77 protein-coding genes and 3 tRNA genes (1 of these 80 running past the window's edge) are annotated in these 86518 nt (G+C 72.3%); 43 read left to right on the forward strand and 37 right to left on the reverse strand.

The genetic code is table 11. The features are described from left to right. Positions 1-789, reverse strand: partial view of a zinc ABC transporter substrate-binding protein gene (locus BLW43_RS02350; RefSeq protein ID WP_093247979.1) — the 5' portion only. 387 nt of this gene lie to the left of the window's left edge; 789 of the gene's 1176 nt are visible here — the first part of the coding sequence; the start codon lies at positions 787-789; its stop codon lies off the left edge, out of view. A 103-nt stretch (positions 790-892) separates the two neighbouring features. Here BLW43_RS02350 and BLW43_RS02355 point away from each other — a divergent pair, with 103 nt between their 5' ends. From BLW43_RS02355 to BLW43_RS02410, 12 genes are all read left to right on the forward strand, one after another. Then, entirely contained in the window at positions 893-1414 is a 522-nt protein-coding gene (locus BLW43_RS02355; protein ID WP_093247980.1) for a Fur family transcriptional regulator, read from the forward strand. Next, on the forward strand, positions 1411-2214 hold the full coding sequence (locus BLW43_RS02360) for an ATP-binding cassette domain-containing protein (RefSeq protein ID WP_093247981.1): 804 nt from the start codon (positions 1411-1413) through the stop codon (positions 2212-2214). Before BLW43_RS02355 ends, BLW43_RS02360 begins: the two co-directional genes overlap by 4 nt. Then, complete coding sequence (locus tag BLW43_RS02365) at positions 2214-3032, forward strand: metal ABC transporter permease (RefSeq protein WP_093247982.1); 819 nt, start codon at positions 2214-2216, stop codon at positions 3030-3032. Before BLW43_RS02360 ends, BLW43_RS02365 begins: the two co-directional genes overlap by 1 nt. Positions 3033-3130: 98 nt before the next feature. Further along, complete coding sequence (locus tag BLW43_RS02370) at positions 3131-3676, forward strand: SRPBCC family protein (protein ID WP_093247983.1); 546 nt, start codon at positions 3131-3133, stop codon at positions 3674-3676. Positions 3677-3702: 26 nt separating this feature from the next. After that, positions 3703-4602 carry a YncE family protein gene (locus BLW43_RS02375; RefSeq protein WP_217632080.1) on the forward strand — a complete coding sequence of 300 codons (900 nt, stop codon included), beginning with the start codon at positions 3703-3705 and terminating at the stop codon, positions 4600-4602. A gap of 199 nt (positions 4603-4801) precedes the next feature. Continuing rightward, on the forward strand, positions 4802-5842 hold the full coding sequence (locus BLW43_RS02380) for a rod shape-determining protein (protein ID WP_093247984.1): 1041 nt from the start codon (positions 4802-4804) through the stop codon (positions 5840-5842). 32 nt (positions 5843-5874) lie between these two features. Then, positions 5875-6882, forward strand: coding sequence for a rod shape-determining protein MreC (gene mreC / locus BLW43_RS02385; protein ID WP_093247985.1), 1008 nt, complete (start codon positions 5875-5877; stop codon positions 6880-6882). Next, positions 6879-7472 carry a rod shape-determining protein MreD gene (mreD, locus tag BLW43_RS02390; protein ID WP_093247986.1) on the forward strand — a complete coding sequence of 198 codons (594 nt, stop codon included), beginning with the start codon at positions 6879-6881 and terminating at the stop codon, positions 7470-7472. The genes mreC and mreD overlap by 4 nt, the downstream gene beginning before the upstream one ends. Next, a complete protein-coding gene (mrdA, locus tag BLW43_RS02395) occupies positions 7469-9451 on the forward strand; it encodes a penicillin-binding protein 2 (protein ID WP_245730883.1) in 1983 nt (660 codons plus the stop codon). The genes mreD and mrdA overlap by 4 nt, the downstream gene beginning before the upstream one ends. After that, a complete protein-coding gene (gene rodA, locus BLW43_RS02400) occupies positions 9448-10587 on the forward strand; it encodes a rod shape-determining protein RodA (protein WP_093247988.1) in 1140 nt (379 codons plus the stop codon). The genes mrdA and rodA overlap by 4 nt, the downstream gene beginning before the upstream one ends. 42 nt (positions 10588-10629) lie before the next feature. Next, on the forward strand, positions 10630-11589 hold the full coding sequence (locus tag BLW43_RS02405) for a 2-hydroxyacid dehydrogenase (RefSeq protein ID WP_093247990.1): 960 nt from the start codon (positions 10630-10632) through the stop codon (positions 11587-11589). A 29-nt stretch (positions 11590-11618) separates the two neighbouring features. Further along, entirely contained in the window at positions 11619-12302 is a 684-nt protein-coding gene (locus BLW43_RS02410; RefSeq protein WP_093247992.1) for a DUF502 domain-containing protein, read from the forward strand. 34 nt (positions 12303-12336) lie between these two features. On the opposite strand, the gene BLW43_RS02415 is transcribed toward BLW43_RS02410, so the two are convergent. Together BLW43_RS02415 and ilvD are read right to left on the reverse strand one after the other, a co-directional pair. Further along, entirely contained in the window at positions 12337-13032 is a 696-nt protein-coding gene (locus BLW43_RS02415) for a hypothetical protein (RefSeq protein WP_093247994.1), read from the reverse strand. 2 nt (positions 13033-13034) lie between these two features. Further along, positions 13035-14768, reverse strand: coding sequence for a dihydroxy-acid dehydratase (gene ilvD, locus BLW43_RS02420; protein ID WP_093247996.1), 1734 nt, complete (start codon positions 14766-14768; stop codon positions 13035-13037). Between the two features lie 213 nt (positions 14769-14981). Between ilvD and BLW43_RS02425 the strand changes: the two genes are divergently transcribed. Both BLW43_RS02425 and BLW43_RS23870 read left to right on the forward strand, forming a co-directional pair. Next, complete coding sequence (locus BLW43_RS02425) at positions 14982-15185, forward strand: hypothetical protein (RefSeq protein WP_093247998.1); 204 nt, start codon at positions 14982-14984, stop codon at positions 15183-15185. Positions 15186-15340: 155 nt separating this feature from the next. Beyond that, complete coding sequence (locus tag BLW43_RS23870; protein WP_139283957.1) at positions 15341-16822, forward strand: peptidoglycan-binding domain-containing protein; 1482 nt, start codon at positions 15341-15343, stop codon at positions 16820-16822. A gap of 19 nt (positions 16823-16841) precedes the next feature. Here the strand turns inward: BLW43_RS23870 and BLW43_RS02435 are convergent, their stop codons facing one another. The 4 genes from BLW43_RS02435 to BLW43_RS02450 form a co-directional block, all read right to left on the reverse strand. Continuing rightward, a complete protein-coding gene (locus tag BLW43_RS02435; RefSeq protein WP_175478719.1) occupies positions 16842-17363 on the reverse strand; it encodes a GNAT family N-acetyltransferase in 522 nt (173 codons plus the stop codon). Between the two features lie 57 nt (positions 17364-17420). Next, complete coding sequence (locus tag BLW43_RS02440; protein WP_093248002.1) at positions 17421-18023, reverse strand: SOUL family heme-binding protein; 603 nt, start codon at positions 18021-18023, stop codon at positions 17421-17423. Between the two features lie 216 nt (positions 18024-18239). After that, on the reverse strand, positions 18240-21227 hold the full coding sequence (locus BLW43_RS02445; RefSeq protein WP_093248004.1) for a valine--tRNA ligase: 2988 nt from the start codon (positions 21225-21227) through the stop codon (positions 18240-18242). Positions 21228-21299: 72 nt separating this feature from the next. Then, on the reverse strand, positions 21300-21722 hold the full coding sequence (locus BLW43_RS02450; RefSeq protein WP_245730884.1) for an Lrp/AsnC family transcriptional regulator: 423 nt from the start codon (positions 21720-21722) through the stop codon (positions 21300-21302). Positions 21723-21894: 172 nt separating this feature from the next. Here BLW43_RS02450 and BLW43_RS02455 point away from each other — a divergent pair, with 172 nt between their 5' ends. After that, complete coding sequence (locus BLW43_RS02455) at positions 21895-23043, forward strand: type III PLP-dependent enzyme (protein ID WP_093248006.1); 1149 nt, start codon at positions 21895-21897, stop codon at positions 23041-23043. Positions 23044-23148: 105 nt separating this feature from the next. On the opposite strand, the gene BLW43_RS23330 is transcribed toward BLW43_RS02455, so the two are convergent. The 6 genes from BLW43_RS23330 to BLW43_RS02485 all read right to left on the reverse strand — a co-directional run bounded on the left by BLW43_RS23330 (position 23149) and on the right by BLW43_RS02485 (position 29280). Then, entirely contained in the window at positions 23149-23751 is a 603-nt protein-coding gene (locus BLW43_RS23330) for a hypothetical protein (RefSeq protein ID WP_093248008.1), read from the reverse strand. 57 nt (positions 23752-23808) lie between these two features. Beyond that, positions 23809-25218, reverse strand: a complete 1410-nt coding sequence (locus BLW43_RS02465) for a TolC family outer membrane protein (RefSeq protein WP_093248010.1) — start codon at positions 25216-25218, stop codon at positions 23809-23811. A gap of 69 nt (positions 25219-25287) precedes the next feature. After that, the gene (locus BLW43_RS02470; RefSeq protein ID WP_093248012.1) at positions 25288-25941 is read right to left on the reverse strand and encodes a protein-L-isoaspartate O-methyltransferase family protein; all 654 of its coding nucleotides are present in this window, start codon (positions 25939-25941) and stop codon (positions 25288-25290) included. Positions 25942-26041: 100 nt separating this feature from the next. Next, positions 26042-27019: a protein-methionine-sulfoxide reductase catalytic subunit MsrP gene (msrP, locus tag BLW43_RS02475; RefSeq protein WP_093248014.1), complete on the reverse strand. Its 978-nt coding sequence runs from the start codon at positions 27017-27019 to the stop codon at positions 26042-26044. Between the two features lie 162 nt (positions 27020-27181). Then, entirely contained in the window at positions 27182-28048 is an 867-nt protein-coding gene (gene serB / locus BLW43_RS02480) for a phosphoserine phosphatase SerB (protein WP_093248016.1), read from the reverse strand. A gap of 143 nt (positions 28049-28191) precedes the next feature. Further along, positions 28192-29280: a PLP-dependent cysteine synthase family protein gene (locus BLW43_RS02485; RefSeq protein ID WP_093248018.1), complete on the reverse strand. Its 1089-nt coding sequence runs from the start codon at positions 29278-29280 to the stop codon at positions 28192-28194. Between the two features lie 168 nt (positions 29281-29448). On the opposite strand from BLW43_RS02485, the gene guaB reads away from it, so the two are divergent. The 8 genes from guaB to BLW43_RS02525 all read left to right on the forward strand — a co-directional run bounded on the left by guaB (position 29449) and on the right by BLW43_RS02525 (position 39146). Further along, a complete protein-coding gene (gene guaB, locus BLW43_RS02490; RefSeq protein ID WP_093248020.1) occupies positions 29449-30906 on the forward strand; it encodes an IMP dehydrogenase in 1458 nt (485 codons plus the stop codon). Positions 30907-31758: 852 nt separating this feature from the next. Next, the gene (locus BLW43_RS02495; protein ID WP_139283960.1) at positions 31759-33327 is read left to right on the forward strand and encodes an alkaline phosphatase family protein; all 1569 of its coding nucleotides are present in this window, start codon (positions 31759-31761) and stop codon (positions 33325-33327) included. After that, positions 33314-33973: a tetratricopeptide repeat protein gene (locus tag BLW43_RS02500; protein ID WP_093248024.1), complete on the forward strand. Its 660-nt coding sequence runs from the start codon at positions 33314-33316 to the stop codon at positions 33971-33973. The genes BLW43_RS02495 and BLW43_RS02500 overlap by 14 nt, the downstream gene beginning before the upstream one ends. Before the next feature lie 57 nt (positions 33974-34030). Continuing rightward, on the forward strand, positions 34031-35152 hold the full coding sequence (locus BLW43_RS02505) for an extracellular solute-binding protein (protein WP_093248026.1): 1122 nt from the start codon (positions 34031-34033) through the stop codon (positions 35150-35152). 80 nt (positions 35153-35232) lie between these two features. Beyond that, a complete protein-coding gene (locus tag BLW43_RS02510; protein ID WP_245730885.1) occupies positions 35233-36339 on the forward strand; it encodes an ABC transporter ATP-binding protein in 1107 nt (368 codons plus the stop codon). Further along, positions 36332-37522, forward strand: a complete 1191-nt coding sequence (locus BLW43_RS02515) for an ABC transporter permease (RefSeq protein ID WP_217632081.1) — start codon at positions 36332-36334, stop codon at positions 37520-37522. The genes BLW43_RS02510 and BLW43_RS02515 overlap by 8 nt, the downstream gene beginning before the upstream one ends. Further along, positions 37519-38403 (forward strand): ABC transporter permease, encoded by an 885-nt coding sequence (locus tag BLW43_RS02520; protein WP_093248028.1) that lies wholly within the window; start codon positions 37519-37521, stop codon positions 38401-38403. Before BLW43_RS02515 ends, BLW43_RS02520 begins: the two co-directional genes overlap by 4 nt. Before the next feature lie 47 nt (positions 38404-38450). After that, positions 38451-39146: a dCTP deaminase/dUTPase family protein gene (locus BLW43_RS02525; RefSeq protein ID WP_093248030.1), complete on the forward strand. Its 696-nt coding sequence runs from the start codon at positions 38451-38453 to the stop codon at positions 39144-39146. 34 nt (positions 39147-39180) lie between these two features. Here the strand turns inward: BLW43_RS02525 and thrS are convergent, their stop codons facing one another. Continuing rightward, positions 39181-41166 carry a threonine--tRNA ligase gene (thrS, locus tag BLW43_RS02530; RefSeq protein ID WP_093248032.1) on the reverse strand — a complete coding sequence of 662 codons (1986 nt, stop codon included), beginning with the start codon at positions 41164-41166 and terminating at the stop codon, positions 39181-39183. Between the two features lie 147 nt (positions 41167-41313). Here thrS and BLW43_RS02535 point away from each other — a divergent pair, with 147 nt between their 5' ends. Further along, positions 41314-42645 carry an NAD(P)/FAD-dependent oxidoreductase gene (locus BLW43_RS02535; protein ID WP_093248034.1) on the forward strand — a complete coding sequence of 444 codons (1332 nt, stop codon included), beginning with the start codon at positions 41314-41316 and terminating at the stop codon, positions 42643-42645. Positions 42646-42662: 17 nt separating this feature from the next. On the opposite strand, the gene BLW43_RS02540 is transcribed toward BLW43_RS02535, so the two are convergent. The 4 genes from BLW43_RS02540 to BLW43_RS02550 are packed head-to-tail and all read right to left on the reverse strand — an operon-like array spanning position 42663 to position 45805. Continuing rightward, on the reverse strand, positions 42663-43346 hold the full coding sequence (locus BLW43_RS02540; protein ID WP_175478720.1) for an alpha/beta hydrolase: 684 nt from the start codon (positions 43344-43346) through the stop codon (positions 42663-42665). After that, positions 43343-43849: a hypothetical protein gene (locus tag BLW43_RS23335; protein ID WP_175478721.1), complete on the reverse strand. Its 507-nt coding sequence runs from the start codon at positions 43847-43849 to the stop codon at positions 43343-43345. Before BLW43_RS23335 ends, BLW43_RS02540 begins: the two co-directional genes overlap by 4 nt. A gap of 55 nt (positions 43850-43904) precedes the next feature. Then, positions 43905-44984 (reverse strand): anhydro-N-acetylmuramic acid kinase, encoded by a 1080-nt coding sequence (locus tag BLW43_RS02545; RefSeq protein ID WP_245730886.1) that lies wholly within the window; start codon positions 44982-44984, stop codon positions 43905-43907. A 2-nt stretch (positions 44985-44986) separates the two neighbouring features. Beyond that, positions 44987-45805 carry a protein-disulfide reductase DsbD domain-containing protein gene (locus BLW43_RS02550; RefSeq protein WP_175478722.1) on the reverse strand — a complete coding sequence of 273 codons (819 nt, stop codon included), beginning with the start codon at positions 45803-45805 and terminating at the stop codon, positions 44987-44989. Between the two features lie 139 nt (positions 45806-45944). Here BLW43_RS02550 and BLW43_RS02555 point away from each other — a divergent pair, with 139 nt between their 5' ends. Beyond that, complete coding sequence (locus BLW43_RS02555) at positions 45945-46520, forward strand: YqgE/AlgH family protein (protein WP_093248196.1); 576 nt, start codon at positions 45945-45947, stop codon at positions 46518-46520. 24 nt (positions 46521-46544) lie between these two features. Here BLW43_RS02555 and BLW43_RS02560 read toward each other — a convergent pair. Continuing rightward, positions 46545-46621: transfer RNA gene (locus BLW43_RS02560), tRNA-Arg, on the reverse strand. 62 nt (positions 46622-46683) lie between these two features. Between BLW43_RS02560 and BLW43_RS02565 the strand changes: the two genes are divergently transcribed. After that, complete coding sequence (locus BLW43_RS02565) at positions 46684-48222, forward strand: M48 family metalloprotease (RefSeq protein WP_093248042.1); 1539 nt, start codon at positions 46684-46686, stop codon at positions 48220-48222. Between the two features lie 15 nt (positions 48223-48237). Here the strand turns inward: BLW43_RS02565 and BLW43_RS02570 are convergent, their stop codons facing one another. Next, complete coding sequence (locus BLW43_RS02570) at positions 48238-50070, reverse strand: extracellular solute-binding protein (RefSeq protein WP_245730887.1); 1833 nt, start codon at positions 50068-50070, stop codon at positions 48238-48240. A gap of 155 nt (positions 50071-50225) precedes the next feature. Further along, positions 50226-50873, reverse strand: a complete 648-nt coding sequence (locus tag BLW43_RS02575) for a helix-turn-helix domain-containing protein (RefSeq protein WP_093248046.1) — start codon at positions 50871-50873, stop codon at positions 50226-50228. 95 nt (positions 50874-50968) lie between these two features. Between BLW43_RS02575 and BLW43_RS02580 the strand changes: the two genes are divergently transcribed. From BLW43_RS02580 to BLW43_RS02590, 3 genes are read left to right on the forward strand one after another with little or no spacing between them, the layout of a single operon-like run. Beyond that, entirely contained in the window at positions 50969-52552 is a 1584-nt protein-coding gene (locus BLW43_RS02580; protein WP_093248048.1) for a class I adenylate-forming enzyme family protein, read from the forward strand. A gap of 45 nt (positions 52553-52597) precedes the next feature. Next, positions 52598-53242, forward strand: a complete 645-nt coding sequence (locus BLW43_RS02585; protein ID WP_093248050.1) for a DsbA family oxidoreductase — start codon at positions 52598-52600, stop codon at positions 53240-53242. Positions 53243-53260: 18 nt separating this feature from the next. Beyond that, positions 53261-53758 (forward strand): hypothetical protein, encoded by a 498-nt coding sequence (locus BLW43_RS02590; protein WP_093248052.1) that lies wholly within the window; start codon positions 53261-53263, stop codon positions 53756-53758. A gap of 19 nt (positions 53759-53777) precedes the next feature. Here BLW43_RS02590 and BLW43_RS02595 read toward each other — a convergent pair whose 3' ends face one another. The 6 genes from BLW43_RS02595 to BLW43_RS02620 form a co-directional block, all read right to left on the reverse strand. Continuing rightward, a complete protein-coding gene (locus BLW43_RS02595) occupies positions 53778-55862 on the reverse strand; it encodes a 3'-5' exonuclease (RefSeq protein ID WP_093248054.1) in 2085 nt (694 codons plus the stop codon). A 188-nt stretch (positions 55863-56050) separates the two neighbouring features. Then, the gene (locus tag BLW43_RS02600; protein WP_093248056.1) at positions 56051-56563 is read right to left on the reverse strand and encodes a hypothetical protein; all 513 of its coding nucleotides are present in this window, start codon (positions 56561-56563) and stop codon (positions 56051-56053) included. Between the two features lie 4 nt (positions 56564-56567). Then, the gene (locus BLW43_RS02605; RefSeq protein ID WP_093248197.1) at positions 56568-58370 is read right to left on the reverse strand and encodes a DUF294 nucleotidyltransferase-like domain-containing protein; all 1803 of its coding nucleotides are present in this window, start codon (positions 58368-58370) and stop codon (positions 56568-56570) included. A 174-nt stretch (positions 58371-58544) separates the two neighbouring features. After that, positions 58545-60314, reverse strand: a complete 1770-nt coding sequence (locus tag BLW43_RS02610; RefSeq protein ID WP_093248058.1) for a sodium:solute symporter family protein — start codon at positions 60312-60314, stop codon at positions 58545-58547. A gap of 28 nt (positions 60315-60342) precedes the next feature. After that, positions 60343-60603, reverse strand: coding sequence for a DUF4212 domain-containing protein (locus tag BLW43_RS02615; protein ID WP_093248060.1), 261 nt, complete (start codon positions 60601-60603; stop codon positions 60343-60345). Positions 60604-60855: 252 nt separating this feature from the next. Next, a complete protein-coding gene (locus tag BLW43_RS02620; RefSeq protein ID WP_093248062.1) occupies positions 60856-61971 on the reverse strand; it encodes an AbrB family transcriptional regulator in 1116 nt (371 codons plus the stop codon). A gap of 117 nt (positions 61972-62088) precedes the next feature. On the opposite strand from BLW43_RS02620, the gene BLW43_RS02625 reads away from it, so the two are divergent. From BLW43_RS02625 to BLW43_RS02635, 3 genes are read left to right on the forward strand one after another with little or no spacing between them, the layout of a single operon-like run. Beyond that, the gene (locus tag BLW43_RS02625) at positions 62089-63273 is read left to right on the forward strand and encodes an amino acid aminotransferase (protein ID WP_093248064.1); all 1185 of its coding nucleotides are present in this window, start codon (positions 62089-62091) and stop codon (positions 63271-63273) included. 7 nt (positions 63274-63280) lie between these two features. Continuing rightward, a complete protein-coding gene (locus tag BLW43_RS02630) occupies positions 63281-64084 on the forward strand; it encodes a poly(R)-hydroxyalkanoic acid synthase subunit PhaE (protein WP_093248066.1) in 804 nt (267 codons plus the stop codon). Positions 64085-64089: 5 nt separating this feature from the next. Continuing rightward, entirely contained in the window at positions 64090-65226 is a 1137-nt protein-coding gene (locus tag BLW43_RS02635; protein ID WP_093248068.1) for an alpha/beta fold hydrolase, read from the forward strand. On the opposite strand, the gene BLW43_RS02640 is transcribed toward BLW43_RS02635, so the two are convergent. Next, entirely contained in the window at positions 65196-67400 is a 2205-nt protein-coding gene (locus tag BLW43_RS02640) for a TRAP transporter permease (protein ID WP_093248070.1), read from the reverse strand. The genes BLW43_RS02635 and BLW43_RS02640 overlap by 31 nt on opposite strands. 118 nt (positions 67401-67518) lie before the next feature. On the opposite strand from BLW43_RS02640, the gene BLW43_RS02645 reads away from it, so the two are divergent. Continuing rightward, on the forward strand, positions 67519-67698 hold the full coding sequence (locus BLW43_RS02645) for an Acb2/Tad1 domain-containing protein (protein ID WP_093248072.1): 180 nt from the start codon (positions 67519-67521) through the stop codon (positions 67696-67698). A 45-nt stretch (positions 67699-67743) separates the two neighbouring features. Here BLW43_RS02645 and BLW43_RS02650 read toward each other — a convergent pair whose 3' ends face one another. Beyond that, positions 67744-68718, reverse strand: a complete 975-nt coding sequence (locus tag BLW43_RS02650; RefSeq protein ID WP_093248198.1) for a TAXI family TRAP transporter solute-binding subunit — start codon at positions 68716-68718, stop codon at positions 67744-67746. Between the two features lie 165 nt (positions 68719-68883). On the opposite strand from BLW43_RS02650, the gene BLW43_RS02655 reads away from it, so the two are divergent. The 3 genes from BLW43_RS02655 to BLW43_RS02665 all read left to right on the forward strand — a co-directional run bounded on the left by BLW43_RS02655 (position 68884) and on the right by BLW43_RS02665 (position 73245). Further along, positions 68884-69123: an HP1242/YdcH family protein gene (locus BLW43_RS02655; protein ID WP_093248074.1), complete on the forward strand. Its 240-nt coding sequence runs from the start codon at positions 68884-68886 to the stop codon at positions 69121-69123. A gap of 53 nt (positions 69124-69176) precedes the next feature. Continuing rightward, a complete protein-coding gene (gene pepN, locus BLW43_RS02660; RefSeq protein ID WP_093248076.1) occupies positions 69177-71810 on the forward strand; it encodes an aminopeptidase N in 2634 nt (877 codons plus the stop codon). A 211-nt stretch (positions 71811-72021) separates the two neighbouring features. Then, entirely contained in the window at positions 72022-73245 is a 1224-nt protein-coding gene (locus BLW43_RS02665) for a CoA transferase (RefSeq protein ID WP_093248078.1), read from the forward strand. On the opposite strand, the gene BLW43_RS23340 is transcribed toward BLW43_RS02665, so the two are convergent. The 3 genes from BLW43_RS23340 to BLW43_RS02680 form a co-directional block, all read right to left on the reverse strand. Next, complete coding sequence (locus tag BLW43_RS23340) at positions 73213-74652, reverse strand: hypothetical protein (protein WP_093248080.1); 1440 nt, start codon at positions 74650-74652, stop codon at positions 73213-73215. The genes BLW43_RS02665 and BLW43_RS23340 overlap by 33 nt on opposite strands. 163 nt (positions 74653-74815) lie before the next feature. Beyond that, a tRNA-Met gene (locus BLW43_RS02675) sits at positions 74816-74892 on the reverse strand. A gap of 78 nt (positions 74893-74970) precedes the next feature. Continuing rightward, positions 74971-76110: an Mrp/NBP35 family ATP-binding protein gene (locus BLW43_RS02680; protein WP_093248082.1), complete on the reverse strand. Its 1140-nt coding sequence runs from the start codon at positions 76108-76110 to the stop codon at positions 74971-74973. Positions 76111-76266: 156 nt separating this feature from the next. Here BLW43_RS02680 and BLW43_RS02685 point away from each other — a divergent pair, with 156 nt between their 5' ends. Next, a complete protein-coding gene (locus BLW43_RS02685) occupies positions 76267-77217 on the forward strand; it encodes a hypothetical protein (RefSeq protein WP_093248084.1) in 951 nt (316 codons plus the stop codon). Between the two features lie 19 nt (positions 77218-77236). On the opposite strand, the gene BLW43_RS02690 is transcribed toward BLW43_RS02685, so the two are convergent. From BLW43_RS02690 to BLW43_RS02700, 3 genes are read right to left on the reverse strand one after another with little or no spacing between them, the layout of a single operon-like run. Continuing rightward, the gene (locus tag BLW43_RS02690) at positions 77237-78025 is read right to left on the reverse strand and encodes an SDR family NAD(P)-dependent oxidoreductase (RefSeq protein ID WP_093248086.1); all 789 of its coding nucleotides are present in this window, start codon (positions 78023-78025) and stop codon (positions 77237-77239) included. Then, a complete protein-coding gene (locus BLW43_RS02695; protein ID WP_093248087.1) occupies positions 78022-78699 on the reverse strand; it encodes a DUF6134 family protein in 678 nt (225 codons plus the stop codon). Before BLW43_RS02695 ends, BLW43_RS02690 begins: the two co-directional genes overlap by 4 nt. 2 nt (positions 78700-78701) lie before the next feature. Continuing rightward, positions 78702-79340 carry a ChrR family anti-sigma-E factor gene (locus BLW43_RS02700; protein ID WP_093248088.1) on the reverse strand — a complete coding sequence of 213 codons (639 nt, stop codon included), beginning with the start codon at positions 79338-79340 and terminating at the stop codon, positions 78702-78704. A gap of 277 nt (positions 79341-79617) precedes the next feature. Between BLW43_RS02700 and BLW43_RS02705 the strand changes: the two genes are divergently transcribed. From BLW43_RS02705 to BLW43_RS02730, 6 genes are all read left to right on the forward strand, one after another. Beyond that, positions 79618-80679 carry a cysteine synthase A gene (locus BLW43_RS02705; protein WP_245730890.1) on the forward strand — a complete coding sequence of 354 codons (1062 nt, stop codon included), beginning with the start codon at positions 79618-79620 and terminating at the stop codon, positions 80677-80679. Then, entirely contained in the window at positions 80676-81392 is a 717-nt protein-coding gene (locus BLW43_RS02710) for an alanyl-tRNA editing protein (protein WP_093248090.1), read from the forward strand. Before BLW43_RS02705 ends, BLW43_RS02710 begins: the two co-directional genes overlap by 4 nt. Positions 81393-81476: 84 nt before the next feature. Then, on the forward strand, positions 81477-82325 hold the full coding sequence (sseA, locus tag BLW43_RS02715) for a 3-mercaptopyruvate sulfurtransferase (RefSeq protein ID WP_093248092.1): 849 nt from the start codon (positions 81477-81479) through the stop codon (positions 82323-82325). After that, the gene (locus BLW43_RS02720; RefSeq protein WP_093248094.1) at positions 82322-82855 is read left to right on the forward strand and encodes a GNAT family N-acetyltransferase; all 534 of its coding nucleotides are present in this window, start codon (positions 82322-82324) and stop codon (positions 82853-82855) included. The genes sseA and BLW43_RS02720 overlap by 4 nt, the downstream gene beginning before the upstream one ends. A gap of 54 nt (positions 82856-82909) precedes the next feature. Then, positions 82910-82984 (forward strand) — tRNA-Asn (locus BLW43_RS02725). 154 nt (positions 82985-83138) lie between these two features. After that, a complete protein-coding gene (locus BLW43_RS02730) occupies positions 83139-85169 on the forward strand; it encodes a site-specific integrase (RefSeq protein ID WP_093248096.1) in 2031 nt (676 codons plus the stop codon). Between the two features lie 84 nt (positions 85170-85253). Here BLW43_RS02730 and BLW43_RS23345 read toward each other — a convergent pair whose 3' ends face one another. Together BLW43_RS23345 and BLW43_RS23350 are read right to left on the reverse strand one after the other, a co-directional pair. Next, on the reverse strand, positions 85254-85658 hold the full coding sequence (locus tag BLW43_RS23345) for a hypothetical protein (protein WP_093248098.1): 405 nt from the start codon (positions 85656-85658) through the stop codon (positions 85254-85256). A 162-nt stretch (positions 85659-85820) separates the two neighbouring features. Then, positions 85821-86518: hypothetical protein (locus BLW43_RS23350; protein ID WP_425441158.1), on the reverse strand; the 698-nt coding region annotated here is incomplete at its 5' end.

Consider the following 86518-nt stretch of genomic DNA (forward strand, 5'->3'; position numbering starts at 1 on the left):
TTCGGCGCGGGCCCCGGCGGCGTTGGCGTGATAGGCGGCGGCGTTGGCCGGGTCGGCCTCGGCGAGCGCCTCGGCCATCGCCTCTGCCCAGGCGGCGGCGTTCATCGGATCGAGCCACATGTGCGGATCGAAGCCCAAGGCCGCGTGGCCATGGTCGTCGTGATCGTCCTGCGCCGCGTGATCATGCGCGGCGTGGGCGACGTGAGCGCCGTGCTCCTCGTGCGCGGCGCGTCCGTCATGGCCCTCGCCGGCGTGGCCCACCTGGTTGGCGTCCGCGTGATCGTCGTCCGCGTGATCGGCGTGTTTCCCATGCTCGTCGTGGTCGCCATGCCCTGCGTCATGCGCGTGGTCGTCATGCGAGTGGTCGTCATGGGCGTGATCTTCATGGCCTTCGTCATCGTGCTCTTCGCCATGCGCGTGGGCCGGGAAGGCCGCGCCCGTGCGCACCGGCAGACGTGCGGCGCCCGGGACGTCGCTGAGGCGCAGCTGCGCGGCGTCGCCGCCGAGCGTCTCCACGGCGTCCTCCAGCCAGGGCGTCAGCGAGGGGCCGACCCAGATGACGAGCTGCGCCGACTGCAGCGCGCGCGCCTCGGAGGGCCGCATCGCGTAGCCGTGCGGCGAGGCGCCCGGCCGCATCAGCAGGCCTGGCGCGCCGACGCCCGCCATCACCCGCGCCGCCACCGCGTGCGCCGGGCCGATGTCCACCGCCACCCGCGGGGCCGCCGCCGCGCCGGCGCCCAGCGCCATCGACCCGCACAGCACCATCGCCGCCGCCATTCCCTTCGCCATGTCCGCCGCTTCCTTTCAGTCAAGGCGCGCCTTGCGGGGCGCGCCGCGCTTCTGTAACGCTTGCGATACACCTAGTAATGTTATGCTGTAACGGTCAAGGCGCATGGCGAAGCGATCCGACACCGGGGAGGCCCCGCCGCTGGGCTTCGTCGAGCACGACCATGGCGCCTGCCGCGCGGCGGCGCTCGCCCATGCGCGCGCGGTCTGCGTCGAGCGCGGGCTGAAGCTGACCGAGACGCGGGCGGCGGTGCTCGACATCCTGCTCGAGTCGCACGCGGCGCTCGGCGCCTACGAGGTGCTCCGCCGGCTCGGGGCGGCGCGCGGCTCCGCGCCGCAGCCGCCGATCGCCTACCGCGCGCTCGACTTCCTCGTAGCGAACGGCCTCGCCCACCGCATCGAGCGCCTCAACGCCTATGTCGCCTGCGCAAGGCCCGGCGCCGACCACGCCGGCGCCTTCATGATCTGCAACGGCTGCGGCGCCGTGGCGGAGATACCCGGCGAAGCTGCGGCGAAGGGCCTGTCGCGGAGCGCGGACGCGCTCGGCTTCGACATCGCCCGCGCGGTCGTGGAGGCGGAGGGCTCCTGCCCCGCCTGCCGCGCGGCGTCGCCGGAGAGCGGGTCTTGAGCGGACGCGCCCTCATCACGGCGCGCGGCCTGGGCGTGCGTCACGGCGCGACCCAGGCCCTGCGCGACGTCGATTTCGAGGTGCGCGCCGGCGAGATCGTGACGCTCATCGGGCCCAACGGCTCGGGCAAGACGACGCTGCTGCGCGCGCTCATCGGCGCCGCGGCGCCGAGCGCGGGAACGGTGACGCGGGCGAAGGGGCTGCGCATCGGCTACGCGCCGCAGCGGCTGGCGCTGGACCGGACCATGCCGATGACGGTGGCGCGCTTCCTGGCGCTCGGCGGCGGCGGTCGGACGGAGCGCGCGGCGGCGCTGGAGGAGGTCGGCGCTCCGGACATCGCCGAGCGGCAGCTCGCGGCGCTTTCCGGCGGGCAGTTCCAGCGCGCGCTGCTCGCCCGCGCCCTGCTGCGCAAGCCCACGCTGCTGGCGCTGGACGAGCCGACGCAGGGGCTCGACCAGCCCGGCGTCGCCGCCTTCTATGCGCTGGTGGCGCGGGTGCGGCGGACGCTGGGCTGCGCGGTGCTGATGGTCAGCCACGACCTGCATGTGGTGATGCGCGAGAGCGACCGCGTCGTGTGCCTCAACGGCCATGTCTGCTGCGAAGGTGCGCCGACCATCGTCTCGGCCTCGCCGGCCTACCGCGCGCTCTTCGGGACGGAGCCGGAGGGCGCGCTCGCGCTCTACCGCCATGCGCATGACCACCGCCACGACGGCGCCGAGGCGCCCGGCTGCGGCCATGGCCATGGCGGGCCCGTCGCGCAGGCCGCGGCGCAGGCGGCGACCGCCGAGCGGGTGGACTGATGCTCGACGACTTCCTCGTGCGCGCCATGCTGGCCGGGGTCGGGGCGGCGCTGGCCGCCGCGCCGCTCGGCTGCTTCGTCGTCTGGCGGCGCATGGCCTATTTCGGCGACGCCACCGCCCACGCCGCCGTGCTGGGCGTGACGCTCGCGCTGGCGACCGAGGCGCCGCTCTTCGCCGGAGTGCTCGCGGCGGCGCTGGCGATGGCGGCGCTGATCTCCGTCGCCTCGGGCCGCGCCTTCGCCGCCGACACGCTGCTCGGCGTGGCCGCGCATTCGGCGCTGGCGGCGGGGCTGGTGGCGGCGGCGTTCCTGCCCGGCGTGCGGCTCGACCTAATGGGCTATCTGTTCGGCGACATCCTAGCGGTCTCGCGCGCCGATCTGGCGCTCATCTGGCTCGGCGCCGCCGGGATCTGGGGGCTCATGGCGTGGCGCTGGCGCGCGCTGCTGACCGCGACGCTGAGCGAGGATCTCGCGGTCGCCGAGGGGATCGACCCGCGCCTCGAACGTCTCGCGCTGATGCTGGCGCTGGCGCTGCTGGTGGCGCTGGCGCTGAAGGTGGTCGGCGCGCTGCTGATAACGGCGCTGCTGATCATCCCCGCCGCCGCCGCGCGCGGACTGGCGCGCACGCCCGAGGCGATGGCGGGCTTCGCGGCGCTGTTCGGCGCCGCGGCGAGCCTCGCCGGCCTCCGGCTCTCATGGACGCAGGACACTCCCGCAGGCCCGTCCATCGTGCTCGCGGCGGCGGGCGTGTTCCTCGCGGTCACGCTGGTCGGTGCGGTCGCGCGGGCGTGGCGAGACGGCGCGCGCGCGAAGCCGTGAACCGCGAGGCGGTTCATCCGAGGGTTGCGGCAAAGCGCCGGGCGCCATCCCACGGCGAGACGGCGCAGGTTTGCACGGCAAACGCATCAGGAGGTAGCATGTACAACTGGAGCTTGGCCGCGCTCGCCGCGGCGGCGCTCGCCGTCGCGCCGATGGCGGCGGACGCGCACGGCCCCTCGCGCCAGAAGGTCACCGAGACGGTCGCCGTCGCAGCGGCGCCCGACGCCGTTTGGGCGCGCATCGGGAACTTCCAGGACATGAGCTGGCACCCCGCCGTCGCCCAGACCACCGGCGAGGGCGGCAACGCAATCGACGCCACCCGCGAACTGCGGCTCGGCGACCCGCAGGGCCCGACCATCGACGAGGTGCTCTACAAGTACGACGCCGCCAAGCGCACCTACTCCTACCGCATCGAGCAGGTCGAGCTGACGACGCTGCCGGTCAGCAACTACTCCGCGCACCTCACCGTGAAGGACGGGCCGAACGGCGGCTCGGTCATCGAGTGGCGCGGCGCGTTCTACCGCGGCTTCCCCAACAACGATCCGCCGCCCGAGCTGAGCGACGAGGCGGTCGTGAACGCCGTCACCTCCGTGTATCGGCTGGGGCTCGACGCGCTCCAGGCCGAGTTCGGCGCGGCCAACTGACCCGGGCGGTCGCCGCAGCGCTCTGCGTGCTCGCCGCCGCCGCCGCGCAGGCCGGCGGCGGCGTCGCCTACATCACGAACCAGGGCGACGACTCGCTTTCCGTCGTCGATCTGGCGACCGGCGTGGAGACCGGCGTCCTGTCGATACCGGGCCGCCCCGCCGGCGTCGCAGTGGCGCCGGATGGGCGCGTCTGGGTCACGAGCCCCGAGACCGGCGCGCTGACCGTCCTTGACCCCGCTACGGGCGAGACCCGCGCCCTTGCGCTCGGCGGCGGCCCGCTCGGGCTCGCGGTCAACCCCGTGACCGGCGCGGTCTACGCCGCCGACTGGCACGGCGACCGGCTTTTCGTGATCGAGGGCGACCGGCTGGCGCGCGAGGCGGCGACGGGCGACAGCCCCTCCGGCGTCGCGGTGACGCCCGACGGCGCGACGATCCTCACCGCGGACCGCGACGACGACCAGATCTCCGTCTTCGACGCGCGGACCCTGGAGCGCCGCGCCGTGATCCCGGTCGGCGAGCGTCCCTTCGGCGTCTCGATCGACGCGGCGGGCGCCGTCGCCTATGTCGCGAATGTCGGCTCCAACGACGTCAGCGTGGTGGACATCGCCGCCGGCGCGGTGGTCGCGACCGTGCCGGTCGGCGAACGACCCTATGCGGTGGCGCTGGCCTCCGGGCGCGGTTTCGTCACCAATTCCTACGGAGACAGCGTCACCGTCTTCGATATCGAAACGCTGGCGCCACTGGCCGCCATCGACGTGGGCGAGTACCCCGAGGGCGTCGGCGCCAGCCGGGACGGCGCCCGCGTCTATGTGGCGAACTGGATGACCGACACGCTGAGCGTCATCGACGCGGAGAGTCTGGAGGTGATCGCGGAGATCGATGTCGGCTCGGGCCCCCGCGCCTTCGGCGACTTCATCGCCGACTGAGCGGCCTACCGGGCGGTCGACTGGGCGGTCGACTGAGCCGAAACGCGGCGACGCCACGGCGCGTTAACCAAAAAATCAGCGAACTGCGCCAGCACTGCTTGCGCGGGCGCCCCCGCCGCCTTCCCGTGGACGGCGAGCGGCGCTATAGGGGCCGCGAGATGAAGAGGCTGGAGCATCCGGCCCGGAGGCGAGCGCAGTCATGTTCAACGGCATTCTCGGCATGTTCTCGGCGGACATGGCGATCGACCTCGGAACCGCCAACACGCTGGTCTACGTCAAGGGCCGCGGCATCGTCCTGAACGAGCCCAGCGTCGTCGCCTACCACGTCAAGGACGGCAAGAAGGACGTGCTCGCCGTGGGCGAGGAGGCCAAGCTGATGCTGGGCCGCACGCCCGGCAGCATCCAGGCGATCCGCCCGATGCGCGACGGCGTGATCGCCGATTTCGACGTCGCCGAGGCGATGATCAAGCACTTCATCAAGACCGTGCACAAGCGCGGGGCCTTCGCCGCGCCGCTCATCATCGTCTGCGTGCCCTACGGCGCGACGGCGGTGGAGGAGCGCGCGATCATGGAGTCCGTGCTCGCCGCCGGCGCGCGCAAGGCGCTGCTGATCCCCGAACCCATCGCCGCGGCCATCGGCGCCGGCATGCCCTTCGGCGAGCCGACCGGCTCGATGGTCGTCGACATCGGCGGCGGCACCACCGAGGTGGCCGTGCTCTCGCTCGGCGACATCGTCTATGCGCGCTCGGTGCGCGTGGGCGGCGACAAGATGGACGAGGCGATCATCTCCTACCTGCGCCGCCAGCAGAACCTGCTCATCGGCGAGGCGACGGCCGAGCGCATCAAGAAGACCATCGGCATCGCCCGCATGCCCGAAGACGGGCGCGGCCAGTCGATCGAGATCCGCGGCCGCGACCTCTTGAACGGCGTGCCGAAGGAGATCGAGGTGACGCAGGGCCAGATCGCCGAAGCGCTTGCGGAGCCCGTCCAGCAGATCGTCGAGGCCGTGATGGTCGCGCTGGAGGCGACGCCGCCCGACCTCGCCGCCGACATCGTGGACCGCGGCGTGATGCTCACCGGCGGCGGCGCGCTGCTCGGCGGCATCGACGCGGCGCTGCGCGAGCACACCGGCCTCGCCGTCACCATCGCCGACGAGCCGCTGAACTGCGTTGCGCTGGGCACCGGCAAGGCGCTGGAGCATCGCACCGCGCTTAGGCATGTTCTGAAGGACAGCGTCTAGCCGCAACGCGGGCCTGACTGGAGCCGAAGGACTTGGCGAGACTGCGCGAAGACGCCGGCACTGAGATGGCGCGCGGACTGCGCCGGATAGGTCTTGCGCTTCTCGCCGTCGTCGCGCTCGCCCTGTTCGCGCTGTGGCGGGTGGACAATCCGCGCGTCGAGCGCCTGCGGATGGCGCTGGCGGACGCGCTGCTGCCGTCGATGGCGGCCGTGTCGCAGCCGGTGGCCCGATTCGGTTCGCTCGTCACTGACTGGGAGCGGTTCTCCGACGTCTACGACCAGAATCGCGAACTGCGGCGCGAGATCGAGCGCCTGCGCGCATGGCGCGACGCGGCGCGCAACCTCGAACTCGAGAACGCTCAACTGCGCGCGCTGAACAACGTGCGGCTGGCGCCACGCATGGGCTTCGCCACCGGCGAGGTGATCGCCGACGACGCCGGGCCGTTCGGCCACAGCGTTCTGGTCAACATCGGCGCGCGCGACGGCGTGAGCGACGGCTCCGCCGCGGTGGACGGCTCCGGTCTCGTCGGCCGCGTCGTCGGCGTCGGCGACGACTTCAGCCGCATCCTGCTCCTGACGGATTTCGACAGCCGCGTGCCGGTGAAGATCCTGCCCACCGGCCGCCGCGCGGTGCTGTCCGGCGACGCCTCGGCCGCGCCCCGGCTGAGCTTCCTCGCCGCGACGGACGGCGTGGAGGTGGGCCAGCGCATCGTGACCTCCGGCGACGGCGGCGTGTTCCCGCCGGATCTGCCGGTCGGCGTCGTCGCCGCGCTGGGTTCGCGCGCGGCGCGCGCGCAACTCGCCGTCGACCACGAGAAGCTCGAATTCGTGCGGGTGCTGCGCTGGCGCCGACCGAGCGCCGCCGAAGGCCCCGTCGAGCTGATCCTTCCGCCGGAGGAGACCTCGGCGGCGTCGGCCCCGACAGCGGCCCCGCATGGCACCCCAGATGCGCCCAGCAACGCCGCGCCCCACCATGCGCCCCCGAGTGCGCCACCCAGTGCGCCCCACAATGCGTCGACCGGCGCGCAGGCGCGGCCATGAAGGCCGAGAAGCGCGGCGCAGGTGCGCGGCGGGAGGCGCGGCAGGGCGCGGCGCATGCCGGGGGCGGGCCGGTCGTCGAGGCGGCGTCGCTGGGCGCGCTGCTGCTGTTCGGGGCGCTGGCGATCGCGGCCAGCCTGGCGCCGATGCCCGTGCGGTTCGCGCCGGACCTGCTGTTCTGCGTGCTGGCCGTCTGGGCCGTGCGCCGACCGAACTCGACGCCGGCGCTCGCCGTCTTCGCGCTCGGGCTCGCCCGCGACCTGCTGAGCGGGGCCCCGGCTGGCGCCGGGGCGCTCGGCCTGCTCATCGCCGTGGAGGGCCTGCGCGTCGCCCGACCGCCGCGCGCCGGCGAGGGACTGCGCGGCTGGCTGCCAGTCTGGGGCGTCGTCGGCGCCTGGGCCGCGGCGCCGGCCGTCGTCCCCTGGGCGCTGCTGACCGTCACCTTCGCGCCGGCGCCGGCCTTCGCCGACATCGCGCTGCGCTACGCCGCCACCGTCGTCGCCTTTCCCCTCGCCGCCGTCGCCCTGGCCTGGGCGGCGCCGGTCGAGAATTCCTCCCCCGACGCCCGGGCCCTGATCGGAGGCGGCGCATGATGCGGCTTTTCTCCCGCAGCCCGGCCCGCCCTTCGGCGCCGCGCAAGCGCGCCAGGCAGGACGGGCCGTCCGTCTCCCGCCGCGTCTTCGCCCTGCTGGGGCTTCAGGCGCTCGCCGCCGGCGCGCTCGCCCTGCGTCTGCGCCAGCTGCAGATCGAGGAGGGCGAGCTGTACCGGACGATGGCGGAAGAGAACCGCATCAATATCCGGCTGCTGCCGCCGGCGCGCGGCGAGATCTTCGACCGCGCCGGCCGCCCGCTCGCCGTGAACCGCCAGAACCTGCGCGTCGTGATGGTGCGCGAGCAGGCCGGCGACGTGGAGGCCGCGCTCGACCGCCTCGACCGCGTCACGCCGATTCCCGAGGCGGACCGCCGCCACGCCCTGCGCGAGTTCTCCCAGAAGGCCCCCTTCGTCCCCGTCACCGTGGCCGAGCACCTCGACTGGGAGCGCTTCGCAACGATCAACGCCAATGCGCCCGCGCTGCCGGGCGTCATTCCCGAAGTCGGACTGACGCGCTGGTATCCCGAAGGCGAGGTGTTCTCCCATGTGCTCGGCCATGTCGGCCGTGTCTCCGAGAAGGACCGGGAGGCCGAGCCGGACGCCACCCTGCTCAGCATCCCCGACTTCCAGATCGGCAAGAACGGCGTGGAGAAGGTCGAGGAGGGCCGCCTGCGCGGCGTCGCAGGCGCCCGCCGCATCGAGGTCAACGCCGGCGGCCGCGTGATCCGCGAGATCGACCGGGAGGACGCCGCCAGCGGCGACGACCTGCGCCTCAGCCTCGACCGCGACCTGCAGCGCTACGCGATGGCGCGCATGGCCGACGAGAGCGCATCGACCGTGGTCATGGACATCGCCACCGGCGACATCCTCTGCATGGCCTCCGCCCCCGGCTTCGACCCCAACAAGTTCGTCGTCGGCATCGGCCACGCGGACTGGAACGCGCTGCTGGCCGACGACCACCGTCCACTCGCCAACAAGAGCGTGTCAGGCCAGTATCCGCCCGGCTCCACGTTCAAGATGGTGGTCGAACTCGCCGCGCTCGAAGCCGGCGTCGCCACGCCGGGCGAGAAGGTGTTCTGCAACGGCGGCTACCAGCTCGGCGACCGCCGCTTCCACTGCTGGCGCCGCGGCGGCCACGGCATGATGGACGCGCACGACGCCCTCACCCAGTCCTGCGACGTGTATTACTACGAGATGGCGCGGCGCGTGGGCGTCGACGCGATCTCGGCGATGGCGCGGCGGCTGGGCTTCGGCGAGCGGCCGGAGCTCGAGCAGACCGGATTGGCGGCGGGCCTGACCCCGACCCGCGCCTGGAAGCGCGAGGTCCATGCGGAAGGGTGGCAGCTAGGCGACACGCTCAATATCGGGATCGGCCAGGGCTACATGCTGGCCACGCCCCTGCAGCTTGCGACCATGACGGCGCGGATCGCCTCGGGCCGCGCGGTGTCGCCCCGGCTGATCATCGCCGAGGGCGTCGACGCGCGGCCGACCGCCGAAGCGCCGCCGCTCGGGATCAGCGCCGCCAATCTCGCCCTCGTGCGCGAGGGGATGGACAGCGTCGTGAACAGCCGCCGCGGCACGGCGCTCAAGTCCCGCATTTACGACGAGGCGGGCCGCATGGCCGGCAAGACCGGCACAAGCCAGGTGCGCCGCATCACCATGGCCGAGCGCGCGCGTGGCGTGATCCGCAACGACCAGCTGCCGTGGAACCGGCGCGACCACGCCCTCTTCGTCGCCTACGCGCCGGTCTCGGCGCCGCGCTACGCCGTGTCCGTGATCGTCGAGCACGGCGGCGGCGGCTCGGCTGCGGCGGCCCCGATCGCGCGCGACGTCATGCTGCGCGCGCTCTACGGCGCGGAGCCGCCGCTCGCCGCCTACCCCCCCGCCGAGCGCGAGATGATCGAGCGGCAGCGAACGCCGGTCCCCGCCGCCGAGCCCACGCCGCCAGCTGTCGAGACCGGCCCCCGGCGGCGCGCATGATCGTCGCCGGCGCCACCCGTCCGCTCGGCCTCGCCGGCAAGCTGCTGCGCCTGAACTGGCCGCTGCTGCTGCTGACGGCGTCGAGCGCCAGCCTCGGCTTCCTGATGCTCTACTCGGTCGCCGGCGGCGATCTGGAGCCCTGGGCCGGGAGGCAGATGACGCGCTTCGGTGTCGGCTTCGCCGGCATGATGGTCGTCGCGCTGATCGACATCCGGTTCTGGCGGGCCATGGCGCCGCTCGCCTACGCCTTCGGCCTCGCGCTGCTCGCGGCGGTGGAGCTGATCGGCGTCGTCGGCATGGGCGCCCAGCGATGGATCGATCTCGGCCCCATCCAGCTTCAGCCATCCGAGATCATGAAGGTCGCGCTGGTGATGGCGCTGGCGGCCTACTACGCTTGGCTGCCGCCAGAGCGGGTGTCGCGGCCGCTCTGGCTGCTGCCGCCCATCATGCTGACGCTGGCGCCGGTGGCGTTGACGCTGATGCAGCCCGATCTCGGCACCGCGCTGCTGCTGCTGGCGGGCGGGGCCGTCATGATCTTCCTCGCGGGTGCGCACTGGCTCTACTTCGCCGTCGGGACCGCTGGCGCCGTCTCGCTGGTCTGGCTCGTGCTGTCGTCCCGCGGAACGCCCTGGCAGCTTCTGAAGGACTACCAGTTCCGCCGCATCGAGACCTTCCTTGACCCGTCCACCGACCCGCTCGGCGCCGGCTACCACATCACCCAGAGCAAGATCGCCCTCGGCTCCGGCGGCTTCTCCGGCCGCGGCTTCATGCAGGGAACCCAGAGCCGGCTGAACTTCCTTCCCGAGAAGCACACCGACTTCATCTTCACCGCTCTGGCGGAGGAGTTCGGCTTCGTCGGCGCCGCCGGCCTTCTCTCGCTCTATGTGCTGATCCTGGTCTTCTGCGGGCTGTCGGCGATCACCAACCGCGACCGCTTCGGCGCCCTCGTGACCGCCGGCGTCGGCGCCGTGTTCTTCACTTACTTCTTCGTGAACATGGCGATGGTGATGGGGCTGGCGCCGGTCGTCGGCGTGCCGCTGCCGCTGGTTTCCTATGGCGGATCGGCGATGCTCGTGATCCTCTTCGCGCTGGGCCTCGCGCAGAGCGCCCACATCCACCGCCCCGCCGCCGTCTGAGGCGCGCAACCACACGCCGCCCAGGCCAGCACCGGAGCCGCCATGCCCGCCGCAACCCAGTCGCCCGTCGTCCTGCTCGCCGTGGAGGAGGACGACAGCGCCGCATGGGCGGCCGAACTGGAGGCCGCGGCCGCGGAGCAGGGCCTCGACATGCGGCTTGTCCGACCCGGCGAGGCGGCGCCCGAGGCGGTGGAGCACATGGTGTTCGCCGGCTCCGGCCCGGTGCGCGACTTCACGCCCTATGTCGGCCTGCGCGCGATCCATTCGATCTGGGCCGGCGTCGAGAAGGTGCTCGCCATCCCCACCCTGCCCGCCGATGTGCCGCTCTGCCGCATGGTCGAGCCGGGGCTGCGCTGGGGCATGACCGAGTATGTCGTCGGCCATGTGCTGCGCCGCCATCTCGGTGTCGACGGCTTCCTCGCCGGGCCCGAGGCGCGCTGGGCCGAGCCCGTCCCGCCGCTCGCGCGCGACCGGCGCGTGGGCGTGCTCGGCCTCGGCGAGTTGGGGGCCGACGCCGCCCGCGCGCTCTCGGCGCTCAATTTCGACGTCGCCGGCTGGAGCCGCAGCCCCCGGTCGATCCCCGGCGTCGCGTGCCATTGCGGCGAGGACGGCCTCGCGGCCCTGCTCTCCCGCAGCGAGATCCTCGTCTGCCTGCTGCCCGCCACGCCGCTGACCGAGAACCTGCTGAACGCCGGGCGGCTGGCGCTGCTCCCCCGGGGCGCGGCGATCGTGAACGCGGGGCGTGGCGAGCTGATCGATGATTCGGCGCTGCTGGCCGCGCTCGACGCCGGCCGCGTCGGCCATGCGACGCTCGACGTGTTCCGCATCGAGCCGCTGCCCACGGATCACCCATACCGCGCTCACCCGCGCGTCACCGTGACGCCCCATGTCGCCTCGGCGACGCGGCCGGCGACGGCCGCTCCCGAAATCGTTTCGCAGATAGTACGGTTTCAGGCCGGAGAGCCGCTGCGGCACGTTGTGGACCGCCGGCTGGGCTACTAATTTCCGGCGTACAGGGTGGGAGCGCGAGTATGGGCGACAGCGGCGAGAAGCAGCACGGAACGTTCTGGGGGCGCTGGCGCGCCAACTTCCTGACCGGGATCGTCGTGATCGCGCCGCTTTACCTGACGGTCTGGCTGATCTGGTCCTTCGTCAGCATCGTCGACTACAAGGTCGAACGCCTGCTGCCAACGGGCTACAACCTGACAGACTATCTCAATTTTCCCGGCTATGGCCTTGCGATATTTGTCGTATTCACCTCGGTAATCGGCGCTCTCGCCAAGAACCTCTTCGCCGCGCAGCTGATCGGCTGGGGCGAGCGGATGCTCGACCGGCTGCCGATCATCCGCTCGATCTACAACGCCATCAAGCAGATCGCCGAGACCGTCCTCGTCCAGTCGAAGTCGAGTTTCGAGCGCGCCTGCCTTGTCGAATATCCGCGCAGGGGGATCTGGGCGGTCGCCTTCATCTCCACAGCCACGCGCGGCGAGCTGGTCGAGAAGGCCGGGCAGACCGACATGGTGAGCGTGTTTCTGCCGACCACGCCGAACCCGACTTCGGGCTTCCTGCTGTTCGTGCCGCGCGAAGACGTGATCGAACTCGACATGAGCGTTGAGGAAGCGGCGAAGCTGATCATCTCGGCGGGTCTCGTGTCGCCGGCCGAGGTCGGCGCGCGGCAGACGCCCCTGCCCCCGATCCCGGCCGCGGCGGAGTAGCTTCCGCCCGAGGCGCGCGTCGGGCCGCCGTCGGTCAGATCGAAGCGACCGGCGGCCGTTCGGCCCGGCTCGCAGGCCTGGGCGGCGCCGGGTTGGCGTCGCGAACCGCGGCGAGGATCCGCGCGGCCTCCATCTGCAGCCGCTGCGCGCTCGGCGCCGCCGCCGACCTGAGCGCGGCCACCGTCACGACCACCAGCCTTTCGTTGATCTGGGAGATTGCGCGACATCTGCGGCCGATGGCGAGCGCTCCGGCGGGCGTTGCGTCCTCGACGACGACGAACACCGCGTCGCCCTCCCGCGTCGCGCTCAGGACGTTCAGCGGCGGGCCGAGGCCGAGGCCGAGCGCCCTCCAGCCGCCGGGCGAGGCGGCCTCGGCCGCCATCAGGTCGAGCGCCTCGCCGAGCGCGTTCTGCGGGGCCAACGACGCCGCGCTGACCGAGATCATCCGCATCACCGTGGGCCTGATCGCCGCGTCGCAGGGCGCGAGCTGCGCCACCGCCGCGGCGCCGTCGGCGTGAAGCGCCTCGGAGCGCACGCAGAGATCGGCCGGAGGCGCCAGCGCGACGCGCCGTCCATCCGCGATCAGAGCCAGTCCGCGCCCGTCCGCCACGGGATCGCCGGTTTCCAGCGACACCAGCGGCGGTTCGATCAGTCCCCCCTCCGCCGCGCAGCCGCCCAGGACCGCGACGGCCAGAAGCAGGAGCGGAGCGCAGCCCCGGACGCGCGCCACCGTCAGAGATCGGCGTAGACGTGCCGCTCGCCGTCCTTGCCGGGATGGGTCACGGCGCCGTCCTTCGCGCCGCCGACGAGCTGGGCGTATTTCCAGAGCGCGCCCGAGCCGTAGAGCGTCTCGCGCTGGCCCGCCCACTCCTTGCGGCGCGCCTTGAGCTCCTTGGCCGAGAGCTTGACCTCGATCGTGCCCTTCTTCGCGTTGAGCTTGATGACGTCGCCGTTGCGGATCAGCGCGATCGGCCCGCCCACCGCCGCCTCCGGCCCGACATGGCCGACGCAGAAGCCGCGCGTCGCGCCCGAAAAACGCCCGTCGGTGATCAGCGCAACCTTCTTGCCCATGCCCTGCCCGGAGAGCGCGGCGGTGGTGGAGAGCATCTCGCGCATGCCGGGACCGCCCTTCGGCCCCTCGTTGCGGATGACGATGACCTCGCCCTCCTCGTACTGGCGCTTCTTCACGGCCTCGAAGGCGTCCTCCTCGCATTCGAAGACGCGCGCCGGGCCCTCGAACGACATCTCCTTGCCGGTCATTCCCGCGACCTTCACGATTGCGCCTTCCGGCGCGAGGTTGCCCTTGAGGCCGACCACGCCGCCGGTCTTGCTGAGCGGCTTCTCGATGGAATGGATCACTTTGCCGTCCGCCGTCCCCTCCACGCCCTCCAGCGCCTGCGCCATGGTCTGGCCCGAGGCGGTCATGCAGTCGCCGTGCAGCAGGCCCTTGTCGAGCAGCATGCGCAGCACCCGCGGCACGCCGCCGACCTCGTAGAGATCCTTGGCGACGTATTTGCCGCCGGGCTTGAGGTCCACGAAATAGGGCGTGGACTTGAAAACCTCGCAGACGTCGAGCAGGTCGAAGCGGATGCCGGCCTCATGGGCGATGGCGGGCAGGTGCAGCCCCGCATTGGTGCTGCCGCCGGTGCAGGCCACCACGCGGGCGGCGTTTTCCAGGCTCTTGATCGTCACCACGTCGCGGGCGCGGATGTTGCGCGCCAGCAGCTCCATCACCGCCCGGCCCGACGCCTCGCAGAAGGCGTCGCGGCTCTCGTAGGGCGCGGGCGCGCCGGAGGAGTTCAGCAGCGCGAGCCCGATCGCCTCGGAGACGCAGGCCATGGTGTTGGCGGTGAACTGGCCGCCGCAGGCGCCGGCGGACGGGCAGGCCACCTTCTCCAGCTTCTCGAGCTCGCAGGCCGAGAGCGTGCCGGCCTGCTCGCGGCCCACCGCCTCGAACACGTCCTGCACGGTCACGTCGCGGCCCTCGAAGCGGCCCGGCAGGATCGATCCGCCATAGACGAAGACCGACGGCGTGTTGAGCCGCACCATCGCCATCATCATGCCCGGCAGCGACTTGTCGCAGCCCGCAAGGCCCACGATGGCGTCGTAGGCGTGGCCGCGCATGGTCAGCTCCACCGTGTCGGCGATGGCCTCGCGCGAGGCGAGCGAGGAGCGCATCCCCTCATGCCCCATGGCGATGCCGTCGGTCACGGTGATGGTGGTGAACTCGCGCGGCGTGCCCTTCGCCTCCTTCACGCCGAGCTTCACCGCCTGCGCCTGGCGGTTGAGCGCGATGTTGCAGGGCGCGGCCTCGTTCCAGCAGGTCGCGACGCCGATGAAGGGGCGGTGGATCTCCTCCTCCGTCAGCCCCATGGCGTAGAAATAGGAACGGTGCGGCGCGCGCGACGGTCCTTCGGTCACGTGGCGGCTGACGAGCCGGCTCTTGTCGAAGGTCTTCGCGTCCATCTGGCTTTCCTCGCGCTCGCTGTGGTTTCCCGCCCTGCCGGGGGCGCACCATAGCGCCGGCCCGCGCGTCGCTTCAATCTCCTCCGACGCGTGCGGACCTGCGGCGTCGCAGCCGTTCCGGCGCGGCGCAAGGGGGGGTTCCCCGCGGCGCGGCGGCGCCCCATGTTTGAAGCAGCGGCGGATGACGCCGCCGCGCCTTGAGAGGAGGAAGCCATGACCGGCACAGGCAAGGCCCCGCTCGACACGGGCCGCACACCCGAGACGCCCGACCGCGCGGCCCGTTTCGCGGAGATCGAGCGGCGCGACGGCCAAGCGCCCGGCGCCAAGGAGATGGCGATGACCCGCCGCCCGCGCGCCGAGGACCAGGCGGCGCGGGTCGCCCGTTTTCTGGACATCGACCACCGTTCCGACGGCTGAAGGCGCGCCCGGCGCGGCCTCTCGGGGCCGGCGCCGGGCGCAGCGTCCAGACCCCACGAGATGACAATCGAGGGGGGTGTGACGGAAATCACTTTGCCCCTGAGCGCAGGCGCGTAGTCTTGTCCCAGCACACTGTTTTTGGGAGGCTCGGGACCATGCGCATGCATTTCAGCGACAAGACATTCACGCGCGCCGTGACAGGCGCGCTGGTGGCGACGATGACGCTCTCCGCGCCGCTGACCGCGCAGGCTGACGCCGGCGCGTTCATCGGCGGGGTCGTCGGCGGCATCATCGGCGGCGCCATCGGCTCGGCGGCGAACAAGGAGCGGACGGTGGTGCGCGAGCGCGTCGTCACCCGCCCCTCAACCAACAGCTACCAGCGCGAGCAGAACCGTAACGTTCAGAACGCGCTGAACTATTTCGGGTTCCCCGCCGGGACGCCCGACGGCGTGATGGGCAGCCGCTCGCGCGCGGCGGTCTCGGACTATCAGGCGACGATGGGCTTCCCCGTGACCGGCTACATCGCCGACTACGAGCGCGACTTCCTGCTCTCGGCCTTCGCGCGCGCCCAGTCCAACACCATGCAGGCCGCGCAGCTCGCCGCGCAGTATGGCGGCCAGCGCGGCATCCTGATCGCCTATCGCGGCAACCAGTCGACCGGCGCCGTGATGAACGTGCAGCCGGTGATTCCCCAGCCGCAGGTCATCGTTCAGCAGCCGCAGCCGCAGGTGTTCGTCCAGCAGCCGCAGCCGCAGGTCGTGATCCAGCAGCAGCAGCCGCAGCCGCAGGTCGTGATCAACAACACCGCGCCGGCCGCGCAGGCGCCGGTCGCCACGGCGCCCGCCCCCGCGCCGCAGACGCAGGAAGTCGCGGCGGCGGCCCCCGAGCCGGCGGCGCCGGCCGCGGGCATGATGCCGAGCTTCATCGGCGGCGCCGTCGAAGCCTCCATGGCGAGCTACTGCAACAAGACGAGCCTCGTGACCTCCACCAATGGCGGCATGCTCCACGGCGAGTTGGTGAGCCAGAACATCAGCGTCGCGCTCGGCGAGCAGTTCTGCCTCGCCCGCACCTACGCCATGGCCGAGGGCGAGGATCTCACCGCCTCGGTGCAGGGCGTGACGCTGGCGCAGATGCAGGAGCAGTGCGGCGCCTTCGCGCCCACCATGCGCGAATACGTGGCCGGCATGGTCGCCAAGAACCCGCAGGACGCGACGTCGGACCTCCAGACCTTCGTCATCAACACGGGCATGAACCCGTCGCAGCTGTCGAGCAACGCCAAGATCTGCCTGTCGATCGGCTACCGCTCCGACAACGCCGACGTCGCGCTCGCCTCGGCGCTGGTGCTCGTCGGGCTCGGCGAGGCCGCCTATGGCGAGATCCTGGCGCACCACATGGCGCAGGGCTTCGGCGCGCCGAAGCGGCTCGACCGCGCGGCCGACTGGTACGATGCGACCGTCTCGGCGATCGAGGGCGGCGCGGTGCGCGTCGTCGCGCCGGGCCAGAGCGAGCGCCCCGCCCTGCTGCGCGCCGCCGCCGTCTCCCTGCGCGGCGGCACGCCGAGCCAGGCCGCTCCGCAGCAGGCGGTGCTGCCGAGCTTCGGGATGCCCGCCGCGCCGGCGCAGACCGTCAACAACTGAAGCGGGGCGTCGCCACGCTTCATCGGGCGGCCCCGCCGGGGCCGCCCTTCTTCGCGGCGAAGCCGCGCCTGAACTCCTGCTCGCGCACCGTCACGCCCCATGCGGCGCCATCCGCCTCCACGGCCAGCGCGAACCCGCGCCGCTCATAGAGCCGCCGCGCGGCGTCGAGCCCCGCAAAGGTCGTCAGCCACGCCGCCCCGCCCGCGCAGGCGTCGACATGGGCCATCGCCTCCGACATGAGCCGTCCGCCGAGCCCCGTTCCCCGCGCCCGATCCGCGACGATGAACCAGCGCAGATGCGCGCCGCGCCCCTTCGACGCAGGATCGTGCAGATCGAGGATCAGCGAACCGCACAGTCCCTCGCCGTCCGCGGCGATCAGGCAGAGGTCGTCGGGCTCCAGACGCGCGACGAATCCGGCGAGCTCCCGCGCCACCTTCGCCTCGAAGAACGCGCCGAAGCCCCAATGCTCGGCGTAGTGCCGTCCATGCAGCGCCACGACGTCCCCGATGGCGCCCGGCGAAAAGACCCGTCCGATCCGCACGCCCAAATTCTCCCGCTTTGGGAAAGCAGGTTAGTCTTCCGCGCGGGCGCGCGGCAATCAGCCGCCCGCGACGTCGATCATCACTTCGTTGCGGCGCAGGAAGCCCGGCGTGAAAGGGTCGTTGTAATAGGCGTAGAGCGGCGGCGCGCCGGCCGCCTCAAGTCCTTGCGACGCCATCCACGCCTCAAGCCGCGCCGTCTGTTCGGCGAGCAGCGCGTCGTCGGCGACGCCGCTGAAACGGACCACCGCGCGCCGCGCCGGCGGGGTCTCGCGCAGCGACACCGCCTCCCCCGGCCCCGGCTGCGGCAGCGACGCCAGCGTGCGGCCCGGCGGCATGTAGAACTGCACCGTCCATGCCTCGCCAGCCTTCTGCTGCGTCACCGGCGCCGTCATCGCGATCTTCTCGCCGTCGCGCTCGCGCGCGAAGATGTAGCCGGCCAGCGGCGAGAACCCCGCGCGCACCGCCTCGCCGCGCGTGCCGCGCCGCTCGACTTCGGCGACCGCCAGCGCGGGATAGTCGCGCAGCGCGAAATCGCCATCCTGCGCCACCAGCGCGAAGGGCGGCTCCTCGACCGAGGCGCTCACATAGACCCAGCCGCCGACGAGCGCGAGCGCGCCCGCCCCGGCGGCGGCGGCGATCCACAGCAACATGCGGCGCATTCCCTCTCCCGATCCATCCCGGTCTCCGGCACGCCCCGAAGGAAAGCGCGGCGCCGAGGAAAGTCGAGCCGGACTGTGACATCCGTCACAGCGGCGACTCGGTCGACCGCGCATGGTCAGGGGGTGACGCGATGGACGCCTCCCGACCCTCGCGCCACCGTCCCTCGTTCAACTGGGCGGCCCTCGGGCCGCCCTTTTTCCTTCGGGCGCCCGCGTTCAGGCGAGTTCCGCCAGCCGCGCCTGCGCCGCCGCCAGCTTGCCAGCCTCCTCGGCGAGCGCCGCGAGGCGCGCGCGCTCCTTCTCCACCACTTCCGGCTTGGCCTTCTCCACGAAGGCGGGGTTGGCGAGCTTGGCCTCCAGCCCCGCGCGCTCCTTGTCGAGCTTGCCGAGCGCCTTCTCCAGCCGCGCGCCCTCGGCGGCGATGTCGATCACGCCCGCCAGCGGCAGGCACAGCGTCGCGCCCTGAACCGCCAGCGTCACCGCCCCCTTCGGCGCCGCATCGGCGTGCTCGATGGACGACAACCGCGCCAGCCGCGCCAGCAGCGGCCCGACCCGCGCCAGCCGCGCCGCCGTGGCGGCATCCGCGCCGACCGCGACGAGCGGGATCTGCGCGCCGGGGTTCACGTTCATCTCCGCACGCGCCGAGCGCGTCGCCTCGATGGCCGCGATGGCCCAGCCCATGTCGGCGTCGGCCTCCGCGTCCGCCAGGTCCGCCGCCGTCCAGGTCGGCCAGTCGGCGTGGACCAGCAGCCGCTCGCGCGGGGCCAGCGCGCCGTAGAGCTCCTCGGTGACGAAGGGCATGATCGGGTGCAGCAGGATCAGCGCCTGATCGAGCGCCCATGCCGCCGTCGCCCGCGTCTCTTCCTTCGCCGGGCCGTCGTCGCCCTGCAGGAGCGGCTTGGCGCACTCGACGTACCAGTCGCAGAGCACGCCCCAGACATGGGCGTAGGCCGCGTTGGCCGCATCGTTGAAGCGATAGGCGTCGATGGCGGCGTCCATAGCCTCGCGCAGTCGCGCCGTCTCGCCGACGATCCAGCGGTTCACCGGCTCGCGCGGGCTTTTCGGGTCGAAGCCGGGCACGAGCGCGCAGCCGTTCATCTCGCAGAACCGCGCCGCGTTCCAGAGCTTCGTTGAGAAGTTGCGGTAACCCTCCACCCGGCTGACGTCGAGCTTCAGGTCGCGGCCCATGGAGGCCATCGCCGCCAGCGTCATCCGCACCGCGTCGGCGCCATACTGGTCGATCAGCGTGATCGGGTCGATCACGTTGCCGAGCGACTTCGACATCTTGCGCCCCTGCTCGTCGCGCACGAGGGCGTGGATGTAGACGTCGCTGAACGGCACGTCCTTCTGGAAATGCAGCCCCATCATCATCATCCGGGCGACCCAGAAGAAGATGATGTCGAACCCGGTCGAGAGCACCGAGGTCGGGTAGTAGCGATTGAGCTCGGGCGTCTCGTCCGGCCAGCCGAGGGTCGAGAACGGCCACAGCGCGGAGGAGAACCAGGTGTCGAGCACGTCGGGGTCGCGCGCAATCGTTATAGTATTGCGCGATCGGTCTTCTGGTAAGCTAATTCCAATCCGCTTATCGTCAGAACGATTAATTTTTATTTGCCACTCAGAACCGTAGTATGCCTTAGCCTGTTCAATCGCTTCGGCTTCTGTTTCGGCGCAAAAGAGCTTCAGTTTAAACTGTACTGCGTCCAGCGAACTGTTTAACGAGAAACCGAAGTTTTCTCCATCACGCTCGGGACCGTAGTAGACGGGCACACGATGCCCCCACCACAACTGGCGCGAGATGCACCAGGGTTCGATGTTCTCCAGCCACTGGAAATAGGTCTTGGACCAGTTCTCGGGGTGAAACGTCGTGCGGCCGTCGCGCACCGCCGCCAGCGCGGGCTTGGCCAGCGTCGCGGCGTCCACGAACCACTGGTCGGTCAGCATCGGCTCGATCACGACCTTCGAGCGGTCGCCGAAGGGCTGCATGATCGGCTTGTTCTCCACCAGCGGCGCGCCGTCCGGCCCCGTGACCGCCAGCCCTTCACCCGTGATCGCCGCGACAACGCGCTTGCGGCAGTCGAAGCGGTCGAGCCCGCGATACTCGTCGGGCACGAGGTTGATCGCGTCGATCTCCGCTTCGCTCGCCGCCCCGCCCTCGCGGATCGCCTTCGCCTTGGCGACCTCCTCGGCATAGGGCGCCCCGTCGGCGCGCATCGCGGCCTTCGTGTCCATCAGCCGGAAGCAGGGGATGCCGCCGCGCTTGGCCACGCCGTAGTCGTTGAAATCATGCGCGCCGGTGATCTTCACCGCGCCCGAGCCGAAAGCCGGGTCGGGATACTCGTCGGTGATGATGGGGATCAGGCGACGGTGCTCCTTCGGCCCCACGGGGATTTCGCATAGCTTTCCGACGATGGCCGCATAACGCTCATCGGACGGATGAACCGCTACGGCGCCGTCGCCCAGCATCGTCTCCGGGCGCGTCGTGGCGATGGCGATGTAGTCGCGCGTCTCGCGCAGCGTCACGTTTCCGTCCGCGTCCTTCTCGACGTAGTCGTAGGTCTCGCCGCCAGCCAGAGGATACTTGAAGTGCCACATGTGGCCTTCGACCTCGACGTTCTCCACTTCGAGGTCGGAGATCGCGGTCTCGAAATGCGGGTCCCAGTTCACCAGCCGCTTGCCGCGATAGATCAGCCCCTCGTCGTAGAGCTGCTTGAACACGCGGATCACCGCGCGCGACATCTGGTCCTCGTCGGTGCGGCCGAGGGTGAAGGCGTTGCGCGACCAGTCGCAGGAGGCGCCGAGGCGCTTGAGCTGGTTGATGATCGTGTCGCCCGAAGAATCCTTCTGGCGCCACACCCGCTCGACGAAGGCCTCGCGGCCCATCTCGCGGCGGCCCGGCTCGCCCGCCTGCGCCAGCGCCCGCTCCACCACCATCTGCGTCGCGATGCCGGCGTGGTCCTGCCCCGGCTGCCAGAGCACGTCGAAGCCCTGCATCCGCTTGCGGCGGATCAGGATGTCCTGAAGCGTGTTGTTGAGCGCATGGCCCATGTGCAGCGAGCCGGTGACGTTCGGCGGCGGGATCATGATGGCGTATGGTTCCGCCCCCGGCCTGGCGTTGGCGCCGGCGCGGAAGCAGCCCTCGCGCTCCCAGCGCGCATAGAGGCGCGGCTCGGCTTCGGCGGCGTCGAAGGTCTTTTCCATGGTCATCGCAAGCTCTCCCGGGCGTCCGGGCGAGGGTTTATCGCGCGGGCGCGGGGTCGGAAAGCCCGGCGCGGCGCCTCAGCGCCGCCGGTCGATCTTGGCGGTGAGGTGGATGAGGCTCTCCATGCCGCGCACGCCGTCGAGTTCGCCGATGCGGTCGAGCGCGCTGTCGAGCTGCGGCGTGCCGGCGGCGGCGAGCTGGATCGCCATGTCGAAGCGGCCCGCCGTCGTGAACAGCCCCTCCACCTCGCGCATCCGGCCGAGCGCGGCCACGATGCTCGCCGTCATCCGCGGCTCGACCTGGATCAGCACCGTGGCGCGGATCATGCCCGCGTCCACCGCGTCGCCGGCGACGATGGTGTAGCCGGCGATGACGCCGGTGCGCTCCAGCTTCTCCAGCCGCGCCTGCACCGTGGTGCGCGACACGCCGAGCCGCCGGGCGAGCTCCGCGGTGGGCGTGCGCGCGTCGCGGCGCAGGAAGCGCAGGAGCGATTGATCCATTTCGTCGAGAGTTGTCATCGTCATTCTGCATTTATGACGGCGATCTGACAAAACTTCGAGTGCAAAACGTCAGTCTGGGGCCTTCATTCTGACATTCCGCCGCGGCATCTTACCCTCACATCGGCCGCGAGAAGCGCGGCGCCCACAAACCCGAAAGGGGGCCCTGACGCCAATGACCACGACCGCCGCCATCTGGCGCAATCCCGAGAGCTACCTTGCCGCCGAGCGCCCCGATGCGCCGGTGCTGTTCTTCGCGCCCGCCGTGCTCACGGCCAGCGCCAAACGGTTTCTCACGGGCTTTCCCGGTCTGGTCACTTACGCCGTCAAGTCCAACAGCGAGCCGGCCGTCGTCATGACGCTGATCGCCGCGGGCGTGAAGGCGTGGGACGTCGCCTCCCCCGCCGAGATCGAGCTGATCCGCGGCCTCGACCCCGACGCCGCCCTGCACTACCACAACCCCGCCAAGTCGCGCGGCGAGATCGGTTTCGCGCTCGACCACGGCGTGCGCACCTTCTCCGTCGACAGCGTCGTGGAGCTCGACAAGGTCGCCGCGATCGCCGCCGAGAGGGGCGTCGCCGCCGCCGACGTCGAGATCTCCGTGCGCTTCAAGCTGCCGGTGCGCGGCGCGGCCTATGATTTCGGCGCCAAGTTCGGCGCCTCGCCCGAGAAGGCCGCCGCGCTGCTGCGCCAGGCGCAGGGCCTCGGCATGGTCGCGAGCCTGACCTTCCACCCCGGCACCCAGTGCGAGACGGCCGACGCGTGGGTGTCCTACATCCACCAGGCCGCCCGCATCGCCGAGGACGCCGGCGTGTCGCTGCGCCGCCTGAACGTCGGCGGCGGCTTCCCCGGCGCGCTCTATGGCGAGCGCTTCGACCTCGAGGCGATCTTCGAGGCGATCGGCGCCGCCCGCGACGCCGCCTTCGGCCCGGACATGCCGCTCGTGTGCGAGCCCGGCCGCGGCCTCGTCTCGGGCTGCATGACGCTCGCCGCCCGCGTGAAGCTGGTGCGCGAGGACGGCGCGGTGTTTCTCAACGACGGCGTCTATGGCGCGCTCGACGAGTTCCCGGTGCTCGGCCGCACCCACAGCTACCGCGTGCTGACGCCCGAGGGCCTGCCCCGCGAGGGCGACGCGCGCCCGGTGATATTCTTCGGCCCGACCTGCGACAGCGTCGACCGGCTGCCCGGAGACAACCTCGCGCCCGCCGGCATCGCCGAGGATGACGTGGTGGTGTTCGAGGCGATGGGCGCCTACGGCTCCGTCACCGCCACCAGCTTCAACGGCTACGGCGGCCTGCGCTCGGTGCTGGTCTCCGAACTCTGACGCCCGCGGCGGCGGCGCGCCTGGCGTCCGCCGTCGTCCGGCCTTCCTCTCCTCCCGACCGAAACCGCCGCCGCCCGCCTTGCGTGCGGCGGCTGTTTCGCGAGCCTATTCCCGCGTGCGCCTTTCGGCGGCGAGAGCCCTCGAGACCTCCGCCGAGATGAGCTGCCTGATCTGCTGGGTCAGATTGCGGCCGAACGCGCCGGAGAATTCCTCGCGCATCACGGCGCGCGCGATGTCGGCCACCACCGCCTCGTCGATCGGGAAACCGCCGGGAAGCTCCGGCGCGTCCTCGCCCATGGCCGCGCCTGCGCCGGGGCTGGGCGCCTCCGGCCTCGCCGGCCCATCGACCCGAGGCTTCCCGACGACGGGTTCCGACGCGGCAGGCCGGACGGCCGCGCGCCCCGGAGCATCCGCGCCCGGCGCGGGGGCCGCCGCATGATCGGCCGCCGCGGCGGGCGCCGGACCGTGGCGGGGCGTCGGCGGCGTCAGGTCGGGGTTAGGCGTCAACGGCTGCGCCCGCGGCTGCCGATCGGCGGGCGCTCTGGAGCCGCCGTCGATGCGCATCTCCGGCGTCAGTTCGAGCAGGTCGCCGTCGGACGCCGCGCGCCTGCCGGTCCCGCCCTGCCGCTGTTCGTCGGTGACGATGCGCCGGATGGAGGCGAGGATGTCCGCCATGGCGGCGTCGTCGCGCGGGGTCTGGTCGCTCATGGCCTCACCTCGTCAGGGCGACCGACGGACCGGCCCGCCCACGATGCCGGCGTGCGATCAGGGTCGCCAGATCTCTTCCCAAACCGTGTCCTCGGTCTGCTCGTAGCCGAAGAGTCGATCATTGTTGAGGTCATACCGCACATCGGGGTCGTAGGCGACGACCGTCAGGCCCTGCTGCGCGGCGGTCAGCGCGCCCACGGCCGCGACGAGCGTGTAGCCCGCGACATATTCGTTGCGCATCGCGTCCACGAGGCTGGTGCGGGCGTCCAGCGTCTCCTGCTCCGCGTCGAGCACGTCGAGCGTCGTGCGAGACCCGACGATGGCCTCCTCGCGGACGCCCTCGAAGGCGAGCTGGGCGGCGCGCACCCGCTCGCGCCCCGCAACAATGCTCGCCCGGGCGACTGCGAGCTCGCTCCACGCCGCCTCGACGAGCTGGCGGCGCGCGCGCGCCTGCACCGAGATGTCCGCACGCGCCTCGCTGGCGCGCGCCTGCGCCTCGCGGATGCGGCTGTACTGCGCGCCGCCCTGATAGAGCGGGATCGTCGCGCGGACGCCGATGCTCGCCTCGGTCTGGTCGGTCGTCGCGCTGTTCGCGAAGATCGCACTGTCGCCATAGCCGACCGACGCCTCGAGCGCGACCTGCGGCAGGAGCCCGCCGATCTGGGTGCGCACGTCGCGCACCCGCGATTCCTCGGTGAACCGCGCGGCGATCACGTCGGGATGGTTCGCGAGCGCGACCGTCACCGCCTCGTCCAGCGACTGCGGAAGCGGCGGCAGCGGCGGCTGCGGCGCGAGGTTGAGCGGCTCCGAGCCGACCACCTGCCGGTAGTTCTGGCGCGAGCGCTCCAGGTTTCCCGTCACGTCGGCAAGGTTGGCGTTGGCCTCCGCCAGCGCCGCCTCGGCCTGGCTGACGTCGGTGCGCGTGACCTCGCCCACCTCAAAGCGGTCGCGGGAGGCGCGCAGCTGCTCGCTGATGACGCGCACGTTGTTGCGCGCGAGTTCGACGAACTTCTGGTCGCGCAGCACGTCGACATAGGCCGTCACGGTCCTGAGCAGAACGTCCTGCTCCAGCGAGTTGAGCTGGGCGCGCGTCGCCGAGACGTCCGCGATGCGGCCGCGCACGCTGTTGGACGTCTGGCCTCCGTCATAGAGCGACTGGGATGCGTCGATGCTCGCGCTGAACGGGTCCTGCGCATCGTCGGTGCTCCGCGCGCGCTGGGTGCTGTAGTCCGCGCCGTAGCGCACCGAGGCCGAGACGTCGGGCCGATAGCCCGCGCGCGCCTGGTTCACCCGCTCATCGACGGCGGAAAGCGCGGCGCGCGCCGCAAGCAGTTCGGGATTGGTCTCATAGGCGGAGGCGAAGGCTTCGGCGAGAGTGTCGGCGCGCGCCCAGCCGCTCGCCGCCAGCGCAAGGGCTGCGGCGAGCGCGAGCGCGCGCATCCGCGCATCGCTGTTTTGGCGTGTCATCGTTCTGTCCCTCAAGGTTTTGCCGCGAGGGTACGGCGCATGCGCCGCCCGGCAAGAGAAATGACGTCCTCAGAACTCGAATGCCGGCGCGGAGTCGAAACCGGGCAACACGGGCGCGGAGGCGTCGAACGCCCGCCGCGAGGACGTCGTCCCGCCCGAGCGCATGAACACCGTCGCCTTGCCGAGCGGTCCGTCCTGGACGATCGCCACCAGCCGGCCGCCTTCACGCAGCTGCTCCAGCAGCGCCCGCGGCGGCCCCGCGACCGCGCCCTCGACAACGATCGCGTCATAGGGCCCCGACCGGGGCGAACCCTCCGCGAGGCGCCCTTCCTCGAAGAGCACGTTGTCCGCGCCGACGCCGGCCATCGCCTCGCGCGAGGCCGCGACGAGGACCGGCTCCTCCTCCAGCGCCACCACCGCCGCCGCCAGTCGGGAGATGACCACCGCCGAGTAGCCATAGCCGGCGCCCACGTCGAGCACGAGGTCCGTCGGCCTGATCTCCGCCGCGTCGAGCATCTTGGCGAAGCTGCGCGCGTCCAGCAGCGCGCGGCCCGGCGCCAGCGGGATCGCCATGTCGGCGTAGGCGACGGCGCGGTGCGCGCGCGGGACGAAGCGCTCGCGCGGCGTGGCGAGCATGGCCTGGATGATGGCGAGCCGCGTCACGTCCGCGGGGCGAACCTGCCCGTCGACCATCGCCCGGCGGGCGGCCTCGAAATCGATCATTGCGTTCTCCGGCGGCGAACCCTGTCACCGCCGCGTGCCACATCGCGCAGCCGCGGGCAACGGCGCGCTGCGCCGCAGCGTCGCCCGCCCCTGCGGCCGGTCAGCGCCAGAACCGCTCCCCGACCTCGCCCGGCAGGTCGCCGTACATGCCCGCCACCTGCGCGCCGTAGCCGTTCCAGAGCTGCGTCGGCACGCGCTCGTCCGTGCCGAGCACCCGCTCCGTCGCCTGGCTCCAGCGGGGGTGCGCCACTTCCGGGTTCACGTTGGCCCAGAAGCCGTACTCTGCGCTCTGCAGTTCCTCCCAGAAGCTCACCGGGCGCTCCTCGACGAAGGAGACGCGCACGATCGACTTGATCGACTTGAAGCCGAATTTCCACGGCAGATGCAGGCGTATCGGCGCGCCGAACTGATTGTGCAGCACCTTGCCGTAGGCGCCGACCACGAGGAACGCCAGCGGGTTGGCCGCCTCCGCCATCGTCACGCCCTCGACATAGGGCCACGGATACCAGAACTGGCGCTGGCCGCGGGCGACGTCGGGATCCTTGAAGGTCTCGAAGCGGAGATACTTCGCCGACGCCAGCGGCCTCGCGCGTTCGACGAGGGCGCTCAGCGGAAAGCCGATCCACGGCGCCACCATCGACCACGCCTCGACGCAGCGATGGCGCACCACGCGCTCTTCGATCGGCGCGCTCGCGATCAGGTCGTCGGTGGAGATCTCCGTCGGGCTTTCGACCAGCCCGTCGATCTTTATCGTCCAGCCCCGCGTCTCCAGCGCCTGCGCGGCGTCGTAGATCTGCTTCTGGCTGCCGAACTCGTAGAAGTTGTTGTAGGTGCTGTTTATGTCCTCGGGCGTCACGGCGCGGCCCGCATCGGCGAAGTCGGGGTTGAGCGGCGCCGTCCCCGGCCACGCCGCAGGCCCCTCGTCGGCCCGCGCCGCGGCGCCGAAAAGGCTGGCGCCGCCGAGCAGCCCGGCCCCGAGCCCCATGCCGCGCAGGATCGAGCGGCGGTTCAGGAAGACCGCTTCCGGCGTCGCCGCGCTCTCTGGAAGCGCCCAGTCCGGGCGGCGGATCACGTTCATCTCGGCCTCTCCTTCGACACGTTTCTGCGAAGGTAGCCCGGAGGCCCCTCTCCCGCCAATCGGAGGGCGCGGAAACGTGACCTGGCGCCATCGCGGCGCAGGCCGGCGCGGCTCGGTTCCGCCCGGCTCGGCTCCGCGCGTCTGAGGACGGCGCGGCGGCCGTCAGGCGACGACCCACGCCTCGCGCGGCACGCCCTGCAGGTGCAGCAGCGCGGTGAGGTCCGACCGCTCGATCAGCGCATCGGCCTCGGCCGCAAGCGCGGGCTTGGCCCGATAGGCCGCCCCCAGCCCCGCCGCCCGCACCATCGCGAGATCGTTGGCGCCGTCGCCCACGGCCAGCGCCGCGGACGTGGCCAGCCCGCGCGCGGCGCAGAGCGCCCGGAGCCGCTGCGCCTTGGCCTCGCGCCCGAGGATCGGCGGCACGACGCAGCCCGTCAGCCTGCCCTCCGCCACTTCGAGCACGTTGGCGTGGTGCTCCGCGAAGCCCGCCGCCGCCGCCACGCGCTCGGTGAAGAAGGTGAAGCCGCCCGAGACCAGCGCCGTCGCCGCGCCGCGCTTCGCCATGGTGCGCACCAGCGTCGCCGCGCCGGGGTTCAGCCGCACCCGCGTCTCGTACACCGTCTCCAGCAACGCCGCGTCAAAACCCGCCAACAGCGCCGCCCGCGCCGTCAGCGCGGCCTCGAAGTCGAGCTCGCCGCGCATCGCGGCCTCGGTGATCCCGGCGACCTTGGCGCCGACGCCGGCGACGGCGGCGATCTCGTCGATGCACTCCACGCCGATCATGGTGCCGTCCATGTCCGCGAGCAGGACGCGCTTCTCCCGCCCCTCGACCGGCACGAGATTGGCGTCTCCCTCCGGGCCCAGCGCCGCCCGCGCGCGCGCCAGCCTTTCGGGGTCGAGGTCGGGCAAGGCCGCCTCCGCCGCGTCGGGGCCGAGCGGGCGCAACTCGCGCGCCCCGGCGGCCCGCGCGGCCTCCCGCACAGCCGGGGCCGCCGGGTCGCGCCCGGTGATGACGAGCATGGCGGTCATGGGTCTCGCTCCGATGGGTCGCGCGGCGGCGGGCGCCTCAGCCGGCCCCGCTTTGACCGCGGATGCGCGCCGCTGTCAAAGCGGCGACGGGCGCGCGGGACCGCGGCCCTGCGCGCCGCGCGCCCCGCCGTCCGGCCCGCCGCTCAGCCGGCCGCGACCTGCTGGCCGGGGGTGGAGCGGGAGATCTCCTGCTCCGCCTCGTTCATGTCCGCGGGAATGTCCTCGAACAGCGGCGTCGAGAGGTAGCGCTCGCCGGTGTCCGGCAGCATGCACAGGATCACGGCGCCCTCCGGCGCCGTCTCGGCGATCTTCAGCGAGACCGCGAAGGTCGAGCCGCCGGAGATGCCGGTGAGGATGCCCTCCTTCGCCGCCAGCGCCTTCGCCCCCGCGACGCCCTCGGCGCCCGAGACCGGCGCCAGCTCGTCGTAGAAGCCCGAGTCGACGGCCTCCTGCAGAACCAGCGGAATGAAGTCCGGCGTCCAGCCCTGGATCGGGTGCGGCTCGAAGGCCGGGTGGCTCTCGTTGGCCACGCCGTTCGCATCGCGCCCCTGCGCCCGGCCGCTCGCCAGAAGCTGCGCGTTGGCCGGCTCGCTGAGGATGATCTTCGTCTCCGGCCGCTCCCTGCGCAGCACCCGCGCCACGCCGGTGACGGTGCCGCCGGTGCCGAAGCCGGTCACGAACCAGTCGAGCCGCTCGCCCTCGAAATCGCGCAGGATCTCGCGCGCCGTGGTGGCCTCGTGGATGTCGGCGTTGGCGTCGCTCTCGAACTGGCCGGCGAGGAACCAGCCATGTTGCGCCGCCAGCTCGGCGGCCTTGCGATACATGCCGAAACCCTTCTCGGCGCGCGGCGTCAGCACCACCTTCGCGCCGAGCAGCCGCATCAGCCGCCGCCGCTCTATCGAGAAGCTCTCGGCCATGGTGACGACCAGCGGATAGCCCTTCTGGGCGCAGACCATCGCCAGCCCGATGCCGGTGTTGCCGCTGGTGGCCTCGACCACCGTCTGCCCCGGCTTCAGCCTGCCCGACCGCTCGGCCGACTCGATGAGGTTGATCGCCAGACGGTCCTTGACCGACGCCGCCGGATTGAAGAATTCCGCCTTCACATAAAGCCGCACATGAGGCGGCGCGAGGTTGTTGATCCTGATGCAGGGCGTGTCGCCGATGGTCTCCAGCACGCTGTCATAGAGCCTGCCGCGCCCCTTGGTCGTCCGAACACCTGTCGTCTCGCGCATGGTTTCTCTCCCGGTCGAACCCGTGTCTCGCGCCGCAACCCTGATACGAAGCGGGCGGACGGTAAAGCGCCGGCCCATCAGCCATGCGCAACCCCGCCATCCGCCTCGCGCCCCTTTCCGCGGACCGGCTTGGGTGGAATAAGGCCCCACGCAGCACGGGAGACGGCAATGGAGATTCGCGAAGCCCTCACCTTCGACGACGTGCTTCTGGTTCCAGGCGCCTCCGAGGTGGTTCCCGGCGAGGTCGACACGCGCACCTATGTGACGCGGGAGATCGCGCTCAACATCCCGCTGCTGTCCTCGGCCATGGACACCGTCACCGAGGCCGAGATGGCCATCGCCATGGCGCAGACGGGCGGCCTCGGCGTCATCCACCGCAACCTCGACGTCGAGGTGCAGGCCGAGCAGGTGCGGCGCGTGAAGCGCTTCGAGAGCGGCATCGTGTACAACCCCATCACCCTGCGCCCCGACCAGAGCCTCGGCGAGGCCCGCGCGCTGCAGCGACGCTACGGCGTAACGGGGTTCCCGGTGGTCGGGGCGGAAGGTCGGCTCGCCGGCATCCTCACCAACCGCGACATGCGCTTCGCCGAGGACGAGACGATGCCGGTCTCGCTGCTGATGACGTCGGAGAACCTCGCCGTGGTCCGCGAGCCGGTGGACATCGCCGAGGCCAAGAAGATGCTCCAGGCCCGCCGGATCGAGAAGCTGCTGGTGGTCGACGCCGCCGGCCTGTGCGTGGGGCTGCTGACCGTCAAGGACATCCAGAAGGCCGTGCTCAACCCGCAGGCCTGCAAGGACGCGATGGGCCGTCTGCGCGTCGCCGCAGCCACGACGGTCGGCGATTCCGGCTGGGAGCGTTCCGAGGCGCTGATCGACGCCGGGGTGGACCTCATCGTGATCGACACGGCGCACGGCCATTCCGTTTCGGTCTCCCGCGCCGTCGAACGCATCAAGAAGCACTCCAACCATGTTCAGGTCGCCGCGGGCAACGTGGCGACAGCGGACGCGACGCGCGCGCTGATCGACGCCGGGGCCGACGCGGTGAAGGTCGGCATCGGGCCGGGCTCGATCTGCACCACCCGCATCGTCGCCGGGGTCGGGGTGCCGCAGCTCACCGCGGTGATGGACTGTGCGATAGCCGCGCGCGAGAGCGGCGTCGCCGTGATCGCCGACGGCGGCATCAAGTTCTCGGGCGACCTCGCCAAGGCCATCGCGGGCGGCGCCCACTGCGCGATGATCGGCTCGATGCTGGCAGGCACGGACGAGGCCCCCGGCGAGGTGTTCCTGCACCAGGGCCGCAGCTTCAAGGCCTATCGCGGCATGGGTTCGGTGACGGCCATGGCGCGCGGCTCGGCCGACCGCTATTTCCAGAGCGAGGTGTCGGCCCAGAAGCTCGTGCCCGAGGGCATCGAGGGCCAGGTGCCCTACAAGGGCGCCGCCGGCGCCGTGATCCACCAGCTCGTCGGCGGCCTGCGCGCCGCGATGGGCTACACCGGCGCCCGCGACATCGCCGCGATGCGCACCGACTGCAGCTTCGTGCGGATCACCGGCGCCGGCCTGCGCGAAAGCCACGTCCACGATGTGGCCATCACGCGGGAAAGCCCGAACTACCGCACCGACGGCTAGGGGCGGCTTGCGTTCGCCGCCGCAGTCCGTCCGCCGGAGGATCGCCGGAAACCGTTCGGCTCATGTCATGATCGCCGCAGCCGAAGATGAGCGGAGGCTCGCAGGTTTCAGGAACGCGCATCGTCGCGCCGCCTGATGGGATTGGCGCGGCGCCCGCGCAAGCAAGCCGCGCCACCCCGCGGGCCGCGCATCGTCGCCAGGCCGATCGGCGCCCTCGACGCCGCCGCAGGGTTCGCGGCTTTGACCGGCGCCCCGACCGACCGGACCGGCGCGCCGCCGCTGAGCGCAGGATGGGCGCGCGCCGCAACCGGAAAGCGGCCCGCCCGCCGCGCCGCACACCGCCCGTGGCGCCCCGCCCCCCCTGGCGGGAAGCGTGAGCAAGGCGCAGCCGGCCGGCGCCGTCTGAGCGGATGTCTCCGCCGCGCGGCCGCCGGCGGCGCGCGCGGCGCCGTATCGGAACCTCGGATTCCCATGATCATCGATGGACCGGCGGCGGGGGACAGAGCAAGTGGCCCGCGGGAGCGCAGGCGCGCATTCGGGCGCCGAAGGACGTCTAGTCCCTGCGCCGCGAACTTCGAAAACAGCGAGACCGGCCCGCGGCGAACCCGGGCGCACCACCGCCTCGCCGTCGGCGCACGATGCGCCCAGGCGGCATTTGCGGCGACCGGACCGATCTCGTCCGCGTCGCCGGCCGGCCGCGCCGCGGTCGCGGCGGGGCGTCCGGTCGGCCGATCGCGCCGCGCGGCGCCGCCGCCGGCCTGCGCGCGCCCCGGCGCCGCGATCGCCGCGCGCCGCCTGTCGCGAAACCGTCGTCGCTCCGCTATAGCAGCGGTTCCCGGGAGGGTTCGTCTCATGCCGCGCAAGGTTCTGCTGATCACCGCCGACCAGTGGCGCGGCGACGCTCTGGGGTTTCTGGGCCACCCTGCCGCGCGCACGCCGACGCTCGACGCGCTGGCCGCCGACGGCGTCGCCTTCACGCGCCACTTCACGCCGTCGGCCCCGTGCGGACCGGCGCGCGCGACGCTGCTGACCGGGCTCTATCCGTTCATCCACCGCTCGGTCAGGAACGGCGCCCCGCTGGATGCGCGCCACGCCAATCTTGCGCTCGAGGCCCGGCGGGCGGGGCTCGACCCGGTGCTGTTCGGCTACACCGACAGCAGCGCCGACCCGCGCGCGATGGCGCCGGAAGACCCGCGCCTGCGCAGCTTCGAGGGCGTGCTGCCCGGTTTCCGCCTAGAGGCGTCGCTCAACGAGAGCCAGCTCACCGGCTGGCTGACGGAACTCGCGAAGAAGGGCTACGAGCTTCCCGAGGCGCCGTTCCGCATCTACGCCCAGGCCGGCAGTCCGCCCGTGATGGCGCGCTTCAGCCGCGGTCCCGCCATCTATGCGGCGGAGGACGGCGACACCGCCTACATCGCCGACCGCTTCCTCGACTTCATCCGGCTGCGACGGCGCGAGGACTGGTTCGCCCATGTCGTGTTCCTGCGCCCGCACCCGCCGATGATCGCGCCCGCGCCCTACAACGACGCGGTGAGCGTCGCCGACCTGCCCCCCGTCAGGCGCATGTCCAGCCGCGAGGAGGAGGCCGGCAGCCACCCGTTCCTCGCCGAATGGCTCAACGAGCAGGCGCACCCGGACTACTTCGAGAGCCAGGTGGACGTTCACGCCGTCCCGGAGGAGGACCGCGCGGCCATGCGGGCGGTCTATTTCGGCCTGATCGCCGAGGTGGACGCGCAGCTCGGACGCATCGTCGCCCGTCTGAAGGCCAGCGGGGAGTGGGACGAGACGCTGGTGATCTTCACCGCCGACCACGGCGAGATGCTGGGCGACCACTGGTGCTGGGGCAAGGGCGGCTGGTTCGACCCCGCCTTCCACATCCCCCTGATCGTGCGCGACCCCGAAGCGCCGCGCGGCGCGCGGGGGCGGCGCGTGGGCGCCCTGACCGAGTCGGTGGACATCCTGCCGACGGTGCTCGGCTGGATCGGCCGGGAGGCCCCGCGCGACGCGAGCGGCGCCTCGCTGGCCCCGTGGCTTCGCGGCGAGACCCCGCCGCGCTGGCGGGCGGCGGCGACCTGGGAGTTCGATTTCCGCAATCCCGCAACGCGGCGCTACGAGCGGGCGCTCGGGATCGGGCCGGAGGAATGCGTGCTGGGCGTATGGCGCGAAGCGCGCTGGAAGTACGTCCACTTCCCGAGCCTGCCGCCGCGGCTCTACGACCTTGAGGCCGACCCCGGCGAGCTGCGCGATCTCGCCTCGGCGCCGGAGATGGCGGGCGTCGTGGCGCGCTGCGCCGGCCGTCTGCTCTCGCACCGGATGCTGCACGCCGAACGCAGTTTCGCCGACGCGCTGCTCACCGAGCGCGGCGTCGTCTGCGGCGCGGAACCGCGCGCGACGCCGGAGGGGCTCTATGCCGCCCCATGAGCCGCCCCATGAGCCGCCCAATCAGCCGCCCCGTGGGTCGTCCGGCGACGCGCTGGCCGAGGCCGCGCGGTCGGCCGTGGCGCGCGGCGACTGGCGCGGCGCGGCCGAGGCGTTCGCCGCGCTGGCGACGGCCTTCGACCCGGTTCCGCCCGCCCTCGCCTACAATCTCGGCGCGGCGCTGCGGCGCGCCGGCAGGCCCCTGGATGCGGTCGGCTGGTTCGACAGGGCGCTGGCCGCCGAACCGGACCGCGCGGCGGCGCTCTTCGAACGGGCGGCCGCGCTCATGGACGCGGGGCGCCTCGACGCCGCCCTCGCCGGCTTCGAGGCGGCGCTGGCCGCCGACCCCGCCGACGCCGACGCGCGTCTGAACCGCGCGCGCCTGCTCGCCGCGCTCCGCCGGTGGGAGGAGGCCGAGGCGGCGTGGGCGGCGCTGCCGGGCGTCGAGGCGGCCGCGGGCCGCGTCGCCGCGCTGGCGGAGGCGGGGCGCGAGGCCGAGGCGCTGGCGTCGGCGCGCGCGATGACCGCCGGGGGCGACGGCGCGGCGGCGCTGCGCGCGCTCACCCATGCCGGGCGCGGCGCCCTGCCGCTCGCGCCCTCGGCGCTGAGCGGGGCGCCCCGTCACCGGTCTGTCATCAACAATCGGTAAACGCGGGTTCGGGATCTCCGTCGGCGCGCCGCCGACGCTTTGTCAGGAGCCGTCGCCATGACCGCCATCACCCGCCGCACAGCCCTGTCCGGGGCCGCCGCCGCCATCGCCGCGCCAGCCGTGCTCCGCGCGACCGACGCGCTCTCGTCCTCGGGCCAGGTCAACGTCTTCGCCTGGGGCGACTACATCCAGCAGAACCAGATCGACTGGTTCACGAGCAAGACCGGCGTCGCCGTGAATCTCTCGACCTACGGTTCGAACGACGAGGCCGAGCAGAAGCTGCGCGCCGCCGGCGGCAAGGGCTTCGACCTCGTGTTCCCCTCTGTCACCAACGTGCCGAACTACCGCTATGAGGGCGAGCTCCTGCTCCAGCCGATCGACGAGTCCAGGGTCGCGATGGACAACATCATCCCCTCGATGGTGCGCGACAGCATCCAGCTCGGCGGCGTGCAGGACGGCAAGCGCGTGGCGCTGCCGTTCAACTGGGGCACCGAGGCGATCACCTTCGACAGCGAGGCGCTGCCGCTCGACGTCGTCTCCTTCGGCGACCTGTGGCGCGAGGGCCTGGGCCCGAAGGCGGCTTTCCGCCAGAAGTCGGTTATCGTCGGCACCGGCCTCTATCTCGACGCCATCGGCGAGGTTCCCTCCAACCGCATGATGGACGTGTACAAGACCGAGGACGACGCCAAGCGCGTGTTCGCCGCGGCGGCCGATTTCGTCATCCGCCACAAGGGCAACATCGGCGCGTTCTGGAACAACGCAACCGAGGCGACTGCCGCCTTCACCGAGGCCGGCTGCGTCATCGGCCAGACCTGGGACACCACCGGCATCAAGCTCGGCTGGGACGTCTCGCCCAAGTGGAAGTACCGCATGCCCAAGGAAGGCGGCATCACCTGGATGGACTCCGTCGCGATCCCGTCCGGCGCCGAGAACATCGAGCAGGCCTACGCGTTCATGAACGCCTGCTTCGAGGGCGAGATGGCCGGCCTGCATGTGCAGAACACCGGCTACAATTCCGCCGCCACGCGCGCGGCCGAGTTCGCCGGCGAGCAGTACGCCCGCACCTTCGCCGAGATCTACACGCCCGAGGCGCTCTCGAACCTCTGGTGGTGGCAGGCCGACACGCCCTGGTTCGCCACCACGCGCCAGCTCTACGTCGACACCATCACCAACGCCTGAGCCGGCGCCCGACACGGCGCACGACACCGGGCGGGGCCTGCCGCGGGCCCCGCCTCACCCCGCCAGCGGAGGACCGGGAGATGCTCGACCAGGCGCGGATGCAGGGGCGAGAAGTCGCCCTCGACGGCCTCTCGATGCGCTTCGGCGACTTCACCGCCGTGCATCCGACCGATCTGACGATCCGCGCGGGCGAGTTCTTCTCGATCCTCGGCCCCTCGGGCTGCGGCAAGACCACGGTCCTGCGCGCGATCTCGGGCTTCGCGGCGCCCAGCGCCGGCCGCGTGCTCATCGGCGGCGACGACGTGACCGCGCTGGGCCCCAACCGCCGCCCCACCGCGCTGATCTTCCAGAGCCTCGCGCTCTTTCCGCTGATGACGGTATGGGAGAACGTCGCGTTCGGGCTGGAGGCGCGCGGCATGGCCCGCGCCGAGCGCCGCCGCCGCGCGGACGCCCTGCTCGAACTCGTGGCGCTGGAGGGCCAGGGCGACAAGCGGCCCGCGCAGCTCTCCGGCGGCCAGCGCCAGCGCGTCGCCGTGGCGCGCGCCCTGGCGGTCGAACCCGCGGTGCTGCTGCTGGACGAGCCGCTCTCCGCGCTGGACCTCAAGCTCCGCCAGCACATGCGCGCCGAGCTGAAGGCGATCCAGCGCCGCACCGGCGTCACCTTCGTCTACATCACCCACGATCAGGGCGAGGCGCTGACGATGTCGGACCGCATCGCGGTGATGAACGCCGGACGCATCGAGCAGGTCGACGCGGCGAACGTGATCTACGACCGGCCCGAGACGCCCTTCGTCGCGACCTTCGTCGGCGAGCAGAACGTGTTCGAGGGCCGCGTCGAATCGGTCGCCGAGGGCTTCGCCGCCGTAGCCACGCCGCAGGGCCGGTTCCGCGCCATCGACCGCGCCGGCCTCGCGCCCGGCGAGGCCGCCGCCGTGATGGTGCGACCCGAGCGGACCGCGCCGGCCGCGAACGCGCCCTCCGACGCCAACCGCTTCACGGCCCGGGTCGAGCGCATCGACATGGAGGGCCCGTATCTCATCGCGCATCTGCGCGCGGGCGACGCGGCGGCGGCGCTGCATGTGCCGAACCTCGCCGGCGCCGCGGCGGGTCTGACCGGCGCCGTCGAGGCCGCCTTCCGGCCCGAGGACGCCGCCGCCTTCCGGCCGGGGGGACGCGCCCGTGGCTGAACTCGTCCGCGCCTACGGCCGCGGCCTCGCCGCGGTCTTCGCCGGGCTGACCGCGGTGTGGCTGGTGCTGATGGTCGCCCTGCCGATGGCGAACATGACCAAGCGCGCCTTCACGCTCGAAATCCGCGACGGCCCCTCGGCGCAGATGCGCGTCGAACTCGAGCGGGCCCGCCAGCAGATCGCCGTGATCGACTTCGACATCGCCGCCGCCGAGACCGAGATCGCGCGCGGGTCCGCCCCAGCCGCCGCGCCGAGCCCGTCCGACCCGTTCGCCGGCCTGACCGGGCGCGCGAGTCCCGGCATGGCGGCGCCCTCGCCTGGCGGAGGCGGCGCCGAGCCGCCGGAGGCGCGGATAGAGCGGCTGCGCGCCGAACGCGCCGAGGCGGTCGCTGCGATCCCGGCGATGGCGGCCGAGGTCGAGCGGCTGCGCGCCGGGGAGGACGCCCGAGCCGGGCTGTCGGTCGAGAACTTCACCACCATGAGCCCGCTCCACTGGCGCGTGTTCGGCCTGACCTTTCTCTATTGCGTGGCGGTGACGACGATCGCGCTGGTGGTCTGCTACCCCGTCGCCTACGCCGTCGCGCAGGCGCAGGGAACGGGGCGCGCGGGGCTGCTGCTGCTGGGCCTCGTCGTGCCCTACGCGATCAACGAACTGCTGCGCATCTTCGCCTGGACCATGATCCTCGCCAACAACGGCATCCTGAACGGCGCGCTGGACGCGCTGGGTGTCATCGACCTCGAAGGCGGCGAGACGATCCGCTGGCTCGCCTCCAACGGCTCGGTCTTCGCGGTGATGGTCTACGCCTATGTCCTGTTCATGGTGTTCCCGATCTACAACGCGATCGAGACGCTGGAGCGCGCGCAGATCGAGGCGGCGCGCGATCTCGGCGCCTCGGTCTGGCGCATCCACCGCCGCGTCGTGATCCCCCACGCCAAGCCCGGCATCGCGGTGGGCTGCATCATGACCTTCATGCTGTCGGCCGGTTCGATCAGCGTGCCGGGCCTTGTCGGGCCGGGCCTGCATCCGGACTGGTTCAGCCAGATCATCTACCGCAACTTCTTCGAGGCCGCGAACTGGAACGTCGGCTCGGCGCGGGCGCTGATGCTGCTGATCCTTTCCACCGCCTTCATCATCGGCGTCATGCGGGCCTTCGGGGTCGGCGTGAAGGAGATCGCCAAATGACCGCCGCCGCAGACGTCCCGGCCCCGGTCCCGGCCCGCGCGGGCGCCGCCGCGGGTTCAGGCGGCGTGGACTGGGCGCAGGTCGCGCTCAACGCCTATATCGTCGTGTTCATGCTCTACCTGTTCCTGCCGCTGGCGCTGATGGCCCTCGCCGCGTTCAACGCCAACGACACGCCGAGCGTGACGGACTGGCGCGGCTTCACCCTCGACTGGTTCACGGGCCGCACCGACGAGGCGGGCGAGGTCGTCGTGCGCGGCCTGCCGCAGGAGACGCGGTTTCTCGAGGGCCTGATGCGCTCCGTGGGCATCGCGCTGGGGGTGATCGCGCTCGCCATCCCGCTGGGGCTCGCCGCGGCGCTGGTGCTGTCGCGGCTCGGCGCGGCGTCGGGGTCGTTTCTCTACACGCTGCTCGTCTCGCCGATCCTGACGCCCGGCATCGTCCTCGGCGTCTCGACCATGACGCTGTGGCGCGACGCCTTCGGCGTGGAGGCCGGGCCGCTGACCGTGGTGGTGGCGCATTCCAGCTTCATCGCCAGCTACTGCATGCTGATGTTCATGGCGCGGCTGCAACGGCTCGACCCCGCGCTGGAGGAGGCCGCGCTCGACCTCGGCGCCTCGAACCTGTTCGCCTTCCGGCGCGTGACCCTGCCCTTCCTGTGGCCGACGATCGCCACGGCGTCGGTGGTGGCGTTCCTGCAGAGCTTCGAGAACTACAACACCACCTTCTTCGCCATCGGCTCGTCGTTCACCCTCGTCACCGAGATCGGCTCGCGGATGCGCTTCGGCCTGTCGCCGACAATCAACGCGATCGGCGTGCTGTTCATCGTGCTGACCGTGGCGGCGGCCGCGGTCTGGGTGCTGCTGCGGCGCCGTCAGGGGTGAGCGGCGGCGCCTTGACGAAAGGCCCCTCAGCGCGCCCTGCTGCCGACATGGAGCTGATCTTCCGCCGCCGCGCCGAGCATGTGGGCCTGCCGGAGCCGACGCCGGCCGCCTCGGGCCTGCCGGACTGGCTGCGCGCCATGCCCTCGACCGCGCCGAGCGCCGCGGCTGGCGCCGAGGTTCGCACGCTGAAGCACTGCCCGCCGCTGATCGACGCGATGGGAGCCGGCGTGCTGGCGCCGCTCGCAGCAGATGTCGAGGTCGCCGGCGGCGTGCTGCGCTGGACCTCCGACATCGCCCCGCTAGACGGCGTCTCGCCCAGCCCCATCGGCGTCCACGTCCCGGAGCAGGCGGCGGGCGGACCGCTCGACCCCGGCGACGGCTTCATCGTGAAGTTCATGAACTTCTGGGCGATCGAGGCGCCGCCGGGCTGGTCGGTGCTTGCGACCCACCCCGCCAACCGGCTCGACCTGCCGTTCCGGACCCTGACCGGCCTCGTGGACTGCGACCGTTTCGCGCTGGGGCTGGTCCATTTCCCGGCGCTCTGGATCGACCCCGGCTTCGAGGGCGTGCTGCGACGCGGCACGCCGGTGGCGCAGCTGCTGGCCGTGCCCCGCGCGCAGCCCGCCCTGCGCCTGGCAGTGCTGAGCGACGCCGAGGCGGCCGAGCAGGCCGCGCTGAGGGCCCGCCTCGCCGCGGAGCCCGGCGTCTATCGCCGCATGAAGCGCGGCGGCGACCGACCATGACGCCGAGGCGGGCGGCTCGGCCGTCCGCGCGCCGTCAGCCCACGCGCAGATCCGGCGGCGCGGCCTCGGCCGCCAGCAGGCTGACCGCCTCGCCCAGCGGCATCGCCTTCTGCCCCTGCTCGCCCAGACGGCGCAGGGAGACGGTCCGGCTCTCGACCTCCTGCCGCCCCAGCGCGAGGATGGCCGGAACATGGGCGGCGGAGTGCTCGCGCACCTTGTAGTTGATCTTCTCGTTGCGCAGGTCGGGCTCCACCCGCAGGCCCGCCGCCCGCAGCGCCGAGACCACCTCCGCGGCGTAGCCGTCGGCGTCGGACACGATGGTCGCGACGACGGCCTGCGTCGGCGCCAGCCACAGCGGGAAGCGCCCGGCGCAGTTCTCGATCAGGATGCCGAGGAACCGCTCGAAGGAGCCGAGGATGGCCCGGTGCATCATCACCGGCCGCCGTTTTTCCCCCGAGGCGTCAACATACTCCGCGTCTAGCCTCTCAGGGAGATTGAAGTCGGCCTGAAAAGTGCCGCACTGCCATTCGCGACCGATCGCGTCGGTCAGCTTGAAGTCGAGCTTGGGGCCGTAGAAGGCGCCCTCGCCGGGGTCGACCTCGTAGTCGTTCGTGATCTTCCTGATCGCGCTCTCCAGCGCCGCCTCGGCCTTGTCCCAGATTTCGTCCGAGCCCACGCGCTGCTCGGGCCGGGTCGAGAGCTTGATGTCGAAGCTCGGGAAGCCGAGATCGGCGTAGACCGAGCCGAGCAGCGCGATGAACTTCGCGCATTCGTCCTCGATCTGGTCCTCGGTGCAGAAGATATGCGCGTCGTCCTGCGTGAAGCCGCGCACCCGCATCAGCCCGTGCATCGAGCCGGAGCTCTCGTAGCGGTGGCAGGAGCCGAACTCCGCGAGGCGCAGCGGCAGGTCGCGGTAGCTTTTCAGGTCGCGGTTGTAGATCTGCACGTGGCAGGGGCAGTTCATCGGCTTCAGCGCGTTGACGCGCTTCTCGTTGGCGTGGGCGGCGCCCTCCGCGCTCTCGTCGATCTCCGTGATGAACATGTTCTCACGGTATTTGTCCCAGTGGCCGGAAGCCTCCCACAGCTTGCGGTCGACGACCTGCGGCGTGCGGATCTCCTTGTATCCGGCCGCGGTCAGCCGGCGGCGCATGTAGTCCTCCAGCGCGCGATAGATGGTCCAGCCCTGCGGGTGCCAGAACACCATCCCCGGCGCCTCCTCCTGCAGGTGGAAGAGCTTCATCTCGCGCCCGAGCCGGCGGTGGTCGCGCCTGGCGGCCTCCTCCAGCATGGTGAGATGCGCCTCGAGGTCCTTCCGCGACCGGAAGGCGACGCCGTAGATGCGCTGGAGCTGCCTGTTGCGGCTGTCGCCCCGCCAGTAGGCCCCGGCGACGCGCATCAGCTTGAAGGCGTCTGGCGGCACCTGCCCGGTATGGGCGAGATGCGGGCCGCGGCAGAGATCCTGCCAGGGCCCGTGCCAGTACATGCGGATCGGCTCGTCGCCGGGGATCGCCTCGATCAGCTCGACCTTGAACGGCTCGCCGGCGGCGCGGTAGTGCGCGACGGCGCGCTCACGCGGCCAAACCTCGGTACGCACCGGGTCTCGCGCGGCGATGATCTGGCGCATCCGCGCCTCGATCGCATCGAAATCCGCTTCGGTGAAGGGCTCGGCGCGGTCGAAGTCGTAGTACCAGCCGTGCTCCACCACCGGCCCGATGGTCACCTTCACGTCGGGCCAGAGTTCCTGCACCGCGCGCGCCATGATGTGCGCGCAGTCGTGGCGGATGAGTTCGAGCGCCTCGTCGTCCCTGCCGGTCACGATGGCGAGCGCGGCGTCGCCCTCCAGCTTCTCCGAGAGGTCGGTCAGGCGACCGTCGATCTTCGCGGCGAAGGCGGCCTTGCCGAGCGAGGGCGCGATGTCCGCCGCGACCTCGGCCGCCGTCGTGCCCGCCGCATAGGCGCGCGTGGCGCCGTCGGGCAGGGTGACGGTGATGCGGCGGGCGTCGGCTGCGGCCTCGCTCATGGCTCTGGCTCCTGATGTGCGTGCGGGCGCACACTCCGCAGCCGCCCCCTCGCTGTCAAGCAGAGCACTGGCGGGCGCCGCGCCCCATCGACGCCGCCGCCCGCCCGGCGATACTGCGACGCGGAATCAACGCGCGGAGCCGCCCCAATGCCCGGACCGACCCCCGACCCCGTCGACGGCGCCGCCGACCTGCCCGCGCGCGCGGACGCGGTGATCGTCGGCGGCGGGATCATCGGCGCCTGCGCGGCGCTGGAGCTGGCCGAGCGCGGCCTCTCCGTCGTCCTGTGCGAGAAGGGCGTCGTCGCCGGCGAGCAGTCGAGCCGCAACTGGGGCTGGGTGCGGCTGACCCGGCGCGACCCGCGCGAGATCGACCTCATGAGCCTGTCGATCCGGCTCTGGGGCGAACTCGCCGAGCGCATCGGCGCCGATGTCGGCTATCGGCGCTGCGGCGTGGTCGCGCCGTTCTTTTCGGAAGCGGAGCGGGAGGACGCAGCCGCCTGGCTCGCCCATCTCGACGGCCGCCAGCACCGCGTTCGACTGATCGACGCGGCCGAGACGGCGCGGCTCACGCCCGGCTCGACGCTGAAGCCGCTCGGCGCCCTCCATGCGCCCGAGGACGGGCGCGCCGAGCCGCAGGCGGCGGCGCCGGCCGTCGCGCGCGCGGCGCAGGCGCGCGGCGTGCGCGTCGTTCAGGGCTGCGCCGTGCGGCGCATCGAGACCGCAGGCGGCCGCGTGACCGGCGCGATCACCGAGCGCGGCCGCATCGCCGCGCCGCTGGTGGTGACGGCCGGCGGCGTCTGGACGCGGCTGCTGCTGCGCGACGCGGGCGTGACCCTGCCGCAGCTGCGCATCCTCAACTCGGTGCTGCGCACCGCGCCGCTCGAGCACGGCCCCGAGATCACCGTGCGCGGCCCGGGCTTCTCCGCGCGCAGGCGGGCGGACGGCGGCTATACGGTTTCCGCGCTGTCGGCGAACATCCACGCGATCACGCCGGACAGCTTCCGGTTCCTGCCGAAATACCTGCCCGTGCTGCTCAAGGACTGGCGCAGCGTGACGCCGAGGCTCGACCGCAGTTTCATCGACGGCCTCGCAGAGCTGCGGCGCTGGGGCGCGGACGACGAGACGCCCTTCGAGCGCGTCCGCACGCTCGACCCCGCGCCCGACGCCGCGATGACCGACCGCGCGCTGGCCCGCCTGACCGAGGCGTTCCCGGTGTTCGAGCGGGCGAAGGTCGCCCAGCGCTGGGGCGGCATGATCGACGTCACGCCCGACGCCGTGCCGGTGATCTCCACCGCGGCGGGCGTCGAGGGGCTGATCGTGGCGAGCGGCTTCAGCGGCCACGGCTTCGGCCTCGGCCCGGCGGCGGGGCGGCTGGCGGCGGAGCTGGCGACCTGCGCCGCGCCTTCGGTCGACCCCGCGCCCTATCGCCTGTCGCGCTTCTTCGACGGCTCGAAGATCACGCCGCTCACCGGGATCTGAACCGCAGCGCGACGCGCTCAGCCGCCAAGCAGTTCGCGCGCCGCGCCCAGCGTGCGCGGCCCCGGCGCATGGCCCTGCCCGGAGATGATCTCCAGATGCGGCGCGGCGCCGAGCCGCGCCAACGTCGCCTCGGTCTCGCGCACGCGGGCGAGCGGGATGTGGGGGTCGCGCTCGTGGCAGCTCAGCAGCGCCGGCGTCCCGCCCAGCGATCCGCCATAATCGAACCGCTTCGGGCGCCGACCGTGGAGCTCAGGGTGCGGCCCGCCCTCGCCCTCGCCAGTACCGACCAGCCCGCCGGAGAACGCGATGACGCCGGCGTAGCGCCGCCCCGCCCGCGCGGCGTGCTCCAGCGCGAGGCAGGCGCCCTGGCTGAAGCCCATCAGCGCGATGCGGCGGGCGGGCAGACCTTCGGCCATGAGCGCCGCGACGCGCGCCTCCACCGCCGCCAGCGCGCTCTCGACATGCGGCGCGTTGGCCTCCAGCGGCTCCAGAAAGCTCATCGGCCACCACGACGCGCCCGCCGCCGCCGGCGCGCGCGCGGCGACGCCCTGGGGCGCGAGATGGGCCGCCAGCGCGAGGATGTCCGCCGGAGAGGCGCCGCGCCCGTGCAGGGCGACGAGCCCCAGCCGCGCCTGCGCAGGCGGCGGCCCTGCCGCGGCGACCGGCTGGCCGCCATGGGGGTCGGCCGCGGCGGCGCTCACGGGAACGCCCTGCCGCCGCCGGCGCGGCGCGGTCGGCCCGACCCTTCGGGCGGCGGGATGACGTCTGCCGCGTCGCCTGGCGCGCCGTCGAACCGGCCCCGCGCCCGGTCCGCCTTCGCCGGCGCGACGTCCTCCGGGCGCGAGGCGATGATGCTCCCACAGGACCAGCGCGGCCCCTCCGTCGGCTCGCCGCCGAATGGCGCCGCGCGGGCGGCCGTCACGGCGCGCGCGGCGTGGGGGTCGCCCGGCCCGGGCGGCAGGATCCGGCCGCCCCCGAAGCGGTCGCCGACGATCTCGTCCGAGCCCTCCGGCGCGCAGACGGCGCGCGCCTCGCAGTCGGGCCCAGGCGGGAGACCGGCGCCGGCGCCGGGCGCCGCAGCGACGCGGAGCGCCGCGGAGGCCGTCGCGCGCGGCGAGACGGCGAACGGCGTGATCAGCGCCACGATGGCGGCGCAGGCGGCGCGGTCGCCTTGGGTGGGGTCTGGACGGGGCCTCCAGCGCATCGCGGCGTCTCCTTTCGCGCGGTCGCCGCGATTGGCGGCCGGGCCGGAGCCGCGGTCAAGGGTGGAACGCCCTTCCCGAGACGGTCGGCGCGCGGCAGCCGGTGGTTCCCGGAAAGGTGGAGGGCAGCCCCGCCAGCGTGCGGGCGGCGATGAAGGCCATCGCCTGCGCCTCGATCGCGTCGCCGTCGAGCCCGGCCGTCTCGACCGCCTCCACCGGCGCGTCGAGACGGGCGCGCAGTTCGCGCAGGTAGATCGGGTTGAGCCGACCGCCGCCGCAGACGAACCAGCGCAGCGGGCGCGGCGACAGCCCGCGCGCGGCCCGCGCCGCGGCCTCGGCGGAAATCGCGATCAGCGTCGCCGCGCCGTCCTCTGGCGAGAGGCCCTCGGCCATCCGCCATGTCGCGGCGTTGCGGTCGAGCGCGCGCGGACCGAAGGTGACCGGCCCCCAGGCCGAGACCGCCGCCGCCACGCGCGCCTCGTCCACCCGCCCCGCCGCGCAGACGGCGCCCCCTGCGTCGTGGTCGCGGCCGAAACGGCGGCGCATCCAGTCGTCGAGCGGCGCGTTGGCCGGCCCGACGTCGCAGGCCGCAAGCCCCGCCTCCTCGCCAGTCACCAGCGTCAGATTGGCGACGCCCCCGGCGTTGAGGAAGGCGACGGGCGTCTCCCACCCCTGAGCGAGCGCCGCGTGATAGACCGGCACGATCGGAGCGCCCTGCCCGCCGGCGGCCATGTCCGCCTCCCTCAGCCGGCCGACCACGCGCGCGCCGGCCCGCGCCGCGATCCGGGCGGGGTCGCCGAGCTGGCTGGTGACGCCGGCGGCGGGGTCGTGGAAGATCGTCTGACCGTGAAACCCGATCACGTCGAGGTCGCGCAGCGCCAGCTTCGCCTCGCGCGCAAGCGCCGCCATCGCCGCCAGGTGATCGTCCTCGACGGCGCGCGACAGCCGCGCGAAGGTCTCGGCGTCGGGCCGCCCGCCGGCGTCCACCGCCGCGAGGATCGCCGCCTGCGTCTGCGCGCGATAGGGAAAGGTCGCGGCGGGGCCGAAATCCGACACGCTTCGCCCGTCGGTCTCGACCAGCGCGGCGTCCACGCCGTCGACCGATGTGCCGCTGATGACGCCGAGCGCCAGCGCCACGCTCAGCCGCGCTCCCCGGCGCAGCCGGGGACGTCCACCGTCGCCGCTTCGCCGAGCACCGTCAGCCGCAGATCGTCACGCGAGATCCAGCCGGCCCCGTCCAGGGCCTGCGCCTCGGCGCGCACATGCAGGACGCCGCCCTCGGCCCGCACCGCCGCCGGTGCGAACCAGACGTCGGGCGGGCCCTCGACCACCACGATCGGCGCGCTGCGCCAAGGGGTGTCGAAAGTCAGCGTGGCGGCGAATTCGCGCATCTCGCCGGCGCCCTCCAGAACGCAGGTCGCGCCGGTCATCCCGGCCTCCTCGGGCGTCAGCGGCGCCCGGGCCATGCCGCCGCGCACCCGCGCCACGCCCGCCGCCGGGGCGTCCGGCGCGATGTCGAGCGCCACGACCGCCTGCTCCAGCACGCAGATGTCGGAGCACACGCCGTAGTCCAGCGTCAGCCGCAGGGCGACGGGCGCCGACGGGTCCGCCGCCCGGACGCGCAGCGGCAGCGTCACGGCGTCGGCGTAGCCCAGCGTCGTCATGCCGTAGGTGTCGAAGATCTGCGGCGCCGGCCATTCGACGGAGATCGAGGCGAGGTTGCGGGACGCGCTCCAGTCGAACATCGGCGGCACCCCCGCCTCGCCCGGCGCGCGCCAGTAGGTCTTCCAGCCCGGCGCGAGCTCGAAGCTCAGGCCCGACATCCGCAGGCCCGCGCCCTCCGCCCAGCCGGCCGCCAGCGAGACGCTGGCGCGCTCTCCCGCAGCCGCCGCGCCACCCGCAAGCATCATCGCGACAACACAACCGCGGATCGCGCCCGCCGCCAAACGTCCCGCCATCGCCACTCCCATCGCTCCGCCAGCCCACGGTCAGCTCACCCGTCGAGGCGGCTGCTTAGCGCCGGTCGGGCGCCGGCGCCCACACAAAAACCTGCGAGCGCGCTTGAACGCCCGGCCGGCGCGCCGCATCATCGCCCGCATGGATGAAGAAGACCATGCGCGCCACCTCAGCGGCCGACTGCTCATCGCGATGCCCGGCATGGGCGACCCGCGCTTTGATCGCACGGTCATCTACATGTGTTCGCACAGCGACGAGGGCGCGATGGGGCTTGTGGTGAACCGCCGCGCGCGCGGCGTCAGCTTCCGCGACCTCATGAGCCAGCTCGAGATCGACGTCGGGCCGGAGGCGCAGGAAAGCGAGGTCCGCTATGGCGGGCCGGTAGAGATGGGCCGCGGCTTCGTGCTGCATTCCTCGGACTTCCATGTGGAGGACTCGACGATGCGCGTCGACGACGGCGTGAGCCTCACCGCGACGCTCGACGTGCTGCGCGCCATGGCGGCGGGAGAAGGCCCGCGCCGCGCGCTGATCGCGCTGGGCTATTCGGGATGGGCGCCGAACCAGCTGGAGGCGGAGCTGCGCCGCAACGGCTGGCTGACCTGCGCGGCTGACGAGGAGATCCTTTTCTCCGAAGACGACGAAACCAAATGGGCGCAGGCGCTGGCGAAGCTGGGCGTCTCGCCCTCGACGCTGTCGGCGACCGGCGGAACCGCCTGACCGCCCCGCGCATTCCGCTTGTTCTGGTGACCCCGACAGGATTCGAACCTGTGACCTACAGATTAGGAATCTGCCGCTCTATCCTGCTGAGCTACGGGGCCTCGGCCGCGTTCTTACAGGCCACAGGCCGCGCGGGCAACGCGTTCGGCGGAGGTCTCGCGGCATGAGCGGGCGCATCTTCGGATCAAGCCGCGTCGCCCGGGCGATTCTGCTCGCTGCGGCGCTTGCGGCGCCGCTGGCGGGCTGCGGCGGGCCGGCGCCGCAGACCGCGCCGCTTGCGCCCGGCGCCCAGCCGCAGGTCTCGCCCCGCACGACGCAGGAGCAGCGCCTCGGCGACCAGACCCATCCCAGGATCCTCGCCCAGTACGGCGGGGCCTATGGGGGGCCGATCAGCGACTATGTGCGGACGATCGGCCGGCGGCTGGCCGCCGTGACCCCGCAGGCGAACGCGCCATGGACCTTCACGGTGCTCGACAGCCCCGTGGTCAACGCCTTCGCCCTGCCCGGCGGATACGTCTACGTCACGCGCGGCCTTGTCGCGCTGGCCGACGACGAGGCGCAGCTCGCCGGGGTGGTCGGGCATGAGATCGGCCACGTCACCGCGGCCCACAGCGCGCAGCGGCAGACGCAGGCGGCCGTGGCGCAGGCCGGCGTGCTGGCGGCGGTGCTCGGCGCGGCGATCCTCGGGGCCGACCGCAGCGTGGTGGACCTGCTCGGCCAGGGAGCGGGGGCCGCGGCGCAGGGCGTTGTGGCCAGCTACAGCCGCTCCCAGGAGCTGGAGGCCGACCGGCTGGGCGTCGCCTACATCGCGCAGGCCGGCTACGACCCCGCGGCGCAGGCGGGCTTCCTGCGGGCCATGCAGGCGCAGGACGCGCTCTCCGCCCAGCTCCGCGGCGGCAGCTACGACCCCAACCGCGTGGACTTCTTCGCCAGCCACCCGGCGACGGCCGAGCGCGTGCGCGCCGCCGAGGGCGCGGCGGCGCTCGCCGGCGGCGGCGCCGGCGGCGCGCGCGCGCGCAACCGCGACGCCTTCCTCGCGGCCATCGAGGGCATGGTCTATGGCGACAGCGCGGCGCAGGGTTTCGTGCGCGGCCAGAGCTTCATCCACCCCGAGCTGCGGTTCCGATTCGACGCGCCCTCGGGCTTCGCCATCACCAACGCCGCGCAGCAGATCGTGATGCAGGGACGCGGCGGCCGGATCGTGTTCGACGGCGGCCGCGACCCCGGCGGCGACCTGCGGGCCTATATCGCCGAGGCCTGGGCAGCCGCGCTGGCGCAGCAGACGCGCACCGGCCAGCTCCAGTTCCGCCCGACGAGCCGCATCGGCGGCATGGAGGCCGCGGCGGCCTTGATGCCGGTGCAGACGCAAGGCGGCGTCGCGCTCGCCCACATGACCGTGATCCGCAGCGGCGCCGGTCGGCTCTACCGCTTCTTCAGCGTCGTGCCGCCGAACAACCCGGCGGCGCTCGCCGCCGTAGAGCGCGGCGCGGCAAGCTTCCGCCAGCTCAGCGCCGCCGAGGCGCGCGCGGCCAGGCCGTGGCGCATCGACGTCGTCACCGCCCGCCCCGGCGACACCCCGGCGAGCCTCGCGCGGCGGATGCCCTTCGACCGCGCAGGCGAGGCGCGGCTGCGCGTGCTGAACGGCCTCGCCCCCGGCGAGCCGCTGCGCGCCGGGCAAAAGGTCAAGCTGGTCGTGGAGTAGCGCGCCGGCCGCCCGTCAGGGCGCGTCGGCCGCCGCGGGCTCCCGCCACCAGACGTCCGGCGCCCAGCCGATGAAGTCGCCGTAGAGCGGCAGGCGCCCGGGCCAGCGCAGGCCGGCGTCCACGGCGATGCGGCTCACCGGGTCGAACCAGAACGGGATGACGTAGACGCCCCAGCTCAGCGCGCGGTCGAGCGCATGGGCCGCCGCGCGGAAATCGTCCTCGCCCTCCGCCGCCAGCAGCGCGTCGATGGCCGCCTCGACCGCCGGACTGTCCACCCCGGCGTAGTTGCGGGTTCCCGGCGTCTTCACGCCGTCCCGCCCCCAGTAGAGCCGTTGCTCCGCGCCCGGCGAGAGCGACAGGCCCCAGCGGTTCACGACCATGTCGAAATCATAGTCGTTGCGCCGCGCCTGATACTGCGCCGCGTCCACCGTGCGCGCGGTCGCCGAGACGCCGAGCGTCGCCAGCGCGTCGATGAAGGGGCCGACGATCCGCTCCTCCTCGCTGGCGCCGAGCAGGATGCCGAAGGCGAAGGCCCGGCCCGCCGCGTCGCGCAGCGCGCCGTCGCGCACTGTCCAGCCGGCCTCCTCCAGCAGGCGCGAGGCGGCGCGCAGGTTGCGCCGGTTGCGCGCGTCGTCGGCGGCGGCGGGCGGCGGCGCCCAGGCGTCCTCCAGCGCGCCCTCCGGCAGTTCGGCGGCGAAAGGCGCGAGGATCTCGCGCTCGCGCCCCTCGGCCGCGCCCTCGTGGCGCAGCGGCGAGTTGTCGAAATAGGCCGTGATGCGCCGGTAGGCCCCGCCATGGAGCGTCGCGTTGATCCACTCGAAGTTGAACGCCAGCGTCAGCGCCCGGCGCACGCGGATGTCGTCGAACGGCGCGCGGCGGGTGTTGAAGACGAGCCCGTACATGCCGCTCGGGCGACCGTGGGGGATCTCGGCCTTCCGCGCCGCCCCGCGCGTCATCCGCTCGAAGCCATAGCCCTCCGCCCAGCGCTGCGGGTCGCCCTCGCGGAAGATGTCGATGGCGCCGGCGCGGAACGCCTCGAAATGCGCCTGCCCGTCGCGGAACCACTCCACGCGGATCTGGTCGAGATTGCCCGTCCCGCGCCGCGCCGGCAGGTTCCGCGCCCAGTAGCCGGGGTCGCGCCGCAGGGTCAGGCTGCGGCCCGGCTCGGCGTCGGCGACGACATAGCGGCCCGACGCGACCAGCGGCGTGAGCGACGGCGCGGCGATGTCGAGGCCCTCGGTCCGCTTCAGCACCGGCAGCAGGCCGAGGATGAGCGCCGCCTCGCGGTCGGGCGCCGAGAAGGTCACGCGCAGCGCCCCCGGCCCGTCCTCGCGCGCCTCGGATATCTTGGACCACAGGTTCCTGAAGCCGGGCGGGCCGCCCTCCCCGAGCGTGCGCAGCGTCCAGAGCACGTCGTCCACCGTGACCGGAGCGCCGTCCGAGAAGCGCGCCGCGGGGTTCAGCGTGAACCGCGCCCAGGACCGGTCGGGCGCCGTCTCCACGCGCTCGGCGATCAGCGGATAGAGCGTGAAGGGCTCGTCCCAGCTCCGCGCCATCAGCGAATCAATCGTGTGCGCCCGCACTTCCGGGGGGGTGCGGCCGCGCACGGAGAACGGGTTGAGACTGTCGAAGCCGCCCGTCGCCCCGAAGGTCGCGGTTCCGCCAGCGGGCGCATCAGCCCGCGCATAGGGCAGCGCGGCGGCCCCGCGGTCAAGATCGGGCGCCCCGTGCATCGCCAGCCCATAGGTCTGGTCGCCGCCCTCCGCCGTGGCCGCGCCAGCCCCCGCAATTGCGAAGATCAGCCCTGCGCCCAGCGCAAGCGCGGGCAGATAAAGCTTGCATTGCAATCTGATATCCCGCATCCTTCAGCCACTGCTCGATAGGTTTCTTGCCTGTATGAAACCTGCCTCAATCGACTTCGCGCCCCCGCAAGGGGGCGTTTTTTTTTGCGAAGGCCGACGCGCAGAACTTCATCCGCCGTCTCAACTTCGCCGCGCAAGCATCAGTGGGCCGTGACCCAGAGGATCTGCGCGTCCTCCGCAGACAGCGAGACGAGGCAATGGCCCATGTTGGCGTCGTAATAGGCGCTGTCGCCCTCCGACAGGTCCAGCGGCGCGTAAAACTCGCTGAAGAAGCGCACGTCGCCCGAGAGCACCAGCAGAAACTCCTCGCCGTCGTGGCGGACCCAGCCTGAGAAGTCCTCGAAGGAGCGGGCGCGGATGACTGTGCGGTAGGGCAGCATCTTCTTCGCCGCGACGTCGCCGCAGAGGATCTCGTGCTCGTAGGTCGCGGTCGGGTGCGCCGCGCCGCGCCCCGCGCGGGTTATGGCGCGGCGACCGGGGATGCGGTTCTGCGAGGCCGACGTGAAGAGCTGCGGCACGGCGATGCCGAGCCCGCGCGCCAGCTTCTGCACGGCGTCGAAGGTCGGCGACATCTGTTCGTTCTCGATCTTGGAGAGCGTGGAGCGCGCCAGCCCCGCCCTGCGCGCGGCCTGCTCAAGCGTCCAGTTCCGGGCGCGGCGGATCTCGCGGACGCGGGCGCCGAGTCTCAGCGGCGCGAGTTCCGGCGAATCGGGCGCTGCCCGCGCAACGCGCAGCAGGCGCAGCCGCTCAGGCGCACCCGCCTCCACCGTCGCCTCGCCGTCGTCCATGCGCCGCTCCTTGCCCGAACCCACCTGATACGCGATGACGCCCCCGAATGCGAGGCGGCGCACGGCCCGCCGCCCATGGGGAGCCCGCGCGCGCCATGACCCTTCGCGAGACGCAGAAGCTGGCGCAGAGCCTTTGGGACGTCGGCCCTCCGCCGCCCTGCCCCGAACGCTTCAACCTCGCCGCGCACGCCCTGTGGGCGGGCCAGCCGGACGCCGCCGCGGCCCTGATCGTTGCGGGCGCCGACGGCGCGGCGCGCGAGACCTGGAGCTACGCCCGACTGCGCGAAGCCGTCGCGCGCGCCGCGGGCGGCCTGCGCGCCGCCGGGCTCGCGCCCGGCGACCGGGTGATGCTGCGGCTCGGCTCGACGTCGGATTTTCCGGTGCTCTACCTCGCCGCCATCGCCGCCGGCGGCGTCGCCGCGCCGGTCAGCGCGATGCTGACGCCCCGCGAGGCCGGGGTGCTGGCGCGCGATCTCGACGCGCGCCTCATCTGCCTCGGCGAGGGCCTTGCGGTCGACGCGCCCGAGGGCGCGACGGTGCTCGCGGGCGACGTGCTGGCGCGGCTGCGGCGCGGCCCGGAAGTCGGGCCCGCCGACGCCGCCGCCGACGACCTCGCCTACATCGTCTACACCTCCGGCTCATCGGGTCGGCCCAAGGGGGTCGCGCACGCCCATCGCGCGGCCTGGGCGCGGCGGATGATGTGGCGGGACTGGTACGGGCTGACGGCCGACGACGTCATGCTCCACGCCGGCGCCTTCAACTGGACCTTCACGCTCGGGACCGGCCTGCTCGACCCCTGGGGGGCGGGGGCGACGGCGGTGGTCTACGACGGGCCGCGCGATCCCGGCGTCTGGGCGCGCATCGCAAGGGCCCAGGGCGCCACGCTGTTCGCCGCCGCGCCGGGGGTCGTCCGCCAGCTGCTGAAATATGGCGCCGACGTCGGCGCCGCCTTCGCAACCCTGCGCCACGGCCTCGTCGCCGGCGAAAAGACCCCCGACGCGCTGGCCGAGGCCTGGCGGGCGGCGACCGGCAAGCCGCTCTTCGAGGCGCTCGGCATGAGCGAACTGTCCACCTACGCCTCGGCCGGACCCGGCGCCCCGCCCCGCCCCGGGCGCATCGGCCCGCCCCAGCGCGGCCGGCGCGTCGCCGTGCTGCGGCCCGGAACCGAGACGCCGGCGCCGGTCGGCGAACCGGGAGAACTCGCCGTGGCGCGGGACGACCCCGGCCTGATGCTCGGCTACTGGCGCGACCCCGAGGCCACGGCCGCGGCGATGCGCGGCGCGTGGTTCGTCACCGGAGACCGCGCCGCGATGGATGCGGACGGCTGGCTCGCGCATCTCGGCCGCGCTGACGACCTGATGAACGCCGGCGGCTTCCGCGTCGCGCCGCAGGAGGTCGAGGCCGCGATCTCCGCCTGCCCCGGCGTCGCGGAGGTCGCCGCGGCGGAGGTGACGGTCGCCGGGGGCGTGACGCTGATCGGCGCCTGCGTCGTGCCGACGGACGCGGCGGCGGGCCTCGACGCGGCGCGGCTGGAGGCCTGGTGCGCCGAGCGGCTGGCGCAGTACAAGCGGCCGCGCCTCTATGCGCTGGTCGACGCCCTGCCCCGCACCGCCGCCGGCAAGGTGCTGCGGCGCGCCGTGGCCGAGCGCCTCGCGGGTAACGGCGGCGCGAGCGGCTGAAACCGGGCGCTGGCGGCGGCCGCTCGTCGCGCCTATCTTGCAGACATGGTATCACTCGACATCTTCTCGGACCCGATCTGCCCGTGGTGCCTGATCGGCCGCACGAGGCTGATGCGCGCTATCGCCGAGCGCCCCGGCCACGGGCTTAGTCTCGCGTGGCGCCCTTACATGCTCAACCCCGACATGCCGCGGGAGGGCGTCGACCGACAGGCGTATCTCGAGGCCAAGTTCGGCGGGCCGGAAGGGGCCCGGCGCGTCTATGGCGCCATCGCCGATGCGGCCGCCGCGGACGGGCTCGCCATCGACTTCGAGGCCATTACCCGCACGCCCAGCACGCTGGACGCGCACCGCCTCGTCGGCTGGGCCCGCGACGAGGGGCGCGACGATGCGCTGACCGCGCGCCTGTTCGCCGCGTATTTTCAGGAGGGCCGCGACATCGGCGACCGGAACACGCTTTCGGCGCTCGCCGGCGAGTGCGGCATGGACGCAGACCGCGCCTCAGCCCGCCTCGCCACCGGCGAGGACGTGGAGGCGACGCTGCGCGACGCGGACGCCGCGCGGCGCCATGGCGTCAGCGGCGTCCCGGCGTTCCTCATCGGCGGCCGGCGCTGGATAGCCGGCGCGCAGCCCACCGCCTTCTGGATCGCCGCGATCGACGCGCTGAGCCAGAGACGCGCGGCGGCTGGATAGACCGCAGGGAGAGAACCGATGGAGATGGACTCCGTTCTGAACAGCTTCGCGCGGCTCTGCGACTCGCCGTTGTCGATCGTGATCGTCGCGGCGATGGGGCTGCACGCCGCCGTCTCCATCCTGTTGTTTGTGAACTGCCCCATCCTGCGCCAGAGGCCGCTCGACAACGCCGCCGCCGACCGCGCGGCAGTCCATAGCCCGCACGCCCATTCGACGCGCTTTCTCGTCACGATGCTCCTCGGCATCGCCCTTTCGGTCGGCGGCCTCTACGCGCTGCGCTCGCCTGGCGCAGGGCCGGTCGCGATCGGAGCGATCATGGTGGGCGTCTATGTGCTCATGTCGGAGCCCGCGCGGCGCACGGTCGAGGAGAATGCGCTCCGCGTCTCCGGCGCGCGGCTCGACGGCGAGGAGGCCTACGCCTTCGCCCATGAGCGGCTGCGCGCCGCGCATGTCGAGCGGATCGCGACCGAGCTGGGCGTCTTCGCGCTGCTCGCCGTCTTCATCGCCGTGATGTGACGCCGGCCGCCGCCAGTCCTCAATAGGCCGCCTGCCGCCGGCGGATAGCGGCAGGGCCGCGGCTCGCAGCGATGGCTTCGCCCAGCGTCGCCACGCCGCGCGCCTCGAGCATGTCCACAAGTCTCAGGAACACCTCCGCCGTGGCCAGACTGTCGCCGAGCGCGGTGTGGCGGCTTGCGGCGGGAAGGTCCACGGCGAAGCGCTCCGCCAGCGCGTCGAGCGTCAGGCTGTCGTCCTGCCCGTTCAGGTGCGCCGCCAGCAGCACCGTGTCGAGAACGGCGTGATCGAAGCGCGGGCCGCCCTCCGGCGCCTCCTGAGCGAGAAAGCGCATGTCGAAGGCGGCGTTGTGCGCCACGAGCACGGCGCCCGCGCAGAAGGCGTGGAACCGGCGCAGCACCTCGGCGGCGGGCGGGGCCTCGGCGACCATCCGGTTGTCCACGCCGTGGATGCGCGTCGCCGCGACCGGGATGCGGCGGCCCGGGTTCACCAGCTCGTCGAAGCGCTCGCCCTTGAGGACGCGGCCGTTGACGATCCGCACGCCGGCGATCTGCACGATGCGGTCGCCGCGCGCGGGCTCCAGCCCTGTCGTCTCGGTGTCGAAGACGACGTAGCTGAGCGCGCGCAGCGGCGCTTCGGGGTGCGCGTCTGCGGCCAGCGGCCGGTCCAGCAGGTCGAAGTCGTAGAACTCCGGCCGCGCCGGCGCACGCGCTGGCGTCGCGAGATGGGCGTTGGAGGGGCCGGACAGCGCGAGCTCCAGCGCGTGCGCCTCCGCGTCCGGCCCGTCGACGGTCTCCAACCGAGACAGGTGCGCCGCCAGCAGCTCCGCCGGCGTGGCGCCGCCGATCGCCGCGTCGAGGGGCTCGCGCAGCCACCCGTCGAGCAGCGCCTGCGGCGCCGCCGGGCCGCGCCAGCCCAGGCGCAGCGTCACCCGGGCCTCCGCGATCCCGCCCGGCCCGACGAGCCCGATGCGCCGCGGCGTCGCCGACAGGCTGAAAGCGCGCACGCCCAGCGCGTCGGCGAGCCGGTTGAGCAGCGTGTCGAGCATCTCCACCACGCCGACGCTGTCGCAGCGCAGCCAGCAGGGCTCGCCGACGATCTCGGCGGAGAAATTCTGCGCACCCGTGCGGCGCCGTATGATCGACGTCCACAGGGTCGTCGAATAGACGTCGGCCTTCGGCCAGTCAGCCGCGCTCAGCGCCGCCGCCTCGGCCGCGACCCGCGCAAGCGCCTCGCGGGCCCGTCCTGGCTCGGCGAGAGCGGCCTCCACCTCCCCCAGACCCTGCAGCAGCGCGCGGTCGCGCCTGAGCCGCGCCTCATGGGCGCCGGTCGCGTCCTCGAAGGTCACGATGTAGCCGGAAGCGGAAGCCTGATCGGGGTCGGGCATCAGGGTGAGCCGGCCCTGGAGCGTCATGCGACCGTCCGCCGTCGCGACGACGAAGGGCGTCGAGAGGCCGTCGGGCCGGTCGCGCCAGCGCCCTTCCTCGAACCGGCGCCGCACGCTCTCTAGCGCATGCTCGATCGGCTGGGCGGCCAGAACCTCAAGCAGCGAGCGGCCGAGACCGACCACGCCGCAGCGCTCCAGCAGGGCGGCGGCGCGGGCGTTGTAGAGCAGGACGCGGTGTTCGAGCGTGCAGAGCGTCACCGCGTGGTTGAGATCCCGCAGCACGGTCTCGAGCTGCCGGCGGCGGCGCGCGGCCTCCTCGGTGGCCGCCTCGACCGCCGCGGCCGTCCGCGCCCGCGCTTCCGCGAGCGCCCCGGCCGCGGCGGCGGCGCCGTCCCCGAGCGGGCCGAGATAGGCGGCCGACCGCGCGTCGACGCCGGGCGCCCCGCCATGGGCCGCCGCGAGCGCCGCGCGGCCGATGCGCTCGACCGGGCGGGCGACGTGCTCATCGAACATCAGCCAGACCCAGACCACTAGCCCGAGCGTGGCTGCGGCGGCCCCGCCGCCCCAGAGCGCCAGCGCGTGGCGCGTCTCCGCAGGCGCGTCCCACCCCGCCGCGACCAGCGCGCCGATCCCGAGCGCAAGCCCTCCGGCGCCGATCAGCGCGAAGAACAGGAAGACACGCAGGCGCAGACTGAAGCGCGCGGCGATGCGCTGCATCATGGACGTCGCCTCCCGAAGCGTCAGGCCGGGCGTTGACCGCCCTTGTGGCGTCAGAGTATCCGCCCCCGCCCCGGACCCGCCAGCGCAAAACGCCGCGCGACCCCTGCGCCGTTCGGTTCGCAGGCGAACGAAAAACGCGCCCCCGGCGGCCGGCCCTCAGGCGCGGACGCCCCTCAGACCCCGGCCCCTCAGACCCCGGAGCAGGCCGCGCGCAGCAGCGCGTCCTGAAGGCCCACCTCGGTCCATGCCGTCTCGGGCGGCAGGCCCTCGCCGCCCGTCGCGTCCGCCGCGTCGGCCCGCCTGCCGCGCGCGCAGTCGAAGATCTGCAGCGTCGTGAAGGTCGGCTGCCAGCGCGCGACGAGATAGACCTCGGCGCGCACCACGCGCGGCGCGACTTCGCTGCGCTGCCGGCCGCCGACGTTAACCGCCTGGAAGCGCGTGGTGATCGGCGCGACGAGGCTCCACGGCTGCAGGGCGTTGGAGCTCTCGAACGTCCGGGCCACCGTTACGTCCGCCGGCAGCCCGTCGGCCACGCGACCGAACCACGAGTAGTCGTTCCAGAGCGTGAACGCGAGCATCGCCGCGCCGGCGGAGGCGGGGATGATCCAGCGCGCGCTGATCCCGGTGACGCGCCTGAAGATGAAAGCCACGCAGGCGGCGAGAACGGCGACGGCGACGGCGCCGAGCAGGGTGATCGCCATGGGCTCAGGCGCCTGTGCTCAGGGCGTTGGCCGCGGCGGCCTGCATCGTCTTGATCACCTGGAAAGCGTCCTTGAGATGGTTGCGCTCGAGATCGGAGAGTTCCCCCGGCGCCATGAAGTTGTCGGGCTTCTCCCCGGCGCGGATCAGGCGCGCCTGGTGGCGCAGCCGCGCGTCGGCGATCAGGTCGTAGGCGTCGATCAGGTCGCGGGCGCCGGCCTGACTGATCACGCCCCCGGCCTGCGCCGCCAGAAGCCGCTCGCGCGTGTTCACCGCCGCCAACCCCGCGCCCAGCGCGTAAAGCCGCGCCAGGTCGACGACCGGCACGACGCCGGCGTGCTTCATGTCGATGCGGTCCTTGTGCTCGCCGCTGCGGATCAGCGACAGCCCGCGGAACAGGCCCAGCGGCGGCTGGTGCTTGAGCGAGTTGCGCACCATGTGCGCCCGGAAGATCGAGTTCCTGCGCGCCGCCGCCAGCGTCTCGTCCTGCAGCCGCGAAAGCAGCTCCTCGCGACCGGCGATGGCGCGCAGGTCGAACATCACCGAGGCGAGCATCTGCGCCTCGTCGTCGGGCTTGCCGATCCACTTGCGGAAATAGCCGCGCCATACGGCCTCGGGCTGGCGCCAGCGCGGGTTGGTCGCCATCATGTCGCCGGGGCAGTAGACGTAGCCGGCGGCGTCGAGCCCGTCGCTGACGAAGTGCGCCAGCTTCTCGAAATAGGCCCCGTGCTCGGCCGCGTCATAGGCGTCGTCGAGGATGAGGCAGTTGTCCTGGTCGGAGACGCCGGTCTGCTCGCGCCGGCCCTGGCTGCCGCAGGCCGCCCAGCACCAGCCGACCGGCGCGGGGCCCAGATCGGCCTCCGCCAGCGCCAGCAGCCGGCGGGTCAGCGCGTCGGAAACCGTCGTCATGATGCGCCCAACATCGTAGGCGGAGGCGCCGCCGCCCACCATCTGCGCCAGCACGCCGGGGGCCCGCGCGACGATGGCCGCGAAGTCCTCGAAGCGCGACCGCCTGGCGATGTCGCCCACGAGAAACACCGCCGAACTCGCCTGCCGCTGCACGAGGTTGGTCGAGGTCAGCACGCCGACGAGCCGCCCGCCCTCGACCACGGGCAGGTGCGAGATGCGCCGCTCCGTCATCAGCACCAGCGCGTCGAAGGCCAGCGCGCCGGGCGCCACGATCATCGGGTCTGGCGTCATCGCGGCGCGCACCGGCGTCTCGCCGCCGAGGCCCTCGGCAAGCACCCGGTCGGCGAGGTCGCCGGTGGTGAGGATGCCGACGAGCCGCCCGTCCTCGGTGACGGGAAGGCAGGAGATGTCGTGCTCGCGGATCAGCGCCGCCGCCGCGCGCACGGTCGCGTCCGGGGCGACGGCGATGGGATCAGGCGTCATGAGCGCGCCGATCTTCTCGGAGAGCAGCGGGTCCGCCGTGCGGCCCGGCTCCGCCGCGCGGGCGCGGTCGAAGAAGGCGGCGAAGCCCGGCTCGGCGTCGCAGAGCGCGCGGAAGGCGGAGGCGGGAATGGCGTAGAGCGCGCAGGGCTCGGCGGCCTCCGCGGTCGAGGCGGCGACGCCGGAGCGCAGCAGGCTGCGCGCGCCGAAGAACTCGCCGGGGCCGATCGCCGTCGGGAGCGCGCCCCCCGGCGCGATCAGGCGCACGACGCCGCTGCGGATGGCGTAGACGCGCGCCACGGGCTCGCCAGCGGCGTGGATCAGCGCGCCGGCCTCGAAGTCGACGCGGGAGAGGTCGGCGGTCAGCGCCGCGCGCTCGGGCTCGCCCAGCGCCGCGAAGGGCGCGCGGGCTCCGAACATGTCGAGAAACTCCGCCGCCGTCGCGCTGCGGGTCTCCGGCCGGTCGGGTTCAGCGGGCATGGTCGGCTCCGACAAGGCTGCGTCCGCGAGCGGGAGAATCCCAATAAAAAGGCGGGCCCCGCAAGGGGCCCGCCGGTCGCAGGGGCGCGCCGGCGGCGCGCGTCGCTCAGGCGGTCAGTGGCCGGTGGCCTGACCCGCGCCGCGGGGAATGCGGATGCTCTCGACGAGATCCTGGATTTCCTGCGGCGGCTCCTCGGTCGCATTCGACACGAAATAGGCCACGGCGAAGTTGAGCAGCGCGCCGATCGAGCCGATGGACAGCGGCGAGATGCCGAAGATCCAGTTCGCCGCGTTGTCCGGCAGCTGGTTGGTGCCCGGGATGAACAGCCAGCCCTTGTAGACGAAGATGTAGACGAGCGTGAAGATGAGGCCCGCCAGCATGCCGGCGATGGCGCCCTTGTCGTTGATGCGCTTCATGAAGATGCCCATCATCAGCGCCGGGAAGATCGACGCCGCCGCGAGGCCGAAGGCCAGCGCCACGGTCTGCGCCGCGAAGCCCGGCGGGTTCAGGCCGAGATAGGTCGCCACCGCGATGGCGCCGGCCATCGATATCCGCGCGGCCAGCAGCTCGCCGGCCTCGGAGATGTCCGGGTTGAGCGTGCCCTTGATGAGGTCGTGGCTGATCGCCGAGGAGATGGCGAGCAGCAGGCCGGCGGCGGTCGAGAGCGCGGCGGCGAGGCCGCCGGCGGCGACGATCGCGATCACCCAGCCCGGCAGACGCGCGATCTCGGGGTTGGCGAGCACGAGGATGTCGCGGTTGATCGACAGTTCGTCGCCGGCCCAGCCGCGCTCGGCGGCGGTGGCGGCGAAGGCCTCGTTGCCGGCGTTGTAGCTCTGGATGCGGCCGTCGCCGTTCTTGTCCTCGAACTTCAGAAGGCCGGTCTGCTCCCAGTTCTTCATCCAGTCGGGACGCTCCTCGTAGAGCAGCGATTCCGCCTGCGGGCCGTTCGGATAGATCGTGTCGATGATGTTGAGGCGCGCCATGGCGCCCACCGCCGGCGCGACGGTGTAGAGCAGCGCGATGAAGACCAGCGCCCAGCCGGCCGACCAGCGCGCGTCAGACACCCGGGGCACGGTGAAGAACCGCACGATGACGTGGGGCAGACCCGCGGTGCCGATCATCAGCGACAGCGTGAACAGGACGAGGTTCAGCGTGTTGGTGTGGTGTCCGGTGTAGGAGTTGAAGCCGAGATCGGTCAGCACCTGGTCGAGCTTGGTCAGCAGCGGCAGGCCGGAGGCCTCATGCGTGCCGAAAAGCCCCATCTGCGGCAGCACGTTGCCGGTGAGCTGGAGCGAGATGAAGATCGCGGGGATGGTGTAGGCGACGATCAGCACGACGTACTGGGCGACCTGCGTGTAGGTGATGCCCTTCATGCCGCCGAGCACCGCATAGGCGAACACGATCACGGCGCCGATGTAGAGGCCGGTGTCGTTGGAGACCTCGAGAAAGCGCGCGAAGGTCACGCCGACGCCGGTCATCTGGCCGATGACGTAGGTGACGGAGGCCACGATGAGGCAGATGACGGCCACCAGCCGCGCCGTCGGGCTGTAGAACCGGTCGCCGATGAACTCGGGCACCGTGAACTTGCCGAACTTTCGCAGGTAGGGCGCGAGCAGCATCGCAAGCAGCACGTAGCCGCCGGTCCAGCCCATCAAAAAGGAGGAGTTGTCATAGCCCGTGAAGGCGATCAGGCCGGCCATCGAGATGAAGGAGGCCGCCGACATCCAGTCCGCCGCCGTCGCCATGCCGTTCGTGACGGGGTGCACGCCCTGGCCGGCCGCGTAGAACTCGGCCGTGGTGCCAGCCCGCGCCCAGATGGCGATGCCGATGTAGAGCGCGAACGTCGCGCCCACGACGATCAGGTTGAGTGTAAATTGATCCATTTTTCTGTCTCCGCTTTCCCGCCGCCGATTACTCTTCGTCCACGCCGTGGGCGCGGTCGATCGCGTTCATCCGGAACGCGTAGAAAAAGATCAGCGCCAGAAAGACGAGGATCGATCCCTGCTGGGCGAACCAGAAGCCCAGATCGGTGCCGCCGATGCTGATCCCGGAAAGCAGCGGGCGGAGAACGATGCCGAAGCCGAACGACACCACCGCCCAGATGATCAGACAGACCGTCACGAGACGGATGTTGGCCTTCCAATAGGCCACGCCGTCAGTCTTGATAGCCATGCACTCCCCCTAAGTCCTTGTTGTGAACGCAACGCCCGCCAGCCTGCCGACGCCTCGTCCGGTTTGCCCTGTCGGCGCTCGCGCCGCGCCCGTTTCGCAGTTGCGACGCCGCCGCCGCACACGCTTCCCCCCGAGACCCGCGCAGGGCCGTGAGATCATGTGCATACGACTTGGGCTTGGCACGCGCAATATTGTTGCAAGCGCGAAATGGCCGCGCCCCCGCCGCTGCGTGCCGAGACGCGCCGCCGAACCTCAGCCGGGTGGGTTCATGCGCCGCCACGCCGTCGTCGCCACGGCCACGGTGACGAGGATGCGGACCAGATGGCAGAACGTCACGAAGATCGGGTCGGCGCCGAGCGACAGCGCGATCAGACCCATCTCCACGACGCCGCCCGGGGCGAGCGCGATCAGCATGATCGCGAACGGCGCCGCGCCCGCCATCGCCAGCGGCGCGGCGATGACCGCGGCGACCGCCATCATCGCGCCGACCGAGACGAGCGACAGCGCGAAGCACCGCCCGAGCGCGGCCGGCCGCATTCCCGTGAACCGCTGCCCCAGACTCACCCCCACGACGAGCTGCGAGACGCTCACCAGCCAGTCGGGCGGCGCCGCATGGGTCCAGCCCAGCGCGTGGACGAGGCCGCTGACGACGATCGGCCCGAGGATCTGGCCGGCGGGCAGCCTGATCGCGCGGGCCCCGAAAAAGCCCACGACGCCGGCGCTGGTCAGAAGAAGAAAATCGTTCAGCGTCAAGGCGCCGGCCGCCGCGAAACGGGCGCCGCCGGCGCTGCCGACGGCATGCCCCTCGGTGAACATGAACGCGAGCGGGATCAGCGTGACGGTGACGGCGATGCGCGCGAACTGCAGGGCGCTCAGGTCGCGCGCATCCGCCCCGGCCTTCGACCCCAGCTCGATAGACTCGATCAGCCCGCCCGGCATCCCAGCAAAGAAGGCCGTCTCGCGCGAGAGGCCGCCGACGCGGCGGAAGACCTGATAGTTCACCCAGTGCGCGAGGCAGACGAAGACCGCCACGCCTAGCGCGGCATGCCACCAGCCGAGCGCCGCCGCGGCGAGCTCCGCCGTCACCGCGCCGCCGATCAGCACGCCGATCACCGGAATGAACACCAGCCGCGCCGTCTGGGGGAACGCGATGGGGCCGCCGAAGGCGCGGACGTTGGCCGCGGCCGCGGCGCCGGTGGCGAACAGCCCTCCGAGCAGCCATGGCAGCGGCGCCCCGAGATTGAGCGCGACGACGCCGCCGATCGCGCCGAGGCAGAGGGCGAAGCACCACTGCGCGACGCGCTGTCGCAGGGGATGTTGCGGATTGGACGACATCGGGCCGGCGTTGTTGCTGGGAGCGGGGCGCACCCTCTTGCGCCGCTGCGCCGCTGCGCGCAAGGGACGGTGGCCAGCGCCCCCGCGCCGATGCGCGACCGTTCCCCTGCGCAGCCGAACGCCCGCTGCGCGCGCCGCCCGAGGTGAGACATGTTCGAGACCCTGCACCCCTCCAAGCCCGACCAGATCATGGCGCTCAACGCCGCCTTCCGCGCCGACCCGCGCGAGGCGAAGCTCGACCTCGGGGTGGGCGTCTACAAGGACGAGGCCGGCCGCACGCCGATCCTGCGCGCGGTCAAGGCCGCCGAGCGCCGCCTCGTCGAGACCCAGGCCACCAAGGCCTATCTCAGCCCCGCCGGCGACCCCGCCTTCTGCGCCGCTATGGTGGCGCTCGCCTTCGGCGCGGACGCGCCGAACGACCGCATCGCCGCGGTCCAGACCGTCGGCGGCACCGGCGCCGTGCGCATCCTGTGCGACCTCGTCGCCCGCGCCGAGCGCGGCGCCACGGTGTGGCTGCCCGACCCCACCTGGCCGAACCATCCCGCCATCGCGAAGCAGGCGGGGCTCGGCTTCCGCACCTACACCTACTTCGACCCCGCCACCGTCGGCGTCGCGTGGGAGGCGATGCGCGCCGCGCTCAGCGAGGCCGGCCCGGGCGACGTGGTGCTGCTGCACGGCTGCTGCCACAACCCCACCGGCGCCGACCTCACGCCCGAGCAGTGGCGCGAGATCGCCGCGCTCGCCGTGGACCGCGGCTTCACGCCGTTCCTCGACCTGGCCTATCAGGGCTTCGGCGACGGGCTGGAGCCCGACGCGACGGGCCTGCGCATCCTCGCCGCCGCCGTGCCGGAGATGCTCGTCGCGCTGTCGTGCTCGAAGAATTTCGCCCTCTATCGCGACCGCGTGGGCTGCGCGGCGGTGCTGGCGGCGGCGCCGGCGGCGGCGGACCTCGCCGGGGACAACCTGCGCGCGCTGGCCCGCGTGACCTATTCGATGCCGGCCGACCACGGCGCGGCGGTCGTCTCCACGATTCTGGGAGACGCGGCGCTGCGCGAGGACTGGACCGCCGAGCTCGACGCGATGCGCGCGCGCATCCTGACGCTGCGGACAGACCTCGCGGCCGCCCTGCGCGAGCGGCTCAACGACGACGGCTTCGACTTCATCTCGCGCCATCGCGGCATGTTCTCGCTCACGGGCCTCTCGGCGGAGATCGTCGAGCGGATGCGCGCCGAACACGGCGTGTACCTCGTCGGGGACGGGCGCATGAACGTCGCCGGGCTCAACGCCGCGGGGGTGAGGCGGTTCGCCGACGCGCTGGCGGCGGTCAGGGGCTGAGGTCGTCTTGGCGGAGGGCGCCGCGCCCGGAGGCGGCGGGCGGAGCGACGCGGAGGCGGGCCCCGACCCGCTGACGACGCTGCTGGCCGAGCTGGGGCCGGCGCTGGCGGCGCAGATGCAGCGCGCCGGCCTCGCCGCGCTGGCCGCCCCGCCGGGGGAGCAGCCGCAGGACGCGCTATGGCGCATCGCTTCCGCGCAAGGGACGGCGTGGAGCGCGGCGTTGCGCGCCGCCTCCGCCCGCGCGGCGCGGAGCGCGCCCGGCGCCGCGGCGCTCGCGCGCTTCCTCGACCCCGCGCAGTGGCTGCTCGGCGGCGACGGCGCGCCCGAGCCCGCGCTGGACCGCCTGGTGGCGCCCGCGACCGACCCCGAGCTGGCGCGCGGTCCGGAGGCCGCCGCCCTGCGCGCGGCGCTGGCGCGCCACCGCGCGCTCGTGGGCGCGGCCTATCTCGACATGATGGCGGCGGTGGCGCGCAGGCTGGCGGAGACGGACCGTCCCGATTTCGGGCAGGCGCAGGCGCTCTGGATCGAGGCCGCCGGGCGCACGCTCGACCGGCTCCACGCCTCCGAGGGCTTTCTCGCCTCGCAGGCGCGCGTGGCCGCCGCCGCGGTCGCGCTGCGGCGCGCCGAGCGCGCGGCCGAGGACGCGCGCCGCCGCGAGCGCGGCGAGCCGACGCGCGCCGACGTCGACGCGCTGGCCGAGACGGTCGCGACCCTGCGCCGCGAACTGCGCGCGCTGCGGCGCGACATGGCGCGCGGCGACGGCGCCGGGCCGGAGAGCGGCCGCGCCCCCGACGCGCCCGGCCGCGGCTGACGCCGATGAACGCCGGAGGCCCGATACCCGCCCCCCCGCCGCTCCCGTGGCCCGACGCGCCTGCGCGGCTGCTGCGCGTGGCGCGCGCGCTGGCGCGCGCCGACGAGGCCGGCACGGCGATCGGCGCGACACCGTCGGACGTCGCGGCGACGCGCGACGGCTCACGCCTCCTGCGCCACCGCGGTCCGGCCTCTGCGGCGGGCGCAGGGAGCGGCCGCGCCGCCGCCCCGCTCATGATCGTCCACGGCCTCGTCGGGGCCGGCGAGATCGTCGACCTCGCGCCCCGCTGCTCGCTGGTGGGCGACCTCGTGGCGCTCGGCTTCGCCGTCTACAGCGTCGAATGGCGGCCGCAGGGCGGGCGCGGCGCCGGGGGCGACGCCCTGTGGCGCGCGCTCGCCTTCGAGGACTTCGCGCTCGACCGGCTGGGCTACTTCGCCGACGCCGTCGCCGGGCTGGAGGGGCGCCGGCCCGCCGCGCTGGGGGTCTGCGAGGGCGGCGTGTTCGCGGCCTGCCTCGCCGCCCTGGAGCCGCGCGCGCTCGCCGGCGTCGCGCTGGCGGTCACGCCCATCGACTTCCACGCCGAGCCGTCGGCGCCGCTCTCGCGGCTCGTCCGGAGCCTCGGCCGCGAGACGCTGGAGGGCCTGATCGAGGTGCTCGGCGGCCTGCCCGGCCCCGTGATGGACGCCGCCTTCCGCCGCCTGACGCCCGCGCGCACCCTTGCCAAGCACACCGCCGACCTGATGGACGCGAACGGCGCGCGCGCCGCCACGGCGCAGTTCCTGCGCATGGAGCGCTGGCTCGCCGCGCGGCCCGACCACCCGGCCGCGGCCGCCCGGCAGGCGCTGATCGACCTCTACCACGACAACGCGCTGGCGCGCGGCGCCTTTGCGCTGGACGGGCGCAGGGTGGATCTCGGCGCGATCACGGCCCCCGTGCTCGCACTCTACGGCTTGCGCGACCATCTCGTGCCGCCGGCCTGCGCCCGCGCCATCGGCGCCCTGACCGGCGGGCCCTGCCGCGAAGCCCCCATCGACGCCGGCCATGTCGGCGTCTTCGTCAGCCGCCGCGCACGCGGCCTCGCGGGCCGCGCGCTGGCGGAGTTCCTGACGGATCAGACGGTTCTGGACGCCAGCCGCGTCTGATAGGCCCACACGGCGACGCCGAGCGCCAGGCCGCCGAGGTCCGTGACCAGCCCGCCGGAGATCATCAGCAGCGCCGCCACCAGCAGCGCCGCCCGGATCGGCAGCGCCAGCGCGCCAAAGAACCACCCCGTCGCCGCGCCCGACAGCATGTAGACGCCCAGCATCGCCGTGACGCAGTTCAGCGCGATGACGTGCCAGGCGCCCTCCATCAGCAGCCCCGGCGCCGAGAAGAACATGAACGGCACGATGAAGGCCGACAGCCCGACGCGGAAGCTCTCCACCGACGTCCGCATCGGCTCGGACCCCGCGATGGCCGCGCCGGCATAGGCCGCCAGCGCCACCGGCGGCGTGATCGCCGAGATCACGGCGTAGTAGAACACGAAGAAATGCGCGGTCAGCGTCGGGATGCCGAGGTCGATCAGCCCCGGCGCCACCACGCTCGCCGCCACCGCATAGGCCGCCGTCGTGGGCATCCCCATCCCCAGCAGGATGGCGATGCACATCGCGAAGAACAGCGCCAGAAGCTGCGAGCTCTCGGCCAGCCCCAGCAGCAGGTTGGAGAAGCGCGCGCCCACGCCGGTCAGCGAGATGACGCCGACGATCACGCCGGCGCAGGCGCAGACCGCGATGATCTGGATCGACATGACGCCGGCCAGCTCGAAGGCCTTCATGGTCGAGCGCAGGCCCATGCGGTGCGGCGTCAGCCAGCTCACCACCGCCGCCGCCACCGTCGCCAGCGTGCCGGCGCGGATCACGGAGTAGCCGAGAAACAGCGCGACGATGAGAATGACGATCGGGATGAACAGGAAAACCCGCTTCATCATCTCCTTCAGCTTCGGCAACTCGTCGTCGCGCATGCCGCGCATGCCGAGCTTGCGCGCCTCGAAGTCCACCATGAAATAGACCGAGGCGAAGTAGAGCGCGGCGGGGATCAGCGCCGCGATGGCGATGTCGGTGTAGGGGATGCCGGTGATCTCGGCCATGATGAAGGCGCCGGCGCCCATGATCGGCGGCATGATCTGCCCGCCGGTGGACGCCGCAGCCTCGATCGCCGCCGCCGTCTGCTTCCTGTAGCCGATCTGCTTCATCAGCGGGATGGTGAGCGAGCCGGTGGCGACCACGTTGCCGGCCGAGGTGCCGTTGATCATCCCCATCAGGCCCGAGGCGAAGATCGCCACCTTCGCCGGCCCGCCCCGCGCCTTGCCCGCCAGCGCGAACGCGAAGTTCACGAAGTACTCGCCGACCTTCGACGCCTGCAGGAACGCCGCGAAGATGATGAACAGGATGATGTAGGTCGAGGAGACCGCCGTCGTCGGCCCGAGGATGCCGACATCGGTGTAGACCTGACTGAAGAACCGCTCCCACGCGATGCGCGGCGAGGTCAGGAACCCCGGCAGCAGGTGCCCGACGAAGACGTAGACGAGAAACACGGCGGAGATGATCACCAGCGCGAGCCCCGCGACACGCCGCGTCAGCTCCATGATCAGCAGCGTGCCGGCGAGGGCCGCGAGCGAGATGCCGATGGGCGCGAAGGGCGTGCCCGTCGAGTTGCGCATCAGCGTGCCGAAGATCGTGATCAGATAGACGGCGACCGTCGCCGCGCACAGCGTCAGCAGAAGGTCTGGCGCCGCAAAGCCGCCGCGCTCTTCGCGGTGGAACCATGACAGAACCACGCCGCCGACCGTCGCGGCCAGCAGCGGCGCGCCGAACAGCCACGTCTCGTTGAACCTGATGGCGGCGTCGATGCCGTTCCACATCAGGCCGTTGGATATCTGGATCGCAAACCAGACCGCCACCGCCAGCGAGAAGGCGGCCGGGACCATCAGCGCCATCGACAGCCTGCCGAGCAGCGGCGTGCGCTGCCCGCGTCCTTCCGCGAAACCGGCGCCGGCGAACAGGATGAACCCCAGCGCCAGCGCGCCGGCGACGTGGACGATGCGGAAGTTCCATGTCTCCATTGGGAATGACGGCAGGAACGGGACGACCACGGCCCCGCCGGTGAGGTTCGAGATCGACACGCCGTTCAGCGCCGCCATGTGGAACAGCGCGTAGACCATCGCGAGCCCCGCGACGAGGCGCAGCGACGCGCCGTCGAACAGGCGTCGGTTGGCCTCGACCGGCTCCTCGTCGGCGATCGACGCGTCGAACTCGATGACGTCCTTCTCGTTGGCCATGCCTTCATCTCCCGGTCGACGCGGCGCGCGCAGGGCGCCGGCGAAAGTCGGCCTCAGTTAAACATCCTTTTCCTGATCTTCGAAGATAACCAGTGGACGTCGTTACAGGAGAGCCGCGATGACCGCCCACACGCAGATGAGTTCGACTCAGGCGGCCAACGCCCGTGCGATCCGCGAACACGGCGATGACATGCTCTGCTTCTTCGACAGCCTCGGGCAGTCCCGCGAACTCGATCAGGCCAAGGTCCGCCTTGAGGAAGCGCTCATGTGGGCCGTCAAGCACGCCACCAAGGGGTGACGCGGCCCCGGCGCGCCGGGGCTGCGCCGAAGCCGCGCCGGCGGCTCAGCCGCCGTGCACCATGTCGTCGGGGATGTCTGCGCCCTGTTCGCGGAACCACCGGGCGGCGCCGGGGTGCCACATCAGGACATTGTTCTTGTCCCAGTTCTCGAACACGGTGCTGCGCGCGGAGTTGTGGATGCTCACCATCCTCGCGTTGTCCTCCATCGTGGCCTTGACCGCCTCGTAGACGAAGCTCTCCGGCAGGTCGCACCCGGCGATGGCGAAGTTCCACATGGCGACGGACCGCGCAGGCGCCTCCAGCGTCGTGTAGGTCGACGCGGCGATGTCGAACGGCGCCACCGGGAAGGCGGCGAGGATCTTGCGCTGCTCCTCCTCGGTGAACTCGATGATGTTGATGTCGGTCTGCACCTCGAGCTGGCTGACAGCCGGCACCGGCACGCCGGCGGCGAACGCGATCACGTCGAGCAGGCCGTCCTGAAGCTGGCCGCCGAGATCCGACCAGCCGCCGTTGCGGCGCTCGAAAGCGACGCCCAGCGTCTCCATCATGCGCGGGAAGTAGGTGTCGGAGGACGAGCCGGCCGGGCCGAAGCCGATGCGCGCGCCGGCGGGGATGTCGGAGATGCTGGTGATGCCCGAGGAGGAGAGCGCCGTCACCGAGAACGGCGTCTGGTACATCGGGAACATGGCGCAGGCGTTGGTCATCTGCAGGCCGGGCGCGATCGGGTTCTCGCCCTCCAGCGACTCGCGCGCCGGGCCGAGGGTGGTGAGGCCGAACGCGGCGTCGCCGGTGTGCACAAGCGCCATGTTCTGCATCGGGCCGCCGGTCACTTCGCCGGCGCCGGTCACGCCAAGCTCCTGCGCGACCATGTTGGCCCAGCCGGAGCCGTAGGCGAAGAACGTGCCGCCCTGGCTCGCCGTGGCGATGGTGAAGCTCGACGGCCAGTCGGCCCGATCCTGGGCGCCCGCGCCGAACGCGACGAGCGCCGCGACGGCGGCCAGTGTGAGGGTCGGTTTCATGTCGTCTCCCATGTCGGTTCTCTCGTCCGGCTTGTTCTGCGCGACGGCGCGCAACGCCGAATCGCGAGCAAATTGCCCCATTGCGTCCGGATTGGCGAGCGGGATTGCTGGCGCCGGCCCGAGCGCGGGGATAGTCTCGGCGCACGCAGGATTGAGAGGTCTTAGATGTCCCACACGCCGCACGAGCTCGCCGAGGCTTTCCCCGATCAGCACGAAGCCATCCAGCGGCTGCGCGCGGGCGACGCCCATTTCGCGCGCCTCGCCGACGAGCACCATGAACTCAACCGCCAGATCCACCGCGCCGAGACCGACGTGGAGCCGATGGCCGACTTCGCGCTCGAAGACCTGAAGAAGCGCCGCCTGCAGCTTCTCGATCAGATCAGGGCGATGCTCTCGGCGGCCTGAGCCGCCGTCCCCGCACGCCGACCGCGCAATTCCCGGACCCGGAGACCGCGCCCATGCGCACCGAAGACGCCAGCGCCGCACCCGCGCCCGTTCGTCTTGCCGACTATCGACCGCCGGCCTGGCTGATCGAGAGCGTGCGTCTCACCTTCGATCTGCGGCCCCGTGGAACGCGCGTGACGGCCCGCCTCGCCCTGCGGCGCAACCCCGACGGCGACGGCGGGCCGCTGCGGCTCGACGGGCGCAACCTCCGACTCGTCGCCGCAAGCGTCGACGGAGCGCCGGTTTCGCCGGAGACCGACGCGGAGGGCCTGACGCTGTCGGGCACGGCGTCCGGCGCCGCGCTGCCGGACGCCTTCGTGTGGGAGGCCGTCACCGAGATCGACCCCGAGGACAACAAGGCGCTCGAAGGTCTCTATCTCTCGCGCGGCATGTTCTGCACCCAGTGCGAGGCGCAGGGCTTCCGCAAGATCACGTTCTTCCCCGACCGGCCCGACGTCATGGCCATGTACGAGGTCCGCATCGAGGCCGACGCCGGGTCGTGCCCAGCCCTGCTCTCCAACGGCGACCTGATAGAGAGCGGGGCGCTGCCGAAGGGCCGCCATTACGCCGTCTGGCGCGACCCGCACCCCAAGCCCTGCTACCTCTTCGCGCTCGTCGCCGGCGACCTGCGCGAGACGCGCGCCGACTTCACCACCGTCGAGGGCCGGCAGGTGCGCCTCGGCGTCTGGGTCCGGCCCGGCGACGAGGGACGCACCGCCTACGCCATGGACAGCCTGATCCGCTCCATGCGCTGGGACGAGCGGGCCTATGGCCGCGCCTACGATCTCGACGTCTTCAACATCGTCGCCGTGGACGACTTCAACATGGGCGCGATGGAGAACAAGGGGCTGAACATCTTCAACGCCAAATACGTCCTCGCCAGCCCCGAGACTGCGACGGACGCCGACTACGCCCGCATCGAAAGCATTGTCGCTCACGAATACTTTCACAACTGGACGGGCAATCGCATCACCTGCCGCGACTGGTTCCAGCTCTGCCTCAAGGAGGGGCTGACGGTCTTCCGCGACCAGCAGTTCACCGCCGACGAGCGCTCCGCCCCCGTGAAGCGCATCGAGGACGTGGTGACGCTGCGCGCGCGCCAGTTCCGCGAGGACGGCGGGCCTCTGGCGCACCCGGTCCGGCCCGAGGAATACATCGAGATCAACAACTTCTACACGGCGACGATCTACGAGAAGGGCGCCGAGGTCATCGGCATGCTGCACACTCTGTTCGGGCCGGAGGGCTACCGGAAGGCGCTCGACCTCTACTTCGAGCGCCATGACGGGCAGGCCTGCGCGATCGAGGACTTCCGCCGCTGCTTCGAGGACGCGACCGGCCGCGACCTGACGCAGTTCGCGCGCTGGTGGTCCCAGGCCGGCACGCCGGAGGTCGGGGTCGAGGAAAGCTGGCAGGAGGACGGCGGGCGCTATGCGCTCATCTTCCGCCAGAGCACGCCGCCGACGCCCGGCCAGCCCGACAAGGCGCCGCTCGTCATTCCGGTCGCGCTGGGCCTGCTCGGCGCGAACGGCGACGACCTGCTGCCGGAGGGAACGCGCATCGTCGAACTGACCGAAGCGGAGACCGCCGTTACGTTCGAGGGCCTGCCCGCCCGCCCGGTTCCCTCGCTGCTGCGCGGCTTCTCCGCGCCCGTGCGGCTGATCCGCGAGACGTCGGACGCCGAGCGGGCGTTCCTGATGGCCCATGACAGCGACGCCTTCAACCGCTGGGAGGCCGGCCGCGCCTACGCCGTCGACGTCGCGCTGCGCATGGCCGGCGGGGCTGACGCCGACCCAGCCTTCCTCGACGCGCTGGACGCGCTCGCCAGCGACGAGAGCCTCGATCCGGCGTTCCGCGCCCTCGCGCTGGAGACCCCCGGCGAGGACGAACTGGCCCGCGAGACTTTCGCGCGCGGGACGCCGGCGGACCCGCAGGCGCTGCACGCCGCCCGCGACGCGCTGCGCAGGGCGGCTGCGGGCCGGATGGGCGATGCGCTGGAGCGGCTCCACCGGGAGATGACCGTCCCCGGCCCCTACTCTCCCGACGCCGCCGCCGCCGGCCGGCGGGCCCTGCGCAACCGCGCGCTCGGGCTGCTGGTCGCGCGCGGCGCTCCGGACGATCTCGCGCGCGCGGCCGGGCAGTTCGAGCGCGCGGACAACATGTCCGACGCCTTCCCCGCGCTCGCGGCGCTCGTTCACGCCGACGCGCCGCAGGCCGCCGCGGCGCTCGCCGCGTTCCATGACCGCTGGAGGGATGATCCCGTCGTCATGGACAAGTGGTTCGCCGTGCAGGCCACGGCCCCGGCGGACGACGCGCTGGGCCGCGTCCGCGCGCTCACCGAGCACCCGCTCTTCGACTGGCTGAACCCCAACCGCTTCCGCTCCCTCGTCGGCGCCTTCGCCGCCGGCAATCCGAGCGCATTCCACGCCGCTGACGGCGCCGGCTACGCCTTCCTCGCCGACTGGCTCATCAGGCTCGACGCGAAGAACCCGCAGACGACCGCGCGCATGGCCGGCGCCTTCGAGACCTGGGGCATCTACGACGCGGGGCGCCAGCGGCTGATCCGCGACCAGTTGGAGCGCATCGCCGCCGCGCCCGGCCTCTCGCGCGACACCGGGGAGATGGTGTCGAGGATGCTCGGGGCCCCCTAGCGCGGCGTTCGACCGGACTGCGTCGGCTCCGCCGCCCTGCGTCGGCGCCGCCGCCATGCGCCGTGGCCTTGTCGCGGTCTTGCCGGCGCTGACAGATCAGGCCGGCCCCGAGAACGCTGGGGCGCGACGCCGCGGCGCCGCCTCAAGGCTGGCGCCCGCCGCTCGCGCGGGTATCGTCCGCCGCGAACGGACTTGAACGGGGAGCGAAGCGATGGCCGGGCAGTTGGACGGGTTGCGGGTGATCGAGGGCTCCGCGTTCGTCGCGGCGCCGCTCGCGGGCATGACGCTCGCGCAGATGGGCGCCGACGTGATCCGCTTCGACCTGCCCGGCGGGGGGCTCGACAGCAGGCGCTGGCCAGTCACGAAGGACGGTCGGAGCCTGTTCTGGGCGGGGCTGAACAAGGGCAAGCGCTCGGTCGCCGTGGATTTCACCAAACCCGAGGGCAAGGAGCTGATCTCGGCGCTGATCTGCGCGCCCGGCCCCGACGCCGGGGTGTTCCTGACGAACCTCAAGGTCCAGGGCTGGACGGACTACGAAACGCTCAGGGCCCGGCGCGAGGACGTCATCCTCGTCTCGGTTCTCGGCACCCGCGACGGCGGACCGGCGGTGGACTATACGGTGAATCCGGGCGCGGGGTTTCCTATGGCGACCGGCCCCGAGGGCTCGACCGAACCGGTCGCCCACGTCCTGCCGGCATGGGACTGCATCACCGGGCAGATGGCCGCCCTCGGCCTGCTCGCCGCCGAACGCCGCCGCCGCGCCACGGGCGAGGGGCAGGAGGTCGCGCTGGCGCTGAAGGACGTCGCCTCCGCGATGCTCGGCAACCTCGGCGTCATCGGCGAGGTGACGGTGAACGGAGAGGACAGGCCGAAGGCGGGCAACGCGCTCTATGGCGCCTTCGGTCAGGACTTCGAGACTGCGGACGGCCGGCGCGTGATGGTCATCGGCCTCACCGCGCGCCAGTGGAAGGGCCTGGTCCGCGCCACCGGGACGGGTGAGGCGATGGCCTCGCTGGCGCAGGGGCTCGGCGTCGATCTCGGCGAGGAGGGCGAGCGCTTCAGGGCGCGCAAGGAGATTGCGGCGCAGATGGCGCCGTGGTTCGCGGCGCGGCCCCTGGCGGAGATCGCGGAAGCGCTGGACGCGAACGGCGTCACATGGTCGCCGTTCCGCAGCTTTGCTCAGGCCGTCGCAGAGGATCCGGATCTCTCGGAAGCGAACCCGATGTTCGCCACCATCGACCAGCCGGGCGTAGGCCCGCTGCTGACGCCCGGATCGCCCTTCGCCTTCTCTGGCGTCGCCCGCGAGACGCCCGCGCCGGCGCCGCTGCTCGGCGCGGACACCGAGGCTGTGCTGGCCGAGGTGCTCGGGCTGGGATCGGGCGCGATCGGCGCGCTCTTCGATTCAGGCGTCGCCGCCGGCCCCGCTCAGCCCTGAGCCCGGCGCGCGCGGCCGGCGCGTCACGGCAGCCAACGCGACCAGCCCCGAAAGCGCCAGCCACAGGGAGGGCGGCAGCGGGATGACCATCGGCGGCTCGAGAGGCGTTTCGGGGGGCGTCTCGGGGGCCGTCTCTGGCGGAGAGCTCGAAGGCGGCCCCAGCGGCGGATTGAAACCGCCGCCGCCGGAACCGCCGCCACCGAAGCCGCCGGAAGCGCCGACGCCCCCGCCGCCGCCCGTCGGAAAAGGGCTCGATGGCCCACCAACGCCCGTCGCGGCGGCGAAGGATGCGCGGCGCGACACGACGGAAGACGGGTTGTCTGCCACGAAGTCGCTGAGAAACACGGCGTCGTCGAGCAACCCGCCCATGGCCAGCGCGCCGATGCAGTAGCCCACGCTCCGCACGCCCTCAGGGGCGCCGCCCGGAAACATCGACAGCGGCGGCTCGCCCGCCAGATCGCACAGCGGGACCGGCGCGAGACCCAGGCACCCGGTCACGGAGTTGGCGGCCATCGGATCGTTGGACGACGCCGAGACCGAGAGCCGCGCCGCGTAATCGTGGCCGTCGCGGTTCGCGTCCAGCAAACCCGGAATGTGCAACCGACGCACCTCTCCGCGCGCGTCGAACTCCACGAAAATGCGGTCGGTCGGCGCCGTGAAGCCGGAGATCGCGCGCAGCACCCCGCGATGCAGCCGGACATCGGGCTCCGTCACGCCGCAGACGCGCGATTCCGCGGGGGTGGCGCGGCTGGCGTCGGTCGGCTCCGCCTCGAACACGACCTGCGCAAGAGCCGACGGCGACCCGACCGCGCCCGCGGGCATATCCGCCGCGCCCACGCTGCAGGCCTCGTAAGCCGCGAACGACATCGTCGGCAGCGTGTCGACGACCGTGCGGCCGGTGTCGCGCGAAACGGTCGTGACCGTGGCCGCCGGCCCGCCTTCGGCCGCGTTTCGAAGCGCCGCCAGAACCGCCGGCGCATCGATGCGGAAGCTGTCGCCGCTTGCCTCCAGCCACGGTCGGATGTCGCGAACGAACCCATCCCCGACCTGGAGCAACACCGGCCCCTGGCCGACGGCGAACTTGAGCTGGATGCGCGCCACCTCGCTCCCACCGCCAACCGGCGCGATGAACTGGAGCGACGCCGCGCGACTGCGCGCCACCGCGTCGAACGCCGCGAACGTCCCGTCGGCTTCGCGGTAGCGCGACGCCTCGATGTCGATGACCGCGCCTGCGACGCAGGCGACTCCGGCGCCCGAGACGACGATGGAGGCGTCCCCCCCCAGAAATCGCTGCGCGAGCGGCGCGCTGCTCTTGGTCTCGGAGCCGATTACGGCCGATGGCGCCGTGGATGCGATGAGCGCTCCCAGAAGCCCGGTCAGAACCGCAATGCGCAGCTTCCACGCCATGACGGATACAACTCTCACTCGACGGGCGGCCCAGACGACGTGAGCCGAAGACCGTGCAAACTACATCAGTCAGCGTTGCCAAGCGGTTAAGAACTGCTGAACGCGACTATCATGGCCCGGCGCCAGGCCGGCTGTCAAGAACATTATAGGAACATGCAGGAAGTGGTGGCGGGGGAGGGACTCGAACCCTCGACCTCACGATTATGAGTCGTGCGCTCTAACCAGCTGAGCTACCCAGCCCGCGCGGGGTGGATACGCGCGCCCCGGCCGGGCGTCAAGCAGGCCGCCCGCCCCATTGATCCGCGATGCCGCAGGCGCTCACCCCCCCGCCAGTTGCGGAGCCTCGACCAGCCGCGCCGCGATCTCGAGAAACCGCCGCGCCTGGTCGCTTCCGGGCCTCGACGCGACGATCGGCGCGCCGCTGTCTGAGAGCATCCGCGTGTCGAGATCGAGAGGCAGCTCACCGAGGAACGGCAGCCCGAGCCGCGCCGCCTCATCCCGCGCGCCGCCATGGCCGAAGATGTGCGCCTCGTGCGCGCAGTTGGGGCAGATGTAGGTGCTCATGTTCTCGATCAGGCCCAGCACCGGCGTGCCGGTCTTGCGGAACATGTCCAGCGCCTTGCGCGCGTCGAGCAGCGCGATGTCCTGCGGCGTCGAGACGACCACGGCGCCGCTCACCGCCGCCTTCTGACTGAGCGTGAGCTGGACGTCGCCGGTGCCCGGCGGGAGGTCGACCACCAGATAGTCCAGCGTGCCCCACCGCACCTGGTGCAACATCTGCGTCAGCGCCGAGATCAGCATCGGCCCGCGCCAGACGACGGACTGGCCTTCCTCGATCATGAAGCCCATCGACATGACCGTGAGGCCGTGGCCGTGCAGCGGCAGGATCATCTTCTCGGCGTCGGACTCCGGTCGCCCCGTCACGCCCAGCATCCGCGGCTGCGACGGTCCGTAAACGTCAGCGTCAAGCACGCCGACCCGCGCGCCCTGCGACTTGAGCGCCAGCGCGAGATTCGCCGCAACCGTCGACTTTCCGACGCCGCCCTTGCCCGACGCCACCGCGACGATGTGTCGGACGCCGGGGATGCGCCCGCCGGACGGCGCAGGCGACGGCGCGCGCAGCGGCTTGTCGCCGGGCCCTGCGCGCAGCGAAGGCGGCACCGGCTGAGACGGCTGCGGCTGAGACGACCGCCGGGCGGGCGCATCGGAATGGGCCGTCAGCACCGCCGAGACGCGCGAGACGCCGGGCAGCGCCCGCACCGCCGCCTCCGCCGCGGCGCGCACCGGCTCCATCGCCGCCGCCTGCCGGGGGTCGACCTCGATGGCGAAGGCGACGGCGCCCTGCGACACCGAGAGTCCCTGGACCAGCTTCGCGGCGGTGATCTCGCCGCCAGTGTCCGCCATGCGGACCGGGACGGCGTCCAGCGCCGAGAGAACCGCCTCGCGCGTCGTGCTCATGTCGCTGCTCCAGAAATTTTTCACCTACTGCAGATAGCAATGCGACGCGCGCGGCGCCATCGCGCAGCGCGCTTGGTGGCGCGAGGTTCGCCTGCGGTCGGTGCGGTGCTAACTTGGGCAGATGGGTGGTCGTGTGTTCTGTTTGAGGGGCTTTGCATGAGCCGGTCCAAAGACATCGAGGCGACCGAGGTCGCCGATCAGCCGTCGGCGTCCGATGCGGCATGGGCGAAGTTCGAGGCTTTGCTGGCCAAGCGCGCAGCGACCGCACCCGCCGGCGACGCATTCCCTGTCGCCATGCCGAACCGGAAGCGCGACGCAGGCGCAAGCGCGCCATGCGCGCTGGAGGCTCGATCCCGCCTCGACGGCGAATTGCGCGCCGAGCCGGCGACGGCCGCTCGCAAATCGGTCTCCCCGGCGCCGGCCGCCGGCCGCCCCCGCAGGCTCGCAAGCGTCGCGCTTGGCGGGCTTCTTGCGCTCGCGACGGTTGTGGGGACGATCGTGCTGCTCGAGATGACGACGCCGAAACCCTTTCGGCCCGGGGGCGAGCCCCTCGCGACTGGAACGCCGGAGACGATGCACGGGCTGGCGGCCAGCGCGTCGCCAGGGGCGACGCCGCCCGCGAGGCAAGCCGTGACGCACGCCCCGACACAGGCTTCGACGCCGACGCCGGAGGGCGCCTTCACGGCGCCAGATTTCGCCGCCGAGGCGGGCATGGCGGCTGTGCGTCGCGCAGCGCGCCCAGCCCGGCCCGCCGCGCTCTCGGTCGGCCCGCTCGCCGCGCCGGACCGGCTCGCACGCTGGCGGCAGGCGGCGTCCGATCCGGCGCTAGGGGCTGCAACTGTGCGCCTGCGCCACGCGGCGACGTCGATCGCCGCAGCGGCCCGGGCCTCGGCGCTCTTCCGCGACGCCGGCGCCTCCGTGTCTCGGCATGGCGGAGCCCTCGTGGCGCCGGACGGCCACGAGGCGCGCTACTTCCACGCCACCGACGCGGCAGCCGCGCACGCCGCCGCGAGCGCGCTTGGCGGCGGCGCGACGGCCCGCGACTACACCAGCTATCTGCCGAAACCGGCGGCAGGGGTGATCGAGGTCTGGCTGGCGGGCGAGTGACAGACTGCGCAGGCGGCGGTCACGTCACCGACGCGTCCCACCCCATCGCCCTGCGCATGACGCTGAAATAGGCCCGGTTCGGCAGCATCCCCAGCGCCCGCAGGATGAGCGCGAAGCGCGTGGGAAAGGCGATCTCGAAACCCGGCCGCTCCAGCCCCTTCACGATGCGCGCAGCCGCGTCCTCGGGCGTCATCAGGAACGGCATCTCGAAATCGTTCACGCTCGTCGCCTCAGTCTTCACGAAGCCGGGGTTGATGACCGAAATGCGCACGTCGAGGTCGATCAGGTCGAAGGCCAGCGCCTCCGCCATGCCGATCAGCGCCGCCTTGGTGGCGCCGTAGGCCGCCGCGCGCGGCAGGCCGCGAAACCCGGCGACCGAGGCGGTCAGCGCGACGTGACCACTGCGACGCGCAATCATCGACTTCAGCAGCGGGTCGAGTCCGTTCGCGACGCCGCCGACATTCACCGCGAAGGTCTTCTCGACATCCGCGGCGTCGAACTCCTGGGCGCGCATGGGGATATAGAGGCCCGCGTTCAGCACCGCGAGGGCGATGGGCCTCGTCGCCTCGATCTCCGCGACGATCTCGACCATGCGCGCGCGGTCCGTCACGTCGCCGGGGCGGGCGATGATGCGGCCTGGGCGCTCCGCCGCCAGCGCCTCGAGATCCTCCGCGGAGCGCGCGGTGACGTTCACGACCCAGCCCCGGTCGGCGAGCGCGAGCGCAAGCGCCCGTCCGATGCCCGCCGAGGCGCCCGTGACCCAGGCCTCGCCCTGCTCGGGCCGCGCGATCCGGCTCCAGACGCTCACGCCGTTTCGGCCCACAGCGCCGCGAGCCGGCCGTCGAGGCTGTCGGGAACATAGATGATCGGCTCGCCGCGCCCGTCGAAGGCCACCGAAGCCCACTCGCCGTTCGCGTCGTAGAAAAGCTGCACGTCGAAGTCGCTCCCGTTGCTCGCCCGCCAGCGCGCGCACTGCGCCTCGCCGGACGCCGTCCTGACGGACGCCTCGCCGTCGCGGCTGATCGACATCGCGTAGAGTTCGCCGCTGTCGGTGCTCATCCACCTCGGGCGCGTCAGGAAATCCGGCGTGAAGTAGGTCGTCGTGGCGATCTCGCTGGGCGCGGGACCGGAATAGAAGCTCGCGTCCACGACGATCTTCTCTCCGTTGCGGGCGGCGTTGACGCGCTTGCGCTCGCCGTCGTCGTTCACCGAGCAGTCCACAGACTGCAGCAGGCCACTGCGCCAGACCTCGCGGTTGGTCATCTCGTAGCGATAGGCGGCGATGCCGAGGACGCGCACGACGATCTCGACGTCGATCGCGACGTTCAGGGTGTCGCCCTCGCGCGTCAGCGCGATCTCGTGGCGACCGACGTCGTCGCCGCCGCGCAGGATGGTGAAGCGCCGCGCCGCCGTCCGGGCGCGCGCCGGGCCGGCGACCGCAGCGGCCGCGCCGGCGATCATGGTGCGTCGGGTCAGGTCCATGACTACTCCGCGAAAATGTTCAGCGCCCGGCCGAACGTGCCGGTGAAGCGAAGCGAACCCGACAGCACCGTGAGGCACACGCAGTCCGCTCCGGGCTCGGCGCGCGGGTGATGGTCGTCGTCGGCGCCCGCCAGCGCCACGTCGCCCTTCGCATACACCCGCCCGCGGTCCCGCAACGCGCCGCAGAGCACAAGGGTTGCCTCCTGCCGTGTGTGCGTGTGCGCCGGCACGCCCGCGCCCGGTCGGACGCGCAGCAGGTTCACCGCCTCGTCGCCGCCGAGCGCGATCTCCGCCCGCGACACGCCCGGCATCACGAAGCGCCAGCGGACCGAGCCGTAGGGCCCGGTCAGCGCGGCGACCGGCGCAGGCAGCATCGCGTCGCGCGCCGGCGGCGCAGCCGTAGTGGAAGCGCCGGCGACCGCCTCAAGCCGCGCCATCACCGAGTCAAGCGCGCCGGCGGAGAGCGGCGAGGCCGGCTCCGACCGCATCGCCGCGGCCGAAACCGCCTCGAGACGCGCAATCTCCCGACGGCACCGCCCGCAATAGGTCGCATGGGCGCTGACGAGAAGCGCCACGCCGTCCGAAGCTGCGCCGGAAGCGTAGGCCGCGAGCATGTCATGCGTTGGATGCGCCAGAGGCATTTTCGTCACCGCCTGTGTATCTTCCACACCATTCTACGCTCCGGACGCCCCCGTGGATCACCGGGCCCGTACGCCGCGCGCCCGCGCCGCCCTGTCGAACCGCGCAGGTAGCAGATGCGGCGCGAAAGGAAAGCCCGCGGCGCAGCCTCAGCCGCAGGCGCCGGCCCCTCGGGCTCCGGTCTCTCGGGCTCCGGCGTCTCGGGCTCCGGCGTCTCGGGCTCTGGCCTCTCGGGCTCTGGCCTCTATAGTGCGGCGCGCTTCTGGAAAGGGTCAGATCATGCAGCACATGACGGGCGGCCGCTACGCGGACATGCCGGCGGCGATCGGGAACACCCCGCTCATCCGCCTCAAGCGGGCCTCCGAGGAGACCGGCTGCGAGATCTGGGGCAAGGCGGAGTTCCTGAACCCCGGCCAGTCGGTCAAGGACCGCGCGGCGCTCTCCATCATCCGCCACGCCATCGCCGACGGCTCGCTACGGCCGGGCGGCGTCATCGTCGAGGGAACGGCCGGCAATACCGGCATCGGGCTGGCGCTGGTCGGCGCCGCCATGGGTTTCCGCACGGTCATCGTCATCCCCGAGACCCAGAGCCAGGAGAAGAAGGACATGCTGCGCCTCGCCGGCGCGCGACTCGTGGAGGTGCCTGCGAAGCCCTACCGCGACCCGGACAACTATGTGAAATACTCCGGCCGGCTCGCCGAGGCGCTCGCACGCAGCGAGCCGAACGGCGCGATCTGGGCCAACCAGTTCGACAACGTCGCCAACCGTCAGGCCCATGTCGAGACGACCGGCCCCGAAATCTTCGCGCAGACCGAGGGCGCGGTGGACGGCTTCATCTGCGCCGTGGGCTCCGGCGGCACGCTCGCCGGCGTCGCGATGGCGCTGCGCGAGCGCAAGCCGGGCGTGAAGATTGGCCTAGCGGACCCGATGGGCGCCGCGCTCTACAACTTCTACGCCCATGGCGCGCTGAAGGCGGAGGGCTCCTCGATCACCGAGGGCATCGGCCAGGGCCGCATCACCGCCAACCTCGAAGGGCTTTCCGTCGACCTGCCCTTCCAGATCGATGACGTAGAGGCGCTCGGCGTGACCTTCGACCTGCTCAGGGAGGAGGGCCTCTGCCTCGGCGCCTCGTCCGGCGTGAACGTCGCCGGCGCCGTGCGGATGGCGCGGGAGATGGGGCCGGGTCGCACCATCGTGACGATCCTGTGCGATTACGGCACGCGCTACCTGTCGCGGCAGTGGAACCCCGCCTTCCTGCGGTCCAAGAACCTGCCGGTCCCCGACTGGCTGGACGGCGCAGCCGCGCCCCTGCCCGCCGTCTTCGAGGGCGACGCGGCGTGACCGTGCTCCTGTACCTCGAGGACGCCTATCTCGCAGCCTGCGACGCCACAGTGACCGGGTTCACGCCCGAGGGCGCGGCGCTGCTCGACCGAACCGTGTTCTATCCGGCCGGCGGCGGCCAGCCGGGCGACGCCGGCGTGCTCGAACATGAGGGCGGGATCTGCGCGGTGGCCGTCGCGGTGAAGGCCGAGGGCGGCGTCGCGCATGTCCTCGCGGACGGGGCCGCCCCGCCGCCGCCGGGCGCCCGCGTCACGGCGCGCATCGACGGCGCGCTGCGCGCCGCCCACCGCCGCTGCCACACCGCGCTGCACCTGCTCTCCGTCGCGATCCCGGCCCCCGTGACCGGCGGCCAGATCGCCGCCGGCAAGGGCCGCCTCGACTTCGACCTCGCAGAGCCGCCCGCGGACCCCGCCGCCATCGAGGCCGCGCTCAACGCGATGATCGCCGCCGATCACCCGGTCGCGGACGCGTGGATCGACGAGGCGGAGCTCGACGCCAACCCCGGCCTCGTCAAGACGATGAAGGTCAAGCCGCCGCGCGGCCAGGGCCGCGTCAGGCTCGTGCGCATCGGCGACGCCGCGGCGCCGGTCGACCTGCAGCCCTGCGGCGGAACCCATGTGCGCTCGACCGCCGAGATCGGCCCGGTCTCCCTCGGCAGGATCGAGAAGAAGGGCCGTCAGAACCGCCGCGTGACGCTTCTTCTGGCGCCCTGAACCGCGCCCGCACGCCACGCGGGCATTGATGGCGGGGCGCATCCGGTCTAGCCCTTGTGACCCGACGCCTGCGAGAGCTTGCCCATGCCCACCGAAGACCCCCGGTTGCTTGTCACCACGCAATGGCTCGCCGACCATCTCGGCGCGCCCGATCTGAGGGTGCTGGACGCCTCATGGCATCTGCCGACCGCCGGGCGCGACCCACGGGCCGAGTTCGCCGAGGCGCACATCCCCGGCGCCCAGTTCTTCGACATCGATGACATCTCCGACGCAGGCTCGCCCCTGCCCCACATGTTGCCGCCGGCGGAGAAGTTCATCAGCCGTGTGCGCCGTCTCGGCGTAGGCGACGGCCACCGCGTCGTCGTGTACGACAGCGTGGGCATGCTCTCGGCGCCGCGCGCATGGTGGATGTTCCGCGTCTTCGGGCATGAGGACGTCGTGGTGCTCGACGGCGGCCTGCCGAAATGGCGCGCCGAGGGCCGGCCGGTCGAGGATCTCGTTGCGACGCCGCGCGACCGCCATTTCACGGGCCGTCGCGACGCGGGCCTCGTGCGCGACGTCACGCAGGTCGCCGCCGCCGTCAAGCTCGGCGGCGAGCAGATCGTCGACGCCCGCTCCGCCGCGCGCTTCCGCGGCGAGGAGCCCGAGCCGCGCCCGGGCCTGCGCGCGGGCCACATTCCCGGTTCGCTCAACGTCCCCTATCGCGACGTCCTCACCGAGACCGGCGAGATGAAATCGCCTGAGGCGCTGCGCGAGGTCTTCGCCGCCGCCGGCGTCGATCTTGGCCGCCCCATCGTCAACACCTGCGGCTCGGGCGTCACCGCCTGCATCCTCAGCCTCGCCCAGATCCGCGCCGGCGCCAGGATGACCGCGGTCTATGACGGCTCGTGGTCGGAGTGGGGCGCATTCCCGGATCTGCCGGTCGAGCGATGACCGTCGCGCGGCTGCGCTACACCGTCACCTGGCTCGAGATGGACGGCAGGCCGGAGCGGCCGCGCGCGCGCCCTCCCCTGCTGCGCGGCCTCTCGCTGCTGCGCGCCGATGGGCCGCCGACGCATTACTTCCGTTACCTGTACGACACGGTGGGGCGCGACCATCACTGGACCGATCTGCACGGCGCCCCCGAAGAGGATCTCGCCGCCTTCCTCCAAGACGAGGCGGTGCGCCTCCACGTCGCCTATGTGACCGGCTGGCCGGCCGGCTTCATCATGCTCGACTTCCGCGACCCCCGTCTCTGCGACATCTCCTATTTCGGCCTCGCGCCCGAGATGATCGGGCGCGGCCTCGGCGACTGGCTACTCGGCGAGGGCGTGCACATGGCCTGGGCCGAGCCGATAGAACGCCTCACCGTGAACACCTGCAGCCTCGACCACCCGCACGCCCTGCCGACCTACCAGAAATGGGGCTTCCGCCCGGTCAGGCGCGAAGAGCGCGAGCGAGACGCCGTTTTAGGCGGCGGCTGACATCGGAGAGGTCTGGACGCGCCCCGCAGGCTTTGATAGCACGCTGCAGCCTGATCCGGCGTAGCTCAGTGGTAGAGCATCCGACTGTTAATCGGACGGCCGTAGGTTCGAATCCTACCGCCGGAGCCAGGCCTCCAGAAAAATCAATGATCTCAACGGAGAAGGGTAGAGTCTTACCCTTTTTCCGCAGCTTTTCGCGACTGTGGCGCCGCGCTGTAGCACCAGCCTGTGGCGCCGCCCTGTATCACCGGGCAGCCGCCGCGGGCCTCGATGGAGGCGCACGATGGCCGACGCGATCCCCTACCTGTTCCGCCGCGGCGGCGTCTGGTGGTGGCGGCGCAAGATCCCCGCGACCGGCGCTAACCCGCCCTTAGGAGGTCGGCTGGCTTCCTGCGCCGAGGCGCGCCGCGCTGCGAGCCGATCCGTCGCGCTCTCGCTGCGCACGCCCTGCCGCCTTGAGGCGCGCCGGCGCGGCGCGCGCCTCAGCGCGATCTTCGAGGAATGCGTCGTGCGCAGGAGAGACACCATGGACGGCGCCCGCGACACCGACGGCGACTTCGCCCGCCAGCTGCTGGCCACGCTCCAGCAGCAGCTCACGATGGCGATGGAGGCGAACGCGCGGTCCAGCGAGGCGATCGCCCGCCAGACCGACCTGTCGCGCTCACTTGCCGAAGAGATCGCCCGCAGGCCCGCAGGCGGCGCGCAGTCGGCCGCGCCGGTGGCGGCCACCGCCGCCGACTACGAGGCGATGTTCGACGATCCCGAGTTCGAGGCCCGGATCTTCGCGCGCGCGGAGGAGGAAGGCTGGCTTGATCCCGAATCCGGCCTCCAGCTGGAAGCGCTCGAGCATCAGGTCTCCACGCTGGCCGAGCTGGCGAGCGACTATCTCGCCCACTGCGCCCGCAAGGGCCTCGACCCCGCCACCGCCGTGCCTTCGCTCTGGTTCGTGGCGAGTGGCGTGGCGGCGGCGTTCGAGCAGGTCGGGATCGCGGCGCCGCAGACCGTCTCTGCGCCGGTCGCAGGCGGCGGCGGCGTGCGCAGGGCCGCCCGACCGGCGCCCCGTCGCAAGGGCCCCTGCCCCACCTTCAGCGAGATCGCCGAGGATTACCTCACGATGAGGACCGACGGATTCCAGCTCTCGCGCGACGAGGAGGCGATCCCCAACAAGGGCCGCAGCTTCGCCGAGAACTCTGGGCCGAACTTCGTCGGCACCGCCCGACTGGTCGAGAAGGTTCTCGGCGACCGCCCGGTCGCGGACTACCAGGCGGCCGAGTGGCGCGAGTTCCTCAACGTCATCGTCAGGCTGCCCTTCTCGCACGGCAAGTCCGCGAGCGAGAAACGCGACCCGAAAACGATCGCCGACGATCTCGACGCCGAGGAGGAGAAGGCGATGAGCGCCGCGCGCGAACGGATGGAAGCGGCGGAGGCGGACCCGGAAGAGATCAACGAGGCCGCGGCGAAGCAGGTCCGGCGGCGACTGTCGGCCAACGCCTGCGACAAGCACGTCGGGCGGATCATCAACATCCTCGATCACGCCAAGCGCAACGGCCACGTCGACGCCAACACGATGGCCCCCCTGCGGTGGACCAGGGCCGAACTCAAGGCGCGCATCCGGGCCCAGAGCGTCCGCGTCAAGCGCGGCGCCTGGAAGGACCGGATCTATGACCTGTTCAAGACGCCCGTGTTCCAGGGGCAGCTGGAGGATCCCGGCGATCCGCTCTTCTGGGCCCCGCTCCTCGGCGAGCTCGCCGGGCTCCGCCTCGAGGAGGCGTTGCAGCTCCGGCTGCGCAACTTCAAGACCGACGAGCGCGTGCCCTACCTCGAGATCGACACGACGGACGCCGCGCAGCGCATCAAGAACGAGACATCCTGCCGCGCCATGCCGATACACCGACACCTGATCGACCTTGGACTGCTCGATCTGGTGGAGAGCCTCAAGGCGGACGGAAAGAACACGCTCTTTCCGAGCCAGACCCGCGGCGCCACCAAAAACAAGCTGAGCGAGAACTTCTCCAAGCGCTTCACCTACTACCGGCTCACAAACGGCGTCTATGAGCCGGGGATGGACTTTCACAGCTTCCGCACCGGGTTTCAGGGACGGCTGAAGCTGCAGGAGGTGCCGAAGGAGATCAGGCAGGAGCTGATGGGGCACAAGCGCGACGCGATCATCGACGTCCACTACGACCCCGACGCGACGCCGGTCCCGATCCTGAAACGGCACATCGACAAGATCGAACTCGACGTCTCGATGATCGTCTCACCCTTCAGGCGGAAACCCGACGAGGACACGCCCCGGCTGCGACTGGTGCGCTAGGCCGGGCCCGGAAACGCAAAACGCCCTCGCGGCCGGGTCCGCGAGGGCGCTGGGTCAGTCGGCCATGGCGGCCGGCTGCAGGTTTCAGGCGGCGTCGGCGTCGGCGTCTGCGTCCGGCTCGCCGGCGGCGGCGGCCTTGGCAGCCTCAGCCTTGGCAGCCTCAGCCTCAGCCTTGGCTGCCTCGGCTTCGGCGACGGCCGCGCGGCGCTCGATCTCGGCCGTGACGCTGGTCTCAAGCGTAGCGTCAACGAAGAGGCTGGCCGCGATGGCCTTGCGGTCGGAGGCCGACGCGGCGACCATCAGGCTGAAGAGGATGCTCTTGCGCGGTTCCTCATCGAGATTCTCAAGCCAGCCGATCGCAGTATTTGCGACGGCCGTGCGGAACCTCGCCTCGGCTTTGTTCGTCTTTGAAAGATCGCGCTCAGTCGAGGCGACCAAGCGATCGTAGAGCTTCTTAGACGCGTCGGTCTGTTTCACTTTGAACTTCACGGCGATACTCCTCGCGCGGGGTTAAACTAACGTGAGACGACTTTGGAACCCGGCCCCATCTCTTCTCACAGGAAACACATGCGTCTCTGCGTCAGATCCCGGAAACGTTTCGGACCAAGAAAAGTGCTTAACGCAAAAAAATCCTAACCCTCTGATATTCCGTCATAGTTTGTCGTTGCGGTTAAGCCTGCGCAGCGACCGGACGGTGGCCTTCAGCTGCGTGAGCCGAGCGACCAGCCCCGACCGCAGCGCCGCGATGCGCGATCGCTCCGCCGCCGGCAGCGCGTTGGCGATCTCGACCACCGCGTCATCCGCGGCGCGCAGCTCCGATAGCCCGCGCTCGAGCTCCGCCTCGCGCGCGGCGAGCGCGTCGCGTGCCTGTGTCTGCAGGCGCGCGCGCAGCCGGGCGAAGGCGTCGAGCGCGCGCGCGACCACGCCTCCACCCACGCCGCCGCCCTGGGCGGCTTTGACGAGCCGCTGCGTCGCCGCCGACGGCGCCGCGCCGACAGCTGTCGCCTGAGCCGGGCCGTCGCCGGTCTTGGCGATCTCGATCTCGCCGCGCGCCGTGTGATCGGCGAGCAGGATGACCGTCTCCGCGTTGCGCATTTTCTCCAGGGCCGCAGTTTCCCGCTTCGAGACGGTCGCCTCCTGCGCGGCGACGGCCGCCTCGCGCTGGGCAGCCCGGGCGGTAACCTTGTCGGCGTCCGCCGACTTCCCCTCGATCTCGGCCTCCCGGGTCTTGGCCGCGGCTTCGCGCGCCTCCAGCGCCTTCCGGCGGATCTCCAGCGCGCCGGCGAGCAGCGCGAGGCGCGCCTCCTCCGCCTTGCGCCACGCGTGGGGCCGGGTGTGCCGGGGCTTCG

The organism is Rubrimonas cliftonensis (assembly GCF_900107585.1).
Classification (GTDB): Bacteria; Pseudomonadota; Alphaproteobacteria; order Rhodobacterales; family Rhodobacteraceae; genus Rubrimonas; species Rubrimonas cliftonensis.

Coding starts and splice junctions, on each gene's coding strand:
- guaB (WP_093248020.1), top strand. CDS start 29,449: ATGGAGATTCGCGAAGCCCTCACCTTCGACGACGTGCTTCTGGTTCCA.
- BLW43_RS02590 (WP_093248052.1), top strand. CDS start 53,261: ATGGAGATGGACTCCGTTCTGAACAGCTTCGCGCGGCTCTGCGACTCG.
- BLW43_RS02485 (WP_093248018.1), bottom strand. CDS start 29,280: ATGCGCGAGACGACAGGTGTTCGGACGACCAAGGGGCGCGGCAGGCTC.
- BLW43_RS23335 (WP_175478721.1), bottom strand. CDS start 43,849: ATGCGCTGGAGGCCCCGTCCAGACCCCACCCAAGGCGACCGCGCCGCC.
- BLW43_RS02680 (WP_093248082.1), bottom strand. CDS start 76,110: ATGAGCACGACGCGCGAGGCGGTTCTCTCGGCGCTGGACGCCGTCCCG.
- mreD (WP_093247986.1), top strand. CDS start 6,879: ATGAAGGCCGAGAAGCGCGGCGCAGGTGCGCGGCGGGAGGCGCGGCAG.
- BLW43_RS02665 (WP_093248078.1), top strand. CDS start 72,022: ATGGCCGGGCAGTTGGACGGGTTGCGGGTGATCGAGGGCTCCGCGTTC.
- BLW43_RS02730 (WP_093248096.1), top strand. CDS start 83,139: ATGGCCGACGCGATCCCCTACCTGTTCCGCCGCGGCGGCGTCTGGTGG.
- thrS (WP_093248032.1), bottom strand. CDS start 41,166: ATGAGCGAGGCCGCAGCCGACGCCCGCCGCATCACCGTCACCCTGCCC.
- BLW43_RS02615 (WP_093248060.1), bottom strand. CDS start 60,603: ATGGCTATCAAGACTGACGGCGTGGCCTATTGGAAGGCCAACATCCGT.
- BLW43_RS02550 (WP_175478722.1), bottom strand. CDS start 45,805: ATGGCGGGACGTTTGGCGGCGGGCGCGATCCGCGGTTGTGTTGTCGCG.
- ilvD (WP_093247996.1), bottom strand. CDS start 14,768: ATGGACGCGAAGACCTTCGACAAGAGCCGGCTCGTCAGCCGCCACGTG.
- BLW43_RS02535 (WP_093248034.1), top strand. CDS start 41,314: ATGCCCGGACCGACCCCCGACCCCGTCGACGGCGCCGCCGACCTGCCC.
- BLW43_RS02370 (WP_093247983.1), top strand. CDS start 3,131: ATGTACAACTGGAGCTTGGCCGCGCTCGCCGCGGCGGCGCTCGCCGTC.
- BLW43_RS02720 (WP_093248094.1), top strand. CDS start 82,322: ATGACCGTCGCGCGGCTGCGCTACACCGTCACCTGGCTCGAGATGGAC.
- BLW43_RS02555 (WP_093248196.1), top strand. CDS start 45,945: ATGGATGAAGAAGACCATGCGCGCCACCTCAGCGGCCGACTGCTCATC.
- BLW43_RS02635 (WP_093248068.1), top strand. CDS start 64,090: ATGAACGCCGGAGGCCCGATACCCGCCCCCCCGCCGCTCCCGTGGCCC.
- BLW43_RS02685 (WP_093248084.1), top strand. CDS start 76,267: ATGAGCCGGTCCAAAGACATCGAGGCGACCGAGGTCGCCGATCAGCCG.
- BLW43_RS02655 (WP_093248074.1), top strand. CDS start 68,884: ATGTCCCACACGCCGCACGAGCTCGCCGAGGCTTTCCCCGATCAGCAC.
- BLW43_RS02585 (WP_093248050.1), top strand. CDS start 52,598: ATGGTATCACTCGACATCTTCTCGGACCCGATCTGCCCGTGGTGCCTG.
- BLW43_RS23870 (WP_139283957.1), top strand. CDS start 15,341: ATGCGCATGCATTTCAGCGACAAGACATTCACGCGCGCCGTGACAGGC.
- BLW43_RS02505 (WP_093248026.1), top strand. CDS start 34,031: ATGACCGCCATCACCCGCCGCACAGCCCTGTCCGGGGCCGCCGCCGCC.
- BLW43_RS02405 (WP_093247990.1), top strand. CDS start 10,630: ATGCCCGCCGCAACCCAGTCGCCCGTCGTCCTGCTCGCCGTGGAGGAG.
- serB (WP_093248016.1), bottom strand. CDS start 28,048: ATGACCGCCATGCTCGTCATCACCGGGCGCGACCCGGCGGCCCCGGCT.
- BLW43_RS02610 (WP_093248058.1), bottom strand. CDS start 60,314: ATGGATCAATTTACACTCAACCTGATCGTCGTGGGCGCGACGTTCGCG.
- BLW43_RS02600 (WP_093248056.1), bottom strand. CDS start 56,563: ATGGCGATCACCCTGCTCGGCGCCGTCGCCGTCGCCGTTCTCGCCGCC.
- BLW43_RS23330 (WP_093248008.1), bottom strand. CDS start 23,751: ATGAGCGACCAGACCCCGCGCGACGACGCCGCCATGGCGGACATCCTC.
- BLW43_RS02625 (WP_093248064.1), top strand. CDS start 62,089: ATGTTCGAGACCCTGCACCCCTCCAAGCCCGACCAGATCATGGCGCTC.
- BLW43_RS02355 (WP_093247980.1), top strand. CDS start 893: ATGGCGAAGCGATCCGACACCGGGGAGGCCCCGCCGCTGGGCTTCGTC.
- BLW43_RS23340 (WP_093248080.1), bottom strand. CDS start 74,652: ATGGCGTGGAAGCTGCGCATTGCGGTTCTGACCGGGCTTCTGGGAGCG.
- rodA (WP_093247988.1), top strand. CDS start 9,448: ATGATCGTCGCCGGCGCCACCCGTCCGCTCGGCCTCGCCGGCAAGCTG.
- BLW43_RS02705 (WP_245730890.1), top strand. CDS start 79,618: ATGCAGCACATGACGGGCGGCCGCTACGCGGACATGCCGGCGGCGATC.
- BLW43_RS02450 (WP_245730884.1), bottom strand. CDS start 21,722: ATGGATCAATCGCTCCTGCGCTTCCTGCGCCGCGACGCGCGCACGCCC.
- BLW43_RS02455 (WP_093248006.1), top strand. CDS start 21,895: ATGACCACGACCGCCGCCATCTGGCGCAATCCCGAGAGCTACCTTGCC.
- msrP (WP_093248014.1), bottom strand. CDS start 27,019: ATGAACGTGATCCGCCGCCCGGACTGGGCGCTTCCAGAGAGCGCGGCG.
- BLW43_RS02445 (WP_093248004.1), bottom strand. CDS start 21,227: ATGACCATGGAAAAGACCTTCGACGCCGCCGAAGCCGAGCCGCGCCTC.
- BLW43_RS02580 (WP_093248048.1), top strand. CDS start 50,969: ATGACCCTTCGCGAGACGCAGAAGCTGGCGCAGAGCCTTTGGGACGTC.
- sseA (WP_093248092.1), top strand. CDS start 81,477: ATGCCCACCGAAGACCCCCGGTTGCTTGTCACCACGCAATGGCTCGCC.
- BLW43_RS02640 (WP_093248070.1), bottom strand. CDS start 67,400: ATGGCCAACGAGAAGGACGTCATCGAGTTCGACGCGTCGATCGCCGAC.
- BLW43_RS02465 (WP_093248010.1), bottom strand. CDS start 25,218: ATGACACGCCAAAACAGCGATGCGCGGATGCGCGCGCTCGCGCTCGCC.
- BLW43_RS02470 (WP_093248012.1), bottom strand. CDS start 25,941: ATGATCGATTTCGAGGCCGCCCGCCGGGCGATGGTCGACGGGCAGGTT.
- BLW43_RS02565 (WP_093248042.1), top strand. CDS start 46,684: ATGAGCGGGCGCATCTTCGGATCAAGCCGCGTCGCCCGGGCGATTCTG.
- BLW43_RS02595 (WP_093248054.1), bottom strand. CDS start 55,862: ATGATGCAGCGCATCGCCGCGCGCTTCAGTCTGCGCCTGCGTGTCTTC.
- BLW43_RS02410 (WP_093247992.1), top strand. CDS start 11,619: ATGGGCGACAGCGGCGAGAAGCAGCACGGAACGTTCTGGGGGCGCTGG.
- BLW43_RS02605 (WP_093248197.1), bottom strand. CDS start 58,370: ATGTTCGGAGCCCGCGCGCCCTTCGCGGCGCTGGGCGAGCCCGAGCGC.
- BLW43_RS02380 (WP_093247984.1), top strand. CDS start 4,802: ATGTTCAACGGCATTCTCGGCATGTTCTCGGCGGACATGGCGATCGAC.
- pepN (WP_093248076.1), top strand. CDS start 69,177: ATGCGCACCGAAGACGCCAGCGCCGCACCCGCGCCCGTTCGTCTTGCC.
- BLW43_RS02365 (WP_093247982.1), top strand. CDS start 2,214: ATGCTCGACGACTTCCTCGTGCGCGCCATGCTGGCCGGGGTCGGGGCG.
- BLW43_RS02575 (WP_093248046.1), bottom strand. CDS start 50,873: ATGGACGACGGCGAGGCGACGGTGGAGGCGGGTGCGCCTGAGCGGCTG.
- BLW43_RS02425 (WP_093247998.1), top strand. CDS start 14,982: ATGACCGGCACAGGCAAGGCCCCGCTCGACACGGGCCGCACACCCGAG.
- BLW43_RS02700 (WP_093248088.1), bottom strand. CDS start 79,340: ATGCCTCTGGCGCATCCAACGCATGACATGCTCGCGGCCTACGCTTCC.
- BLW43_RS02650 (WP_093248198.1), bottom strand. CDS start 68,718: ATGAAACCGACCCTCACACTGGCCGCCGTCGCGGCGCTCGTCGCGTTC.
- BLW43_RS02645 (WP_093248072.1), top strand. CDS start 67,519: ATGACCGCCCACACGCAGATGAGTTCGACTCAGGCGGCCAACGCCCGT.
- BLW43_RS02500 (WP_093248024.1), top strand. CDS start 33,314: ATGCCGCCCCATGAGCCGCCCCATGAGCCGCCCAATCAGCCGCCCCGT.
- BLW43_RS02695 (WP_093248087.1), bottom strand. CDS start 78,699: ATGGACCTGACCCGACGCACCATGATCGCCGGCGCGGCCGCTGCGGTC.
- BLW43_RS02495 (WP_139283960.1), top strand. CDS start 31,759: ATGCCGCGCAAGGTTCTGCTGATCACCGCCGACCAGTGGCGCGGCGAC.
- BLW43_RS02525 (WP_093248030.1), top strand. CDS start 38,451: ATGGAGCTGATCTTCCGCCGCCGCGCCGAGCATGTGGGCCTGCCGGAG.
- BLW43_RS02510 (WP_245730885.1), top strand. CDS start 35,233: ATGCTCGACCAGGCGCGGATGCAGGGGCGAGAAGTCGCCCTCGACGGC.
- BLW43_RS02520 (WP_093248028.1), top strand. CDS start 37,519: ATGACCGCCGCCGCAGACGTCCCGGCCCCGGTCCCGGCCCGCGCGGGC.
- BLW43_RS02440 (WP_093248002.1), bottom strand. CDS start 18,023: ATGCGCCGCATGTTGCTGTGGATCGCCGCCGCCGCCGGGGCGGGCGCG.
- mrdA (WP_245730883.1), top strand. CDS start 7,469: ATGATGCGGCTTTTCTCCCGCAGCCCGGCCCGCCCTTCGGCGCCGCGC.